The 113,217-nt window shown below is 72.6% G+C and carries 105 protein-coding genes and 1 tRNA gene (1 of these 106 running past the window's edge); 62 read left to right on the top strand and 44 right to left on the bottom strand.

Annotated features, from left to right (window positions below; translation table 11 throughout):
- On the top strand, positions 1 to 1,187 hold the 3' portion of the coding sequence (locus tag BMX74_RS34500) for an N-6 DNA methylase (protein WP_091104766.1). The gene continues 664 nt to the left of window position 1, outside the view; 1,187 of the gene's 1,851 nt are visible here — the last part of the coding sequence; its start codon lies off the left edge, out of view; its stop codon occupies positions 1,185 to 1,187.
- Positions 1,188 to 1,228: 41 nt separating this feature from the next.
- Positions 1,229 to 2,122, top strand: a complete 894-nt coding sequence (locus tag BMX74_RS34495) for a serine/threonine-protein kinase (RefSeq protein WP_055506903.1) — start codon at positions 1,229 to 1,231, stop codon at positions 2,120 to 2,122.
- Positions 2,123 to 2,235: 113 nt separating this feature from the next.
- Here the strand turns inward: BMX74_RS34495 and BMX74_RS34490 are convergent, their stop codons facing one another.
- Genes BMX74_RS34490 through BMX74_RS34455 form a run of 8 tightly spaced genes read right to left on the bottom strand, consistent with a single transcriptional unit; the run spans position 2,236 to position 12,515 of the window.
- Positions 2,236 to 3,963 (bottom strand): serine/threonine protein kinase, encoded by a 1,728-nt coding sequence (locus BMX74_RS34490; protein ID WP_091104728.1) that lies wholly within the window; start codon positions 3,961 to 3,963, stop codon positions 2,236 to 2,238.
- 28 nt (positions 3,964 to 3,991) lie between these two features.
- Positions 3,992 to 4,282 carry a DUF2218 domain-containing protein gene (locus tag BMX74_RS34485; protein ID WP_055506901.1) on the bottom strand — a complete coding sequence of 97 codons (291 nt, stop codon included), beginning with the start codon at positions 4,280 to 4,282 and terminating at the stop codon, positions 3,992 to 3,994.
- Positions 4,276 to 8,349, bottom strand: a complete 4,074-nt coding sequence (locus tag BMX74_RS34480) for a thioester reductase domain-containing protein (protein WP_091104727.1) — start codon at positions 8,347 to 8,349, stop codon at positions 4,276 to 4,278. The genes BMX74_RS34485 and BMX74_RS34480 overlap by 7 nt, the downstream gene beginning before the upstream one ends.
- Positions 8,342 to 8,533, bottom strand: a complete 192-nt coding sequence (locus tag BMX74_RS34475; protein ID WP_177227621.1) for a phosphopantetheine-binding protein — start codon at positions 8,531 to 8,533, stop codon at positions 8,342 to 8,344. The genes BMX74_RS34480 and BMX74_RS34475 overlap by 8 nt, the downstream gene beginning before the upstream one ends.
- A complete protein-coding gene (locus BMX74_RS34470; protein ID WP_176573515.1) occupies positions 8,530 to 9,138 on the bottom strand; it encodes an isochorismatase family protein in 609 nt (202 codons plus the stop codon). Before BMX74_RS34470 ends, BMX74_RS34475 begins: the two co-directional genes overlap by 4 nt.
- Positions 9,139 to 9,140: 2 nt before the next feature.
- On the bottom strand, positions 9,141 to 10,652 hold the full coding sequence (locus BMX74_RS34465; RefSeq protein WP_055506897.1) for a (2,3-dihydroxybenzoyl)adenylate synthase: 1,512 nt from the start codon (positions 10,650 to 10,652) through the stop codon (positions 9,141 to 9,143).
- A complete protein-coding gene (locus BMX74_RS34460) occupies positions 10,639 to 11,766 on the bottom strand; it encodes an isochorismate synthase (RefSeq protein ID WP_091104724.1) in 1,128 nt (375 codons plus the stop codon). The genes BMX74_RS34465 and BMX74_RS34460 overlap by 14 nt, the downstream gene beginning before the upstream one ends.
- The gene (locus BMX74_RS34455; protein ID WP_055506895.1) at positions 11,763 to 12,515 is read right to left on the bottom strand and encodes a 2,3-dihydro-2,3-dihydroxybenzoate dehydrogenase; all 753 of its coding nucleotides are present in this window, start codon (positions 12,513 to 12,515) and stop codon (positions 11,763 to 11,765) included. Before BMX74_RS34455 ends, BMX74_RS34460 begins: the two co-directional genes overlap by 4 nt.
- A 93-nt stretch (positions 12,516 to 12,608) precedes the next feature.
- Here BMX74_RS34455 and BMX74_RS34450 point away from each other — a divergent pair, with 93 nt between their 5' ends.
- Positions 12,609 to 13,580, top strand: coding sequence for a FecCD family ABC transporter permease (locus tag BMX74_RS34450; RefSeq protein ID WP_091104722.1), 972 nt, complete (start codon positions 12,609 to 12,611; stop codon positions 13,578 to 13,580).
- On the top strand, positions 13,577 to 14,614 hold the full coding sequence (locus BMX74_RS34445) for a FecCD family ABC transporter permease (protein ID WP_091104721.1): 1,038 nt from the start codon (positions 13,577 to 13,579) through the stop codon (positions 14,612 to 14,614). The genes BMX74_RS34450 and BMX74_RS34445 overlap by 4 nt, the downstream gene beginning before the upstream one ends.
- A 7-nt stretch (positions 14,615 to 14,621) precedes the next feature.
- On the opposite strand, the gene fepB is transcribed toward BMX74_RS34445, so the two are convergent.
- Entirely contained in the window at positions 14,622 to 15,632 is a 1,011-nt protein-coding gene (gene fepB, locus BMX74_RS34440) for a Fe2+-enterobactin ABC transporter substrate-binding protein (protein WP_091104719.1), read from the bottom strand.
- 216 nt (positions 15,633 to 15,848) lie between these two features.
- Between fepB and BMX74_RS34435 the strand changes: the two genes are divergently transcribed.
- From BMX74_RS34435 to BMX74_RS34410, 6 genes are read left to right on the top strand one after another with little or no spacing between them, the layout of a single operon-like run.
- Entirely contained in the window at positions 15,849 to 17,141 is a 1,293-nt protein-coding gene (locus tag BMX74_RS34435) for an ABC transporter substrate-binding protein (protein WP_091104718.1), read from the top strand.
- A complete protein-coding gene (locus BMX74_RS34430; protein ID WP_082535432.1) occupies positions 17,138 to 18,097 on the top strand; it encodes a carbohydrate ABC transporter permease in 960 nt (319 codons plus the stop codon). The genes BMX74_RS34435 and BMX74_RS34430 overlap by 4 nt, the downstream gene beginning before the upstream one ends.
- Positions 18,094 to 18,897, top strand: a complete 804-nt coding sequence (locus tag BMX74_RS34425; protein ID WP_055506890.1) for a carbohydrate ABC transporter permease — start codon at positions 18,094 to 18,096, stop codon at positions 18,895 to 18,897. The genes BMX74_RS34430 and BMX74_RS34425 overlap by 4 nt, the downstream gene beginning before the upstream one ends.
- Positions 18,894 to 20,261 (top strand): GH1 family beta-glucosidase, encoded by a 1,368-nt coding sequence (locus BMX74_RS34420; RefSeq protein ID WP_091104716.1) that lies wholly within the window; start codon positions 18,894 to 18,896, stop codon positions 20,259 to 20,261. Before BMX74_RS34425 ends, BMX74_RS34420 begins: the two co-directional genes overlap by 4 nt.
- A gap of 49 nt (positions 20,262 to 20,310) precedes the next feature.
- Positions 20,311 to 21,306, top strand: a complete 996-nt coding sequence (locus BMX74_RS34415) for a LacI family DNA-binding transcriptional regulator (RefSeq protein ID WP_055506888.1) — start codon at positions 20,311 to 20,313, stop codon at positions 21,304 to 21,306.
- A gap of 1 nt (position 21,307) precedes the next feature.
- Complete coding sequence (locus BMX74_RS34410; protein WP_091104714.1) at positions 21,308 to 22,168, top strand: phosphotransferase; 861 nt, start codon at positions 21,308 to 21,310, stop codon at positions 22,166 to 22,168.
- Positions 22,169 to 22,178: 10 nt separating this feature from the next.
- On the opposite strand, the gene BMX74_RS34405 is transcribed toward BMX74_RS34410, so the two are convergent.
- The 5 genes from BMX74_RS34405 to BMX74_RS34385 form a co-directional block, all read right to left on the bottom strand.
- Positions 22,179 to 23,759, bottom strand: a complete 1,581-nt coding sequence (locus tag BMX74_RS34405; protein WP_091104712.1) for a glycoside hydrolase family 13 protein — start codon at positions 23,757 to 23,759, stop codon at positions 22,179 to 22,181.
- Between the two features lie 3 nt (positions 23,760 to 23,762).
- Positions 23,763 to 24,698 (bottom strand): carbohydrate ABC transporter permease, encoded by a 936-nt coding sequence (locus tag BMX74_RS34400; protein ID WP_082535431.1) that lies wholly within the window; start codon positions 24,696 to 24,698, stop codon positions 23,763 to 23,765.
- The gene (locus BMX74_RS34395) at positions 24,695 to 25,558 is read right to left on the bottom strand and encodes a carbohydrate ABC transporter permease (RefSeq protein WP_055506885.1); all 864 of its coding nucleotides are present in this window, start codon (positions 25,556 to 25,558) and stop codon (positions 24,695 to 24,697) included. Before BMX74_RS34395 ends, BMX74_RS34400 begins: the two co-directional genes overlap by 4 nt.
- A 3-nt stretch (positions 25,559 to 25,561) precedes the next feature.
- The gene (locus BMX74_RS34390) at positions 25,562 to 26,806 is read right to left on the bottom strand and encodes an extracellular solute-binding protein (RefSeq protein WP_236715023.1); all 1,245 of its coding nucleotides are present in this window, start codon (positions 26,804 to 26,806) and stop codon (positions 25,562 to 25,564) included.
- 198 nt (positions 26,807 to 27,004) lie between these two features.
- On the bottom strand, positions 27,005 to 27,994 hold the full coding sequence (locus tag BMX74_RS34385) for a LacI family DNA-binding transcriptional regulator (RefSeq protein WP_055506884.1): 990 nt from the start codon (positions 27,992 to 27,994) through the stop codon (positions 27,005 to 27,007).
- A 239-nt stretch (positions 27,995 to 28,233) separates the two neighbouring features.
- Between BMX74_RS34385 and BMX74_RS34380 the strand changes: the two genes are divergently transcribed.
- From BMX74_RS34380 to BMX74_RS34365, 4 genes are all read left to right on the top strand, one after another.
- Positions 28,234 to 31,494 (top strand): discoidin domain-containing protein, encoded by a 3,261-nt coding sequence (locus BMX74_RS34380; RefSeq protein ID WP_055506883.1) that lies wholly within the window; start codon positions 28,234 to 28,236, stop codon positions 31,492 to 31,494.
- 216 nt (positions 31,495 to 31,710) lie between these two features.
- The gene (locus tag BMX74_RS34375) at positions 31,711 to 32,445 is read left to right on the top strand and encodes a hypothetical protein (protein WP_143078868.1); all 735 of its coding nucleotides are present in this window, start codon (positions 31,711 to 31,713) and stop codon (positions 32,443 to 32,445) included.
- Between the two features lie 179 nt (positions 32,446 to 32,624).
- Complete coding sequence (locus tag BMX74_RS34370; RefSeq protein ID WP_055506881.1) at positions 32,625 to 33,329, top strand: maleylpyruvate isomerase family mycothiol-dependent enzyme; 705 nt, start codon at positions 32,625 to 32,627, stop codon at positions 33,327 to 33,329.
- 12 nt (positions 33,330 to 33,341) lie between these two features.
- The gene (locus BMX74_RS34365) at positions 33,342 to 33,584 is read left to right on the top strand and encodes a DUF6343 family protein (RefSeq protein WP_055506880.1); all 243 of its coding nucleotides are present in this window, start codon (positions 33,342 to 33,344) and stop codon (positions 33,582 to 33,584) included.
- 17 nt (positions 33,585 to 33,601) lie between these two features.
- Here BMX74_RS34365 and BMX74_RS34360 read toward each other — a convergent pair whose 3' ends face one another.
- Positions 33,602 to 33,838 carry a DUF3040 domain-containing protein gene (locus tag BMX74_RS34360; protein WP_176573514.1) on the bottom strand — a complete coding sequence of 79 codons (237 nt, stop codon included), beginning with the start codon at positions 33,836 to 33,838 and terminating at the stop codon, positions 33,602 to 33,604.
- Positions 33,839 to 34,020: 182 nt separating this feature from the next.
- Positions 34,021 to 34,857 (bottom strand): EamA family transporter, encoded by an 837-nt coding sequence (locus BMX74_RS34355; RefSeq protein WP_091104711.1) that lies wholly within the window; start codon positions 34,855 to 34,857, stop codon positions 34,021 to 34,023.
- Positions 34,858 to 34,972: 115 nt separating this feature from the next.
- On the opposite strand from BMX74_RS34355, the gene BMX74_RS34350 reads away from it, so the two are divergent.
- A complete protein-coding gene (locus BMX74_RS34350) occupies positions 34,973 to 35,548 on the top strand; it encodes a helix-turn-helix domain-containing protein (protein ID WP_055506877.1) in 576 nt (191 codons plus the stop codon).
- Between the two features lie 66 nt (positions 35,549 to 35,614).
- Here the strand turns inward: BMX74_RS34350 and BMX74_RS34345 are convergent, their stop codons facing one another.
- Positions 35,615 to 35,860, bottom strand: a complete 246-nt coding sequence (locus BMX74_RS34345; protein ID WP_055506876.1) for a type B 50S ribosomal protein L31 — start codon at positions 35,858 to 35,860, stop codon at positions 35,615 to 35,617.
- A 357-nt stretch (positions 35,861 to 36,217) separates the two neighbouring features.
- Between BMX74_RS34345 and recQ the strand changes: the two genes are divergently transcribed.
- Positions 36,218 to 38,029: a DNA helicase RecQ gene (gene recQ / locus BMX74_RS34340; protein ID WP_055506875.1), complete on the top strand. Its 1,812-nt coding sequence runs from the start codon at positions 36,218 to 36,220 to the stop codon at positions 38,027 to 38,029.
- A gap of 967 nt (positions 38,030 to 38,996) precedes the next feature.
- On the top strand, positions 38,997 to 39,578 hold the full coding sequence (locus tag BMX74_RS34335; protein ID WP_055506874.1) for a DinB family protein: 582 nt from the start codon (positions 38,997 to 38,999) through the stop codon (positions 39,576 to 39,578).
- A gap of 205 nt (positions 39,579 to 39,783) precedes the next feature.
- Here BMX74_RS34335 and BMX74_RS34330 read toward each other — a convergent pair whose 3' ends face one another.
- Positions 39,784 to 40,398 (bottom strand): TIGR03086 family metal-binding protein, encoded by a 615-nt coding sequence (locus BMX74_RS34330; protein ID WP_091104709.1) that lies wholly within the window; start codon positions 40,396 to 40,398, stop codon positions 39,784 to 39,786.
- Positions 40,399 to 40,540: 142 nt separating this feature from the next.
- Here BMX74_RS34330 and BMX74_RS34325 point away from each other — a divergent pair, with 142 nt between their 5' ends.
- Positions 40,541 to 41,212 (top strand): hypothetical protein, encoded by a 672-nt coding sequence (locus tag BMX74_RS34325; protein ID WP_091104707.1) that lies wholly within the window; start codon positions 40,541 to 40,543, stop codon positions 41,210 to 41,212.
- A 42-nt stretch (positions 41,213 to 41,254) separates the two neighbouring features.
- On the opposite strand, the gene BMX74_RS34320 is transcribed toward BMX74_RS34325, so the two are convergent.
- Positions 41,255 to 42,064, bottom strand: a complete 810-nt coding sequence (locus BMX74_RS34320) for an alpha/beta hydrolase (RefSeq protein WP_055506871.1) — start codon at positions 42,062 to 42,064, stop codon at positions 41,255 to 41,257.
- Between the two features lie 121 nt (positions 42,065 to 42,185).
- Here BMX74_RS34320 and BMX74_RS34315 point away from each other — a divergent pair, with 121 nt between their 5' ends.
- A complete protein-coding gene (locus BMX74_RS34315; protein WP_091104706.1) occupies positions 42,186 to 42,932 on the top strand; it encodes a 2OG-Fe(II) oxygenase in 747 nt (248 codons plus the stop codon).
- A gap of 8 nt (positions 42,933 to 42,940) precedes the next feature.
- Complete coding sequence (locus tag BMX74_RS45970) at positions 42,941 to 43,840, top strand: Ada metal-binding domain-containing protein (RefSeq protein WP_177227620.1); 900 nt, start codon at positions 42,941 to 42,943, stop codon at positions 43,838 to 43,840.
- A gap of 93 nt (positions 43,841 to 43,933) precedes the next feature.
- Here the strand turns inward: BMX74_RS45970 and BMX74_RS34300 are convergent, their stop codons facing one another.
- Positions 43,934 to 44,629, bottom strand: coding sequence for a helix-turn-helix domain-containing protein (locus tag BMX74_RS34300; protein WP_063792265.1), 696 nt, complete (start codon positions 44,627 to 44,629; stop codon positions 43,934 to 43,936).
- A gap of 165 nt (positions 44,630 to 44,794) precedes the next feature.
- On the opposite strand from BMX74_RS34300, the gene BMX74_RS34295 reads away from it, so the two are divergent.
- Positions 44,795 to 45,241: an SRPBCC family protein gene (locus BMX74_RS34295; RefSeq protein ID WP_055506868.1), complete on the top strand. Its 447-nt coding sequence runs from the start codon at positions 44,795 to 44,797 to the stop codon at positions 45,239 to 45,241.
- A gap of 22 nt (positions 45,242 to 45,263) precedes the next feature.
- Here the strand turns inward: BMX74_RS34295 and BMX74_RS34290 are convergent, their stop codons facing one another.
- On the bottom strand, positions 45,264 to 48,410 hold the full coding sequence (locus tag BMX74_RS34290; protein ID WP_091104704.1) for an AfsR/SARP family transcriptional regulator: 3,147 nt from the start codon (positions 48,408 to 48,410) through the stop codon (positions 45,264 to 45,266).
- A 98-nt stretch (positions 48,411 to 48,508) separates the two neighbouring features.
- Here BMX74_RS34290 and BMX74_RS34285 point away from each other — a divergent pair, with 98 nt between their 5' ends.
- Complete coding sequence (locus BMX74_RS34285) at positions 48,509 to 49,984, top strand: MFS transporter (protein ID WP_091104703.1); 1,476 nt, start codon at positions 48,509 to 48,511, stop codon at positions 49,982 to 49,984.
- A 69-nt stretch (positions 49,985 to 50,053) separates the two neighbouring features.
- Here BMX74_RS34285 and BMX74_RS34280 read toward each other — a convergent pair whose 3' ends face one another.
- The 3 genes from BMX74_RS34280 to BMX74_RS34270 form a co-directional block, all read right to left on the bottom strand.
- Entirely contained in the window at positions 50,054 to 50,404 is a 351-nt protein-coding gene (locus BMX74_RS34280; protein ID WP_055506866.1) for a nucleotide pyrophosphohydrolase, read from the bottom strand.
- Between the two features lie 38 nt (positions 50,405 to 50,442).
- Entirely contained in the window at positions 50,443 to 52,257 is a 1,815-nt protein-coding gene (locus tag BMX74_RS34275) for a hypothetical protein (RefSeq protein ID WP_143078865.1), read from the bottom strand.
- A 71-nt stretch (positions 52,258 to 52,328) separates the two neighbouring features.
- A complete protein-coding gene (locus BMX74_RS34270) occupies positions 52,329 to 53,348 on the bottom strand; it encodes a LacI family DNA-binding transcriptional regulator (protein WP_055506864.1) in 1,020 nt (339 codons plus the stop codon).
- A 142-nt stretch (positions 53,349 to 53,490) separates the two neighbouring features.
- Between BMX74_RS34270 and BMX74_RS34265 the strand changes: the two genes are divergently transcribed.
- The 12 genes from BMX74_RS34265 (at position 53,491) to BMX74_RS34210 (ending at position 66,718) form a co-directional block, all read left to right on the top strand.
- A complete protein-coding gene (locus BMX74_RS34265) occupies positions 53,491 to 54,777 on the top strand; it encodes an extracellular solute-binding protein (RefSeq protein WP_055506863.1) in 1,287 nt (428 codons plus the stop codon).
- Entirely contained in the window at positions 54,774 to 55,736 is a 963-nt protein-coding gene (locus tag BMX74_RS34260; RefSeq protein ID WP_091104700.1) for a carbohydrate ABC transporter permease, read from the top strand. The genes BMX74_RS34265 and BMX74_RS34260 overlap by 4 nt, the downstream gene beginning before the upstream one ends.
- Entirely contained in the window at positions 55,733 to 56,572 is an 840-nt protein-coding gene (locus BMX74_RS34255; RefSeq protein WP_055506861.1) for a carbohydrate ABC transporter permease, read from the top strand. Before BMX74_RS34260 ends, BMX74_RS34255 begins: the two co-directional genes overlap by 4 nt.
- 2 nt (positions 56,573 to 56,574) lie before the next feature.
- Entirely contained in the window at positions 56,575 to 57,942 is a 1,368-nt protein-coding gene (locus BMX74_RS34250) for a glycoside hydrolase family 5 protein (RefSeq protein WP_055506860.1), read from the top strand.
- 114 nt (positions 57,943 to 58,056) lie between these two features.
- On the top strand, positions 58,057 to 58,893 hold the full coding sequence (gene efeU, locus BMX74_RS34245) for an iron uptake transporter permease EfeU (protein WP_055506859.1): 837 nt from the start codon (positions 58,057 to 58,059) through the stop codon (positions 58,891 to 58,893).
- 14 nt (positions 58,894 to 58,907) lie between these two features.
- The gene (efeO, locus tag BMX74_RS34240; RefSeq protein ID WP_055506858.1) at positions 58,908 to 60,053 is read left to right on the top strand and encodes an iron uptake system protein EfeO; all 1,146 of its coding nucleotides are present in this window, start codon (positions 58,908 to 58,910) and stop codon (positions 60,051 to 60,053) included.
- Between the two features lie 26 nt (positions 60,054 to 60,079).
- Positions 60,080 to 61,327, top strand: coding sequence for an iron uptake transporter deferrochelatase/peroxidase subunit (gene efeB / locus BMX74_RS34235; RefSeq protein ID WP_177227619.1), 1,248 nt, complete (start codon positions 60,080 to 60,082; stop codon positions 61,325 to 61,327).
- A 120-nt stretch (positions 61,328 to 61,447) separates the two neighbouring features.
- A complete protein-coding gene (locus BMX74_RS34230) occupies positions 61,448 to 62,545 on the top strand; it encodes an STM4015 family protein (RefSeq protein ID WP_256257438.1) in 1,098 nt (365 codons plus the stop codon).
- Complete coding sequence (locus tag BMX74_RS34225; RefSeq protein ID WP_337959872.1) at positions 62,542 to 63,624, top strand: STM4014 family protein; 1,083 nt, start codon at positions 62,542 to 62,544, stop codon at positions 63,622 to 63,624. The genes BMX74_RS34230 and BMX74_RS34225 overlap by 4 nt, the downstream gene beginning before the upstream one ends.
- 112 nt (positions 63,625 to 63,736) lie before the next feature.
- Positions 63,737 to 64,522, top strand: coding sequence for an STM4013/SEN3800 family hydrolase (locus tag BMX74_RS34220; protein ID WP_177227624.1), 786 nt, complete (start codon positions 63,737 to 63,739; stop codon positions 64,520 to 64,522).
- Positions 64,509 to 65,885, top strand: a complete 1,377-nt coding sequence (locus BMX74_RS34215; protein WP_091104695.1) for an STM4012 family radical SAM protein — start codon at positions 64,509 to 64,511, stop codon at positions 65,883 to 65,885. Before BMX74_RS34220 ends, BMX74_RS34215 begins: the two co-directional genes overlap by 14 nt.
- Positions 65,879 to 66,718: an STM4011 family radical SAM protein gene (locus tag BMX74_RS34210; protein WP_082535429.1), complete on the top strand. Its 840-nt coding sequence runs from the start codon at positions 65,879 to 65,881 to the stop codon at positions 66,716 to 66,718. Before BMX74_RS34215 ends, BMX74_RS34210 begins: the two co-directional genes overlap by 7 nt.
- A 512-nt stretch (positions 66,719 to 67,230) precedes the next feature.
- Here BMX74_RS34210 and BMX74_RS34205 read toward each other — a convergent pair.
- The 4 genes from BMX74_RS34205 to BMX74_RS46375 form a co-directional block, all read right to left on the bottom strand.
- Complete coding sequence (locus tag BMX74_RS34205) at positions 67,231 to 67,929, bottom strand: SAM-dependent methyltransferase (protein ID WP_256257437.1); 699 nt, start codon at positions 67,927 to 67,929, stop codon at positions 67,231 to 67,233.
- A gap of 263 nt (positions 67,930 to 68,192) precedes the next feature.
- Positions 68,193 to 69,521, bottom strand: a complete 1,329-nt coding sequence (locus BMX74_RS44480) for a DUF6745 domain-containing protein (RefSeq protein ID WP_177227618.1) — start codon at positions 69,519 to 69,521, stop codon at positions 68,193 to 68,195.
- The gene (locus tag BMX74_RS34195) at positions 69,521 to 69,817 is read right to left on the bottom strand and encodes a hypothetical protein (RefSeq protein WP_091104691.1); all 297 of its coding nucleotides are present in this window, start codon (positions 69,815 to 69,817) and stop codon (positions 69,521 to 69,523) included. Before BMX74_RS34195 ends, BMX74_RS44480 begins: the two co-directional genes overlap by 1 nt.
- A gap of 459 nt (positions 69,818 to 70,276) precedes the next feature.
- A complete protein-coding gene (locus tag BMX74_RS46375) occupies positions 70,277 to 71,050 on the bottom strand; it encodes a CGNR zinc finger domain-containing protein (RefSeq protein WP_218154135.1) in 774 nt (257 codons plus the stop codon).
- Between the two features lie 29 nt (positions 71,051 to 71,079).
- Here BMX74_RS46375 and BMX74_RS34185 point away from each other — a divergent pair, with 29 nt between their 5' ends.
- Positions 71,080 to 71,961 (top strand): arginase family protein, encoded by an 882-nt coding sequence (locus BMX74_RS34185; RefSeq protein WP_091104690.1) that lies wholly within the window; start codon positions 71,080 to 71,082, stop codon positions 71,959 to 71,961.
- A gap of 92 nt (positions 71,962 to 72,053) precedes the next feature.
- On the opposite strand, the gene BMX74_RS34180 is transcribed toward BMX74_RS34185, so the two are convergent.
- Positions 72,054 to 72,545, bottom strand: a complete 492-nt coding sequence (locus BMX74_RS34180; protein WP_055506849.1) for a winged helix-turn-helix transcriptional regulator — start codon at positions 72,543 to 72,545, stop codon at positions 72,054 to 72,056.
- A gap of 95 nt (positions 72,546 to 72,640) precedes the next feature.
- Between BMX74_RS34180 and BMX74_RS34175 the strand changes: the two genes are divergently transcribed.
- Positions 72,641 to 73,138, top strand: a complete 498-nt coding sequence (locus tag BMX74_RS34175; protein WP_143078864.1) for a tautomerase family protein — start codon at positions 72,641 to 72,643, stop codon at positions 73,136 to 73,138.
- A 229-nt stretch (positions 73,139 to 73,367) separates the two neighbouring features.
- Positions 73,368 to 73,700: a GPP34 family phosphoprotein gene (locus tag BMX74_RS34170; protein ID WP_177227617.1), complete on the top strand. Its 333-nt coding sequence runs from the start codon at positions 73,368 to 73,370 to the stop codon at positions 73,698 to 73,700.
- 329 nt (positions 73,701 to 74,029) lie between these two features.
- Here the strand turns inward: BMX74_RS34170 and BMX74_RS44475 are convergent, their stop codons facing one another.
- From BMX74_RS44475 to BMX74_RS34160, 3 genes are all read right to left on the bottom strand, one after another.
- Positions 74,030 to 74,176, bottom strand: coding sequence for a hypothetical protein (locus BMX74_RS44475; protein WP_177227616.1), 147 nt, complete (start codon positions 74,174 to 74,176; stop codon positions 74,030 to 74,032).
- Between the two features lie 113 nt (positions 74,177 to 74,289).
- Positions 74,290 to 74,514: a pentapeptide repeat-containing protein gene (locus BMX74_RS34165; RefSeq protein WP_091104685.1), complete on the bottom strand. Its 225-nt coding sequence runs from the start codon at positions 74,512 to 74,514 to the stop codon at positions 74,290 to 74,292.
- Positions 74,515 to 74,862: 348 nt separating this feature from the next.
- Positions 74,863 to 75,189: a hypothetical protein gene (locus BMX74_RS34160; protein ID WP_091104683.1), complete on the bottom strand. Its 327-nt coding sequence runs from the start codon at positions 75,187 to 75,189 to the stop codon at positions 74,863 to 74,865.
- Between the two features lie 488 nt (positions 75,190 to 75,677).
- Between BMX74_RS34160 and BMX74_RS34155 the strand changes: the two genes are divergently transcribed.
- Both BMX74_RS34155 and BMX74_RS34150 read left to right on the top strand, forming a co-directional pair.
- A complete protein-coding gene (locus tag BMX74_RS34155; protein WP_091104682.1) occupies positions 75,678 to 76,100 on the top strand; it encodes a hypothetical protein in 423 nt (140 codons plus the stop codon).
- Positions 76,097 to 76,309: a hypothetical protein gene (locus BMX74_RS34150; protein WP_091104680.1), complete on the top strand. Its 213-nt coding sequence runs from the start codon at positions 76,097 to 76,099 to the stop codon at positions 76,307 to 76,309. The genes BMX74_RS34155 and BMX74_RS34150 overlap by 4 nt, the downstream gene beginning before the upstream one ends.
- A 347-nt stretch (positions 76,310 to 76,656) precedes the next feature.
- Here BMX74_RS34150 and BMX74_RS34145 read toward each other — a convergent pair whose 3' ends face one another.
- Both BMX74_RS34145 and BMX74_RS34140 read right to left on the bottom strand, forming a co-directional pair.
- Positions 76,657 to 77,256 carry a hypothetical protein gene (locus BMX74_RS34145; protein WP_091104679.1) on the bottom strand — a complete coding sequence of 200 codons (600 nt, stop codon included), beginning with the start codon at positions 77,254 to 77,256 and terminating at the stop codon, positions 76,657 to 76,659.
- Between the two features lie 33 nt (positions 77,257 to 77,289).
- Positions 77,290 to 78,855 carry a DUF4434 domain-containing protein gene (locus BMX74_RS34140; protein ID WP_091104677.1) on the bottom strand — a complete coding sequence of 522 codons (1,566 nt, stop codon included), beginning with the start codon at positions 78,853 to 78,855 and terminating at the stop codon, positions 77,290 to 77,292.
- A 154-nt stretch (positions 78,856 to 79,009) separates the two neighbouring features.
- Here BMX74_RS34140 and BMX74_RS34135 point away from each other — a divergent pair, with 154 nt between their 5' ends.
- A complete protein-coding gene (locus BMX74_RS34135; protein ID WP_256257436.1) occupies positions 79,010 to 80,659 on the top strand; it encodes an alpha/beta fold hydrolase in 1,650 nt (549 codons plus the stop codon).
- A 27-nt stretch (positions 80,660 to 80,686) separates the two neighbouring features.
- On the opposite strand, the gene BMX74_RS34130 is transcribed toward BMX74_RS34135, so the two are convergent.
- Positions 80,687 to 81,091, bottom strand: coding sequence for a VOC family protein (locus tag BMX74_RS34130; protein ID WP_091104675.1), 405 nt, complete (start codon positions 81,089 to 81,091; stop codon positions 80,687 to 80,689).
- Between the two features lie 61 nt (positions 81,092 to 81,152).
- Between BMX74_RS34130 and BMX74_RS34125 the strand changes: the two genes are divergently transcribed.
- Positions 81,153 to 81,581 (top strand): MarR family winged helix-turn-helix transcriptional regulator, encoded by a 429-nt coding sequence (locus tag BMX74_RS34125; protein ID WP_091104674.1) that lies wholly within the window; start codon positions 81,153 to 81,155, stop codon positions 81,579 to 81,581.
- Positions 81,582 to 81,600: 19 nt separating this feature from the next.
- Here BMX74_RS34125 and BMX74_RS34120 read toward each other — a convergent pair whose 3' ends face one another.
- On the bottom strand, positions 81,601 to 82,740 hold the full coding sequence (locus BMX74_RS34120; protein WP_091104672.1) for an FAD-dependent oxidoreductase: 1,140 nt from the start codon (positions 82,738 to 82,740) through the stop codon (positions 81,601 to 81,603).
- 110 nt (positions 82,741 to 82,850) lie between these two features.
- On the opposite strand from BMX74_RS34120, the gene BMX74_RS34115 reads away from it, so the two are divergent.
- Positions 82,851 to 83,408 (top strand): TetR/AcrR family transcriptional regulator, encoded by a 558-nt coding sequence (locus BMX74_RS34115; RefSeq protein ID WP_055506837.1) that lies wholly within the window; start codon positions 82,851 to 82,853, stop codon positions 83,406 to 83,408.
- Positions 83,409 to 83,512: 104 nt separating this feature from the next.
- On the opposite strand, the gene BMX74_RS34110 is transcribed toward BMX74_RS34115, so the two are convergent.
- The 6 genes from BMX74_RS34110 to BMX74_RS34085 all read right to left on the bottom strand — a co-directional run bounded on the left by BMX74_RS34110 (position 83,513) and on the right by BMX74_RS34085 (position 90,284).
- Positions 83,513 to 84,694, bottom strand: coding sequence for a dienelactone hydrolase family protein (locus BMX74_RS34110; RefSeq protein ID WP_091104670.1), 1,182 nt, complete (start codon positions 84,692 to 84,694; stop codon positions 83,513 to 83,515).
- Positions 84,684 to 85,964, bottom strand: coding sequence for a Gfo/Idh/MocA family protein (locus tag BMX74_RS34105; RefSeq protein WP_091104668.1), 1,281 nt, complete (start codon positions 85,962 to 85,964; stop codon positions 84,684 to 84,686). Before BMX74_RS34105 ends, BMX74_RS34110 begins: the two co-directional genes overlap by 11 nt.
- A 10-nt stretch (positions 85,965 to 85,974) precedes the next feature.
- On the bottom strand, positions 85,975 to 87,264 hold the full coding sequence (locus BMX74_RS34100; protein WP_091104667.1) for an extracellular solute-binding protein: 1,290 nt from the start codon (positions 87,262 to 87,264) through the stop codon (positions 85,975 to 85,977).
- 39 nt (positions 87,265 to 87,303) lie between these two features.
- Positions 87,304 to 88,173, bottom strand: a complete 870-nt coding sequence (locus BMX74_RS34095; protein WP_091104665.1) for a carbohydrate ABC transporter permease — start codon at positions 88,171 to 88,173, stop codon at positions 87,304 to 87,306.
- A complete protein-coding gene (locus BMX74_RS34090) occupies positions 88,157 to 89,116 on the bottom strand; it encodes a carbohydrate ABC transporter permease (protein WP_091104663.1) in 960 nt (319 codons plus the stop codon). Before BMX74_RS34090 ends, BMX74_RS34095 begins: the two co-directional genes overlap by 17 nt.
- A 214-nt stretch (positions 89,117 to 89,330) precedes the next feature.
- Complete coding sequence (locus tag BMX74_RS34085) at positions 89,331 to 90,284, bottom strand: LacI family DNA-binding transcriptional regulator (protein WP_091104661.1); 954 nt, start codon at positions 90,282 to 90,284, stop codon at positions 89,331 to 89,333.
- Positions 90,285 to 90,462: 178 nt separating this feature from the next.
- On the opposite strand from BMX74_RS34085, the gene BMX74_RS34080 reads away from it, so the two are divergent.
- From BMX74_RS34080 to BMX74_RS34040, 9 genes are all read left to right on the top strand, one after another.
- On the top strand, positions 90,463 to 91,356 hold the full coding sequence (locus BMX74_RS34080) for an NAD-dependent epimerase/dehydratase family protein (protein ID WP_091104660.1): 894 nt from the start codon (positions 90,463 to 90,465) through the stop codon (positions 91,354 to 91,356).
- The gene (locus tag BMX74_RS34075; RefSeq protein WP_091104658.1) at positions 91,353 to 92,225 is read left to right on the top strand and encodes a 5-dehydro-4-deoxyglucarate dehydratase; all 873 of its coding nucleotides are present in this window, start codon (positions 91,353 to 91,355) and stop codon (positions 92,223 to 92,225) included. The genes BMX74_RS34080 and BMX74_RS34075 overlap by 4 nt, the downstream gene beginning before the upstream one ends.
- The gene (locus tag BMX74_RS34070) at positions 92,222 to 93,289 is read left to right on the top strand and encodes a mandelate racemase/muconate lactonizing enzyme family protein (protein ID WP_091104657.1); all 1,068 of its coding nucleotides are present in this window, start codon (positions 92,222 to 92,224) and stop codon (positions 93,287 to 93,289) included. The genes BMX74_RS34075 and BMX74_RS34070 overlap by 4 nt, the downstream gene beginning before the upstream one ends.
- Entirely contained in the window at positions 93,286 to 95,250 is a 1,965-nt protein-coding gene (locus BMX74_RS46520; protein ID WP_091104655.1) for a DUF6807 family protein, read from the top strand. Before BMX74_RS34070 ends, BMX74_RS46520 begins: the two co-directional genes overlap by 4 nt.
- Before the next feature lie 31 nt (positions 95,251 to 95,281).
- Entirely contained in the window at positions 95,282 to 96,505 is a 1,224-nt protein-coding gene (locus tag BMX74_RS34060; RefSeq protein ID WP_091104654.1) for an acyl-CoA dehydrogenase family protein, read from the top strand.
- 43 nt (positions 96,506 to 96,548) lie between these two features.
- Positions 96,549 to 97,412, top strand: coding sequence for an SDR family oxidoreductase (locus tag BMX74_RS34055; protein ID WP_055506827.1), 864 nt, complete (start codon positions 96,549 to 96,551; stop codon positions 97,410 to 97,412).
- A gap of 78 nt (positions 97,413 to 97,490) precedes the next feature.
- Positions 97,491 to 98,204: an SIR2 family NAD-dependent protein deacylase gene (locus tag BMX74_RS34050; RefSeq protein ID WP_337959873.1), complete on the top strand. Its 714-nt coding sequence runs from the start codon at positions 97,491 to 97,493 to the stop codon at positions 98,202 to 98,204.
- Entirely contained in the window at positions 98,201 to 98,842 is a 642-nt protein-coding gene (locus BMX74_RS34045) for a class I SAM-dependent methyltransferase (RefSeq protein ID WP_055506825.1), read from the top strand. The genes BMX74_RS34050 and BMX74_RS34045 overlap by 4 nt, the downstream gene beginning before the upstream one ends.
- A gap of 123 nt (positions 98,843 to 98,965) precedes the next feature.
- Positions 98,966 to 99,319: a hypothetical protein gene (locus BMX74_RS34040; protein WP_236715020.1), complete on the top strand. Its 354-nt coding sequence runs from the start codon at positions 98,966 to 98,968 to the stop codon at positions 99,317 to 99,319.
- 378 nt (positions 99,320 to 99,697) lie between these two features.
- Here the strand turns inward: BMX74_RS34040 and BMX74_RS34035 are convergent, their stop codons facing one another.
- On the bottom strand, positions 99,698 to 100,402 hold the full coding sequence (locus BMX74_RS34035) for a tetratricopeptide repeat protein (RefSeq protein ID WP_091104652.1): 705 nt from the start codon (positions 100,400 to 100,402) through the stop codon (positions 99,698 to 99,700).
- 90 nt (positions 100,403 to 100,492) lie between these two features.
- Here BMX74_RS34035 and BMX74_RS34030 point away from each other — a divergent pair, with 90 nt between their 5' ends.
- From BMX74_RS34030 to BMX74_RS34020, 3 genes are all read left to right on the top strand, one after another.
- Positions 100,493 to 100,678, top strand: coding sequence for a hypothetical protein (locus BMX74_RS34030; RefSeq protein ID WP_055506823.1), 186 nt, complete (start codon positions 100,493 to 100,495; stop codon positions 100,676 to 100,678).
- Entirely contained in the window at positions 100,675 to 101,013 is a 339-nt protein-coding gene (locus BMX74_RS34025; RefSeq protein WP_055506822.1) for an ArsR/SmtB family transcription factor, read from the top strand. The genes BMX74_RS34030 and BMX74_RS34025 overlap by 4 nt, the downstream gene beginning before the upstream one ends.
- 254 nt (positions 101,014 to 101,267) lie before the next feature.
- Positions 101,268 to 102,884 (top strand): SulP family inorganic anion transporter, encoded by a 1,617-nt coding sequence (locus BMX74_RS34020; protein ID WP_082535478.1) that lies wholly within the window; start codon positions 101,268 to 101,270, stop codon positions 102,882 to 102,884.
- A gap of 741 nt (positions 102,885 to 103,625) precedes the next feature.
- On the opposite strand, the gene BMX74_RS34015 is transcribed toward BMX74_RS34020, so the two are convergent.
- Entirely contained in the window at positions 103,626 to 104,018 is a 393-nt protein-coding gene (locus tag BMX74_RS34015; RefSeq protein ID WP_055506820.1) for a response regulator transcription factor, read from the bottom strand.
- A gap of 113 nt (positions 104,019 to 104,131) precedes the next feature.
- On the opposite strand from BMX74_RS34015, the gene BMX74_RS34010 reads away from it, so the two are divergent.
- From BMX74_RS34010 to cas2, 8 genes are all read left to right on the top strand, one after another.
- Positions 104,132 to 104,203 (top strand) — tRNA-Arg (locus BMX74_RS34010).
- Positions 104,204 to 105,578: 1,375 nt separating this feature from the next.
- A complete protein-coding gene (cas3, locus tag BMX74_RS34005; RefSeq protein WP_256257435.1) occupies positions 105,579 to 107,753 on the top strand; it encodes a CRISPR-associated helicase Cas3' in 2,175 nt (724 codons plus the stop codon).
- Positions 107,750 to 108,439 carry a type I-C CRISPR-associated protein Cas5c gene (gene cas5c, locus BMX74_RS34000; RefSeq protein ID WP_256257434.1) on the top strand — a complete coding sequence of 230 codons (690 nt, stop codon included), beginning with the start codon at positions 107,750 to 107,752 and terminating at the stop codon, positions 108,437 to 108,439. The genes cas3 and cas5c overlap by 4 nt, the downstream gene beginning before the upstream one ends.
- A 4-nt stretch (positions 108,440 to 108,443) precedes the next feature.
- Positions 108,444 to 110,177, top strand: a complete 1,734-nt coding sequence (cas8c, locus tag BMX74_RS33995; RefSeq protein WP_177227614.1) for a type I-C CRISPR-associated protein Cas8c/Csd1 — start codon at positions 108,444 to 108,446, stop codon at positions 110,175 to 110,177.
- A gap of 38 nt (positions 110,178 to 110,215) precedes the next feature.
- Positions 110,216 to 111,076, top strand: coding sequence for a type I-C CRISPR-associated protein Cas7/Csd2 (gene cas7c, locus BMX74_RS33990; RefSeq protein ID WP_091104649.1), 861 nt, complete (start codon positions 110,216 to 110,218; stop codon positions 111,074 to 111,076).
- Entirely contained in the window at positions 111,073 to 111,738 is a 666-nt protein-coding gene (gene cas4, locus BMX74_RS33985) for a CRISPR-associated protein Cas4 (RefSeq protein ID WP_091104647.1), read from the top strand. Before cas7c ends, cas4 begins: the two co-directional genes overlap by 4 nt.
- On the top strand, positions 111,731 to 112,759 hold the full coding sequence (gene cas1c, locus BMX74_RS33980) for a type I-C CRISPR-associated endonuclease Cas1c (RefSeq protein WP_091104645.1): 1,029 nt from the start codon (positions 111,731 to 111,733) through the stop codon (positions 112,757 to 112,759). The genes cas4 and cas1c overlap by 8 nt, the downstream gene beginning before the upstream one ends.
- Positions 112,759 to 113,049, top strand: a complete 291-nt coding sequence (cas2, locus tag BMX74_RS33975; protein ID WP_091104643.1) for a CRISPR-associated endonuclease Cas2 — start codon at positions 112,759 to 112,761, stop codon at positions 113,047 to 113,049. The genes cas1c and cas2 overlap by 1 nt, the downstream gene beginning before the upstream one ends.
- Positions 113,050 to 113,217: the final 168 nt, after the last annotated feature.

The raw sequence follows: 113,217 nt of genomic DNA, 5'->3' as shown, positions 1-113,217 counted from the left end.
CCATCACCCGCGCGCGGCTGCTGCTGCGCGGCGTCGAGGCCGACGTCGCCGCCGGCGACTCCATGCGTCACGACGGGTTCACCGGACGCAGGGCCGACGCCGTGCTGTGCGACCCGCCGTTCAACGAGCGCGCCTGGGGCTACGAGGAGCTCACCGGCGACCCCCGCTGGGAGTACGGCCTGCCGCCGCGCGGCGAGCCCGAACTGGCCTGGGTGCAGCACTGCCTCGCGCACGTCAGGCCGGGCGGCATGGTGGCGATCCTCATGCCGCCCGCCGCCGCGAGCCGCAAGGCGGGGCGGCGCATCAGGGCCAACCTGCTGCGCGCGGGCGCGCTGCGCGCGGTCGTCGCGCTGCAGGGCAGCGACCTGTGGCTGCTGCGCCGCCCCACCGCCGGCGAGCGCCCGCCGTCGGACGTGCTCATCATGAACGCCGGCTCCGACCTCTCCGCCGTCGAGCCCGCCTGGCGCGCCTACCTCGACGACCGCGCCGACCACACGGTCCGCATCATCGACCTGCTGGCCGACGAGGTGGACATGACCCCGGCCCGCCACCAGCGCCGCGACGACCTCGGAAGGGCCTTCGCCGAGGCCCGCGACCGCTTCCTCGCCGCCACCGCCGTGCCGCCCGACCTGAAGGTCCTCGACCAGCCGCTCGACCAGCCCGTCACCACGCTCGGCGACCTCATCAAGGAGGGGCTGGTGACGGCGTCGCAGGCGCCGCCGAAGATGACCGCCGACGGCGGCGACGTGCCGGTGCTCACCTCCGACGACCTCGCCAACGGCACCGGCCCCACCGGGCTGACCACGCAGCAGCAGGGGCTCGTGGTGATCCGTCCAGGCGACGTGGTGGCGTCGTACTCCGCCGTGCGGGTGATGACCGACGGCGGGGCGGCGCTCGGGCCGCACCTGACCCTCTACCGGGTCGACGCGCGCAGGCTCGACCCCGACTTCCTCGCGGGTTACCTGCGGGCCGCGGGCGGCCGGGCCACCACGGGCTCCAGCAGGTTCGACGTGCGCCGCACCCGCCTGCCACGGCTCCCGCTGAAGGAGCAGCGGGCCTACGGCGAGGCCTTCCGCCAGCTCGCCGTGCTGGAGGACGCGCTGCGCGAGACGTCCTCCCTGGGCCAGACCCTGATCAGGCTCGGCCTGGACGGGCTCACCGACGGACACCTGCACCCGCAGCCCTGACGGTGTACTTTTTTCCCGAAAAAGACCGCGGGGAGGGGCGAATGGTCATCGGGGACCGGTACGAGCTCGACGACCTCCCCCTCGGCCAGGGCGGCATGGGCGCCGTCTACGCCGGCCACGACCGGCACCTGGACCGCAGGGTCGCCGTCAAGTTCCTCAGGCTGCCCGGCGGCGGCCCCGACCAGGAGCTGGAGCGCCGCTTCCTGCGCGAGGCCCGCATCCTGGCCAGGCTGGAACACGCCGGCGCGCCCGTCCTGTACGACTTCGGCACCCACGAGCAGCGTCTGTACCAGGTGATGCAGTTCATCGAGGGCGTCACCGTGGCCGACGTCGTCAGCGAGTACGGCCCGCTGCCGGTGCCGTGGGCGGCGGCCATCGCGGCCCAGGCGTGCGCCGTGCTGTCGGCCGCGCACGCGCTGTCCATCTGCCACCGCGACCTCAAGCCCACGAACCTCATGCTCTGCCCCGACGGCAGCGTCAAGGTCCTCGACTTCGGCCTCGCCCTGCTGCGCGACGGCGACCTGACCACGTTCACCCGCATCGGGCAGATCCTCGGCACGCCCGCGTACATGGCGCCCGAGCAGATCCAGCACGGCGTGGCCGAGCCGCGCAGCGACCTGTACTCCCTGGGCTGCGTCCTGCACGAGATGCTGACCGGGGAGCAGCTCTTCACCGGGCCCACCGACTACGTGGTGTTCGAGAAGCAGGTGAAGGAACGCCCGCCGGCGATCCCCGGCCTGCCGCCCGGGCTGGGCGAGCTGCTGGCGCAGGTGCTGGAGAAGAAGCCCGACGACCGGCCCGCCGACGCCGACGAGCTGTACGAGCGGCTCGACCCCTTCGCCGTGAACCTGCCCGTGCTGCCCGGCTTCCTGACCCTCGCCCCGAGCCCGGGCCGCATGTACGCCCGCATGGCAGGCCGCGCCCTCACCCCGTGACCCCCACGGCCTCACCGCCCCCGAGCCCCCGAAGGACCGGCACGCCCCGCCCCCGCCCACCCCTCCGGTGCGACCTCAGCCGTGGACCGGCACGGGCCGCCCCCGGAAGGACCTCAGCCCGTGGAGCCGGCTGTCGGGCCGGCGAAGTGCAGGACGAGGTACTCGTACTCGCCCTCCCCCGCCCGTTTGAACCTGCCGTCGCCGTTCAGGTCGACGAAGGCGGCGAGGTACAGGTCGCCCCGCTGCCGGCTCAGCGGCGTGGACGAGCCGTCCTTGAAGACGGCGGAGAAGAAGACCTTGTCCTGCGTGCCGGACAGGTGCTCGACCCGGCCCCCGATGAGGTAGTTGTGGCCCTCGCGGTTGAGGTAGAGGGTTCCGGAGCCGCGCTCGTAGTCGGCGATGCCGGTGCCGGGGGCGAAGCACGGCTGGTCGTCGGTCTTGCCGCCGTCCTTGATGGAGAAGACCGAGTCGTCGGTCCAGGCGCAGATCTGCAGCGCGCGGTCCTTGGCGAGCTTGGGGAAGCGCAGCTCCAGCGGCGCGGCGGCGAGCGTGGCCGTGGTGACGGGGCCCTCGGTGTCGGTGAGCGCGAGCGGGACGGCCTTGCCGCCCTGCCAGACCTCCAGGCCGAGGCGGGGCGTGTGGACGACCTCGGTGCCCGTCGCCGAGGCCGAGGGCGTCGCGGGTGTGCCGGGCGAGGTGGCGGAGACCGGCGACGGCGACGGTGTGGGGGTGGCGCGGCCCGGGCCGTTCAAGGCGATGATCGTCACGGTGCTCGCGGTGGCCAGGCCGGCGACGACGGCGGCGCCGATGATCAGGCCCGATCGGCCCCGGCGTGTCCTGGTGACGGGCGTCGGCGACGACGGCGCGGGCGGCGGCACCGTGGACCAGCGGCTGCCCGGGTCGGGCGGCGGAAGGTCCCGCAGCGCCGGCGGCACGTACCCGCCGACACCGCTCCCCGCGCGGCCGTCCGCCTGGCCGGCGGGGGCGGCGCCCTGGAGGCCGGGCAGGGGATGGCCGGCGCCTGGGCGGTCGTCCATGAGACCGAGCAGCACCTGCTGGGCGGTGGGGCGGCGGGACGGGTCCTTGGCCAGGCAGGCGGCGACGTAGGCACGCAGCCGCCCGCTCAGCCGCCCGAGGTCGGGCTCGGCGTTGAGTATGCGGTTGATGACGGCGGGCAGCGGCTCGTGGCCGAACGGCGGCGCGCCGTTGGCGGCGAAGGCGATGGTGCACGCCCAGGCGAACATGTCGAGGGGCGGCCCCACCGGGTCGCCGGCGAGCTGCTCGGGCGACATGTACGCGGGCGTGCCCACGGCGCCGCTGGTCGTCGCCGCTGTGGCGTCGAACGGCCGGGCGATGCCGAAGTCGATGACGCGCGGGCCGTCGGCGCCGAGCAGCACGTTCGCGGGCTTGAAGTCGCGGTGGACCACCCCTGCCGAGTGGACGGCGCCCAGCGCCGTGGCCGTGGCGACGGCCAGGCGGTCGAGCGCCGTGCCGGTCAGGACGCCGCGCTCGCGCACCGCCTGCTGCAGCGACGGGCCCTCGACGTACTCGCTGACGACGTACGGCGGGTCGGCGTCGGGGTCGGCGTGGAGGACGCGGGCCGTGCAGAACGGCGCGACCCGCTGGAGCGCCGCCAGCTCCCGGTGGAAGTAGCGCCTGGCCTCGCCGTCGTGGAGGATGTGCCCGTGCAGGAGCTTGACGGCGACCTGCTGCCCCTCCTGTGACACGCCGAGGTAGACGACGCCCTGGCCGCCCTCGCCGAGCCGCCCGCGCAGCGCGTATCCGGCGATCTCCCGAGGGTCGGTCGGGCGGAGTGGCTGTGGCGCGGCGGTACCGGACATGACCTCGATTCTGCCGGATGCCCCGCTCTCACGGAGCCTGGCCCGACCAGGTCACACGCAGCCCGTCGCGGGCGCCGAACCGTTCCAGGTGGTCGGTGACGACGTGCCTGACCCGGTCGAGGCTCTCCTCGTCGGCCGCCTCGACGTGCAGAGTCAGGGCGTCGGGGTGGGCGCGCAGCACGCAGGTGCCCCAGTCGAACCTGGCGGTGCCGTGGTCGTCGGTCCACTCGGCGGGCACCTTGCGGGCGAAGTGCTTGCAGAGCTGGGCGAGGTAGCGGCCGGCGCGGTCGGTCTCCACGCGGGACGTGCTGGTCAGCATGCGGAACCTTTCGTACGGGGCCTGGGGAGCAGGCCGGTCTCCACGCAGTGGTCGAGGTAGCGGAACATGGCCTGACGCCCGACGGGCGGGCAGGGGAAGGCGGCGGCCCGGCCGCAGCGGACCGGCCCCATGGCGGGCGGCGGCTGCCCTGCCAGGTCGAAGAAAGCGGCCGTGGCCGCCGACTCGGCGCCGCCCCGCCTGACCAGCTCGGTCCATTCCGCGACTGACACGGCCGCGGCGCGGTAGCCGTAGTCGCGTACCCATGCCATGGCCTCGCGCAGGTGGACGGGCGGGAGCGGGGCGAGGTTGTGCACGCCGGTCGCGCCCTCGGCGACCAGGGCGGCGACGGCGCGGGCCGCGTAGTCGACCGGGGTCCAGGGCTCGGCGACGTCCAGGTCGGGCAGCGCCCCCACCGGGATGCCGGCCCGCAGGACCCTCCAGAACAGGTCGGACGGGTTGACCTGGCCGGCGTCCGGCGCGCCGACGACCCGGCCGAGGCGGTGGACGGCGGCGGGGAGGCCGCGCTCGGCGGCCTGGCGGACCAGCTCCTCGGCGACCCACTTGCTCTGCCGGTAACCGTCGGACAGCCCCGCGTGCGGGGGGACGTACGCCTCCTCGACGGGTGCGCCCGGCGGGGCCACGGCGAGCGTGGAGACGTGGTGGAAGGGGGCGCCGAGGCGGAGCAGCGCGAGCGTGGCGGCGACGTTGACGGCGCGCACGCTGGCGTAGCCGCGCGTCAGGCTGACGGTGGCGGCGTTGTGGCAGACGGCCGCGTAGTCGCCGGTGAGGGGGGTGGCGGCGAGGTCGGCGGGGACGACGTCGACCCGGCCCTCGGGCAGGTGCGGCAGGTCCTGCGCGGCGAGGGCCTCGGCGAGCCGCCGCCGCGCGGACGCCTCGTCGGGGGCCCGTACCGCGCAGACCACGCGGGCGTCGGTCGCCTCCAGGAGCGCCGTGAGGAGGTGCGGTCCGACGAAGCCGGTGGCGCCGGTGAGCAGGATGCGCGGCGGGCGCGCGGGTGAGGCCCGCCGCGGCCCGGGGACGTCCGGCGGGAGGACCGCGTCGCCCAGGTAGCCGGCCTCCGGGGCCGCGACGCCGGGCTCCCCCGCCACCCCTGTCAGGGCCGTGGTCAGGGTGGCGGCGGTGGGATGGCGGAAGAGGAGCGCGGCGGGCACGTCATGGCCCAGCGCGGCGGAGAGCCTGGTGACGACCTGGACGGCTTGGAGGGAGTGCCCGCCCAGCTCGAAGAAGTCGTCGCCCGGCGACAGGCCGGTCGTCCCGAGGACGTCCTCCCAGACCCGCACCACGAGCCGCATCAGCCCGGCGGAGGGACCGCCGGCCGGCCCGGCCGCCCGCGGCGTTCCCTGACCGGGTGGTGTGTGCAGGGCGTCGCGGTCGATCTTGCCTGTCGGCGTGCGCGGGATGCGCGGCACGACGGCGTACGAGGTGGGGATGACGGCGGGCGGCAGGCAGGCCGTCAGGTGGCGGCGCAGTTCGGCGGCCGTGAGCGGCGGCCCCGGCTCCTGCACGACGTGAGCGGCCAGGTGCTTGACGCCGTCCGCCCCGGACCGGCCCGCGACGGCGGCCTCCCGCACCCGGGGATGGCGCAGCAGCGCGCTCTCGATCTCGGCGGGGTCCACCCGGTGCCCGCTGATCTTGAACTGGTCGTCGGCGCGCCCCAGGTGGACGAGCTGCCCGTCGGGCCGGACGCGGACCAGGTCGCCGGTGCGGTGGACGCGCTCGCCGCCGCACACCGGGAAGGGGGCGTCCAGGTAGCCGCGGGCCAGGCCGCCGCCCATGAGCACCAGCTCGCCGTCCACCACGGCGGCGCGCACCCCGGGCAGCGGACGCCCGATGGGCGCCTCGGAGTCGCCGGGGACGAGTTCGGCGACCGTCGCCACGACCGTGGCCTCGGTGGGCCCGTACGTGTTGAGCAGCCGCACCCCGCCGCGTACCGCGGCGTGCCAGCGCGCGACCCGCTCGGGCAGCGCGGCCTCCCCGCCGATGACGACGGTGCGCACGCAGGGCGGGAGCACGGCCGATCCCGCGGAGAGGGCGTAGGCCACCTCGTGCCAGAACGCCGTCGGCAGGTCCAGCACGGTGACGCCGAGGTCGGCGCACGCCTGGAGCAGCCTGGGGACGGACCCCGCCATCTCGTCGGTGCGCAGCACCAGGGTGGCGCCCGCGCACAGGGTCAGGAAGATCTCCTCGACGGAGGCGTCGAAGTGCAGCGGCGCGAACTGCAGCACCCGGTCGTCGGCCCGCACGCCGTAGACGCCGGTGGCGCCGGCGACGAAGTGGGCGAGCGCCTCGTGGCCGACCGCGACGCCCTTCGGCCGGCCGGTGGAGCCCGAGGTGTGCATGACGTACGCGAGGCCGGGAGCGTGCCCGTCGCCGCGCCCGCCCGCCAGGCGCTCCACGCTGCCGGGAGTGACCAGGGCGTCGGGGCGGGCGTCGGCGAGCACCGCCCGGGTCCGCGCCTCGGGCCAGGCGGGGTCGAGCGGCAGGTACGCCGCCCCCGCGAGGACGGTGCCGACGATCGCGGTGATCGCCTCGAAGCCCCTCGGCAGCATGACGGCGACCAGGCGCGCCCCGCGCAGCCGGTCCGCGAAGGTCCGGGCCGCCTCCATGAGTTCCCGGTAGGTGAGCCTGCGGCCTTCCCGCTCGACGGCGACGGCGTGCGGGGTCGCGGCGGCCCGTCCTGCGATGAGATGCGCGACCGGCACGGCGGGCACCGGCAGGGGCCCGCCGTCGAGCACGACGGACGCCCCCAGGGACCGGCCCCGCGGCCCGCGATCGGGCGCCACGGACGCCTCCGGGAGCCCGGGGGACGACCGGCCGGCCGCCGCCGCGCGCCAGGGGCGGGCCGGCGCCCGGGTGAGGCGTCGCAGCAGTGCGAGCCAGGCTTCGGCGTGGTCGTCCAGTTCGTCCGGCCGGTACGCGGCCGCGTTCACGTCGATGTCGGCGTACGGCCTCGCGCCCTCCCCCGCCCCGGTGGACACGGCGATCGACAGGTCCTCGACGGGTCCGGCCGCCACGTTCCGCACCGTGCCGAGCGCCTCGCCGAACCGGAGGGACCGGCCGAACGGCAGCACGTTCACCACCGGCCCGAAGAGCCGCCGGTCGCCGCCCACCAGCCGCAGGTCGCGCCGCAGCCACTCGTACCGGTAACGGTGGTGCGGCCTGGTGGCCCGCAGCTCCGCCCCCGCGCGCGCGGTCAGCTCCTCCAGGGTGGCCGACGGCGTCACGGGCACGCGCAGCGGCACGATGTTCATGGCCATGCAGGGGACGTTCAGCGCGGCCGAGCCGAGCCGGTTCATCACCGGCAGCCCGAGCACCGCCTCGCCGGCCCCGGTGCGTTCGCGCAGGTAGGCGGCGGTCACCGCGACCAGGGTCTCCGGGGTGACGGGCGCGGGCAGCTCCACCCTCCTGCGCAGCACCCGCCGCCCGGCGGGCGCGGCGGGGGCGAGCAGCGGCGGCGCCAGCATGCCGCCGCAGCGCGCGAGCCAGAACTCCCGGTCCCGCTCCCGCTGCCCGGACGGCCCCGCGTAGGCCGCCGCCTCCTCCAGCAGCGGGGCGAGGGATGCGGGAGGCGGGGCGTCGCCGGCGCCCCGGCGCAGCGCGGTGTAGCGGGCGGCCACCCGCCTGGCGAGGAGCGCGAACGCGTACCCGTCGGCGGCGATGTGGTGGACGCGCTGGTACCACAGGTGCAGGCCGGGTCCGACGGCGAGGAGCGCCTGGCGGAAGAGCGGGCCGCGGGCGAGGTCCACGACGGTCTCCAGGTCCGTCCGCATCCACGCCTCGGCCTCCTCGACGCCGGACGCCTCGGCGCGGACCAGCTCCCAGTCGTCCGTGACGGTGATGACCTGGGCGGACACGTCGGGGAACGTGGCGTGCAGCGCCTGCGCCGCGCCGATCACCGAGCGCAGCGCCCGCTCGAACAGCGCGGTGTCGAGCGGCCCCCGGATCTCGACGTACTCACCCGCGTTGTACGCGGGGCTGCCGGGGTCGAGCGCCTGGCCGGTCCAGATGCCCTCCTGGGCGGGCAGCAGCGGCAGCGGCTCAGCCACGGATCAGCTCTCCCCAGGCCCGCAGGGTGGGCCGCTCGGCCAGGTCCATGAAGTCGACCCCGAACCGCTCGGCGAGCGCCATCATCCTGATGGAGTCCATGCCGTGGTCGATCAGGTCGTCGTCGTCGCCGGGGAGCTCGCCCACCAGCTCGGCGACCCGCGTCCGCAGCTCCTCGGCGCTCACGCGAGCACCTGCGCGGTGGTGACGACGGCGGCGCACCGCTGGGCGGCGTAGTCGAGCGCGCCCCGGTGGTGGTCGAGCGAGAAGTCGGCGACGGCGTCAGCCACCACGAACGGCTGGATGTCGCGCATGAAGGCGTCCAGCGCGGTGGCGAGCACGCCGATGTGCGCGTACACGCCGACGAGGACGAGCTGGTCGCGGCCCCGCAGCCGCTCGTCCAGGTCGGTGCGGACGAAGGCGCTGTAGCGCCACTTGGTCAGCACGGCGGACGGGTCGGCGGGCCGCAGCGGGCCGACGATGGCCGCGGCCGACGGCTCCGCGCCCAGGCCGGGACCCCAGAAGTCGGTGAGCAGGCCGCGCAGGCGCGGCTCCTGCGCGCCGGGCTGCGCGGAGTACAGCACGGGCACGCCGAGCGCGGCGCAGCGTTCGCGCAGCCGCTGGATGTTGGCGATGACCTCGGGGATCGGCCCGGCCTTGAAGGGCGCGAGGAAGTGGTTCTGCATGTCGTGGACGAGCAGGGCGGCGCGGCCTGGATCGAGGTTCCAGGCGACCCGGCCGCGCGGCGGCTCACCGGGCAGGGCGTACGGCTCGATGACGGGCAGGGCCACGGTCACTCTCCTCCTCGTAGACGCGCGCCCAGGGTCGCGCGCAGCTCTCTCTTGCTGGTCTTGCCGACGCCGGTCACGGGGAAGGCGGCGACGCACTCCACCCGGTCCGGGATCTTGTACGCGGCCACCCCGCGTTCCCTCAGGAACCTCCTGAGCTCGGCCCCGGTCAGCGGGCCGTTCCTGGGCACGACGAAGGCGTGGGCCCGCTCCCCCAGGTAGGGATCGGGGGCGGGGACGACGGCGGCGTCGAGCACGCCGGGGTGGGCGAGCAGGTGGCCCTCGACCTCCTCCGGGGACACCTTCTCGCCGCCCCGGTTGATCACGTCCTTGGCGCGCCCCTCGACGACGAGGTGACCGGTCGGGAGGCGGCGGACGAGGTCGCCGGTGCGGTAGAAGCCGTCCGCGGTGAACGCGGCGGGGTCGGCGTCGCCGTGGTAGCGCCTGATCGTGTAGGGGCCGCGGGTGAGCAGGTGTCCCGTCTCGCCGTCGGGCAGGGGGCGGTCGTCGTCGTCCACGACCAGCACCTCGTCGTCGGGGGAGGCGGGCCGCCCCTGGGTGGTCAGCACGATGTCGTCGGGGTCGTCCAGCCTGGTGTAGTTGACCAGCCCTTCCGCCATGCCGAACACCTGCTGCAACCGGCAGCCCAGCACGGACGGGACGCGCCGCGCCACGTCGGGGGCCAGGCGCGCGCCTCCCACCTGGAGCAGCCGCAGGCTGGACAGGTCACGCCGGGTGCGCGCCGCGGCGTCCAGCCAGAGCTGGGCCAGCGGCGGCACGAGCGCGGTCATCGTCACCCGTTCGCGCTCGATCAGCGCGAAGGCGGTCTCCGGCGACGGGTCGGGCGCCATCACGACCCGGCCGCCCGCGTGCAGCACGCCGAGCACGCCGGGCGAACTGAGCGGGAAGTTGTGGGCGACCGGCAGGGCGCACAGGTAGACGGTGGACGGCCCGAGCCCGCAGATGCCGGCGCCGGCCCGCACGCTGTAGAGGTAGTCGTCGTGGGTGCGCGGTATGAGCTTGGGCAGGCCGGTGCTGCCGCCGCTGAGCTGGAGGAACGCCACGTCGCCGGGTTCCGGCCCGTCCAGGTCGCGCGGCGGCGCGTACGGCGGCTCCTCGGCGCGGACCACCAGGCCGTCCCAGGGCGTCTCCAGGGCGCGGCTCGTCAGGTAGGCGGCGGCCCCGCTCGCGCTCCTTAGGTGCGCGATCTCGCTGCTCCGGTGCGCGGGCAGCGCGAACACCGGCAGCGCGCCGAGGCGGAACAGCGCGAACACCGCCTCCAGGAACGCCGCGCCGTTCGGCAGGTGCACCACGACGCGGTCGCCGCGCGCGAGGCCCAGCTCGCCCAGCCCGGCGGCGAGCCGGTCGGCCCGCTCGTCGAGCTCGCGGTAGGTGAGCCCGTCCGCGGCGGGGCGGTCGCCGTTCTCGGCGGCGAGGCGGCGCAGCCACGCGCCGAACGTCTCGCCCGTCCAGTACCCGGCCGCCCGGTAGCGGGCGGCGAACTCATCCGGCCACACGCAGGGCCCCCAGGGCGGTGCGGAACTTGGCGGACGTCTCGGCCAGCTCGGCGGCCGGGTCCGACTCGGCGACGATGCCCGCGCCCGCGTACAGGGTGAGCGCCACGCCGTCGGCGACCGCGCACCTGATGGCGACGACCCACTCGCCGTCGCCGGCGGCGTCCTGCCAGCCGACCAGTCCGGTGTAGAAGCCGCGGTCGAACGGCTCCAGCTCGGCGATCAGCCGCCGGGCCGCGTCGGTGGGCGTTCCGCACACGGCGGGCGTGGGGTGCAGCGCGGCGGCCAGCTCCAGCGACGTGGTCGCCGGGTCGGCCAGTTCGCCGGTGATGCGGGTGGACAGGTGCCACAGGGCGCCCGTCCGCGTCAGCGAGGGCCGCGGCGGCACGCGCAGCACGGTGCAGTACGGCTCCAGCGCCGCCGCGACGGCGTCCACGACGAGGGCGTGCTCGCGCAGGTCCTTGGCGGAGGCGAGCAGGGCGGCCGGGTCGCCGTCGGCGGGGGCGGACCCGGCCAGCGGGTTGGCGACGACGGTCCGGCCCGTCCTGGACACGAGCAGTTCGGGGCTCGCGCCCAGCAGGGTGCGGCCGCCGGGCAGCGCGGCGGCGAAGGTGTGGCCGTCGGGCTCGCGCCGGGCGAGCGCGGCCACGAGCGGCGCGAGGTCGCCCCGGTAGGGGACGGTGAGGGAGCGGGCGAGCACGACCTTGTCCAGGTCGCCGGCGCGCAGCCGCGCCACGGCCCGCCGCACCGCCTCGGCGTAGTCGTCCGGCGGCGGCACCTGCCGCGGTTCGCCCGGCTCGGCCCCCGGTCCGGCCGGGATGCCGCCCGCGACGGGCGGCCGGCCCCTGCGCGCCCACTGCGGGACGAACAGGTGGGCGTGGGCGTCCGGCGCGAACGGGATGGCGCCCACGACGATGGGGGTGGGGTGGCCGGCGGCCACGGCCACGCCGAGCGCGCCGCGGACGCGGGCGGGCAGGTCGGCCAGCCCGTGCTCGCGGGCGGACGGCGGGACGGAGAAGTAGGCGCCGCCCGCGGCGAGGGTGCCGCGCGGCGAGGCGAGCAGGAAGTCGGCGAGGGCGCCGCACGGGGAGGCGGGCGGGAACTCGTCGATGGTCACAGGGAGGCGCCCCCGTCCACGTAGAGGTCGTGCAGGGTGATGTGCCTGGCGCGGTCCGAGGCGAGGAACAGCACGGCCTCGGCGACGTCGGCGGGGTCGGCGACGCGGCCGAGCGGGATGCCCACCCGGTACAGGCGGGGCGAGCCCTGCACGGGGTCGCCGTTCAGGAAGCGCTGCATGGCGGTGTCGGTGGAGCCGGGGGCGACCACGTTGCAGCGGATGCCGTACGGCGCCAGCTCCAGCCCCAGGCACTTGGTGAACATGGTGGCCGCGGCTTTGGAGGCGGCGTAGGCGGCCATGAGGGCGCGGGGCACGCCGGCGGCGTTCGACCCGACGGTGATGATCACGCCGCGGCGCTCCGGGATCATCCGCGTGGCCGCGGCCCGCGAGGCGTGGAAGACGCCCGCGGCGTTGACGGAGAACACGTGCTGCCAGTCGGCGTCGGCGCACTCCAGGACGGGTCCGGTGCGCAGCACGCCGGCCACGTTCACGAGGATCGCGGGCGGGCCGTGCTCGGCCTCCGCGGCGGCGACCGCCCGCTCGACGCAGGCGGGGTCGGTGACGTCGGCCTGCCGGGCGACGGCCTGGCGGCCGTCGGCCCGGAGGCGGGCGGCGACCCGTTCGGCCCGCGCGCCGTCGAGGTCGAGCGCGGTGACGGCGGCTCCCGCACCGGCCAGGGCGGCTGCCACGGCCGCACCGATGCCCTGTCCCGCGCCGGTCACGAGCGCGTGGCGTCCATGGAACTCCATGCACACTCCTTCTTAGGTAAGCCTTACCTAATCTAGAGCGGAAGATCCTGATGGCTCAAGCTAAGGTAAGGCTTACCTAAATAAGGGGGTTTCATGCGGTTGACGGGACTTGCCCTGTCCGTGGGGGTTCTGGCAGTGACCGTCGCGGCGAGCCTGGCGGTCGGATCCCAGGCCATCCCGCTCCCCGAGCTGTGGCGGCAGCTCTGGCACCCGGACGGCGGCGAGAGCGCGGCCGTCCTGCACGAGCTGCGCCTGCCCCGCACCCTGCTCGGCCTGTGCGTCGGCGTGGCGCTCGGCCTGGCCGGCGCGCTGATGCAGGCGCTCACCCGCAACCCGCTCGCCGACCCGGGCCTGCTCGGCGTCAACGCCGGCGCCTCGCTCTCCGTGGTCTGCGCCATCCTGTTCCTCGGCGCCCACGACGTGACCGCCTGGGTGTGGTTCTCCATGGCCGGAGCGCTCGCGGCGGCGGTCACCGTCCACCTGCTCGGCTCGCACCATCCCACCAGGCTCGTGCTCGCCGGGGCCGCCGTCAGCGCCTCGCTGCTCGCCGCCGTCAACGGCGTGCTCGCGCTGGACTCCGGCGCCTTCGACCAGTGGCGGTTCTGGGACGTCGGCGCGCTCGCGGGGCGCCCGCTCGACGTGGTGGCCCAGGTGGCGCCGTTCGTCCTGGTGGGGAGCGTGCTGGCGCTGAGCCTGGCGCGCGGGCTCGACGCGATCGCCCTCGGCGACCAGGCCGGACGCGCCCTGGGGGCGAGCCTCGGCCGCACCAGGCTGCTGGGCGGTCTCGCCGTCGCGCTGCTGTGCGGGGCGGCGACCGCGGCGGCGGGGCCGATCGGCTTCGTCGGGCTCATGGCCCCGCACGCCGTCCGCGCCTTCACCGGGCCCGGCCACCGCAGGCTGCTCGCCCACTCGGCGCTGCTCGCCCCCGCGGTGCTCCTCGGCGCCGACGTGCTGGGCCGCGTGGTGGCCAGGCCCGCCGAGCTGGAGAGCGGCGTCGTCACCGCGTTCGTCGGGGCGCCGGTCTTCATCTACCTGCTGCGCAGGCGGCGGGTGATCGCCCCGTGAGGACGCTGCGGGTCTCCGGGGTCGCGGTGCGCGTCCACGTACGCGCCTGCGTGGTCGTGGCCTGCCTGACCGCCGCCGCGGCCGGGCTGGGCCTGCTCGCGCTGAGCACGGGCACCGCGGTCTCCCCCGCCGGCGCGCTGCGCACCCTCCTCGGCCGGGGCGACGCCGCCTCGGAACTCGTCGTGTACGCCTTCCGCGCCCCCAGGACGCTGCTCGCCCTGCTGGTCGGGGCCGCGCTCGGCACGGGCGGCGCCGTGGTGCAGAGCCTGTCGCGCAACCCCCTCGGCAGCCCGGACGTCATCGGGGTGAACGCCGGGGCGGCGGCGGGCGCCGTCCTGATGCTGCTGGTCGTGGGCGGGGCGAGCACGACCGCCGTCTCCCTTGCGTCGCTGGCGTGCGGTCTCGGGTCCGGCCTGCTCGTGTACGCGCTGTCGTTCAGGCACGGCGTGCAGGGCGCCAGGCTCGTGCTGGTGGGCGTCGGGGTGACGGCGATGCTGAACGCGCTGATCTCGTACCTGCTGACCAGGGCCGAGCTGGACGACGCGCAGGGGGCGAAGGTGTGGCTGATCGGCAGCCTGGCGGGGGCTGGCTGGGACCGGGTGTGGCCGGTGGCCCTCGCGGTGGCGGCGGCGCTGCCGGCCGCGCTGGCGACGAGCAGGGCGGCGGCGCTGATGGAGATGGGCGACGCCGCAGCGGGGGCGCTGGGCGTGCGCGTGGAGCGGCTGCGTCTGACGCTGCTGCTCACGGCGGTGGGGCTGTCCGGGGTGGCGGTGTCGTGCGCGGGGCCGATCAGCTTCGTGGCGCTGGCCGCGCCGCAGCTCGCCCGCAGGCTCACCCGGGCGCCCGGCCCCGGGGCGGCGGCGTCGGCGGCGATGGGGGCGCTGCTCCTGGTCGCGGCCGACCTGCTGGCACAGCGCCTGCCGACGCCCGGCCAGCTCCCCGTGGGGGTGCTGACGGCGGGCGTCGGCGGGCTCTACCTGGCCTGGCTGCTCCACCGCGAGTGGCGGCCGTCCCGCTGGGCCGGGCGCGGGTAGGGGAAGCTCAGGAGAACTCCCGCCTGATCCGGTCGAGGACGTTCGAGGCGCTGAAGTAGTCGATGCGGAAGGCGTCGAGGCCCAGGTCGTGGACGCGCCCGCCGGTGACGGCGGGCAGGTCCTTCCACAGCGGCTTGGCCCGGGTCGCGGCGATCTGCTCGGGGCTGTGGCCGACGAAGAACAGCGAGCTGTCTCCGAACGCCTTGACCACGTTCTCCTGGGCGACGTTCACGATGTCCTCGCGCGCGCCGCCCTCCGTGTTCGACCGCGCGGCCAGCGACGGGTCGATCGGGTGGACGGTGAACCCGAGCGAGGCGAGCAGGGCGCCCTGCGCCGACGCCTGCGTGAAGACGGGGATGTCGGTGGGGTTGTCGCGCAGCACGACCGCGTCCTGACCGGGCTTCCTGATCGCGGCCTTGACCTCGGCCACCCGCGCGTCGTAGCCGGCGATCACCTTGGCGGCGCCGGACTCCAGGCCGAGGGCAGCGCCGAGCCGGGTGGTCAGCTCCTGCCAGGTGAGGTTGTCGTGGCGGAAGAGCACGGTCGGGGCGATGGCCTTGAGCCGGTCGTAGACCTTGAGTGCGCCGTCGGCGCCGGTCGCCGCGCCGACGATCAGATCCGGCTTCGCCGCGACGACCTTCTCCAGGTCGGGTTCGAAGCCCTGGTAGAGCACCTGGACCCCCCGCTGGGCGGCGACGCCGGCCCACTGCTTGAAGAAGCCGTTGCCGTCGGTCAGGGGGCCGGGCGCGGTGGCCTGGGAGGCGACGACGGGGGCGCCCAGAGCGAGGAGGTGGCCGGTCATGGTCACGCTCACGGAGACCACGCGCCGGGGCGCGGCGGGGACGTCGGTCGTGCCCGCGTCGTGCCGGACGGCGCGCACCTCGCCGGCGGGGTTCCCGGGTGAGCCGCCGGAGGCCTCACCGGCCGCGGGCGCTCCGGACGGGCCGCAGGCGGCGAGCCCGATGACGACGGCGAGGACGGCGGGCGCGGCGAGGACGGCGCGGATGGAGGATGCCACATCGACTCCAAGAGTAAGGCAAGCCTAAGTTAACTTAGGTAAGCCTAACTTACTTGCCCCGGCCGGTCCACGGCATGCGGAGCGGCGTGAGAGCGCGCTCTCTCGGGTGCATGATTCGTTATCCAACTTCCGTTGACACAGCGGTGTGAGCACCACGACTCTCGTGAGAGAGCGCTCTCTCACCCATCCCCCAAGCTCCGACCCAGGAGGGTTTCCATGACCCCTCGCGTCCGGCGGTTCGCCGTCCCCTTGCTCACCGCGTCCCTCCTCGCCCTCGCGACAGCGTGCGGAGGCGGCGGCGGCACCGGGTCAGGGACGAGCGCGCAGCCAGGAGAGAAGATCAAGCTGACGATCGGCCTGTTCGGCGACTTCGGCTTCAAGCCGCTCTACGAGGAATACAAGAAGACCCACCCGAACATCGAGATCGTCGAGAACGTCACGCAGTTCAACGACCACCACAACAACCTGGTGAAGCGGCTCGCCACGAACGCCGGCGCGGGGGACGTCGAGGCGGTCGAGGTCGGCTACATCAGCACGTTCACGGCGCAGCCCGGCAAGTTCGTCGACCTCAAGCAGTACGGGCTCGACAAGCGCCAGGGCGAGTACCTCGACTGGAAGTGGCAGCAGGGCCTCAGCAAGGACGGGCAGCAGGTGCTCGGCCTCGGCACCGACGTCGGCGGCCTGGCCATGTGCTACCGCAAGGACCTGTTCGAGAAGGCGGGGCTGCCCAGCGCCAGGGACGAGGTGGCCGCGCTCTGGCCCACCTGGGAGAAGTACATCGAGACCGGTAAGAAGTTCGCGGCGGCCGACGTGCCGGGCGCCAAGTTCGTGGACTCCCCCGGCGAGATCTTCCGCGCCATCGTCAACCAGGCCCCCGTCGGCCTGTACGACGCCCAGGACACCGTCATCGCCGGCACGAACCCCGACGTGAAGAAGGCGTGGGACCTGTCGAACCAGATCACGCTGGAGGGCCTGAGCGCCAAGCTGGCCGCCTTCTCGCCGCCGTGGAACACCGGCTTCGCCAAGGGCTCGTTCGCCACGGTCATCTGCCCGGCCTGGATGACCGGCTACATCCAGGAACAGGCCAAGGACGCCTCCGGCAAGTGGGACATCGCGACCGTCCCCGGCGGGTCGGGCAACAGCGGGGGCTCCCACCTGCTGGTGCCCAAGCAGAGCAAGCACCCCAAGGAGGCCGCCGAGCTGGTGAACTTCCTGACCTCCAAGGAGAACCAGGCCAAGGTCTTCAAGGAGGAGGGGACGTTCCCGTCGATCCCGTCGCTCTACGACGACCCGTCGATCCAGAACTTCACCAAGCCGTTCTTCGGCGACGCCCCCATCGGCAAGATCTACTCCGAGGCCGCCAGGTCGCTCAAGCCGCAGCACCTCGGCCCGCGCGAGGGCGACGTCCGCGTGGTGATCGGCGACGGCCTCGGCCGGGTCGAGCAGGGCAAGCAGACCCCCGACCAGGCCTGGGCCCAGGTGCTCGAGGACCTCAAGAAGATCAAATGAGCGCCCTGCCGCTGTCGGTGCCGGGGCGGCGCGGGCGGCGCGGCCTGCGGCACACCCTCGACACGAAGGTGTCTCCGTACGCCTACGTCGCCCCCTTCTTCCTGCTGTTCTGCGCCTTCGGGCTGTTCCCCCTCGCGTACACGGCGTGGGTGAGCCTGCACGAGTGGACGCTGCTGTCCGACGAGCACACGTTCGTCGGCGCGGAGAACTTCCGCACCCTGCTGACCGACCCGTACTTCTGGAACGCCACGTTCAACACGCTGTCCATCGGCGTGCTGTCCACCGTGCCGCAGCTCGTGCTGGCCATCTGGCTGGCGCACCTGCTGAACCGGCGCCTGCGCTTCCAGACGCTGTTCCGCGTCTCGCTGCTGCTGCCGAACGTCACGAGCGTGGTGGCCGTGGTGGTGATCTTCAGCCAGCTCTTCGGCCGCGACTACGGCCTGATCAACTGGGTGCTGTCGTGGTTCGGCGCGGGCGCCGTCGACTGGGCGGCCGGCACCGCGAGCTCCCACGTCGCGCTCTCCGTGATGATCATGTGGCGCTGGACCGGCTACAACGCCCTGATCTTCCTCGCCGCCATGCAGGCGGTGCCGCGCGAGCTGTACGAGGCCGCCACCCTCGACGGCGCGAGCACCCTCACCCAGCTCCGCCGCATCACGATCCCGATGATCCGCCCGACGATCATCTTCGTCGTCATCGTCTCCACGATCGGCGCCATGCAGATCATCGCCGAGCCGCTGCTGTTCGGCGCGAGCAGCGGCGCGGGCGGCGGAGCGGCCAGCGGCGGCCCCGACCGCCAGTACCAGACCCTCGCCCTCTTCGTGTACGAGCAGGGCTTCACCAAGTTCGACTTCGGGTACGCCTCGGCCGCCTCCTGGCTGATGTTCCTGGCCGTGGTCGTCGTGGCGGGGATCAACTTCCTGATCACCCGCAGGGTGAAGGGGGGCGTGCTGTGAGACTGCGCTACCTGACGCTGACCGCCGTCGCCTTCTTCTCGGCGTTCCCGCTGTACTACAGCGTGGTGGTCGCCTCCAGGCACAACTCCGCGCTGGCGGAGGTGCCGCCGCCGCTGCTGCCCGGAGGCAACTTCCTCGCCAACGTCTCACGCGTGTTCGACACCGTGCCGTTCGGCCTGGCGCTGCTGAACTCGCTCGTCGTCGCCGGGTCGATCGCGGTGGCGGTGATGTTCTTCTCGACGCTGGCCGGGTTCGCCTTCGCCAAGCTGCGTTTCAAGGGCAGGAACGCGCTGCTGGTGCTCACGGTCGCCACCATGATGGTGCCGGCCCAGCTCGGCATCATCCCGCTCTACCTGCTCATGGTGAAGCTGGAGTGGACCGGCACGACGTACGCGCTGATCGTGCCCGCCCTGGTGAACGCGTTCGGCGTGTTCTTCATGACGCAGTACCTCTCGCGGGCGCTCCCGACGGAGCTGCTGGAGGCCGGGCGGGTGGACGGGTGCACGACGTGGGGCCTGTTCTGGCACGTCGTGGCGCCCGCCGCGCGGCCGGCCGCGGCCGTGCTCGGGATGCTCACCTTCATGTCGGCCTGGAACGACTACTTCTGGCCGCTGGTCGTGCTCAACCCGGACAACCCCACCGTGCAGGTGGCGCTGTCCTCGCTGGCCAGCGGATACGTCAACGACTACGTGCTCGGGCTGGCCGGGACGGCGGTGGGGACGCTGCCGCTGGTGGCCGTCTTCGCCCTGTTCGGCAAGCACATCATCGGTGGAATCATGCAAGGAGCGGTCAAGGGATGATCTTCCCGGAGAACTTCGTCTGGGGTGCCGCCACGGCTTCGTACCAGATCGAGGGGGCGGTCAAGGAGGACGGGCGCGGCCAGTCGATCTGGGACACCTTCTCCCACACGGCGGGCAAGGTCGCGGGCGGCGACACGGGGGACGTGGCCTGCGACCACTACCACCGGTACCACGACGACGTGCGGCTGATGCGCGAGCTGGAGCTCGGGGCCTACCGGTTCTCGATCTCCTGGCCCCGGGTCCAGCCCGACGGCTCGGGCCCGGTCAACCCGCGCGGCCTCGCCTTCTACGACAGGCTCGTGGACGAGCTGCTGGCGGCCGGCATCACGCCGTACGTCACGCTCTACCACTGGGACCTGCCCCAGGCGCTGGAGGACGCGGGCGGCTGGGCCGAGCGGGACACCGCGTACCGGTTCGCCGAGTACGCCGAGGCCGTCCACGCGGCGCTCGGTGACCGCGTCCGCGACTGGGCGACGCTCAACGAGCCGTGGGTGGCCGCGTACCTGGGGTACGGCAGCGGCGTGCACGCGCCGGGCCGCCGCGACCCGGCCGCCGCCCTGCGCGCCGCGCACCACCTGCTGCTCGGCCACGGCCTGGCGGCCAGGCGGCTGCGCGACGCGGGCGCCGAGAGCCTCATGCTCGTGGTCAACTCGGCGCCCGTGCTCACCCCGGCCCAGGTCAACGACCCGTCGGCGGTGCCCGGCGCGGCCGACGCCGCCGCCGCGCACCGCGTCGACGCGCTGCTCACGAGGCAGTTCCTCGACCCGGCCGTGCACGGGACGTACCCGGAGGAGGTGCTGGAGGCGGCGGAGCGCAACGGCGGCGCCGCCCACATCCTGGACGGCGACCTCGAACTGATCAACGCGCCGATCGACCTGATCGGGGTCAACTACTACAACCCGTGCGTCGTCGAGGCGGGACCGGGCGAGCCCGCCGACGCCGCCTGGCCGGGCTCCGAGGACGTCAGGTTCCGCGCCGCCGACGCGCCCACCACCGCGATGGGCTGGCCGATCGTCCCCGACGGCCTGTCGCGGCTGCTGCTCCGGCTGTCGGAGGACTACCGGCTGCCCCTCATGGTGACGGAGAACGGCGCCGCGTTCGACGACGTCGTCGAGGACGGCCACGTCCACGACGACGACCGCGTCTCCTACCTGGAGGGCCACCTGCGGGAGGCGTGCCGCGCGGTCGAGGCGGGGGCCGACCTGCGCGGGTACCTCGTCTGGTCGCTGCTGGACAACTTCGAGTGGGCGGAGGGCTACCGGCGCAGGTTCGGCATCGTCCACGTGGACTACGCCACGCAGGCCAGGGTGCCGAAGGACAGCGCGCTCTGGTACCGGGACGTGATCCGCAGGAACGGCCTGTAGATTCTCACCGTGCTGTCCCCCATGGTGCTGTCATGAGACCGGTGCTGTCATGAGACGTCCCACGCTGGAGGCCGTGGCCGCCCGGGCGGGCGTGTCGCGCGCCACCGCGTCCCGGGTGGTGAACGGGCAGACGACGGTGGCGCCGCACATCCGCGACGCGGTGCTGCGCGCCGTCGACGAGCTGGGCTACCTGCCCAACCCGGCGGCGCGCTCGCTGGTGACGCAGCGCACCGACTCGATCGCGCTGGTGGTCAGCGAGCCCGGCACCCGGGTCTTCTCCGAGGACCCGATGTTCTCCACCGCCATCCGGTCGGCCTCGATGGAGCTGGACGCGGTGAACAAGCAGGTCGTGCTCATGCTGGCGTCGTCGCCGACGAGCCACGCCCGCGTGGAGCGCTACATCGCGGGCGGGCACGTCGACGGCGTCATGCTCATCTCCATGCACGGCGCCGACCCGCTGCCGTCCGCGCTGTCGCGGCTGCGGGTCCCCGTCGTCTCGTACGGCCGCCCGGCGGTGCCGGTGGACATCCCGTACGTCGACAACGACAACGTGGGCGGGGCCGAGGCGGGCGTGCGGCACCTGGTCGCGTCGGGGCGGCGCAGGATCGCCACCATCGCCGGCCCGCAGGACATGATCGCCGGCCAGGACCGCCTGACGGGCTACCGCACGGTGCTGCGCGACTCCGACCGGCGCTCGATCGTCGCCGTCGGCGACTTCACCCGCGAGTCGGGCGCGGTCGCGATGCGCCAGCTCCTGCGCGACGACCCGGGGCTCGACGCGGTGTTCGTGGCCAACGACCTGATGGCGGTGGGCGCGCTGCAGTCGCTGCGCCAGGCCGGGCGGCGCGTCCCCGACGACGTGGCGGTGGTCGGCTTCGACGACATCGAGGCGGCCAAGTACACCGAGCCGCCGCTCACCACGCTGCGCCACCCGGTGGCCGAGCAGGCGGCGGCCATGGTCCGGCTCCTCCTCGGCCTGTCCGAGGGCGGCCCCTCGGCCCCGGTCATCCTGCCCACCGAACTCGTCGTCCGGGAGTCCGCCTGACATGCGGGACACGAGCACGGCGGCGGCCGTCGGCGCGGCGGTCGCCCTCGCGGAGGAGCACGGCCTGCGGGCGCGCGAGCCCGTGGTGCTGAAGGACTCCTACAACGTGCGCGTCCACCTACGGCCCGCGCCGGTCGTGGCGCGGATTCCGACCGTCACCGCGCTCGGCCGCCCCGACCCGGAGGAGGCGCTGCGGCGCGAGCTCGAGGTCGTGTCGTACCTGCACCGGCAGGGGACGCCGGTCGTGCCGCCGAGCGCGCTGCTGCCTCCCGGCCCGCACCTGCGCGACGGGTTCGCCGTGTCCTTCTGGGAGTACGCGGAGCCCGGCCCGCCGCAGGAGGTGACGCCGGAGGCGGCCGGGCGGGCCCTGGCGGCGCTGCACGAGGCGCTGCGCGGCTTCCCCGGGGAGCTGCCGCACCTCGGCGCCGCGCTGGACGAGCCCGCGCACCTGCTGAGACTGCTCACCGACGACCTCACCCCCGGCGTGCTCGACCGGCTCAGGGAGGGCCTGGCGGAGTCGGGCGCGCGGCTGCGGGCACGGCCTGCGGTGCCGGTCCACGGCGACGCCCACGCCGGCAACCTCATCGCCGCCGAGGGCGGGCTGCTCTGGAACGACTTCGAGGAGAGCATGTCCGCCCCGCCCGGCTGGGACCTCGCGTGCCTGCTGCGCAGCGGCCGCATCGACGGCGCGGCGGCCGTGCGCGCGTACGGCGCCGACCCCGCGAGCCCCGAGCTGCGCGACTGCCTGGCGGCGCGGGCCGTGCAGGGTGTGATCTGGATGCTGGCCAGGGCGCGGCGCTTCCCCGACGGCCGTCCGGCCGCCGAGGACGCGCTGCGCGGCTGGCTGCGCGCCCGCGGCTGACCCGCCCCGCTCAGGCCCCGCTTCCGGGCGGCAGCACCCAGGCGGTGGTGTCGGGGGGCAGCTCCCCCTCGTCGAGCGGGCCGCTCGACAGCACCACCTGGCCGGGCGGCAGCGGCACCGGCGTCCTGCCCAGATTGGCGACGCAGGCCAGGCCCGAGTCACGGGTGAACGCGAGGACGTCCGCCGCCGACGGCAGCCAGGTGAGGGTGCCATCGCCGAGCAGGTCGCGGCGCAGGGCCAGGCCGGAACGGTAGAGGTTCAGCATCGAGCCGAGGTCGCCGGCCTGCGCCTCGGCGGTCAGCTTGCGCCAGCTCTCCGGCTGCGGCAGCCACGGCGCGGCCGGGCTTGCCCCTGCCTCCGCGCCCGTCCCAGGGCCCGTCCCGGGGACGGGGCCGGGGCCGAAGCCGAACGGCGGCCCGTCCCCCGACCAGGGCAGCGGCACCCGGCAGCCGTCCCTGCCCGGGTTCGTCCCGCCCGACCTGGCGTACATCGGGTCCTGGCGCACCTCGTCGGGCAGGTCCTCCACCTCGGGCAGGCCCAGCTCCTCGCCCTGGTAGACGTACACGGAGCCGGGCAGCGCCATGGCGAGCAGGGCGGCCGCGCGCGCCCGGCGGTAGCCGAGCTCCAGGTCCGACGGCGTGCCGTGCAGCCTGCCGCCGTGCTCGAACGCCGTGTCGGCGCGCCCGTACCGGGTGACGGGCCTGGTGACGTCGTGGTTCGACAGCACCCAGGTCGGCGGCGCGCCGATCGGGGTGTGCGTGGCCAGCGTCAGGTCGATGACGCGGCGCAGCGCGGCGGGCTCCCACGGGCACGACAGGAAGTCGAAGTTGAACGCCGTGTGCAGCTCGTCCGGGCGCAGGTAGCGGGCGAAGCGCTCCTGGTCGGGCAGCCAGACCTCGCCGATGAGGACGCGGCCGCCGTACTCGTCGGCCACCTCCCGCCAGCGCCGGTAGACGTCGTGGACGCCGTCGAGGTCCTCGTAGCCGTCGGCCGACTTGAACAGCAGCGCGGCCGAGTCGATGCGGAAGCCGTCCACGCCCCGGTCGAACCAGAACCTCAGGACGTCCTCGAACTCCCGGTGGACCTCCGGGTTGTCCCAGTTGAAGTCGGGCTGCTCCGGGGCGAACAGGTGCAGGTACCACTGGCCGTCGGCCACCTGCGTCCAGGCGGGCCCGCCGAAGATGGACCGCCAGTCGTTGTCCGGCTCGTCGCGGAACCAGAAGCGGTCCCTGGCCCGCCGGTCGGCCAGCGCCTCCTTGAACCACGCGCTCTCGGTGGAGCTGTGGTTCGGCACCACGTCGATGATGACCTTGATGTCCAGTGCGTGGGCCTCGGCGATGAACGCCTCCGCCTCCTCCAGGGTGCCGAAGACCGGCTCGATGTCGCGGTAGTCGGCCACGTCGTAGCCGCCGTCGGCCATGGGCGACGGATACCACGGATTGAGCCAGATCGCGTCGACCCCGAGGTCCTTCAGGTAGGTCAGGCGGGAGCGCAGCCCGGCGAGATCGCCGATGCCGTCGCCGTTGCCGTCGGCGAAACTACGCAGGTAGACCTGGTAGATCGCGGCCCCCCGCCACCACGTTTGCGACATGCGCTATCCCTTGATGCTCCCGGCGGTGAGCCCCGCCATGATGTGTCGTTGGAAGACGAAGAAGACGATGATCATGGGGATGCCGGTGATGACCAGCCCGGCCATGATCTGGTTCTGGGTGACGGCCCCTGCCGTCTGCGACAGGCCGACGCTGATCGTCATACGGTCGCTGTCGGTCATGACGAGCAGCGGCAGCACGAAGTCTTTGAACGCGGTCACGATCGTGAAGATCGACACCACGCCGAGGATCGGCCGTGAGACCGGCAGCACGACGGACCACAGGACGCGCAGCGGCCCCGCCCCGTCGATCTGCGCCGCCTCGATGAGCTCCCTCGGGATCGAGTCGAAGAAGCGTTTGAGCAGGAAGATGTTGAAGCCGTTGGCCGCCGCGGGGAACCACAGCCCCCACGGGTTGTTGAGGAGGTTCAGGTCCACGATGGTCACGTACAGCGGGATCAGGATGACCATCGGCGGGATCATCAGCGTCGCCAGCATCGCGCCGAGGACGACGTTGCCGAACACCGGCCTGAGCTTCGACAGCGCGTACGCGGCGGCGACGTCCACGGCCATGGAGAACAGCCAGCCGCCGAGCGCGTAGAAGAGGGTGTTCTTCAGCAGGGTGCCGATGTCGAACAGGTCCCACGCCTCGCCGAACGCGTCGAGCGACGGGTCGGCGGGGAACAGGGTCGGCGGCATCTGGGCGATCTCCTCGCCCGACTTCATCGCCCCGGTGACCATCCAGTACAGCGGGAAGACGAACGCCAGCGTGAACGTGACGACCACGGCGACGAGGACCGCCCAGTAGACGCGCCTGCCCCACTTGCTGTTGAGCTGGTGCGGCGAGACGATCGTCCTGAACTGCACCTCGATGGGCCTGGACGCGCGCCGGCCCGCCCGCCGCCGCCGTCCCGCCGCGGCCCGCGCCCCGAGCGAGATCACGCGTCCTCCCTGGTGGTGCGGAGCTGGAAGGCGGCGAAGACGAGCAGCACGATCATGAGCATCATGCCGAGCGCGCCCGCCTGGCCGTAGTTCATCTGCGAGAAGGCGAACTGGTACATCAGGTACGCCACGCTGACGGTCGCGTTCTCCGGCCCGCCGCCGGTCAGCATGTACGGCTCGATGAACACCTGCATGGTGGCCACGATCTGCAGCATCAGCATGAGCAGCAGGATCAGCCGGGTCTGCGGGATGGTGACGTGCCTGATCCGCCGCATGATGCCGGCGCCGTCGAGCTCGGCCGCCTCGTACAGCTCGGGCGGGATGTTCTGCAGCGCCGCCAGGTAGATGAGGGTGGCGCTGCCCATGTTCATCCAGGTCGAGACGATGACGAGGGAGATGAGCGCGGTGCTGGAGGAGTCGAGCCAGGCCAGCGGCGGCAGGTTCAGGAAGCCGAGCACCTGGTTGAACAGCCCGGGCCCCGGGTCGAAGAACCACCGGAACAGCAGCACCGCGACGATCGGCGGCAGCATGACCGGCAGGTACACGACGAACCTGAGGTAGGCCCGGGCGTGGCGCAGCTCGTTGAGCACGAGCGCGACGACGAACGGGACGGCGTACCCGCACAGCAGCGCGAGCAGCGTGAACTCCACGGTGTTCAGCCAGGCCTCGCCGAACGCCGGGTCCCGCACGGCGGCCTTGAAGTTGTCCAGCCCCACCCAGTCGGGCGGGTTGATCAGGTCGGTCTTCTGGAAGCTCAGGATGAACTCCCTGACCATCGGATACCAGGCGAACACCGTGAAGCAGAACAGCGCCGCGCAGAGGAACCCGTAGGCCGTCAGGTTGCGCCTCACGATTCCCATGCGTCAGCCCTTGGCCGCCAGCATGGCGTCGGCCTTGGTCTGCGCGTCGCCCAGCAGCTCGTCGATGTTCGCGTCCTGCCTGCTGAGCACGCCGGACATGGCCACGTCGAGGATGGCGTACAGCTCCTGGGCGTGCTTCGGCTCGGCCTTCGGCGCGATCGTCGCGGCGGCCCGCACGTACGGCCCGTAGTTGGCGACGGGCAGGGTGGCGTTCTTCTCCCGGTCCGCCTGGATCGCCTTGCCGGTGGGCGAGTCGCCGTAGACGTCGTTGTCGGGCACGCCGACGGGGTTGCCGAGGGTCTTGCCGCGGGCGAAGTCGAAGCGGCCCTTGCCGACGGTGTTGTAGCGGAAGTCGAGCCACTCCATCCCGGCCTTGGCCTGCTCGGGCGTGGCCTTCGGGTTGATCATGAACGCCTCGCCGCCGCTGAGCGACGCCTTGGCCTCGGGGAAGCCGGTGATGCCGTAGTCGGAGACGTTGCCCTTGAACTTGTTGACGACGTCGGTGACGACGTCGGGCGCGCCCAGCATCATGCCGACCTTGCCACTGCCCATGGCCATCATGAGCGACTCCCAGCCGACGAGGAGCTTGTTGCCCATGCTGTTGTCCACCCAGCGCATGTCGTGCAGGTTCTGCAGCACGGCCTTGCCCTCGGGCGAGTTGAACGCGGCCTTCTTGCCGTCGTCGGTGAGGACGGCGCCGCCCCGGCCGTAGATCGCCTGGGTGAAGTGCCAGCCGCCGGTGTTGCCGCCGGAGTACTCGCCGTAGCCGACGTGGCCGGGGCCGAGCCCGGCGATCTTCTTGGCGGCTTCGCGCACCTCCGCCCAGGTGGTGGGCGGGGCGTCGGGGTCGAGCCCGGCCTGGGTGAACAGCTTGCGGTTGTAGACCAGGCCCACGCTGTAGTGGACGTTGGGGACGCCGTAGACCTTGCCGTCCCTCGTGACCAGCTCGCGAACGTCGGGCCGCAGGTCGTTCCAGTTCTTGATCAGGCTGGTGTACTGGCTCACGTCGAGTGCCTGGCCCTGGGAGATGACGTCGTCGTAGTTCGTCACGGGCACCACGAAGACGGTCTCCATCTGGCCGCCGGCGAGTTTGGGCCCGAAGGTCTTGGGGTCGAAGCAGGGCTGCTGGTCGGTGCTCTTGACCGTCACGCCGGGGTGGGCCTTCATGAACGCGGCGACGTCGTCGTCCCAGGCCTGCCGCTCCTTCGGCGCGGACTTGGCGGGCTGGCAGGCCACCGTGATGGTCACGGAGGGGGCTCCTCCGGCCGTCGAGGAGGGGGACTCGCTCGAACCGCAGGCCGCGGCGGAGAGGCAGAGCGCGGTTGCGAGCAGGAGTCCGGTGGATCTCTGCATGGTGTGACCCTTCTGATGCGAGGTGCCCACACCATAGGATCGCGGACCGAACCGCGCAAGATTTCGACGAAAAGTTGCAAGATAACGACTACGTTACGCCCTCGCCCTCGCCGTGGACGCCCTCACCACCAGCTCCGGCTCGAACAGCAGCTCGTCCGCCGGCACCACCGCCTTGTCGATCTGGGCCACCAGGAGGTCCACGGCGGCCCTGCCCATCGCGTCGATCGGCTGGCGGACCGTCGTCAGCGGCGGCTCGGTGCAGTTCATCAGCGCCGAGTCGTCGAAGCCGATGACCGACACGTCGCCCGGCACGGACAGCCCGGCGCGGCGGGCCGCGCGCACCGCGCCGAGCGCGAGCAGGTCGCTGGCGCAGACGACGCCGGTGACGCCCCGCCTGACCAGCCGCGCGGCGGCCGCGTGCCCGCCCTCCAGCGAGAACATGGTGTGCTCGACCAGCTCGGGGTCGCCCCCGTCGGCCTGGAAGCGCTCCAGCTTGCGGCGCGAGGGCACGTGGTCCTTCGGCCCCAGCACCATGCCGACGCGCTCGTGCCCGAGGGCGCGCAGGTGGGCCAGCGCGATCTCGGCGGCCACCGCGTCGTCGCACGACACCTGGGGGAAGTCGAGGTGGTCCACGGCGGCGTTGACCAGGACCGTGGGCAGCTTGCGCTCGTGCAGCAGCTCGTAGTGGCCGTGCTGGGCGGCGGCCTGGGCGTACAGGCCGCCGGCGAAGACCACGCCGCTGACCTGCTGCTGGAGCAGGAGGTCCACGTAGTCGGCCTCCGAGACGCCGCCCACCGTGCGCGTGCACAGCACCGAGGTGAAGCCCTGCTGCGCCAGCGCGCCGCCGACGACCTCGGCGAAGGCGGGGAAGATGGGGTTCTGCAGCTCGGGGAGCACGAGCCCGACCAGCCTGGCGCGGTCGCCGCGCAGCTGCGTGGGGCGCTCGTAGCCGAGGACGTCGAGCGCGGTGAGCACGGCCTCCCGCGTGGCCTCCGACACCCCCGGCTTGCCGTTGAGCACGCGGCTCACGGTCGCCTCGCTCACTCCGACTTTCTTGGCCACCTCTGCGAGTCGTCGCGTCATGCGCAAACTATACGGCCATCAGCGCAAGCGCTTGCACCCGCTTACGCGGATCAGACGTCAAGGCTTGCACGCGCTCCGGGGACGTCTTGAGGCCCCCGCGGCGAGCTGACCAGCGGAGAGCGTGCTCACTCCACGACATCGGCCTGTCCATTCTTTGCGAAATCTCGTCGCCTTATTGCTGACATCTGCTCGACATCCTATGGTTCGGGCAACCGACCCCCTCCGAAGGGCCATCCCCCATGAGAGCTGTCTTAGCCGCCCTCACCCTGATCGTCGGGGTGCTCTGCGCGCCCGCCCACGCGGCGGCCGAGAGCGACCTCGCCGCGGGCAAGCCCGCCACCGCGAGCAGCCACACGGACGTCTACACCGCCGCCCGCGTCACCGACGGCGACCAGGCCACGTACTGGGAGTCCGTCAACAACGCCCTCCCCCAGTGGGTGCAGGTGGACCTCGGCGCCACCGCCGCCGTCACCAGGCTCGTCCTCAGGCTGCCGTCCGGCTGGCCGAGCCGCACCCAGACGCTGACCGTGCTCGGCAGCACCGACGGGACCACGTTCGGCACGCTCGTCCCGTCCGCGACGTACACGTTCGCCCCGTCCGCGACCGTCACCCTCACCGGCGCGACCGCCCGGTACGTACGCCTGCAGATCACCGCGAACAGCGGCTGGCCCGCCGGTCAGCTGTCGGAGTTCGAGGCGTGGGGCACCCGGCAGGGCGGCGACGGCGGCGCGAACCTGGCCGCGGGCAAGCCCATCAGCGCCTCCTCCCACGTCCAGTCGTACGCCGCCGCCAACGCCAACGACGGCAGCCTGCAGACGTACTGGGAGGGCGGAGCGTACCCGAACACGCTCACCGTGAAGCTGGGCGCGAACGCCGACCTCACCTCCGTCGCCGTCCGGCTCGACCCCGACCCCGCGTGGGGCCGCCGCACCCAGACCGTCGAGGTGCTCGGCAGGGCGCAGGACGCATCGGGCTTCACCCGGCTGGCCGCGCCCGCCTCCTACACGTTCGACCCGGCGACCGGCAACGCCGTCACCATCCCCGTGACCGGCACCGCCGCCGACGTGCAGCTCAGGATCACCTCCAACTCGGGCGCGCCCGGCGGGCAGGCGGCCGAGTTCCAGGTGTTCGGCACCCCGTCGGCCAACCCCGACCTGACCGTCACCGCCCTGGCCCACTCCCCTGCCACCCCCACCGAGTCCGACGCCGTCACCCTCACCGCCACCGTCAGGAACGCCGGCACGCTGCCCTCGCCCGCCACGTCCGTCACCTTCTACGCCGGCACCGACAAGGCCGGCACGGCGAGCGTGGGCGCGCTGGCCGCGGGCGCGTCCGCCACCGTCTCCGCTGACATCGGCACCAGGGACGCCGGCACGTACCAGCTCACCGCCAAGGTGGACGAGCAGGGCGACGTCCCCGAACGGGACGAGACGAACAACGCCGCCACCGCCTCCCTGACCGTCAAGCCCGTGGACAGCGCCGACCTCGTCGCCTCCGCCGTCTCCTGGACCCCCGGCAACCCCGCCAAGGGCGACGCCGTCACGTTCTCCGTCGCGGTGAGGAACCAGGGCACGATCGCCACCTCCTCCGGCGCGCACGGTGTCACGCTCACCGTCACCGACTCCTCCGGCGCGGTCGTCAAGACGCTCACCGGCTCCGTGTCAGGGACGATCGCTCCCGGCGCCACCGCCGCCCCCGTCACGCTCGGCCCCTGGACGGCCGCCGACGGCCGCCACACCGTCAAGACCGTGCTCGCCGACGACCCGCAGGAGGTGGCCGCCAAGCGGGCCAACAACACCAGCACCCGGCCGCTGTTCGTCGGGCGCGGCGCCCACATGCCGTACGACACGTACGAGGCCGAGGACGCCGTGACGGGCGGCGGCGCGCAGCGCGTCGGCCCGAGCAGGGACGTCGGCACGCTCGCCGGCGAGGCGTCGGGCCGGCGCGCCGTGACGCTCGGCCAGACCGGCGCCTACGTCGAGTTCACCGCGAAGGCGCCGACGAACACCCTGGTCGCGCGCTTCTCCATGCCCGACGCGCCGGGCGGCGGCGGCCTCGACTCGACGCTGAACGTCTACGTCAACGGCTCCCTGCTGAAGGCCATGCCGCTGACCTCGCGCCACGCCTGGCTGTACGGCCCCGAGGACAGGCCCGACAACTCCCCGTCGTCGGGGCCGCCCCGCCACATCTACGACGAGGCGAACCTGATGCTCGGCACCACCGTCCCCAAGGGCGCCACGATCAGGCTGCAGAAGGACGCCGCGAACACCTCCACGTACACGATCGACTTCGTGGACCTCGAAGAGGTCGCGCAGCTCCCGAACCCCGACCCCGCCCGCTACGCCGTGCCCGCCGGGTTCGGCCAGCAGGACGTGCAGAACGCGCTCGACCGGGCCCGCCAGGACGCCAACCTCGTGGGCGTCTACCTGCCCGCGGGCGACTACCAGATGTCCGGCAAGCTCAACGTCTACGGCAAGGCCGTCAAGGTCGCCGGGGCGGGCCCGTGGTTCACCCGCTTCCACGCGCCGTCGGGGCAGCAGAACACCGACATCGGCTTCCGCGCCGACTCCTCCGCCAACGGCTCGTCGTTCACGGGCTTCGCGGTCTTCGGCAACTACACCTCCCGCATCGACGGCCCCGGCAAGGTGTTCGACCTGTCCAACGTGGCGAACATGGTCATCGAGAACCTGTGGGTGGAGCACCAGGTCTGCCTGTACTGGGGCGCGAACACCGACAACATGACGATCAGGAACGCGCGCATCAGGAACACGTTCGCCGACGGGCTCAACATGACCAACGGCAGCACCGGCAACCTCGTCTCCAACGTCGAGGCCCGCTCGACGGGCGACGACAGCTTCGCGCTGTTCTCGGCCACGGACAGCAACGCCGGCGAGCAGCGCGACAACGTCTTCGAGAACCTCACCTCGCTGCTCACCTGGCGGGCCGCGGGCGTGGCCGTCTACGGCGGCTACGCCAACACGTTCAGGAACATCCACGTCGCCGACACGCTCGTCTACCCCGGTGTCACGATCAGCTCGCTCGACTTCGGCATCCCCATGAACGGCTTCGGCGCCAGCCCGCCCACCACCTTCGAGAACGTGTCGCTGGTCAGGGCGGGCGGCCACTTCTGGGGCGCGCAGACGTTCCCCGCGATGTGGCTGTTCTCCGCCTCGAAGAAGTTCCAGGGCATCAGGGTGAGCGACCTCGACATCGTCGACCCGACGTACCACGGGATCATGTTCCAGACCGGCTACTCGATGGGGAAGCCGCTCAACCCGATCGAGGACACCGTCTTCACCGACGTGTCGATCAGCGGCGCGCGGAGGAGCGGCGACGCCTACGACGCCAGGTCCGGCTTCGGGATCTGGGCCAACGAGCTGCCCGAGCCCGGCCAGGGGCCGGCCGTCGGCGGGGTGACGTTCAACGGGCTCAGGCTCTCCGACAACGCCCAGGACGTGAGGAACACCACCTCGACGTTCACGATCACCGTCGAACCATGAGGCCCTGAGCGGCGTCGAACAGTCCGATGGTCAACGCAGAGTAGTTGGTCATGCGACCCAAAAAGGATTTTGGTCCATTACCCCTGGATAAGCACGTGATCAAATATTTCTCATAGTTTTAGCCAACCTTTTCCTGATCCCGTGCCTCAAAGTAGTAAAGGGAGTCGGCGTCCCGAGCCGGCTCCAGGCCATACGGGGAGAGGAATCAGCACCCTCATGAGAAAGATCGCTGTAGGAATCGTCTCCGCCCTGATCGGCGGAGCCATGCTGGTGTCGGGCGCGGGCGCCGCCTCGGCCACCAAGGTCGACACCCAGCTCAAGATCCGCGACATCTCGCCGAATCCGGTCGTGGTGAAGGCCGGCAGCGAGACGACCGCCTACTTCGACGTCGGCGCCAGCTCCGACGTCAAGAAGGTCGAGTTCAGCGTCTCGCCGGCCGACGGCGTCCGCACCTTCGCCGCCAAGGACGTCAAGGACCTCGAGGGCTGGCGCTTCGCCGTCGCCTTCAACGAGGGCGACGCCCACGGCAAGTGGCGGGCCACCGCCGTCGCCTTCGACGACGCCAACAAGGAGATCGCGAAGGACGTCGCCTTCTTCAACGTCGAGATCCAGAAGGGCAAGGCGGACACGCGCATCTCGCGCTTCGACGCCGGGCCCTCCAAGGTCCGTCAGGGCCGGTCGGTCTGGTTCTCCGGCCGCCTCCAGGTGGACGACGAGGGCTGGGAAGGCGTCCGCGGCGAGAAGGTGAACGTCTACTACCGGGCCAACGGCACCAGCGGCTGGAAGTGGGTCACCTCCGCCACGACCAAGTGGGGCGGCAAGTTCACCGCCAAGACGCGCGCCTGGCGCAGCGGCACCTTCAAGGCCGTCTACGACGGCAACGACGAGCTGAACGGCTCGACCAGCCGCTACGACTACGTGCGGGTCTACAGCCACCGCTGGCACCGCTAGCAGTGACCTCAGGCCCGGCCCCCGCGGCCGGTGATCCCTGAGAACCCGCGAGGCCCGGCCCCTTCCGAGGGGCCGGGCGCCCGTGAGGCCCGGTCCCTTCGCAGGGGCCGGGCCTTCGCCTTGAGCGGGGACGGCGGGCCTCCCCGTGAGAAGCGGGGGCTCGCGGGTAGCGTCCCGGTATGGCCGAGGAGCTGCTCAAGGACTACAACCCGTTCGACATCTTCGACGCCGAGGCGGAGCGGCTCGACCGCTTCTTCGGCGGCCTCGACGAGGCGGGCTGGCGGCGGCCCTCCCGCTGCGACGGCTGGTCCGTGCGCGACGTGCTCGCCCACCTGGCCGGCGAGGAGCTCTACAACCAGGCCGCGCTCGACGGCACCGTCCAGGACCTGCTGGCCAGGCTGGCCGTCGAGGGCGTGTCCGGCTACAACGACTTCAACGAGTGGTGCGTCGAAAGCCGCCGCGACCTGCCCGTCGAGGACGTGCTCGCCGAGTGGCGGTCGAAGAACGCCGAGACCAGGCGCCGCATGCGCGCCCTCGGCCCCGAGGGGCGGCTCGACACCATGGTCGGCCCGTACCCGGCCGGCAGGCAGGCGTTCCACTACAGCTCCGAGTACGCCACCCACGCCGACGACGTGGGCGCGCCCGTCTCGGACGAGGAGGCCGACGACAGGACCTTCTGGCGCGTCGCCGTCGGGCGCTTCGCCCTGGCCGAGCAGGACGCCGACGTCCAGGTGGAGCAGACGGCCGACGACATCTGGGCGTACGCGGACGGGGCGAGCAGCACCCTGTCGTACCCCGAGTTCGTGGAGGCGACCGTGGGGCGGCTCAAGCCCCGCGACGGCCTGGACCCGCGCCTGGTGTCGGCGCTGAGGTGCCTGGCCTGAGAGGAGCCGGTCATGTGGCTGCGCAACCGCCAGGGGACGGAGCCGGTCACCGCGCGCAGCCCGCTGGGCGCCAGGCGCGCGCTGTCGCTGGTGGCGCTCGTGGTCGCCGTGATCGCGGCGGTGTTCTTCGTCGTACGCGCCATGAGCACCGGCCAGGCGGTCTGGGGCTGGGAGGCGGCGATAGCGGGAGCCGTCGCCGTCGTCGCGGCGGCGGACCTCGCCGTCCTGCGGCGACGCCGCGAACGGGGCCGCTGACCGCTCCCCGGCCGCTCTCAGGAGGTGAGCACCGCCAGGAACAGCAGGAGGATCGTCAGCGCGGCGAGCGTGAGTATCGTCCAGACATGGGTCAGCACCCACACCCTCAGCCGCGCGCCGTACGCCTGGGGGAACTCCCCGCCCGACTCGACCCAGTTGATCGCCGCCACGCGCCGGGCCATCTCGGGATCCTCCTGTTCGAGGGCCTGCTCGATCTCAGCGAGGATGCGACGTTCCTTCCCGGAAAGACTCATAGCGATCACCATTGCTTCCACGCCGGTGACTGCCTTTTACCCCAGCCCGCCGCAAGTATGAGTGCCCGCGCAGGACGACCCGCGCAGCCGCCCGGCAGGGCCCCGGCAGGCGGGCACGGCAGGTGGGCACGGCGGGCGGGCACGGCGGGCGGGCACGGCGACGAGCGGCGGCCGGGGCCTGCTCAGGCCAGGGCGAGGAGGCTGACGGCGACGGCGGCGGCGCCCAGGCCGGCGAGCTGGCCGCGGTGGATGCGCTCGGCGAGCACGCCGCGCGCGAGCAGGACCGTGCCGGCCGGGTAGAGAGCGGTGACCACGGCGACGACGGCGAGGTCGCCGCTGCGGACCGCGAGCAGGAACAGCAGGTTCGCCACGGAGTCCAGCACACCCGCCGCCGCCGACAGCGCGTACGCGGGCCGCTCCGGGCCCAGCCTGCGGCGCATCAGCCCCGCCGCGGCCAGGGTGACGGCCGAGGAGACCGCCCGGCCCACGATCAGCGGACCCACCCCGCTGCCGGACGGCGCCTGGTGCAGGAAGACCAGCTGAAGCGCGATGGCGGCGCCGGCGCCGAACGCCAGCAGCAGCGCCGTACGGGAGGGACGCGCCGAGCCCGCGCCGTGCCCGGCGCTGACCAGCACCACCGCGACCAGCGCGAGCGGCAGGCCCGCCAGTGCGGCGGCGGACAGGTGCTCGCCCTGCAGCAGGCCCACGCCGACGGGCAGCGCGGCGGAGACCAGCGCGGTCACGGGCGACAGCACGTTCATCGGCCCGATCGCCAGGGTGCGGTAGAGCAGCGCGAACGCGGCGGCCGACGCCACGCCCGACGCGGCGCCCCAGCCCAGGACGGCGGGGCCGAACGAGGCGCCGAGCACCGGCCACAGCAGCAGCTCGACCGTGAGGCTCGCCGGGGCCGCGATCATCACGGTACGGAGCACATGAGCCTTGCGGGCCCCCAGGCCACCGAGGAAGTCGGCGCACCCGTAGGCCAGCGAGCTGCCCAGGGCCAGCAGCAGAGCGATCACGGCGCCCTTCCCTTACCATTCAATGGAACGACCACATCGTACAGCAGATTGACCGGTCTCAGTCTAATCAAACGACCGGAAGGTACATTCCATTGGACGAAGAAGGGGTGATCAGATGGTCGAGACGGCCGCGGCCCTGCGGGCGGTCGCGAACAACGTCCGGGCGGCCCGCGTTCGCGCGGGCCTGTCCCTGGAGGAACTCGGCAGGCGCGCCCAGGTCAGCAAGGGCGCCCTGGTAGGGCTGGAGAAAGCCCAGGGCAACCCCAACCTGGCCACCCTGGTCCGGCTCGCCGACACCCTCGGCGTCCCGGTGTCCGCACTGATGGAGGGGCCGCCGGAAGGCCGCGTCCGCGTCGTCGCCGCCGACGCCGTCGCACCGCTGTGGACGGGAGAGCGGGGCGGCGAGGCGCGCCTCATGCTGACGACACCGGGTCCCGCCCCCGTCGAGGTCTGGCGCTGGCGGCTGGAACCGGACGAGGAGTACCACAGCCATCCGCACCAGGCAGGGGTCGTGGAGACCGTCAGCGTCACCGCCGGCCGGATGACCCTGGTCGTCGACGGCGCCGAGCACGCCGTGGAGGCCGGGCAGACCGCCACGTTCAACGGCGACGTCCCGCACGCCTACCGCGGCTCGGGCACCGGCGCCTGCCACCTGGTCATGACCGTCCAGCTGCCGCCCGGCCCCGCCTGACGCGGCCACCAGGGGCGGGAAGGGCGGCGGGCGGCGGCCTGTGCGGCCGTCGCCCCCGCCGCAGGGTCAGGCCCTGCCGTAGCGCTGGTTGAAGCGCTCGACCCGGCCCGCGGAGTCGAGGATGCGGCCCCGGCCGGTGTAGAAGGGGTGACTGGCGGACGACACGTCCACGTCCACGACCGGGTACGTCCTGCCGTCCTCCCACTCGACCGTCCGAGTGCTCGTCAGGGTCGAACGGGTGAGGAAGGCGAAGCCGGCGCTCGGGTCGCGGAACACGACCGGACGGTACGCGGGGTGCAGGTTCTTCTTCATGCCCCCTTGAACCAAGTGGAAACGGTTTTCATTCCCTCGTTCGCGCCGCATCTCCGGATCCAGTCCGAGCACCGGCCCGCCGCCGTCCACGGGCAGCGTCATCGCCGCCGACGAACGCCGCCTCCCGCGACAGTCCGCCCAGCGGGTGCGGCCCGGCCACCTCCGGCCTGGCGGACAGCGACAGGGCGCCGTAACGCTCCGTCGCCGCCGAGCCCAGCGCCACGGGGTTCACCCCGATGCCGCGCCCGCCTCCGGTCACCACGTACATAAGGGGCATACCAGCAGGAGTCCGGGCGGGCGCTGATCGCCGAGGGCGAACGGGCGGTGGGCGCTCCACCGGACACGTAAGGTAGCCGCATGGATACCCCCACCGAGGTTCTGCACCGCGTCTTCGGCTACGACGCGTTCCGGGCGGGCCAGCAGGAGATCATCGACCACGTCGTGGCCGGCGGCGACGCGCTCGTGCTGATGCCCACCGGCGGCGGCAAGTCGCTGTGCTACCAGATCCCGGCCCTCGTCAGGCCGGGCACCGGCGTGGTCGTCTCCCCGCTGATCGCGCTCATGCAGGACCAGGTCGACGCGCTGCGCGCCCTCGGCGTGCGCGCCGGGTTCCTCAACTCCACCCAGGGCGCCGACGAGCGCCGCGCCGTCGAGACCGCCTTCCTCGCCGGCGAGCTCGACCTGCTCTACCTCGCGCCCGAACGGCTCCGCCTCGACGCCACCACGCGGCTGCTCTCGGCCGGCGAGATCTCGCTGTTCGCCATCGACGAGGCCCACTGCGTCTCCCAGTGGGGCCACGACTTCCGCCCCGACTACCTCACGCTGTCCGAGCTGAGCGAACGCTGGCCCGACGTCCCGCGCGTCGCGCTCACCGCCACCGCCACCCCGGCCACCCACGCCGAGATCTCCTCCAGGCTCGGCCTCGACCAGGCCCGGCACTTCGTGGCCGGCTTCGACCGGCCCAACATCCACTACCGCATCACCCCCAAGAGCGAGCCCAAGCGGCAGCTCCTCGACTTCCTGCGCACCGAGCACCCCGGCGACGCGGGCATCGTCTACTGCCTGTCACGGTCGTCCGTCGAGAAGACCGCCGAGTTCCTCGCCGCCAACGGCGTCCCGGCCGTGCCGTACCACGCCGGGCTCGACGCCCCCACCCGCGCCGCGCACCAGGCCCGCTTCCTGCGCGAGGACGGCCTCGTCGTGGTCGCCACCATCGCGTTCGGCATGGGCATCGACAAGCCCGACGTCCGGTTCGTGGCCCATCTCGACCTGCCGAAGTCCGTCGAGGGCTACTACCAGGAGACCGGGCGTGCCGGCCGCGACGGCCTGCCCGCCACGGCCTGGCTGGCGTACGGGCTGCAGGACGTCGTCCAGCACCGGCGGCTGGCGATGGAGGGCGACGAGGCGCACCGCCGACGGCAGGTGCTCCACCTCGACGCCATGCTGGCGCTGTGCGAGACCACCGGGTGCCGCAGGGTCATGCTCCTCGACTACTTCGGCCAGAAGGGCGCCGAGCCCTGCGGCAACTGCGACACCTGCCAGACTCCTCCCGAGTCGTGGGACGGCACCGTCGCCGCCCAGAAGGCGCTCTCCACCGTGCTGCGGCTCGCCCGCGAGCGGAGGCAGAAGTTCGGCGTGGGGCAGATCGTCGACATCCTGCTCGGAAAGACCACGGCCAAGGTGCTGCAGCACGGGCACGAGACCCTGACCGTGTTCGGCGTCGGCAGCGAGCTGAGCGCCGGCGAATGGCACGCCGTCGTGCGGCAGCTCCTCGCGCAGGGGCTGCTCGGGGTCGAGTCCGACTACGGCGCCCTCGTGCTCACCGACGCCAGCGCCGCCGTCCTGCGGGGCCAGCGGGAGGTCCGGCTGCGCCGCGACGCCGCCCGGCCTGCCCGCGCCCGCCCGGCCTCCGCCGGTGCCCGCGCCGCCGCCGCCGACCTGCCCGAGGAGGCCGCCCCGCTGTTCGAGCGCCTGCGCTCCTGGCGGGCCGCCACCGCCAAGGAGCAGGGCGTCCCGGCGTACGTGATCTTCCATGACGCCACGCTGCGCGAGATCGCCACCCGCGTCCCGTCGTCGATGGAGGAGCTCGGCCAGGTCAGCGGAGTCGGCGAGAACAAGCTCGCCAAGTACGGCGAGCAGGTCCTGGAGACCCTCGCCGCCACCCCCTGACAGCGGCGGCGCCACACCGCCAGAGCTTCATCACCCGGCGGACGCCGCCTCCAGAGCTTCATCAACCGGCGAACCAGGCGAAAAGGCGGTTGATGCGCGCACCGCCGCCGCACCGCCGCACCGCGCCACCGCGCCACCGGGCCATCGCGCCGCCGCGCCACCGCCCCACTGCGCCATCGGGCCATCGCGCCATCGCGCCGCCACGCCATCGGGCCGCCGCGCCGCCACGCCGCCGCGCCGCCGGGCCGCCGGGCCGCCCGGCCATGCGTGGCGGCCTCCGTACGGTGGGAGGTGGCGCTCACTGGGACGTGATCTGGATGCGGGTTTCGGCGCGTCTCTTGGTGTACGTGGACCTCGGCCGGCTCGCCCCCGACCCGGCCGGCGCTCCGAGAAGCGGTGCCCTCGACGTGAACGAGCGGCGTCTTCCTCCGTTCGCGCACTCCAGGCACATTACCTACACATTCCACCGCTCCTGTGGAGATCAGCGATCCCGTCGCGAGCAGTGCGCCCTCCGCATCAGCGTCGTCGGCCGATGCGCTGACGAACCACCACGGGAGCCTGATGCTTTGAGAATGTGGTGGGTGGTGGGGGCGACGGCCGCACGAAGAACGGTCGTCGCCACCACGTCACTCGGCCGGGCCACGGCGAACTCCGTCACCGCCGGCCGGCCGGGCCGGACGGGGCTTCCCGTCGCGCAGGGCGGTCACACCGTCCACAGGTGATCGTACGGTGTGCGCCCAGCCGGTGTCGCCTCGGCTCCTGCCCCGCGGCGACCGCCCCAGGCGAAGCCGGTGGTCACGACCACCTGATGCACAGAGGTGACATTTCCCTCCCCAGCCCCGTGACCATTCCCGTGAGCCCCTTCTGGAGATGACGTCGCAGTGTCCGTGAGAAAGAGGACAGAGCTTGGCCGCATCGGCTGCGAGAGTCCCCTCGTACCTGACGACGACCGGAAGGACCTGAAACGATGACCGCTGCCGTCACCGAGACGTCCCGGACTCTCGACCCCGAGCGGGCCGACCTGCTCGACCAGCTCGCGACCTCGCGGTCCGCCCTGCTCACCGCCGTGCGCGGGCTCAGCGACGAGCAGGCCGGCAAGCGCCCGGCGGCCAGCGCGCTGTGCCTCGGCGGCCTGGTCAAGCACGTCGCGTCCATGGAGGACGCCTGGCTGAGGTTCGTGGTGGAGGGCCCGTCGGCCATGCGCTTCGACCTGCCCGAAGGGGTGAGCTGGGCGGACTTGGAGGCGGGCACGGCCCGCGAGTACCCGCAGTGGGCGATCGACCACCAGAACGAGTTCCAGATGCAGCCCGGCGAGACGCTGGCCGGCATCGTCGAGCGCTACGAGGCGGTCGCGGCCCGCACCGTGGAGATCGTCGCCGCCGTCCCCGACCTGTCGGCCACCCACCCGCTGTCGGAGGCGCCGTGGCACCAGCCTGGGACGGTCTACAGCGTGCGACGCGTGCTGGCGCACGTCATCGCCGAGACCGCGCAGCACGCCGGCCACGCCGACATCCTGCGCGAGACGCTCGACGGGCAGAAGTCCACCTGAGCGGCGAACACGAGCCGACCCCGGGCTCCCGGTTCGACCGGCCGGTCAGACGAGCCGACCCCGGGCTCCCGGTTCGACCGCCCGGCCAGACGAGCCGACCCCGGGCTCCCGGTTCGACCGGCCGGTCAGACGAGCCGACCCCGGGCTCCCGGTTCGACCGCCCGGCCAGACGAGCCGACCCCGGGCTCCCGGTTCGACCGGCCGGTCAGTGGTGGGGGTCGCGGCCCAGGTAGGCGAGGAGCCGATCGTGGGCGGAGGCGTACGGCATGACCTGCACCGCGGGGGCGAACCTGCCCGGTCTGTCGGCCGGGGCCACGAAGAGCGGCGCCAGGTCGAGCAGTTCCTCGGCGAGCGGGTCCGGCATGGGCCGCGGCTCACCGCAGGCCGCGGCGACGTCCCAGCCGTGGACGGCCACCTCCATCGCCCCCACGGCGGCCACGACGGGCCGGCTCAGCCACCGGTCGCCCACCCCCACGCCGCCGCACGACTGAGCCACGGCACCCGGTTCCCCGGCCTCGACGGTGCCGTCTCGTTCTCCCTGTGTGTGGAAGGGGTGCCTCCAGGCGGTGAGGACGTCGGCGACGGTGTCCCTCACCAGCAGCGGGGTGCGGGCGGCGCGCGCCGACGGACGACCGGCGAGGGCGACGTCTCCGTCGGCGGCCTCGCGTAGGGCCCGTAACGAGTCGTCCAGGTGGGCGAGCAGGGTGCCCAGGGTCCAGCCGGCGCACGGGGTGGGACGGCACAGCGCCGTCCTGGTCACGACCCGCAGGCTTCCCTGGGTGTAGTCCACGGCGCGTTCCAGCAGCGACAGTCCAAGCATGTTCGCCTCCTCAGAGGATGGAGACCTCCGCGACGCCCCGAAGTCATCGCCGGCCCGCGGCCGCTTCGCATCGGCACGGCGGCTTTCCCGCCCGTGGCGAACCTTTCTGCCGGTCGCGGCGTACGGAAGGTGAGGAGGTGCGATGAGACGGTGGATCGCGGTGCTCCTGGCGGTCGCTGCCTGCGTGACGGCCTGCGGGCCCACGGGGCACGGCCGGCGCGGGACGAGCCGGCAGGGGACGCACGGAAACGGCGGGTTCGGAAACGGCGGGCAGGGGACGGCGTCGGGCGGCCACAGCAGCCGGCCGGAGCCGTACGCGCGGGAGAGCAGCCCGAGCGCGTCGCCCACCCCCACGAGGACGGGGGCGCGACCGGCGAGGAGAGACGACCGTGCCAGGCCGAGGGCCCTCCCCCACAGGAAGGTCACGGCCACCCCCCGCCCCACCAGGACGCAGAAGGGGTGCGGCGGCACTCCCATATACCTGAACGGGGAGAAGCTGCCTGAGGTCCGCGGCACGGCCCGGGACGCCGAGCTGTGGGGGTTGCTGTTCGCGCGGCGCCTGCCGATCAGGCACGGCGACGAGGTGAAGATCGTCTGGCGGATGACCGGGGAGGGCCCGCTGACGGTCGTCGCACGGCGCCGTGACGGCACCCCGGCCAGGGTGGTGTTCGGGCCGGAGGAGCACAGCGGCTCCTCCTGGCAGCGGCCGGGCCAGGAGTGGGGCACCGGCTTCACGTTCCCGAAGGCGGGCTGCTGGAAGATCGAGCTGACGCGGACGCGGGGCTCGGGGTATGTCTGGCTGTCCGTGCGGTGAGGCGGCCGGGCGGGCCCTGCCGACAGGGGAGCGAGGAAGGCGTCAGAGGTCGAGGGCCCGGTCGATGAAGCCGGTGACGTCGGTGAGGATCTCGTCCTTGGTGGTCTCGTTGAAGACCTCGTGGCGGGCGCCCGGGTAGACGCGCTCGACCAGCCTGGTGCCGCCGATCGCCGCGACGCCTGGACGGCTGCCCGACAGCGGCACCAGCCGGTCGTCCTCGCCGTGCACCCACAGCGTCGGGAGGTCGCCGAGGCCGCCGCCCTTGGCGATGGCGTCGAGCGTGGCGGCGAACGCCTCCAGGGTGGGCCGTTTGAAGGGCCCGTGCCAGACCAGCGGGTCGGCGGCGTACGCGGCGCCCACGGCGGGGTCGCGGGAGAGCGTGGCGGGGTCGATGGGGATGTCGGGCAGTTCGTCCAGGGCGAGCAGGGCGGGCACGACCTCCCACTCCCCGATGACCGGCCCGGACATGACGAGCGCGGCGAGCCCGGCGCCGTGGCGCTGGGCGTGGCGGGCCGCGATCATGCCGCCCATGGAGTGGCCGATCACCACGACGGGGACGCCCGGGTGCTGCGCCCTGGCGCGCTCCTCGACGGTGTGGACGTCGGTCACGACGTCCTCGAAGTCCTCGATGAGCACCCTGTCGCCCTCGGATCTGCCGTGTCCCATGTGGTCGGCGCCGTACACGGCGGCGCCGTGGCGTACCAGGTGGTCGGCGACGTGTTCGTAGCGGCCGATGTGCTCGCCGTAGCCGTGGACCAGGATCGCCAGGTACCGGGGGTCGTCACGGGGCCATTCGCGGACGACGTTCAGCCCGCGGGTGCCGGTGAAGGTGTGCTCTCGGGACTCCGCCATGCCTGCTCCCCCTGCTCTGCGTCCCTGCCGGACGCCGGTGACGTTACGCCGCGGGCCGTCCCCCTGTCACGAGGTCCGGAAACCGCCGAGATCGGGGGGCCGTCCCGGTGTTGTACCCGGCATGGAAGCCGTCACAGAAACCGACGCAGGAACCGTCACAGGAACCATCACGGAAGCCGTCGCGGAAGCCGATTGGACGACGCTCGCCAGGGACATGGACGCCCTCGGCTGCGCGCTCACGCCGCAGGTGCTCACACCCGAGGAGTGCGCGGGCGTCTCCGGCCTGTACGACGAGGCAGGGCTGTTCCGCTCCACGATCGACATGGAGCGCTACCGGTTCGGACGTGGGCAGTACCGCTACTTCGGCCGCCCGTTCCCCCCTCTGGTGGAGGAGTTGCGGGCGGCGTTCTACCCGCGCCTGCTGCCGATCGCCCGCGAGTGGGCGGCCCGGCTGGGACGCCCGGCCCCCTGGCCCGACGACCTGGACGAGTGGCTGGACAGGTGCCACCGGGCGGGACAGACCAGGCCGACGCCGATCCTGCTGCGCTACCGCGAGGGCGACTGGAACGCGCTGCACCAGGACCTGTACGGCGACCTGGTGTTCCCGCTCCAGGTCGTCATCGGCCTCGACCGGCCCGGCGAGGACTACACGGGCGGCGAGTTCCTGCTGGTGGAGCAGCGGGCGCGGGCGCAGTCGCGGGGCACGGCGACGCCGCTGCCGCAGGGGCGCGGGCTGGTGTTCACGACGCGCGAGCGGCCGGTGCGGTCGGCGCGCGGCTGGTCGGCCTCGCCGGTGCGGCACGGGGTGAGCGTGGTCAGGTCGGGGCTGCGGCACACGCTCGGCCTGGTCTTCCACGACGCCCGGTGAGCGGCCCCATGGGGACGTACACACTGGTGGGGCCGGACGGCCGCCCCTACCCGAGCCAGGAACCCGGGACGCTGGGCGGGCACCGGGGCGCCCGCCTGTACGGGCGGCTCGACTGCCCGTCCGCGCTGCGCGCGCTGGCCAGGGGCGGCTACGCGGGTCAGCGTGTCTTCTTCGCGGACGCGGCGACGGCCCGCGCGGCCGGCTACCGCCCGTGCGCGGTCTGCCTGCCGGAGGAGTACGCGGCCTGGCGATCAGGGGAGGACGGCGGCGCCTGGGAGGCCGAGGCGGACGCGGCTCGGCGGGACGGGCGGGCGGTCCCCGCTCGGCCGGGCCGGCGGACGGACCCGGCGGCGGACCCGGCGGCGGACCCGGCGGCGGAACTGGCGGCGGACCCGGCGGCGGAACTGGCGGCGGAACTGGTGGCGGTGCTGGCGCTCGTCCGCGCCTCGGGCGCGAGAGCGGTCGCCATCGGCCACGGCCGGGACGGCGGGCCGGCGGCCGAGGCGTTCGCCACCGCCTGGGAAGGCGGGCCGGCGGCCGAGGCGTTCGCCACCATCTGGGGCGGCGCGCTCGACGACGCCGGGCGAGGGGGCACGGTGCTCGCCGTGGTCGAGTGGCCGGAGAGGGCGGCGTCGTGGCTGCGTCAGGCCAGGAGGTTCACCGCGGGCGAACCCGACGCCTGGGTGGTGGCCGGGGCGGCGCCCGGCTGGGCCGGGATGGCGGAGCGGCTGCGCCGGAGCACGGCGTGGGACCCGCGGCGGACGTTCGGGTTCGCCGGCGTGGCGGGCGCGGTGGCGCTGGCGCCGCCGGGGACGGTGGAGGGCATGCGGGGCGCGACCGTGGACGGCGCCGTCTGGCGCGCCGGCCGCGCCCTCATCCACCTCGACCCGTCACCGGCAGGACACTGAGCCATCAGCGGCCTACCGAGACCGCCCTCCGCCCGCCCACGCCTGCCCCGGCCAGGGGCCCGGAGGGCGTGCGGCGGGGGCCGGGGACCGGGGTCAGGCGGTGATCGAGGCGTCGGTGACGTAGTCGAAGTCGTCGAGGGTCAGCTTGCGCTGGAGGATGCGCAGGACCTTGCCCGGGTCGTCGTGCGGGCCCTGCACGTAGAACGGCCGCCCGTCGCGGCCGAACGTGATGGCCGACGGCCCCTGCCACTCGCCCAGCAGGTGCGCGACCGGCTCGAAGTCCTCGTGCGGCTCGAACCCGAGCGTGCGGGCGTAGTCGACCGACCCGAACACCAGGTGCTGCGCCAGCTCGATCGGCACCTCCTGCCAGCCCGTGTAGTCGCCGAAGAAGTACTCGCGGAAGCGCCGGAGGTCGCGCTCGTCGAGGACGTCGGGGCCGATGGTGTTCTTGACGCCGAGGCAGTAGACGTCGGCGAGGTAGCCGCAGACGGTCATCTTGTCCCAGGTGTGCCGCCGGGCGACGAGCACGCACACCATGCCGCCCGCGCCCGCGTCGGGCGCCTCGTCGACCCAGCCCCGGGCCGGGTCGACGGCGAGCCCGGCGCTCCAGCCGACGTTCATCCAGCACCCGACGACCTCGGGCTCGACCGGCCCCGCCTCGGCGGCGAGCTCCCGCACCAGCGGCGCCACGACCGAGGGCGCCACCTTGAGCGCGCGGGCGATCTCCTTGGGCGACCGGCCCTGGCCTCGCAGCTCGCGTACGCGGTCCTTCAACTCTGCGCTGTCCACCCGCGCAGCCTAGCGTGCCCGCCCGCCATGCCCGATCCGAGAGCATCTGTACGTCCGGCACCCCGGGCTTAAGGTGAGGGGAAGGCGATCGTAAGCGCGGCGCGGCATCGTTGGGACATCGACAGGGAAGCCGAACCGGGCAGCCGAGCGAGAAGGACCACGACCATGACGCAGACCGCCGAGTACGAGATCACCCGCGTGTACGACGCCCCGCGCGAGGCCGTGTACGCGGCCTGGACGGAGCCGGAGCGCTTCTCCCGCTGGTTCGGCCCGCGGATGCTGAGCACCCCGGTGGGCAGGATCGTCCTGGACGCCCGGCCGGGCGGCGCCTGGCAGGCGACGCTGGTGGGCGAGGACGGGTTCGAGGCGACGCTGGGCGGCGTGTACCGGGAGGTGAGGGCGCCGGAGCGGCTGGTGCTGACCACCGGCGACCCGGACGACCCGGGCGACGGCCCCGCCTCCGTGGTGACGGTCGAGCTGACCGAGGCGGACGGCAAGACCGAGATGCGCTTCCACCAGTTCGGCGTCAACACCGACGAGGCGCACGCCGAGCAGGCGAAGGCGGGCTGGGTGGAGTTCTTCGACCGCCTCGGCGAGCACCTCGCCGCCTGACGTCCCCCTGCCTGGAGGGGGTTCAGGGGTGGGCGGTGAAGTGGGCAGGGGCGTCGTCCAGTTCGAGTGCGGCGCCCTGCCCGTAGGCCGCGTCGAAGGCCTCCTCCCCCAGCGCCTCGCGCACGCCCTCCGTGACGCGGCCGACGTTGTGCCGCTCCGACGCGCCGCCCGGTGTCCCGTTGCGTTCGCGGGCGGCGGCGGCCAGCCCCAGCAGCAGGGCCGCCCGCTTCTGCGCGCCCGCCGCGTGGGCGGCGGACGCGGCGCCCTCCACCGCGACCGTCATCGAGCGGGGGTCGCCGATCTTCCTGGCCGCCGCGAACGACTCGGCGTGCAGCTCGGCGGCCGTCTCCGGGTCGCCGCGCTCCTCGGTCAGGAGGCCCAGTTCGACGAGGACGTCGGGCAGCATCAGGGCAGGCTCGTCGTCGGGGTCGCGCGAGACGCCGTCGAGCAGGCGGTGGAGGTGCTCCTCCGCCAGGTCGAGCCGTCCTGAGCGGCGGGCGGCGAAGGCGAGGCCCATCCGCGCCATGAGCTCGCCCTCCTTGTACGCCTGGCCGACGGCCAGCCGCATGCCGCGTTCGCACAGCTCGATCGCCCGGTCGTACGCGCCGGTGTGCAGGGCGACCCAGCCGAGCCAGGCGATGCGCTTGGCCACGTCGGGCCAGAGCCCGAGCTCCTCGGCCATCCGCAGGCCCTCGGCGAACAGGCCGCCCGCCCGGTCGTGGTCGCCGGCGAACTCGGCGAGGCCGGCCATCCACTCGGTGGCCTGGAGCTGCCCCCACCGGTCGCCCAGCTCCTGGAAGAGGCGGGCGCTCTCGCCGCCGTCGCGTTCGAGCGCCTCGGCGTCGCGCATGGTGTACGCGTCCCTGGCGTGCCTGGCGAGGGCGGCGGCGACGCCCCACCGGTCGCCGAGCGCGCGGAAGGCGGCGAGAGCGCCCCTGGTGAGCTCCTGCTGGGTGGGCATGTCGTGGATGCTCATGCTGACGAAGAGCTCGGCCCTGGCCTTCGCGCGCGGGTCGCGCACCTGGTCGAGCACGGGCCGCCAGTCCGTCTGCTCGCCCACCATGAGGGAGAACCCGGCGTGCCAGGCGGCGGTGCGGTCGCGGCCGGGCGCGTCGCCGGGGACGTCCAGCGCGGTGGCCAGCGCCCGCCGGCCCTCGGCCAGCCTGCCGCGCAGGAACCAGTACCAGGCCAGCGCGTTCACCAGGTCGGTCGCGGCGGCGGCGAGGCCCTGCGCGGCGGCCGTGTCGAGCGCGACGCGCAGGTTGGCGGACTCGGCGTCGAGGCGGGGCAGCCAGTCGCGCTGCCCGTGGCCGTACAGTTCGGGCTCGGCGCGGGCGGCCAGGCCCGCGTAGTGGTCGAGGTGGGCGCGGCGGACCGCGTCGAGCTCCCCCTCGTCGGACAGGCGGCCCAGGCAGTACTCGGCCACGGATTCGAGCAGCCGGTACCTGACGCCGCCCGCGCTCTCGGTCACGACCACGAGCGAGCGGTCGACCAGCCTGGCCAGCAGGTCGAGCACGTCGAGGCCGGGCTCCGCGCAGACCGCCTCGGCCGCCTCCAGCGTGCAGCCGCCGGCGTGGACGGCCAGGCGGCGCAGCACGACGCGTTCCTCGTCGGTGAGCAGGTCCCAGCTCCAGTCGATGACGGCCGTGAGGGTCTGCTGCCTGGCGGGCGCGCCGCGCCGCTGGCCGGATGCGAGCAGCCGGAACCGGTCGTCGAGCCGGGCGACGACGCCGTCGAGGCCGAGCGCCCGCACCCGGGTGGCGGCCAGTTCCAGCGCCAGCGGGATGCCGTCGAGCCGGGCGCAGATCTGCGCGACAGCCTGGGCGTTGGCCGCGTCAAGCGCGAACCCGCGGGAGGCGGCCGCGGCGCGGGCGACGAACAGCCGTACGGCGTCGGAGCGGGCCATGACGGCGAGGTCGGTGCCGCCGGGCAGCCCGAGCGGCGGGACGCTCCACAGCACCTCGCCCTCGACGGCCAGCGGCTCCCTGCTGGTGGCCAGCACGCGCAGCCGGGGCGCGCCGCGCAGCAGCACCTCGGCCAGCTCGGCGACCTGCTCGACGACGTGTTCGCAGTTGTCGAGGACGAGCAGCAGCCGCCGGTCGCGGAGGGCGGCGGCGAGCCGGTCGGCGGGGGCGACGGGGGTGGCGTCCTCCCTGATGTCGAGGGCCGCCATGACGGCCTCGGCGGGCGAGCGGGAGCTCTGGTCGAGCCGGACGAGCCAGGTGCCGTCGGGGAAGTCGCCGACGAGCCGGTGCGCGGCCTCCAGCGCGAGCCTGGTCTTGCCCACGCCGCCGGTGCCGGTGAGGGTGACCAGCCGCTCCTCGCCGAGGAGCGCGCACACCTCGGCCAGGGCCTCGTCGCGGCCCACGAGTTTGCTGACCGGGGCGGGCAGGTTCGTGAGGGGCCGGTCGGCGGGCAGGTCGAGCGAGGGGTCCTGGGCCAGGATGGCCCGGTGCAGGGCCGCCAGCTCGGGCCCGGGGTCGAGGCCCAGTTCCTCGGCCAGCTTCTCGCGCAGTTCGCCGTAGCTCGCGAGCGCCTCGCTCTGGCGTCCGGCCCGGTAGAGGGCTTTCATGTGGACGGCGCGCAGCCGTTCCCTGAGCGGGTGCCTGGCCACCAGGTCGCCCAGCTCGCCGGCGAGCAGGCCGTGCTCGCCCAGCTCCAGCCGGGCCTCGGCCCGCTGTTCCAGCGCGGCGAGCCGCTGTTCCTCCAGCCGGACGACGGCCGACCTCGCGTACTCCTCGTCGGCGAAGTCGGCGAACGCCGGGCCGCGCCACAGCGCCAGCGCCTCGCCCAGCAGCCCGGCCCTGGCCCTCGGGCTGCCCGCCGCCTCGGCCCTGGCGAGCAGGTCGGCGAGGCGCCCGGCGTCGAGGGCCCCGGGGTCGGGCCGCAGCAGGTAGCCGGGGGCGCGGGAGACGACGAGGTTCTTGCCGCCCGGTTCGGCGTCCTCCAGCGCCTTGCGCAGTTGCGAGACGCGCACCTGGAGCGCCGCCGGGGGGTTGGCGGGCGGGTCCTCGCCCCACAGGTCGTCCACGAGCCGGTCCACGGAGACGGGGTGGCCGTCGTGCACGAGCAGGTCGGCGAGGAGAGCGCGGACCTTCAGCCCCGGGATGGTCACCGGTTCGCCCGCGTCGGTCCAGACCGCCAGCGGACCAAGCACTCCAAAACGCATGACGGCCACCTTATGCGGCCCGTAAGAACGCGAGAAGGGCATCGGAAGGCGGTTCCCCCATCGTGGAGGCGAACGAGAGGCCATGGAAGGGGAACGAGATGAGCACCTCCACGCTCGCCGGGCGAAGGGAATGGACCGGGCTGGCGGTCCTCGCGTCGGTGGCCCTGCTGCTGTCCGTGGACGTCAGCGTGCTGTACCTGGCGCTGCCGCACCTCAGCGCCGCCCTCGGGGCGACGGCGCCGCAGCAGTTGTGGATCATGGACATCTACAGCTTCATGCTGGCGGGCTTCCTGGTCACCATGGGCACGCTGGGCGACAGGGTCGGCAGGCGCAGGCTGCTCATGGTGGGCGCGGCGGCGTTCGGGGCGGCGTCGGTGGTGGCGGCCTACTCGGTCAGCGCGGAGATGCTGATCGGCGCGCGGGCGCTGCTCGGCGTGGCGGGGGCGACGCTGCTGCCGTCGTCGCTGGCGCTGATCAGGAACATGTTCCACGACGGCAGGCAGATGGGCACCGCGATGGGCCTGTGGTACGGCTGCTTCATGCTGGGCATGGCGCTCGGCCCGATCGTGGGCGGCCTGCTGCTGGAGCACTTCTGGTGGGGTTCGGCGTTCCTGCTCGGCGTCCCGTTCATGGTGGTGCTGCTCGTCGCCGCGCCGCGGCTGCTGCCGGAGTACCGCGAGGAGCGGGCGGGCCGGCTCGACCCGGCGAGCGTCGCGCTGTCGCTGGCGACGATCCTGCCCGTCGTGTACGGCCTCAAGGAGATCGCGCGGAGCGGTTGGGCGGTGGCGCCCGTGGCGGCGGTCGCGGCCGGGGCGGTGTGCGGCGTGGTGTTCGCGGCGCGGCAGCGGCGGCTCGCCAGCCCGCTGCTGGACCTGAAGCTGTTCGCCGACCGCGCCTTCGCCGCCACGCTCACGATCATGCTGCTGGCCGGGATCGTCATGGCCGGCACCACCCTGATGACCACGCAGTACCTGCAGACGGTCGAGTCGCGCTCGCCGCTGGGGGCCGGCCTGTGGCTGGTGCCGCAGAACCTCGCGATGATCGTCGCGCTGTCGGCGGCCCCGGCGGTCGCCCGCAGGTTCGGCCCCGCGTACGTGATGGCGGCCGGGCTGCTGCTCGGCGCGGCGGGCCTGTTCCTGCACACCCAGGTGCCGAGCACCGGCGGAACGGCGCTGGTGGTGGCCGGTCTGGTGCTGGCCTCGGCCGGCATCGCGCTGCCGATGGGCGTGGGCAACGCCGTGATCATGACGGCGGCGCCGCCGGAGCGGGCGGGGTCGGCGGCGTCGCTGACGGAGACGAGCGGCGAGTTCGGTGTCGCGGTGGGCGTGGCCGCGCTGGGCAGCGTCGGCACCGCCGTCTACCGGGGCGCGCTGCCCGAGCACCTGCCGGTGGAGGCGGCCCGCGAGAGCATCACGGCCGCCGCGACCGCCGCGAAGGACCTGCCGGACCTGCTCGACCTGGCCCGCGCCGCCTTCACCAGCGGCCTGCACACGGTGGCGGCGATCAGCACGGTCGTCTTCCTCGGGCTGGCCGTGCTCACGGTCGCGGTGCTCAGGCGGCGCGCCGCCGCCTGACGCCTCCCGCCCCCGCGCGCCGGACCGGCCACCCGGTCCGGCGCGCCCGCCTGCCCGCCCTCGCGGGGATCAGGCGGGCGGGGCCTTCCTGGCGGAGCCCCGGTAGCGGCCGGGGTCGTAGCGGCGGTCGTTCTCGTCGAGCTTGTCCTCGGCGGCCTCCACGAGGTCCACCCCGAGGACGTCGGCGAGCCGCACCAGGTAGAGGGTCACGTCGGCCAGTTCGGCGCGAATGCGCGCCGACGCCTCGGGACCTGGCGCGGCGGACTCCTCCGGCGTGAGCCACTGGAACTCGGCCACCAGCTCACCGACCTCGCCTGCCAACGCCATGGCCAGGTTCTTCGGCGTGTGGAACTGCTCCCAGTCCCTGACACGGGCGAAGGCGCGCAGCCGCCCCGCCAGCCGCTCCAGCTCGGTCGTCACGCCGACCGACCCTACCGGCCCGGCCCGCGCGGCGGGCCCTACTGCTTCCCGCAGGTCACCGGGTAGGCGGCCGAGGCCGAGGGCTTGTCGTGGTCGAGCACCTCCAGCCGGACGGTCCCGGCGGTCCTGGCCTCCCGGGACCAGTACGCCGCCTGGATCCGCAGCACGCCGCTCCCTTCCACGGTGGCCTTCCTGGCGGGCCACGGCTCTCCGTCGATGACCCAGCGGTAGGTGATCTGGGTGCCCTTCGGGGCCGCGAACCGGCCGAAGGCCGTCACGTACGGCGCGCGCACGCAGTCACCGTGGTAGCCGGACGTCGTGATCTCGTCGAGGCGCACGGCGCCGGAGCCCTGGGGCTCGCAGGTCCAGGCGTACGGCGCCTCCATGACGGGCTTGCCGTGGTTGAGCACTTCCAGGCGGACGGTGCCCGTGCCGTTGGCCTTGAGTGAGCCGTACCAGAAGTCGTCGATCGACTGGACGCGGTCGGGCTTCAGCACCTCGGACCTGGTCGTCAGCGGCTTGCCGTCGACGACGAAGCGGTACTGGATCTCGGTCTCGCGGTCGGCCGTGACGAGCGCCTTGGTGTTGAGCGTGCTCGTCCCGTCGCAGACGCCCTTGTACTGCGGCGTCAGCAGGTACTCGATCGTCAGCTTCGGCTGGTCGGGGTCGGGGAGCGCGCAGCGGAACGTGAACGACTGCGCGGCCTCGGCGGCGGCGCCCTCGGCCCTGAGGACGAGCTTGTGGGTGCCCATGTCCTTGGCGGCGAGGTTCCAGGCGGCGGAGACGTCGGCGGAGCGCGGCTGCGTGGCGGCCGGGAAGTCGATCGCCCCTGGCTGCCAGGTGGCGCCGTCGAGCGCCCACCAGTACGCGACCCGCTGGGCGGCGCCCGCGGGGAGCGTGACCCGGCCGGTGGCCTGGTAGGCGACGGGCTCGGCGCAGTTGCCCTCGTAGTCGCCGGGGGTGAGCGCGACGATCCGGGCCTCGGGCTTCTGCGCCGGCGGCTCCGAGGGCGGAGGCGACGACGGCGGCGGCGAGGAAGGCGGGGGCGAGGAAGGCGGCGGGGTGTCCTTGCACGTCACCTGGTAGGCGGCCCGCCCCGAGTCGTGCCCGCCCGGCGTGAGGAGCCGCACGGCCTTCCACCCGCTCGTGGACCCGCCCACGGTCAGCGGCAGCGTGACCTGCTTCATGCGTGTCCCGCCCGCGGCGAACTCGATCCACTCGGGACGGCCCTCGCCGGTGGCGCTGTCGATCCACTGGTAGGCGACCCTCGCGGGCGTGCGCGACACCTGGATGGTCGCCCTGAACGTCACGGTCGTCGGGCACGCGCCGGCGTACGTCGCGGGGAGCGCGTCCACGTCGGCGGCGGCCACGAGCGGCTTGTCCGCGCCCGGCGGCAGCGGGTGGGAGGCGTCCCAGACCTGGGCCGGGCCCGAGCAGGAGACGGCGAAGCGGGCCTTGCCCGACAGCCCGCGCCTGCCGAGCACCTCGACGGCCTGCCACCCGGTGACGCTGCGGTCGAAGGTCTGGCGGTCCTTCACCACGAGCGTGCGGGGGCCGTTGACGCGGACGCTCCTGATGGCGCCCTTGCCGCCGTCGCTGCGCACCCACCGGTACCGGACGGTGCCCTTGCCCTTGAGCGCGAGCACGGCGGAGAAGCCGACGGTGGTGGGGCAGTCGCCCGTCTGCCTGCCGGGGCTCGCCTTGACGCGGGCGACGGCCGCGCTCGCGCCGGGCCCGGCGAGCGCGGACGTGGCGCGCGCGGGCGAGGCGAGCGCCGGTGCGGCGAGCGCGGGCGGGGCGGCCAGCAGGCTGCCGAGCGTCACGGCGCCCAGCAGCAACGCTGTCCTTCGCATGAGGAATCCCTTTCTTACCGAAGAAAGGGATCATGGTGCCGAACCCGTCTTGTAGACGACTTGAAGGACCTTCAAGTGGCGGTGTGCGGCGGTGCGGTGCTCTCGCGGACGATCAGTTCGGTGGCCAGCTCCACCCGCCGTGTCTCGGGCAGGTCGCCGCGCCCCATCGCCAGCACCGTACGGGTGGCGAGCGCCGCCATCTCCTGCAGCGGCTGGCGGACGGTGGTGAGCGGCGGCCAGGCGGACTTGGCGAGCGGCAGGTCGTCGAACCCGACGACGCTGAGGTCCTCGGGCACCCGCAGCCCGCGCTGCCTGGCGGCCTCGAACACGCCGAACGCCATGAGGTCGCTGCCCGCGAAGATCGCGGTGGGCGGCTCGTCGAGCGAGAGCAGGGCGTGGCCCTCGTCGTGCCCGGACTCGACGAGGAACGTGCCCCGCCGGATCAGCTCGGGCTCCACCGGCACGCCCGCGGTCTCCAGCGCGGCGCGGTAGCCGTCGATGCGGGCCTGGCTGCACAGCATGTCGGCCGGGCCGCTGATCACGCCGATGCGGCGGTGGCCCAGCTCCAGCAGGTGGCGGGTGGCGGCCAGGCCGCCGTTCCAGTTGGTGGCGCCGACGGAGGCGACGCCGGGCGGCGGCTCGCCCTCGGGGTCGACCACGACGAACGGCAGTGACCGGGCGCTGAGCTGCGCCTGCACGACGGACGACAGCCGCGAGGCGACGATGACGACGCCGTCGGTGCGCCGGGCGGCCAGCCGTTCGAGCCAGTCGCGGCCGGGCCCGGCGTGGGTGTGGAGCACCGAGATGACGAGGCTCGCGCCGCCCTCGTGGGCCGCGCTCTCCGCCCCCCGGACGATCTCCATGGCCCATGGCGACTCGATCTCGGCGAACACGAGGTCGACCAGGCCGGCCGGCCCGCCGTCCTGGCTGACGCGCCGCTGGTAGCCGTGCTCCTGGAGCAGCCGCTCGACCCTGTGGCGGGTCGCGGGGGCGACCTCGGGACGGCCGTTGATGACCTTCGAGACCGTGGGGATGGACACCCCGGCCTCCTCCGCGATCCGTGCGATCGTCACCCGTTTCTTCGCTGGCACGTCCGGAGTCTATCCGAAAGTTTCGGTTTGGGATCGCTCCCAGTCTCGCTGTTGACGTGTTACATCGCGTATACCTAAGCTCCAGGCATCGAAATTATCGGGGGGGTCACGAAAGTTTCGTCACGCTGAGGAGAGGACCCCAATGAAACGCAGTGTCGTCCTGATCGCGGCCGCCGTGCTCCTCGCCGGCTGCGGCAACAGCGGAGAGGCCGCGGGTCCTCAGCAGAGCCAGGCGGGCTCCCCGGCCAAGGTGACGTTCGAGTGGTGGCACCTGTCCACGACCGAGCCGCTGAAGTCGATCTACGCCAAGCGGGCCAAGGAGTACATGGCCGAGCACCCCAACGTGACCATCAAGATGACCGTGCTGGAGAACGACGCCTACAAGTCGAAGCTGACGACGGTCACGCAGTCCGGCAAGGCCCCCGACGTCTTCGCCACCTGGGGCGGCGGCGTGCTCAAGCAGCAGATCGACGCCGGGCTCGTCAAGGACGTCACCGGCGACGTCGGCGACGTCATCGGCGGCTTCACCCCCGCGGCGCTCTCCGCGTACCAGTTCGACGGCAAGACCTACGCGCTGCCGACCGACATCGGCATGGTCGGCTTCTGGTACAACAAGAAGCTCTTCGCCAAGGCGGGCATCAGCGAGCCGCCCGCCACCTGGTCGGCGTTCCTCGACGACGTCAGGAAGCTGAAGTCCGCGGGCGTCACGCCGATCGCGCTCGCCGGCAAGGAGAAGTGGCCCGGCCACTACTACTGGGCGTACCTCGCGATGCGCATCGGCGGGCTCCCCGCCCTGCAGCAGGCCGCCGCCGACCACGACTTCACCAAGCCCGACTTCCTCGCCGCCGCGCAGCAGGTCAAGGCCCTGGCCGACCTGCAGCCGTTCCAGAACGGCTTCAAGGGCGCCGCCTACAGCACCCCCGACGGCCAGGCCGCGACGATGGGCGACGGCAAGGCCGCGATGGAGCTGATGGGCCAGTGGGCGCCGAGCGTCCAGAAGGACGCCGGCAAGGGCCTCGGCGACGACCTGGGCTTCTTCCCGTTCCCCGCGGTCGAGGGCGGCAAGGGCGCCGTCACCGACGCGTTCGGCGGGGGCGGCGGCATGGCTCTGGGAGCCCAGGCCCCGGGCGAGGCGCTGGACTTCGTCAAGTTCCTCACCGAGAAGACCAACCACAGCGAGGCCGTCACGGCGGGCGCCGTGCTGCCGGTGCTCAAGGGCGAGGAGAGCGCGGTCAAGGACCCGAACCTCAAGGTGGTGGCCGACGCGCTGGCCTCGGCGACCGGTTTCCAGCTCTTCCTCGACCAGGCCTACCCGCCCGCCGTCGGCCAGGAGGTCAACGACGCCGTGGCCCAGGTCATCAACGGCGCCAAGACGCCGGAGCAGGCCGTGCAGTCCATCACCGAAGTGGCCAAGAGCGAGAGCGAATGACGACGTTGACCCGGGGGCCGGAGGCGCGCCCGCTTCCGGCCCCGGCCGCCCGCGCCCGGGTGAGACGCCGCCGGTCGGTGACCATCGCCCTGTTCGTGCTCCCCGCGCTGGTGCTGTTCCTCCTGCTGGTCGTCGCGCCGATCCTCATCGCCATGTACTCCAGCGTGTTCCGCTGGAACGGCTTCGGCGGCCTGCCCGCGAACTTCATCGGCCTGGACAACTTCACCCGCCTGTTCGGCACCGAGGTCTTCCGCGACGACCTGTGGCACCTGGTCGTGCTCATCGCCTTCTCGGTCTGCGTGCAGCTGCCGTTCTCGCTCGGCATCGCGATGCTGCTGCACCAGCGCATCAGGGGGCGCGCCCTCTACCGGCTCGTGTTCTTCGCGCCGTACGTGCTGTCCGAGGTGATCACCGGTGTGCTGTTCTCGCTGATCCTGTCGCCGGAGTCCGGGATGGCGAACCAGCTCCTGCGCGCCGTGGGGCTGGAGTCGCAATGGCTGTCCGACCCCGGCTCGGTGATGTACTCGCTCTTCCTCGTCATGACGTGGAAGTACTTCGGCTTCCACATGATGATCTACCTGGCGGGGCGGCAGAACATCCCCGAGGAGCTCATCGAGGCCGCCAAGATCGACGGCGCGGGGCCGTGGAAGGTGTTCAGGCACGTCACCCTGCCGCTGCTCGGCCCCACGGTCAGGATCAGCGTGTTCCTGTCGGTCATCTACACCATCCAGCTCTTCGACCTGGTGTGGATCCTCACGCAGGGCGGTCCTTCGCACTCCTCCGAGACGATGGCCGTGACCATGATGGAGTGGGGCTTCAAGCGCTCCCAGGTCGGCTACGCCAGCGCCGTCAGCGTCGTGATGTTCGCGCTGAGCCTGGTCTTCGCCCTCGTCTACCAGCGGCTCGTGATGCGCCGCGACCTCGAGGGCGCCACCACTTCCATCGGAGGCCGGCGATGAGACACGCCAAGAACGCGGTGCGGAGGAACACCCTCCCCCTGCACGCCGTCGCGTGGATCGTGGGCGCGTTCATCCTCGTCCCGATCGTGTACGCCGTGCTGGGCGGCTTCAAGCACAACAACCAGCTCTCCAGCAACCCCTTCGGGCTGCCCGACCCCTGGGTGGCCGGCAACTACACCGCCGTGCTGGCGTCCGGGTCGTTCTGGCGCCAGCTCTGGAACAGCACGTTCATCGCGGTCGCCTCGACCGCGCTGGTCGTCGCGCTGTCGGCGCTCGCGGCGTTCGTCTTCGCCAGGTTCGCCTTCCGCGGCAGGGAGCTGCTGTTCACGCTGTTCACGGCCGGGCTGATGTTCCCGTTCGCGGTGGCCATCCTGCCGATCTTCGTGCTGCTGCGCACGTTCGGACTGCTGGACAACCCGCTCGGCGTCATCCTCACGCAGGCCGCCTTCGGCCTGCCACTGACGATCATCATCCTGCGGCAGTTCTTCCGCGGCATCCCGGGCGAGGTCGAGGAGGCGGCGACGCTCGACGGCTGCTCCACGTTCGGGTTCTTCTGGCGCATCCTGCTGCCGATGGCGCGGCCCGCGCTGGCCACCGTCTCCGTGCTGGCCCTCGTCGGGAGCTGGAACAACTTCATGCTGCCGCTGGTGGTCTTCAGCGACGAGTCCGCCTGGACGCTGCCGCTCGGCGTCCAGCAGTTCCAGGGCCAGTACGCCTCGGACACCGCCCGCATCCTCGCCTACCTCGTCCTGGCCATGGTGCCCGCTCTCGGCTTCTACGCCATCGCTGAACGCCACCTGGTCGGTGGACTGACCGCAGGTGCTACGAAAGGTTGACCATGCTGCACGTGTCCGGAACCCAGCTCGTGACGGACGACCACACGCCGGTTCGGCTGCGCGGGGTGGGACTCGGGGGCTGGATGAACATGGAGAACTTCATCACCGGCTACCCGGCGAACGAGACGGCGATGCGGCTCGCCGTGCGCGACGTGCTGGGCGACGAGCGGGCGGAGCTGTTCTTCGACCGGCTGCTCACCTCGTTCTTCACCGAGCGGGACGCCGACCTGCTGGCGGGCCTCGGCATGAACTGCGTGCGCATCCCGGTGAACTACCGCCACTGGGAGTCCGACGACCGCCCCCTGGAGATCGACGAGCGCGGCTTCCGCCACCTCGACCGGGTGATCGGCCTGCTCGGCGAGCGCGGCGTGTACAGCGTGATCGACCTGCACGCGCTGCCGGGGGCGCAGAACCAGCACTGGCACTCCGACAACCCGACGCACGTCGCCGCGTTCTGGCAGCACCGCCACTTCCAGGACCGCGCCGTGCACCTGTGGGAGGCGATCGCCGACCACTACCGCGACTACCCGTGGGTGGCGGGCTACAACCCGGTCAACGAGCCCGGCGACCCGACCGGGAAGGTGGTGGGGCCGTTCTACGACCGGCTGGTCAAGGCGGTGCGCGCGGCCGACCCCCGGCACGTCCTGTTCCTGGACGGCAACACCTACGCCACCGACTTCTCGGTGTTCCGCGAGGTGTACGAGAACGCCGTGTTCGTCATGCACGACTACGCGCTGGCCGGGTTCGCCCACGGCGGGCCGTACCCCGGGCACACGCGCGGCGAGTGGTGCGACCGCGACCAGCTGGAGCAGACCTTCGAGCGGCGCTCCCGCTTCCAGCGCGAGACCGGCACGCCGCTGTGGGTGGGCGAGTTCGGCCCGGTCTACACCGGCGACCCCGCCGTCGACGAGCAGCGCTACCGGATCCTGCGCGACCAGCTCGACATCTACGACGCCCACGGCGCCGGGTGGTCGCTGTGGACGTACAAGGACGTCGGGCTGCAGGGGCTGGTGCACGCGACGGGCCTGTACCTGGAGCGGTTCGGCGCCTTCATCGCCAAGAAGCGGCGGCTCGGGGCCGACCGGTGGGGTTCGACGATGGAGGAGTCGGCGGCGGAGCTGGCGCCGCTGCACGCGCTCCTGGAGCGGGAGTTCCCGGCGTGGAAGCCGTACCCGTGGGGGGCGCGCTACCAGACCGACGACCTGATCAGGCACATCCTCATCGCCCAGGCGCTGCTGCCGGAGTACGCCGAGCTGTTCCGCGGGCTGGGCGACGACGAGCTGATCGCCCTGGCCGACTCGTTCGCGCTGGAGCGGTGCGTGCGCCGCCGGCCGCTGCTCGACCTGCTGGGGGAGAACCTCAGCCGATGATCATCGCATAGTGGGCTGAATCACGCCACACAAACTGTCGCTTTCGGTGCTTGCGCTGGGTATGCTTCGGCTGCCCTAATTTAGGTAAGCCTTTCCTCAGCGCTGGGAGTGACGGTGTTCGCCAGCTACCTCATCGGACTGCGCGAGGGACTGGAGGCGACACTCGTCGTCTCGGTCCTCGTGGCATTCCTGGTCAAGAGTGACCGCAAGGACAAACTGCCACTCGTCTGGACCGGTGTGGCCGCCGCGGTCGCGCTGTCCGTGGGGTTCGGCGCGCTGCTGACCTTCACCGCGGCCACCCTCGGTCACACCGGCCAGGAGCTGTTCGACGCGATCACCTCGCTGCTCGCCGTCGTCTTCGTCACCTGGATGATCTTCTGGATGCGGCGCACCGCCCGCGCGCTGTCCGGCGAGCTCAGGGGCAAGCTCGCCGACGCGCTCCAGATGGGCTCGCTCGCCGTCGTCGTCATGGCCTTCCTCGCCGTCGCCCGCGAGGGCCTGGAGACCGCGCTGCTGTTCTTCGCCTCCGTGCAGGGCGCCACCACCGACCTGACGCCGCTCACCGGCATCCTCCTCGGCCTGCTCACCTCCGTCGCGATCGGCTGGGGCCTCTACCGCAGCGCCGTCAGGATCAACCTCACCAAGTTCTTCACCTGGACCGGCCTGCTGCTCATCCTGGTCGCCGCCGGCATCTTCAAGTACGGCGTGCACGACCTCCAGGAGGCCAACCTCCTCCCCGGCCTGACCACGTACGCGTTCGACATCAGCGCCGTCCTGCCCGCCGACTCCTGGTACGGCGCCCTGCTGTCCGGCATGCTCAACATCACGCCGCAGCCCAGCGTCGCCGAGGTCGTGGCGTGGCTGGTCTACCTCGCGCCCACCCTCTACTTCTTCCTGCGCCCCCAGCGCGTCACCCCCACCGCCGCCCCGGCCCCGTCCGCCTCGGCCTGAAACAGGAGCACACCGTGCGTACCAGCATCCGCCTGTCCTTCGGCGCGCTCGCGCTGGCCGGGCTGACCACCGGCCTCACCGCCTGCGGCGGCTCCCAGGCCCCGGCCGCCGGGGGCGGCGCGGCCGAGCCCGGGAAGATCACGGTGGCGGCGTCCGACACCGAATGCAAGGTCGCCGCGACCGAGGTCGCCGCGGGCACCAGCACGTTCACCATCACCAACGGCGGCAGCAAGGTCACCGAGTTCTACGTGTACGCGCCCGGCGACCGGGTCATGGCCGAGGTCGAGAACATCGTCCCCGGGCTGACCCGCGAGCTCGTCGCCGAGCTGCCCGCCGGCACGTACGAGGCGGTGTGCAAGCCCGGCATGGTGGGCAAGGGCATCCGCAACCCGCTCAAGGTGACCGGAGAGCACAAGCCGCTCAGCGCCGACGCCAAGCTGTCCGAGGCCGTCGCCGGGTACAAGCGGTACGTGAAGACGCAGAGCGACACCCTGCTGGTCAAGACCCAGGAGTTCGTCGACGCGGTCAAGGCCGGCGACATCGCCAAGGCCAAGGAGCTGTACCCGGTGTCACGGACGTACTGGGAGCGCATCGAGCCCGTCGCGGAGATCTTCGGCGACCTCGACCCCGCCATCGACGCGCGCGAGGCCGACCTCGCCGCGGGCGAGGAGTGGACCGGCTTCCACCGCATCGAGAAGGACCTGTGGGTCGGCAAGGACATCAGCAAGGACGGCCCCGTCGCCGACAAGCTGATCGCCGACGTCAAGACCATCGTCCAGAAGGCGAACGCCACCGAGCTGACCCCGCTCCAGCTCGCCAACGGCGCCAAGGGACTGCTCGACGAGGTGGCGTCCGGGAAGATCACCGGCGAGGAGGACATCTGGTCGCACACCGACCTGTGGGACTTCGACGCCAACCTGGAAGGCTCCAAGGCGGCCGTCCAGTCGCTGCGGCCCGTGCTCGAAGAGCGCTCCCCCGAGCTGGTCAAGACCCTCGACGAGAAGTTCGCCGCGGCCGAGGCCGCCCTTGAGACGCACCGCAAGGGCGACGGCTGGCGGCTGCACAACGAGCTGTCCAAGGCCGAGCTGAAGGCGCTGTCCGACGCGATCAACGCGCTGGCCGAGCCGATCAGCAAGATCGCACCGATCGTCGCGAAGTAACGGGAGGCAACGCGATGGGCCAGCGCATGAGCCGCAGAAGCCTGTTCGGCCTGGGCGCGGCAGGGGCGGCGGTGCTGGGGGCGGGCGCGGTCGCGTCCCGCGGCATGCTGGAGGAGGAGCCGGCCCTCGTGGCCGCGTCCTCGACCTCCTCGGCGTTCCCCTTCTACGGCGAGCACCAGGCCGGCATCGTCACACCCGCGCAGGACCGGCTCCACTTCGTCGCCTTCGACGTGATCACCGACAAGCGCGCCGAACTGGTCGACCTGCTCCAGGAGTGGACGGCCGCCGCCGCCCGCCTCACCCAAGGCAAGGACGCGGGCACCTTCGGCGCGGTCGGCGGCGCGCCCGAGGCCGCCCCGGACGACACCGGCGAGGCGCTCGGCCTGCCGCCGTCCGGGCTGACGCTGACCATCGGCTTCGGCCCCTCCCTGTTCGACGACAGGTTCGGGATCGCCTCCAAGCGCCCGGCCGCGCTCGCCGACCTGCCCAAGTTCCCCGGCGAGCAGCTCGTCCCCGAGATCTCCGGCGGCGACATCTGCGTGCAGGCGTGCGCCCACGACCCGCAGGTCGCCGTGCACGCCATCCGCAACCTCGCCAGGATCGGCTTCGGCAAGGTCTCCGTCCGCTGGTCCCAGCTCGGCTTCGGGCGCACGTCGTCCACGTCGCGCGCCCAGGCGACGCCGCGCAACCTGTTCGGCTTCAAGGACGGCACCAACAACATGAAGCTGGAGGACGCCGACCTGCTGCGCGACCAGCTCTGGGCCTCCGGGGAGGACGGCAGCGCCTGGATGGCGGGCGGCAGCTACATGGTCACCAGGAAGATCCGCATGACGATCGAGACCTGGGACCGCTCGTCGCTGCAGGAGCAGGAGCAGATCTTCGGCCGCGACAAGGGCGAGGGCGCGCCGCTCGGGCAGAAGAAGGAGTTCGACCCGGTGGACTTCGCCACCAAGGGCCCCGACGGCCAGACCGCCATCAGGGACGACTCCCACGTCAAGCTCGCCCACCCGAGCAGCAACGGCGGCATGCACCTGCTGCGCAGGGGCTACAACTTCGTGGACGGCTCCGACGGGCTCGGCCGGCTCGACGCCGGACTGTTCTTCATCGCCTACCAGCGCGACCCTCGCAAGCAGTTCGTGCCCGTACAGATGCGGCTGGCCAGGCACGACGCGCTGAACGAGTACATCAAGCACGTCTCCAGCGGGCTGTTCGCCTGCCCGCCCGGAGTCAGGGACGCCGGCGACTACTGGGGCCGCGCCCTCTTCGAGAACTGACCCGTTCCCAGCGATCCGAGGGGCGGCCGGGGCGGGGGGCTGGGGGCGGGGGCTTCGGGGTTTGTCGGCGCGGTCTGGTAGGACAGGACCGCCCGACCGCCGACCGAGGACCCCACCACCGTGACCCCCAACAACGCCCCCTCGCACCCCTCCGACCGCGACAGCGGGGACCCGTCCAGCTCCCCCGACCCCCACGGCGGGGACGCCTCCCATCCCTCCGGATCCTTCGCCTCCGGATCCTTCGCCGCCGGCCCGGTGGCCGGCCGTCCCGACTCCGGCGATACGTTCGTGCCCGGGAGCGCGCTCGACGACTGGGACCAGCCCTGGCGCACCGCCTTCGCCGGGCTCCCCGTCCTGTACGCCGAACAGGCGCCGCAGGGTCCCGGCCCCGTCGCCTGGCTCCTGAACGACGAGACCGACCTCCGCGACTCGGCGTCCTCGGCCCTGTCCGCCGAGCTCGACGACCTCCTGGCCAAGGTGGGCCCGTCCGGCGTGCGGGCCATCGCCGTCCAGGGATACGGCGCGCGCAACGCCCCCGAGGTGCTGGCCGCCCGCGCCGCCGACCTGCCCGAACTGCGGGCCGTGTTCCTCGGCGCGGTGCCCGCCGAGTTCTGGGAGATCTCCTGGATCCGGCACGGCGACATCACGCCGCTGCTGGAGGCGTACCCGAAGCTGGAGCGCCTCGACGTGCGCGGCAGCGAGGGCCTGCGGCTGCGGCCCGTCACGCACGAGCACCTGAGGGTCCTGCGGTTCGAGACCGGCGGCCTGCCGGGCGAGGTGGTCAGAGGGGTCGCCGCGGCGTCCTTCCCCGGCCTGCGGCACCTGGAGCTGTGGCTCGGCGTCGACGAGTACGGCGGCGACTACACCGTCGCCGACCTGGGCCCGATCCTGTCGGGCGAGCGGCTGCCCGCGCTGCGCCGCCTCGGCCTGTGTGACAGCCCGCTGCAGGACGACCTCGCCGCCGCCGTGGCCGGCGCGCCCGTCGTGCCGCGGCTGGAGGAGCTGAGCCTCAGCATGGGCGTGCTCACCGACACGGGCGCCGAGGCGCTGCTCAGCGGCCAGCCTCTCACCCACCTGCGCCGCCTCGACCTGCACCACCACTTCCTGACCCCCGGCATGGCCGACAGGGTGCGGCTCGCGCTGCCCGGCGTGGACGTCGACCTGTCCGAGGCGCAGCACGAGGACGCCGACTGGGCGTACGTGGCGGTGAGCGAGTGAGCGTGCGGTTCGGGGTGGTGGGCGCCCCGGGCGACCGGCGGGTGACGCTGTTCCGCGACGCCGTGGTGGCGCGCGGGCTGGCCGAGCCGTACGTCATCGCCTGGCCGGACGTCCTGTCCGGCCGGCCCCTGGCCGCGCCCCCCGGATCGCTGCTGCGCGTCGACTCGCCCGGCGAGGACGCCGAGGCCGACGCCCTGCTGCGCGGCCCCGGCGACCCGGCCAGGGTCGGCGGCGGCGCGGCCTGGTACGCCGGGTTCACCGCCGGGCTGGACCGGGTCGCCGCCATCCCCGGCGTGCGCCTGCTGCGCGATGCCGGCGAGACGGCGGTCCTGTTCGACAAGCGGCGCTGCCACGCCGTGCTGGAGGCGGCCGGGGTGCCGGTCCCCCCGGCGTTCCCGGCCGGCTCGTACGCCGAGCTGCGCGCCGGGATGGCGGAGCGCGGCTGGTCCCGGGTGTTCGTGAAGCCCGCGCACGGCTCGTCGGCGTCCGGCGTGATCGCCCTCCAGGCGGCCGGGCACCAGGTCAAGGCCGTCACCTCGGCGGCCTGGACCGGCGGCGCCCCGCGCAACTCCCTGCGGCTGAGCTCCTACGCCGCCGAGGAGGAGGTACGCCGCCTCGTCGACTTCCTCGGCCCCGACGGCCTGCACGTCGAACGCTGGTTCCCGAAGGCGTCGCTGGGCGACGGCCGCGTGTTCGACCTGCGGGTCGTGGCCGTCGCCGGCCGTCCGACGCACGCCGTCGTACGGGCGAGCCGCGCCCCCATGACGAACCTGCACCTCGGCGGGGGGCGCGGCGACCTCGACGTGGTGCGGTCGCGGCCGGAGCTGTGGGAGCGGGTGCTCGACGTGTGCGCGCGCACCGCCGCCTGCTTCCCCGGCAGCCCGAGCGTCGGCGTGGACGTCATGGTGGGCGCGGACTTGCGGTCGGTGGCCGTGGCGGAGGTCAACGCGTTCGGTGACCTGCTGCCCGGCCTGCCCGACCTCGCGGGGAACGGCCGCGACACGTACGCCGAGCAGGTGGAGGCGGCGCTGGCGGCCGAGGCCCGGCGGGAGGAGGTGACGGCGCGTGGACAGGCGTGAGACGGCCGGCGGTAAGGCGGACCTGCGCGAGGCGGACACGCGAGGGACGGACCTGCGCGAGGCCGACACGCGTGGGACGGACACGCGCGAGGCGGACATGCCTGAGATGGACATGCGTCAGATCGTGGGCAGCCACGACATCCTGCTCGTCACGCTCGACACGCTGCGCTACGACGTCGCCGCCGAACTGGCCGGCGCCGGGCTGCTGCCCAACCTGCTGCCCCCCGGCGTCTCATGGGAGCGGCGGCACAGCCCCGGCAGCTTCACGTACGCCGCCCACGCCGCCGTCTTCGCCGGGTTCCTCCCCACCCCCGTCACGCCGGGGCCGCATCCGCGGCTGTTCGCGGCCACGTTCCCCGGCAGCGAGACCACCGCGGAGCACACCTGGGTGTTCGACGCCCCCGACCTGCCCACCGGCCTCGCCCGCGCCGGGTACCACACCGTCTGCGTCGGCGGTGTCGGCTTCTTCAACAAGCTGACCCCGCTCGGCTCGGTGCTGCCCGCGCTGTTCGCCGAGAGCCACTGGGCGCCCGAGTTCGGCGTGACCAGCCCGTCGTCGCTGGAGCACCAGATCGACTGCGCCGCGGCGGCCGTACGCGGCAGGCGCGAGCCGGTCTTCCTGTTCGTCAACGTCTCGGCCCTGCACCAGCCGAACCACTTCTACCTGCCCGGCGCCACCGGCGACTCCCTGGAGACGCACGCCGCCGCCCTGCGGTACGTCGACCGGCACATCGGCCGCCTGTACGCGCTGATGCGCCGCCCCTGCCTGGTCATCGTGTGCTCCGACCACGGCACCGCGTACGGCGAGGACGGCCACGTCGGGCACCGCATCGGCCACGAGGTCGTCTGGACCGTCCCCTACGCGCAGTTCATCTTGGAGCGACATGCGACCCTATGAGGGTTACGTCTACGCCTATCCGCACAAGACGGCGTACCGGCCGCTCGACCCCCGTCCGGCGCTGGCCGACGTCTGGGCCGGGGAGCGCCCAGGGGCGCTGTACGTGCACATCCCGTTCTGCGAGATGCGCTGCGGCTTCTGCAACCTGTTCACCCGCACGGGCGCGCCGGAGAGCCTGGTCTCCGCCTACCTCGACGCCCTGGAACGCCAGGCCACGGCCGTCCGCGCCGCCCTGAACGCCGCGGCCCCGGCCTCCACGGCGCCGGGGCCTTCCGGCGGTCTCGGCGGCGCTTCCGGCGGATTCGGCGGCGCTTCCGGCGGATTCGGGGGCGCTTCCGGCGGATTCGCCACGGCGGCGATCGGCGGCGGCACGCCCACGTACCTGTCGGCCCAGGAACTGGAGCGCCTGTTCGACCTGACCGAGCGCACCATGGGCGTCGACCTCACCGCCGTCCCGCTCTCCGTCGAGACCTCACCCGCCACCGCCACCCCCGACCGGCTCTCGGTGCTGGCCGAGCGCGGCACCACCCGGCTGTCCATCGGCGTGCAGAGCTTCGTCGACGCCGAGGCCCGCGCCGCCGTCCGCCCGCAGCGGCGCTCCGAGGTCGAGGCCGCGCTCGACGCCATCCGCGCCTGCGGCGTGCCCGTGCTCAACATCGACCTCATCTACGGCATCGACGGGCAGACCACCGCGTCCTGGCTGCACTCCCTGGAGACGGCGCTCACCTGGCGGCCCGAGGAGCTGTTCCTCTACCCCCTGTACGTCCGCCCCCTCACCGGCCTCGGCAAACAGGGCAGGGCCTGGGACGACCAGCGCATGGAGCTCTACCGCACCGGCCGCGACCGGCTGCTCGACGCCGGGTACGAACAGGTGTCCATGCGCATGTTCCGCCTGCCCGGCACCGCCGCGTCCACCGCCTACTGCTGCCAGACCGACGGCATGGTGGGGCTCGGCTGCGGCGCCCGGTCGTACACGAGCGGCCTGCACTACTCCTTCGACTACGCCGTCGGCGCCAGGCACGTCCGCGCGATCATCGACGAGTACGTGGCCCGCGACGACTTCGCCCACGCCGACGTCGGCTTCCACCTCGACCAGGCCGAGCGCAGGCGGCGCCACCTCATCCAGTCGCTGCTGCAGGCCGAGGGCCTGTCCAGACCGCTGTACGCCGCCAGCTTCGGCACCGACGTCCTCGACGACTTCCCCCTCGACGGCGACGTGCTCGCGCCGTTCGCGCACTGGCTGGAGGTGGACCCCGGCGTCGTCAGGCTCACCCCCGAAGGGCTCGCCCACTCCGACGCCATCGGCCCCGCCCTCTTCTCCCCCGGCGTCAGCGCCCGCATGGAGGGGTACGCCGCGTGCTGACCATCCTCTACCGCGGGCCGCTCGCGAGCTGCGACTACGACTGCGCGTACTGCCCCTTCGCCAAGCGCCGCGACACCCCCGAGCAACTGCGCGCCGACCGGGCCGCGCTCGAACGCTTCACCGCCTGGGTCGCCGCCCAGGACTTCACCGTGTCCGTGCTGTTCACGCCCTGGGGCGAGAGCCTGGTGCGTTCCTGGTACCGGCGGGCGCTCGTCGACCTGTCCTGGCTGCCCAACGTCGCCAAGGTCGCCGTCCAGACCAACCTGAGCTGCCGCACCGACTGGCTGTCCGCCGCGTCCGAGCGGGCCGCGCTGTGGGTGACGTACCACCCCACCCAGGTGCCGTACGAGCGGTTCCTCCGCAAGGTGCGGGCGCTGCCGGTGCGGCACAGCGTGGGCGTCGTCGGCGACCCGGCGCACCTCGACGCCGCCCGGCGGCTGCGCGCCGACCTCCCGGCCGAAACGTACCTGTGGGTGAACGCCGAGGAAGGCCGCCTCTACACCGACGCCGAGGCGGCCGAGTGGACGGCGATCGACCCGCTGTTCCCGTACAGCCGGTTCCCGCACACCACCGCGGGACGGCCCTGCCGCACCGGCGACAGCGTGATCTCCGTGAACGGCGAAGGGACCGTGCGCCGCTGCCACTTCGTACCCGAGGTGCTCGGCAACCTCTACGACGGGACGTACCGCCCGAACCTGCGCCCCCGGCCCTGCCCGGCGGCGACCTGCGACTGCCACATCGGCTACGTCCACCTGGAGCCGCTCGGACTCTACGACGTCTTCGAGGGCGGCATCCCGGAACGCATCCCCGCCACCTGGCCCCTCACCCCCTGACGACCTGAAGCCGACTTCGGCCCCACCGCCTGCGCCTCTCGGGCCGCGACACCCGCCACCCGAGGCGCTCGCCCTGCCAAGGCGCTGCGGTATGAGGTACGCAGCGCTCACCCTCCCGGCCCGCCATGCTGAGAGAGACGTCGGCATCCTACGAGGGACGCCCGCCTCAAAGAGACGGACGCCTGGAGCCCCAGGAGATGGACGCCCGGGGTCAAGTGAGAACGCCGGCGTCCTGCGAAGACGCCCGTGCCCTGAGAGGGTGCCGGCGTCCTGTGCGGACCCGCGACTGAGGGACGTCCGCGTCCTGTTGAACGCCGCCTCTTGACGGGGCGCCGCCTCCTGGCGGGGGCGGCCACGTCCTGTGCGGACACCCACGTCCTCAGAGGCGGCAGCACACCCCACGGCACAGTCCGCGTCCGCGTGCTCCTCGTCCGCCTGCGAGGTGACCGGAGCGCGAGATGACCGGGGCGCGGACTGCAGGGCGTTCCCGCGCCGGCCTTGCTCCCTAAGGGTCAGCGGCGGCGGAAGAGTGCCGCCAGCAGGAAGGGCAAGCCGAACAGCGGGGAGCCCTCCGGCTGCTCCTCCATGGCGCGGATCTCGACCTCCTCCAGGTCGGAGAAGATCCAGCGCAGGGCGTCCGGGCTGTAGGCCAGCCCTCCGTGCAGCCGGCCGTCCCGGTAGAACGCCTCGTCGGGCAGCTCGGAGCCCATCTCCCCGGCGGCGAAACAGGTGAGGCCGAGGTGCCCGCCCGGGGCGAGCACGCGGTCGAGCAGCGCCCGGTACGTCACCCGCCGGTGCGGCGGCAGATGGTGCAGGCAACCGGAGTCGTACACCAGGTCGTACGGGCCGGGCAGGTCGGCGGTGAAGGCGTCGCCGCAGACGAAACGGACCTCGACGCCCGCCTCCGCCGCCCGCTGCTCACCCCAGGCGACTGCCGCGGGCGCGAGATCGACGGCGTCCACCTCGAAGCCGCGCGAGGCGAGGTAGACCGCGTTGCGACCCGGCCCGCAGCCGAGATCCAGCACCCGGCCGGGGCGGATCAGGCCACGCTCGACGTACGACAGCAGGTTCTCGTCCGGCTTGTCGGCGAAGAAGGGGACGGGCTTGGAGCGGTCGGCGTAGAAGCCGTCCCACCAGGCGGAGGCGTTCTCCGTCCACCGGTCGGCGTCGGCCGCGAACAGCCGGTCGAGCAGCGCCATGACATCGTCCATGCTACGAACGGTCCGCTCCACAAACCCCCCAAACAGCCACTTTCCCAACCTGTCGATCTTACCCGTCAACCCCCGTCACCGCAGCTCACCACCGGTTCTCGAACGCCTCCGCACTCTCCGGCCCCAGAACCTTCCGCCCCACGCCTACCGGGGGACGACGACGCCTCCGTCCCCCGATTCCAGGTGAGCATCGGGCGCGTCAATGGCGGCGCGCACGATGCGATCGACGCGCCGCGGGACACCGCGCTCCCGCAAGGGTGGGGTCAGGTTTCGCGTTGGGGGATGTAGTCCTGTTCCGCGAGGCCGAAGGTCCAGGCGACGCCCTGGCGGGCCCGCTGCACCCATGGCGGCACGCGCAGGAAGTACGTGCGGCGGGTGCCGTCGGGCTCCGGCGTGGAGTTGACGACCTCCACCATCACCACCGGCTCGTCGCCCGGCAGTTCGATGCGCCACAGCGTGCCCGTCTCGTCGGACTGCGTCGGCTCGGCCCCGGACTCCGCCAGGTAGCGGTCGACGCCGAAGTGCTCCAGCATGACGCGGCGCAGCTCGGCGTTCTCCTCCTGCCTGATGCGTGCGGGCGTCAGGCGGCCCATGACGGCCCCGAAGCCGGCCGGGACCGGCATGCCGTGCCAGGCGTGCAGGGCGAACCCGTCGGCGTAGCGCAGAGCCGGACCTTCCGCCCGGTGCAACCGGTCCAGCTCGTCGAGGTGCAGCTCGACGGGGCGCGCGGTGACGACCGCGACCCGCTCGTACGGCCACCACCACCCGGCGGCCTGCGCGACGTCCGCGAGCCCTCGCAGCCCAGCCTCACCGGGGGGTGGGGCGTCCTGCGTTTGGACCGTGCCGCCGGGCTCCTGAGTGCCGGGAGAGCTCGGCGGGCCGAGGGGGACGAAGGCGGCGAGCCATGGGGCGTCGTGCTGGCCCAGGACCGCGTCGAGGGTCACGCGGCGCAACGCCTCTCCCCCGACGTCGGCCATCGCCCCGCGGATGTCGGCCACCAGGCGCTGGACCTGCTGCCAGATCGGCCCCGCCGTCGAGGCCCACACGGCTGCCCAGCCGGTCGGGCCCAGCTCGGCGTGGGCGGCCGCCCTGGCACGCTCCCATGGCAGCGTACGGACCTGGTGACGCACCGACCGCCCGGCGTGACCGGGGCGGAGCCCCGCCGCCCGCAGCCGCCGCACGACCGCCCGCGCCTCCTCCACGACCCCCTCGCCCAGCGACCCGTCACCAGCCGAGCCATCCTGCGAAAGACCGCCATCAGACCCGCGGACGACAGCACCACCCTCCACCCGACCGCCGCCCGCGCTGATCTCGGGGCGGCTGGCGGCTGCGGGTTCGTCGGCTTCGGCGGGTTTGTCCGCCGAAGCCAGGTCGGGCGTCTTCAGCAGGCCCGACGCCTCCAGGGCCGGGCGGGCGTCGTGGTCTCCGGTGAGCCAGGCGGCGACCAGGGCTCCGGCGGCGGGCGACGGCAGCGTGACGACGTGCTCGGGCTCCGGAAGGCCCGCCTCGCGGTACGCCCGGCGAACCGCCTGCGCAGGATCGGCGCCCGCACCGGTGGCGAGGGCCACGTCGCGCCAGGTGATGACGCCCATCAGTCGGCCACCATCCGGGTCGAGCCGGGAACGTACTCACGCTGCCGGACCACGCGGTACCAGCCCTTGGGAAGGGAGATCGCGTCGTGCTCCTCGTGGACGAGCCTGCCGCCCTCGGGCAGGTGCAGGAAACCGCCCGCCAGGGTGCCGGGGCCGGGGATGGCGTGGCAGTGGCCGGTGGCCTCACCGTACGCCAGCACCAGCCTGCCGCGGGCGTCGCGCGCCTGGGGCTTCATCCCGCGCGGGACGGACTCCTCGGGCACGGGCACGATCAGGACGTCGCCCTGTCGGTACATCGACCAACCTCCATCGGTCAGGGGATGGTCGAAAGCTAGCGACCCTCTACGACACTTTCCGTCCCCCGAAGTCGTCAGCCCACGAGCCGACCACCCGCCCCGAAGGCCGGAGGACTCCGGGCGGGCCGAGCCCCGAGACCAGGCGCCGCTCCACCCCGGACCTCCACCACCAGACCAACCATCCGTTGCAAGGCCGGGATGGTCGTGAGCCCGGTGGTCGTGAGGCTGGTCGAGCCCTATGACCGCGAGCCCGGTGGTTGTGAGCCCGTGGTCTGCGGCCGGCGGTGAGGGGCCTGCGATGAGGAGCGTGCGATGAGCGGCCGGTGGCGGTGGTGAGGGGCCAGTGGGTGGCCCCGTGTGGCCAAGGTGGTGAAGGGCGCCCGGTGCGCCCGGTGTGGTGAAGGGCCCTGTGTTGAGGGGCCGGTGGGGAGGGGGCGGTGGGGAGGGGGCGTTTCGGGGTCAGCGGTGGCGGGCGCGGGAGGCGGCCGCGTGGGCGCGGTTGGCGCAGCGGGTGGAGCAGAACTGGCGGCGTCCAGGACGGCTGCGGTCGATGAAGGCGTCGCGGCAGGGCCGGGCGGCGCACAGGCGGAGGCGGTCCCAGTCCCCCGCGGCGGCCACGTCGAGGAGTTCGGTGACGGCGCGTACGGCCAGCCGCAGGGCCAGGTCCGCGCCGTCGGGCGGGGCCGGGCGCAGGCGCGGGACGCCGCCCTCCGTCTCGACCAGGGCGCGTACCGGCAGATCGGACGCCCAGCGCGCGAGGGCGGCGGCCCGCCCGCCCGGGTCGGCGACGGCCAGCACGTCGCGCAACCGCCCCCGCACCTCCCGCACCGCCACCAGGTCGCCCTCCGTGAGAGCCATGTCCCCGGCCTCCACGGCCGCCGCCTCCCGCGCACCCTCCAGGAGAGCCCGGTCCCGGACGTCCACGGGTGCCGCCTCCCACGCATCCTCCAGGGGAGCCGGGTCCCGGACGTCCACAGGTGCCGCCTCCCGCGCGTCCTCCAGGGGAGCCCGGTCCCCGGCCTCCACGGCCGTCGCCTTCCGCGCACCCTCCGTGAGAGTGCCGGTCTCGGGGCTTCTCTCCGGCTCCCGGAGGGCGGCGGGTCGGCAGGCGAGTTCCTGGCAGAAGCGGTGGAGGGACGCGACGTCCGGGAGGCGTTCCGGGTCGTCGAGGTACTCGTCCCAGGTGTTGACCAGGTCGATGGCCACGAGGCCCGTCTCGGCGTACTGGCGCATCCGCGAACCCCTCTGCTAGCGTCACGAGTATGAACACTATAACACCTGACAGACGCCTGGCCGTCCTGGACGCGCCCTCCAACCTCGGCCTGCGCCCGCCCGCGCCCGACGTCGTCCCCGGCTGCTACAAGCTGCCGTGGGCGTTGCGCGACGCGGGCCTGCTGGAACGGCTCGGCGCCGACGACGCGGGCGCGGTCGTCCCACCCCGGTACGTCGCCACCTGGAGTCCCGGCGACGGCGTGCGCAACGGCGCCGCCATCGCCTCCTACACCCGCGCGCTGGCGGACCGCGTGGCGGCGGTCAGGGACTCGGGACGCTTCCCCGTGCTGCTCGGCGGCGACTGCTCGATCGCGCTCGGCCCGGCGCTGGCCCTGCGGAGGACCGGCCGGTACGGCATGGCCTACCTCGACGCGCACACCGACTTCCGCCACCTCGGCAACTCGCCGCACGTCGGTTCGGCCGCCGGGGAGGACGTGGCGCTCATGACCGGCCGGGGCGACGACCACCTGGTGGACATCGACGGCCTGCGCCCCTACGTCAGGGACGAGGACGTGGTCCTGCTCGGCGTCCGCGACGAGGACGACGTCAAGGACGCCGTCGGCAGCGGCCTGGCCTGCCAGCCCGGCACGGACCTCTCGGTGGAGGCGGCCGCGAAGGTGCTGGTGCGCGACGACCTGGACGGCTTCTGGATCCACGTGGACGCCGACGTCCTCGACCCTTCGGTGCTGCCCGCCGTGGACTCCCCCACGCCGGGCGGCCTCGACGCGGGCGGGCTCACCGAGGTGCTGCGCGGCCTGCTGGCGCTGCCCGGCGCGGCCGGGCTGGAGGTGACCATCCTCGACCCCGACCTGGACGAGGACGGCAGCCAGGCGGCCCTGCTCGCCGGCATCCTGGTGGACGCCCTCACCTGACGAGGACGGCCGGAGGACGACCCCTGCCGGATGCCCGCGAAGGCTCATCCCGCCCAGCCGTACGCGGACGGTGCCGAGCGTCGTGCGGCGGCTCAGGACGCGTCGATGAAGCGCGCCCCCGGCCCCGGCGTGCGGCAGACGTCCTCGGGGGCGAGGTGGCCATGCCCCGCGCCGCACTCGAGGACGACCCTGACCGGCTCGTCGCACGGGCTCCCGTCGTCGCGGGGCCGGTGCCGGACGATGACCGACGGGCCCTGCGGGTCGGCGAGGTACGTGTCGCCCCATTCCAGGAGCGCCACGAGCGTGGGCCGCAACGCCTGGCCCTGCGGGGTGAGCTCGTAGGCGAACCGCTGCCGATCGCCGGGCTCCTGGTAGGGCACGCGGCGCATCACCCCCGCGGCCACCAAGGTGTCGAGCCGGGCCGCCAGGAGGTTTCTGGCGATCCCGAGGCGGGCCTGAAACTCTCCGAACCGGCTCGCGCCGTCCAGCGCCTCGCGGACGATCAGCAGCGACCAGCGTTCCCCCACCACCGAGAGAGCGCGCGCCACCGAGCAGTTCACCGGGTCGATCCGCCGCGTCTCCATGGGGTGAGTATACGCATCTGGGTTTACAAACTGAACTTAGCCCACCTAGACTCCCCACCTGAGTTGAAAAAGTAAACTCAGAAAGGGAACCAACCGTGCCCATGCTCGACGTGTACATTCCCGAAGGCGCGCTCCAGCCCGACGCGGAGAGGGCGCTGCTGAACCGCATCACCGAGATCCTCATCCGCAACGAGGGATTCGACCCCGCCGACCCGGTGACCCGTTCCGTCTCGTGGCTCTGGCTGCACCGACCGGCCGGCGTCTACGTCGGCGGAGAGCCGGCGGAAGCGCCTCACTACAAGGTCGTCCCGTCCGTCCCGGAGGGCCAGCTCGACGAGCAGAAGCGCGCGAACGTCGTCGCCGAGGTCACCGAGGCGATCCTCGACGCCGAGAACGGCGCCTGGCCGCGCGACGCCGGCCGGATCTGGGTGTTCCCCACCGAGATCCCCGAGGGCCACTGGGGCGGCCAGGGCCGGATCAGGCCGCTCGCGGCGATCCTCGCCCGGCTCGGCGGTGGCGACACCGACCGGGCCCGTACGTTCGCGCGGGAGCGGATCGCCGCCAGCCGGGCCGAGCACTCCCGCCTGCCCTGATCGAGCGAGGGCGGCGAAGCCGCACGACGCAGGACCAGGAGCTGAAAGACGAGCCCGAGAACGAGGTGGCGAGCCGATCGGCTCCCGGTCCGCGCCTCGCCGCACCCCGCACAGGTACGGACGGCACGACGAGCGTCCGCCTGACTGAACATCATCACCGGCCGAAAGGACTTTGCCAAGCAGCTGTGTGGAAGTACCGGCACTACCTGCGGCGGCTGGCGGAGCGGGGGTGTTCGGCGCCGCCAGGTCGCGGACGCTGGGGCTGATCCCCGTCGAGCGGTACGAGTACGCCGACGTCGCGCCGCTGCGCGAGGTCAGGGCGCTGCTGGGCAGGGTGCTGCGCGGCCACAAGCCCGACGCCCGCACCGTCACCCTGCTCGCCCTGGCGCACCGCAGCGGCGTGCTGGGGCACCTGTTCGACCTCGACGGCGGCAAGCGCGTCGAGGAGCTCGTCCGCGACGACTGGGCGGGACAGGCGGTGAAGACCTACGTCGACAAGACGACGACGAAGCCGGACGGCTCGGGCGACGGCATGACGCTCCTCGCGTCCGGCGGGTCATAGGATCGGTGCAGCACGGCCGAGGCCGCATCGGCCGCCGAGGAGAATCAGCTGGATTCGGCGCTGATCCCGGTCAATCCGGCACGCCTCGGCGGTGTTCCGTGCAGTCCGGTGCCCAGGTCCGCGCGGTATGGTGGCTGACCGCAGTGGAGGTGCGGTCGGGCGGATGGCACTCGCTGATCTGTGACCGCACCTCGTGTCGACGTGCGGGGCACCCACCCGCGCCAGCTGGTTGGATGCCGATGTCACCCGCCGTGGTCGGGAACGCGGGACAGCCATGAACGCTACCCGCGTAAGGGCTCGCGGCAGGGACAAGCACCCAGCAAGAGCGGTCAATCGCGGCCCTCTACGGTCGGCACGCCGCTGTAGTCGACGCCGTCGATCCGTGTGAGAACGGTGAAGCTGACCCAGCGCTCCTCGACGCGGGGAAGGTCACCGGTCACGTCCGCGCCGAGCGGGAGCGCGATCTTGGCCCCCACCACTCGATGGGACCCGGGCGGGGCGCGTTCCGCCCGGCGGGTCAGGTTCAACGGGGGCGCCGGGTTGAGGTGTCGTGCGCGGGGCATGAAGGCGCCAGTGACTGGAGGCGCCGTCAGAACCGCGTTTTGGCATCGGCAGCGGCTACGGCCCGGATCTCCTTCTCGGTCATTCCCCGCACTTTCAGTAGGTTGACGCCAGCCAGGTTCGCGCCACGCAGGTCCGCGCTGATCAGGTTTGCGAGCCTCAGGTCCGCGTTGCTCAGGTCCGCCTTATGCAGGTCCGCATCATGCAGGTCCGCGATGGTCAGGGCTGCGGCGGTTGGATTCGCGCCAGACAAGTCCGCGCCCCCAGTTGTGCCCCGCGCAGGTCTGCGTAAGGGAAACGGCTGTGGGAGAAATCTGCAGGGTCAGCGCCGTGTGCGGCGGTCAGGGCGGGAGCGATGGTCAGGGCCGCGAGTACCTGGAAGAACACCTTGGCAAGCCAAGCGGACCACCCGATGCCGCCCGGCACCACCCGGTGACCGACGGCCCCGAGTACCCACCGCCACACGGCGGTGGGTGGATCACGGGTTCAACGAAGCCCTCTCAGACCTCATCGTCCTCTGCGCCCGTTGCCGCGCCTTTGGGCGGGTGCCCTCGCTTCATCTCCTCATCGGACACAGTCCCCCCGTTCTCCCCGGTCACGGCTACTCCTCCAGGCGCTCGCAGGTCTTGCCCAGCACGTTGACCAGCCCTGGCGAGCCGGGGCGGCTCTCTGCGTCCTGGCAGAGCCAGGAAGACTCGTCCTGGATGTGGATCTCGACGTTCGCGAACTTGCCGATGGCGGGCGGCGTGCAGTCGAGGGCGTTGACCCATGGTGGATAGATATGAGGCGTAGGGCCGGACCCGGCGCAGGTGAAGGTGATGGTGGAGGCCTGGTGCGGTGTGACGGCCTGGGCGGTGGGGGCGGCGATCACGCCGAGGCCCAGGGCCGTGGCGCTCGCGGCCAGAGCAAGTGGGGTGAACAGGCGCATCGAAGGTTCCTCTCCAGAGGTCTGCTGCAACAAGCAGCACTAGATTACAGAGAGTGATTGTATCGTTACAGGGTGAACTCCTTCGGCTCCAACCGGGTCCAGGCGTGCCGCCTCGATCAAGGGATCGGAAGCAGCCTCTGAGAGAACCGGTCCTCCCCCATAGGGCGGTGCCGGCGACCACGTACAGGCGACTGGGGAGATCAGGGCAAGGGCAACCCGTCGCAGCACAGACGTGAACCCGGCCGGACTTGGAGGACAGCGATCACTGCAAGGCAAGCCTGCTCGCCCCTGTGGGGCTGCGGTCGGCCGCTGTCCCACAGGGGGTTCTCGTAGTTTCGGCCGTGAAGCCAACGAAGTTGGCCTGACCTGCACGTACAAGAAGATGATTCAGCCTGGGCCGTCTAGCCTGCTGTGAAGGAACCGCAGGTCGGAGCCAACTTCGTTGGATTCTCCGCCATTGCTACCGGGACCCCGGCCCAGGCGACCTGGTGCCGGTCACGCAGGATTGGTGGGGGCCGGAGGAGGCCGGTTGGCCGCACGTCGGCGAGTGCCGGAGCTGCGGCGAACGGGGCCACGCCTGGGAGCCGCCGCCGGTCGCGCCGGAGGTGCGCGACAACGCCTCGGCGTTCGCCCGGTGGATGCGCGAGGCGATCAGCCACCAGGCCGGGCGGGACGGGTCGGCGTTCGTCAGCCATCGCACGGAGGCGGACATGGCGCTCATGCAGTGGCACGGCCCGAAGGAGGTCATCGTCCACAGGCCGATCCTGGGGCCCGCTCACGAGCATCAGCGTGAGCGGATGCTCGTCTGCCGCGAGTGCTCCTCCTCCGTCGCGTACCCGTGCAGGACGCTGCGGATGGCCGCTGCGCCCTACCGGTTCGACTACCCCGGCCACCGAGCGGAGTGGCTGTGAGGGGCATCATCTCCTTCCTCGGCCGGGGGCGGCTGTCGGTCGCGCCGGTCACGGTGTTTTGGTGCGGCCACGAGGTCGAGATGGTGCCCGACTGGCTGCTGTCGTTCCGGCAAGTCCAGGTGGTGCGGGCCCGCCGCGGCGCCGAGGCCGCAGGCATCATCTGCGTCTACTGGGCAACCTGTGGCTCGCCGTCCGGCGCGGCCAGATAGCCGGCGGGGCCGGCGGGGCCGGCGGGTCAGCGGCTCAACCTGGGGTGCCACCGGAAGACGGCTGGCAAGGGCCGCCGAGCGGCAGGGACTTCCCGGACGCAGGTTTTCAGACGGCGTTCGCGCAGGTGGGCTCGCCGTCCGAGAACGTGTACGTTTCTGGACACCGGCTTGTTGGAGCCGCAACGCCTCAGCTCAGGAGCTTGGCGGCCCGAATCTGCCGTATTCCGGTGGCACCCGCAGGAGGTCCTGCCGGAGCTGGTCGACCTCGGGGCGCCGTGGGAGTCGATCGAGGTTGAGGTTTCAGTGCCCGCGCGGCGGATTCAGCCCGCCGTCGCACTGCGGTGACGCTAGCGGGACTTGTCGTTCGGATGCTCGTCATGCTCGGTGGCGCCGAGCAGGGCGTGCAGGCTGCGCTCGCCTTGGCTGACCGCGGCGTTCAGGGCTTCCGACTGGGCTGCGGGGAGGCCGCCGGCGCCGAACCCCGAAGCGGCGAGCACACCCGCAAGTTCCTGTCCCTGCTGCAGCGTCATACGGGAGCGCATCCCCTGGTGGCTGAGGACGTCCCGGGCAGCGCAGGCGTCGGAGCAGGCCACGGCGAGGACAGAGGCCCGCAGGTCGGAGTCGTGCGTGGTAGGCCGGTCGGCGGTCAAGTCGAGCGCGGCCAGGCCGAGCCGAACCCGGAACGCCGCGGTCGTCGGCTCGGGATCGGCGATCAGCGCGAGGACATCGCGTACCACATGGTCGAGTTCCTTCTGCGACGGCGTCGAGATCGTAGACCTGCAGTAGACGCGCAAGATGGCGGCGACGGCGTGCTCCCAGGGCTCTGCGAAGACGCTGGAGTCGATCATGCCGGCGGCCTGCCGGGGAAGGTCCTGTTCCATCAGCGACATGATCGTGAGCTGGCGGCCGTCGAGGAGCCGCTGACCGACGCCGCGGTGCGCGGCCATGGATTCGGCCGCCTCGGTCCAGGTGTCAGGCGTTCAGGACGGCATCGTGTACGCCGAGGTGGCGGCCTCGCCCCAGCCGTTGACGGCGATGATCGAGGTCCCGGGCCCCGCCGCCGGGTACGGCGCCCACGCGGACTCCAGCCTGCCCCGGCCGTACCACTCCTGCTCGGCCACCACGTCCGGGCGTCCGGGGGCGAGGAAGCGGAGCGTGCCGCCGCGCAGGTTGTAGCCCTCGACGAGGACGCCCGCGTGCCCGTCCATGTCCTTCCTGACGGCGTTGACGATGATGGGCTGCCGCCACCCGCTCGCGATGTCGTCGCTGAGCGAGGGGGCGTCGGGCCTGGCCTGGCAGGTGAAGAACGGTTCCCACCCGTACGAGATGATCTTCGCGGCGTACCCGCCCGCGGCCATGATCTGCTGGTCGAGGCGGTGCTTGGTGGTGCGCCCGCGCAGCGGCGGAGGGTCGACCCGGCCGCACTCGCCGTCGACCTGGGTGGGCTCGAACGCCTCCACGTTCACCCACAGCTCCACCCCGGCCGGCACGCGCCGCGCCGCCGCCCGCATGTAGTCGGCCGTGGGGCCGTAGTACGCCTGGTCGTTGGCCACGTCCCCCACCACGGGCGCCAGCCGGGGCGCCACCCGTTCCGACGCCTCGCCGGCGGCGTGCACCGGCACCTTGCCGGTGCCCCGACCGTCCTGCACGGCGATCGCCATCGGCGCGCCGGCCCGCGTGGCGGCGATGTCGGCGACGCCCTGCTCGGTCAGCGCGGGCGGGTACCCGCGTCCCCTGCGCGCGTCGATGTACGGGCTGACCACGATCTTCCTGCCGGGCAGCGCCGACGCGACCACGGCGTGCTGGGCGGCGTACAGGGCGATGATCGGGTCGCCGGGCGCGCGGTCGCGCGCCGCCAGCTCGAACGACTGGTAGACCCCTCCGAACGCCGCCGACCCGCCGAACCTGCGCGCGTAGTCGCCGAGCACCAGCCGGGTGAAGGCGGCGAGCGCCGCCGTGTGCTCCGGGTCGGGCTCCCAGGGCTTGCCGCGCAGCTGCGGCGCGGCGGGCAGCCCGGGGTAGACGGTCATCCCGTACGCCTGCGCCTCGGTCACGAGGTTGCCCAGCCCGTCGCCGTCGGTGGAGACCAGCACGATGTCCTGGACCTGGTCGCCGCACGCCCCGAGGCCCACCCGGTAGTAGACGCGCCCGCCGCTGTCGATCCTGCGGTCGGTGCCGGGGCAGCGCAGCAGCCCTTCGCCGAACTCCTCGCTGGTCTCGTACGCGTAGACCCGCCTGACCACCTTGCCGGGAACCTGCGCGCACGGCCTGCCGTCGGCCTCGCACGCGTCGAACGCCGGCCCCGGACGGGTCTCGAACCTCGGCCCGAACGTGATCAGGGTGTCGCCGCCGACGGCGTGGATCGACTCCACCATGCGACGGGTGACGCAGGGGTCGGCGCGGGCCGGGACCCAGTAGCCGGTGATGGGGTACCGGGCCAGGACCCGGGTGTCCCTCGCCGGGCACCCCTCGACCGAGGAGGCGACGGGCACGACGACGAACGCCGCCGCGACGACCACGGCCACCACCCACAGGATCCGGTGCACGCATCCCCCTTCCGTCTCAGCCTACGCATCTGATCGCTACCCCGCGGGGCGCGGGAGAGGCGGGGATGCCGGGGGCGGGTGTCACGCGAAGGTGCGGCGCGGGGTCCCGCCGATGGGGGATGTGGCCGGGCGGGCGCGGGACGAGCCTGGACGCATGATCCTGAGAACGTGCGTCCCGCTCACCGCGGGCCTGCTCACGCTCGCGACGGCGGCGGTGACCGCCTGCGGCCCGCCCGCCCCGAAGTCTCCCGCGGCCACCTCCAAGACCACCACCTCCAAGACCCCGACCTCCAACACCACCATCACCGAGGCGGCCACCTTCAAGGCCGCCTCGGCCGGGATCAGCTTCAAGGGCGACGCCCCGGGGCCCGCCCGCGTCGCGTGGGCGGCCTGCCCGTCGTACACGGACGAGGTGCTGCGGGCGCGAGGCGTGCCCGCCGAGCGCCTCGCCGACTTCCGCGCGCAGCTGGAACGCCTGGAGTGCGGCACGGTGACGGCCCCCCGCGACTACACGCGCCCCGAGGGCGGGCAGATCACCGTCGCGGTGACCCGGCTGCGGGCCACCGACCGGGCGCGCCGGCTGGGCGCCGTCGCGGTCAACCCGGGCGGGCCCGGCGGCAGCGGATACCTCATGCCCGTCGAGCTCGTCATGGGCGGGACGAGGCTCAACGACAGGTACGACCTCATCGGCTTCGACCCGCGCGGCGTCGGATACAGCACCAGGGCGAACTGTCCGGGCGGGCAGGACCCGCGCCCGCCCTCGGGGACGCTCTCGGAGGAGCAGGCGCGCAGGATCGGCGACGCCGTGGCCGAGCGGAACCGCGCCTGCTCCGCCTCCGACCCGGCCTTCCTCGGGCAGTTGACGACGGCCAACGTCGCCCGCGACCTCGACCGGGTGCGCGAGGCGCTGGGCGAGCGGAGGATCGGCTTCTTCGGGGTGTCGTGGGGCACCTGGCTGGGGACGGTGTACCGCAGCCTGTTCCCCGGCAGCGTCCACCGGATGTGGCTGGACAGCGTCGCGCTGCCCGCGCCCAGGATGGACGTCTTCGAGGAGGTGAGGGCCAGGGCGACCGCGCGGGACTTCGACCGGATGGCGGCGTGGATCGCGCGGAGGGACGCGACGTACGGGTTCGGCGGCACCAAGGAGCAGGTGAAGGCGGCGCTGGCCGCGCTCAGGCGGTCGTACGACGAGCATCCGGTGACGTTCACGGACCTGCCCATGCCGGTGGACGGCGCGTTCGTCGCGCAGGGGGCGGCGCAGGCGTCCCCTGCCTGGCCCGATGCCGCGCAGGTCTTCAAGGAGCTGCGGGACGCCTCAGGAGGGGGCGCCGCCCCGCCCACCGTGAAGAAGGTGGCGGGCGGCGAGCCGCGGCAGGAGCCTCCGGGCACGCCTGAGCGGTCCAACCCGGTCGCGCAGCGGGCGCTGTTCTGCAACGAGGACGCGGGCGACCGCTCGTTCGCCTCGGCGTGGGACGCCTACCGCCGCCGCCTGGCCCGCTGGCCGGTGACCGGGCGGTCGAGCCTGTTCTTCCCGCCGTGCGCGGGCTGGACGCTGCCGGTGCGGACGACGGAGCTGCGGCGCGGCGGCGGCTCGCTGATGCTGTCGGGCCACCTGCACGAGGGTCCCTCGCCGTACGAGTGGACGCTCGACACGCGGGCGGCGGTGGGCGGCACCGTGGTCACCGTGGACGACGACGTGCACGGGTCGGCCCTGCACGTTCCGGGGTGCGCGGAGAAGTTGGCGGCGTACTTCGAGACCGGCAGGCGGACGCGCGCCTGCCCGGGGGTGCCGCTGCCCGAGTAGGAGGCGGGACGGCGGCGGGGGGCCGCGTCAGTACGACTGGAGCTCGATCAGGTTGCCTTCGGGATCGCGCAGGTGGGCGGCGCGCAGGGTGGGCCCCCACTCGGGGCGGTCCGTCGGGGGGACGACCACGCGGGCGCCGTGACGGGCCAGGCGGGCCGTCGCGGCGTCCACGTCGTCCACCTTGAACACCAGCATGGAGGAGTCCTGGGCGGCGGCCGACTCGGGCAGGTGCGCGGTGCCGACGGTCTCGGCGACCGCGCTCCTGCCGTACAGGACGAGGCCGGCCTCGCCGTTGACGTCCCAGTTGGCGTACTGGGCGGCGGGCAGGACCTTGACGGGTTCCACGCCGAGCAGGTCGCGCAGCGCGGCCCGGTAGAACGCCACGCCGGCCGGGAAGTCGCGGAACAGCAGGCGGGGGTAGAGGGCGTCCATCGGGGCCTCCGGAAAACAGTGGGTGAGTACCAATGATTGGCATCACCCTACTATTGATGGCATGACGCTGCCGCCGACCCTGCTCGGGTCCACCACCTTCGTCCTCCACAAGGTGGGGGTGGCCAACCGGCGCGCCTTCGCCGAGCGGCTGTCGGCGCGGACCGGACTGGGGCTGTGGGCGTTCGCCGTGCTGGCCACGCTCGCCGACTTCGGCCCCGCGGCCCAGCGGGAGGTGGGCGACCGGCTCGGGCTCGACCCGAGCGACATGGTCCGCCTCATGGACGGGCTGATGGACGAAGGGCTCGCCCGCCGCGAACGCGACCCGGCCGACCGGCGGCGCTACCGCCTCACCCTCTCCGAGGCGGGACGGGAGGCGCTGGGGCGGGCCCGCGAGACGCTGGCGGAGACGGAGCGCGAGACCCTGGCCGCGCTGACCCCGGACGAGCGCGCCCACCTCCACACCCTCGTCACGCGCCTGCTCACCCGCTGACACCAGACCAGCCCCCACGTCAGCGGCGGTCCAGGCCGGAGAGCTGCCAGGCCAGGCGGCGGCGGACCGCGGGCACGCGCCCCGCCAGCCCCAGCACGAGGTTGCGCAGCGGGCGGCGGCGCACGCCCATCGTGGCGAGCCGCGTCAGCCGCCCCGCCAGCCCGACCACCTTCCCTGCGACCGGCCGCCGGGCCGCGGCGTAGTCGTCCAGCAGCGCGGACGGCTCCCCGTCCAGCACGCGGGCCAGCGCCTCGCCGAGCATGACCGCGTCCTCGATGCCGAGGTTCATCCCCTGGCCTCCGGCGGGCGAGTGGACGTGGGCGGCGTCGCCCGCGAGCAGGACGCGTCCCGCCCGGTACGTGTCGGCGATGCGGTGGTGGACCCGGAACCGCGAGCCCCACACCACCTCCTGCACCACGGCGGGCTCCGCCTCCGGGCCGCGCGCGTCGAGCAGCGCCTGCAGGAACGCGGCGTCGGGCTCCCGCGGGGCCTCGTCCACGGTCGCGACGATCCTGTGCAGGCCGCCGGGCAGCGGCGCGACGACCACGAGGCCGTCGGGCGAGAAGTACAGGACGACCTCGCCCTTCGGCACTCCCCCGCCGAGCCGCACGTCGGCCAGGATGAACGACTCGGCGTACGTGCCGCCGGCGAAGCCGATCCCGACCTGCTCGCGCACGGTGCTGTGCAGGCCGTCGGCCCCGACCACGTACGCGGCGCGCAGCGTGGCGCCGTCGGCGAACTCGGCCGTGACGCCGTCGGCGTCCTGCCGCAGCCCGGTCAGGGTGGCCGGGCGCAGCACCTCGCCGCCCAGCTCGGTCAGCCTCGCCAGCAGGAACGCCTCGGTGTCGGCCTGGGAGAGCATCAGCGTGTACGGGTAGCGGGTGGGCAGCCCGCCGAACGGCACCGGCACGAGGACCCTGTCGCGGTCGCGCACGGTGAAGACGGGGGTGTGCACGCCGTGCCGGTCGAGGGCCTCGGCCACGCCGTACGGTTCGAGCAGCTCGAGGGTGCGCGGGTGGACGACGGCCGCCCTGGAGGTGTTGGCCCCTTCGGCCTGCGCGTCCACGATCGTCACGCGGTGCCCGCGCTGGGTCAGGACGATCGCGGCGGTGAGCCCGACGGGTCCGGCGCCGATGATGAGCACGTCCGTGCTGTTCATGTCTCCTCCTCGGATCGGTAGGTCAACAAGTGTTGGCCAACAACCGTTGACTCTGACGCTACGCCCCGCCCGGCTGGAATGTCAACGCCTGTTGGCCTACAGTTGTTGGCATGAGGAGGTCTTCCGAGGAGACGAAGTCGGAGATCCTGGCCAGGGCCAGGGAGCGGTTCGCCGCGGACGGGTACGAGCGGGCCACCATCAGGGCCGTCGCCGCGGACGCGGGCATCGACCCGGCCCTGGTGATGCGCTACTTCGGCAGCAAGGAGCGGCTGTTCGCGGCGGCGTGCGCGTTCGACCTCCAGCTTCCCGACGTGCGCGCCGTCCCCCGCGACGGCGTCGGGGCGGCGCTGGCCCGCCACTTCCTGGAACGCTGGGAGGCCGACGAGACGCTGACGATCCTGCTGCGCACGGGCGTGACGAACCCGGCCGCCGCCGAGCGGATGCGGGAGGTCTACGCGTCGCAGCTCATGCCCGCGGCGGCGGCGGTGGCCGGGGACACGGCGCAGGCACAGGTGCGGGTGCGGGCCGGGCTGGCGGCCACGCAGGTGCTCGGCATGGCCCTGTGCCGGTACGTACTGAAATTTCCGCCTATATCGGCGATGAGCCGCGACGAGGCGATCCGCTGGATCGCCCCCACCCTCCAGCGCTACCTGGCGGGCGCCGCCTGACCCCGAGCCCGGGCGCCCAGCGGGCGAGGGACGGGCAGACCGGGCCAGGGGGCCGGGGCGGCACGGCCAGGGGGACGGGGCGGCCGGGTCAGGGGGCAGCCGGGTCAGGAGGCCGGGCGGCCGGGTCGGGAGGCCGGGCGCAGGTGGCGTTCCAACCAGGCGAAAGCGCGTTCCTGCATCGGGACGTCGAAGCTGTGCGGCGCGTCGGCGAAGACCGCCTCGTACCGGCCGGGCGCGTCGCGGTAGCGCCCGGCCACGATCTCGTGGGCGCGGCGCATCCCCTCGCGGGGGAACAGCTCGTCGCGCGTGGCGTACATGACCATGAGCGGGGCTGGGGCGCGGGAGGCGACCAGGTCGGGCCAGTCGCCCAGCCTGGGCAGGCCGGGCGGGAAGAGCATCCAGGTGTGTTTGCCGACGTACCCGCCGAGCAGGTCGCGGTAGGTGGAGACCATGGCGGCGACGACCACCGCGCGCACCTGCGGGTCGAACGCGCCGAGCAGGGCGGCGCGCAGGCCGCCGCCCGACAGCCCGACGCAGCCGACGGACGTCACGTCGGGGCGTGAGCGCAGGTAGGCCGCCGCCGCGAGGTCCTCCCCGGCGACGACGCCCGCGAAGGACGTGCCGAGCAGGGCGCAGTGCTTGGCCACCTCGTGCTCGTGCTCCCACGCGGCCAGGTCGTACCGGTCGGGCTCGCTCAACTCGGGGCGGGTGCCTTCGCTCGACCTGGGCGTCCCGTGCCGGTCGGCGGTGAGGGGGAAGCGGCGGCTGCCCCAGCTCAGGACGTCGTGCGCGAGCACGACGAAGCCCCTCCTGGCCAGCTCCGCGGCGTAGGCGCGTCCGCCGTAGATCTGGGAGCGCAGCCGCCGCACCTCGGGCGACGGCCCCTCGGGACCGTCGGCGATCTTCTCCTTGCCCACCCACTTCATGCCGGCGTGGCAGTGCAGGGCCACCACGCCGGGCAGCGGCCCGGCCGCCGCGCGCGGCCTGAGCAGGTACGCGCGGGTGCGCGGGCCGAAGCCCACCGACCAGGACAGCTCCTCACCTGCGAGGTCGCCGTCGGTCCACGCGCGCTCGACCCGTACGCCCCCGGCGGCCAGGTCGAGCACGCCGAGGACGTCCCTGGCCGCCGCCCGCAGCTCGGGCCCCGGTAGCCGGGGGAACAGGTCGCGCTGCGCGGCGGCGACCTCGGCCAGCTCGCCGAACAGGGAGCGAGCGAACACCGCCGGGTCGGCGGACGCGCCGCTCCCGGCGGGGGCGGGCCCCGGGCCCGCGGGGTCAGCGGACACGGGTGCCGCGGTCCGTCAGGCGCACCGGGACGCCGGTGGCGGCCGAGGTGTTGGCGGCGACCCCGGTGAGCACGCTGCGGATGCCGTCGAGGTAGCCGGCCTGGCGGCCCAGCGGGTCGTCGCCGGGGCCGCGGAAGACGTCGTCCAGCAGCAGCCGGTCGCCGCCGCCGTGGCCGCCCGCGCCCGTCTCGGTGGGGACCTCCTCCGGCTCGCGCCAGTGGCGCCGCAGGGTGAGCCGCTCCCAGGCGCCGGTGGCGTGCTCCTTGGACGCGGCGCTCGGGTCGATCGCGGCGTGCGGCGGGGTCCACTCCCGCTCGACCACTTCCAGCTCCAGCCGCCCGGCCGTGCCGTTGAACGCCACCCGGTACCCCTCGAACGGCGCGTACGCGTTCAGCGAGTACGTCAGCATGGCGCCCGTGTCGTACCTGACCAGCACCGCCATGGTGTCGTCGATGGTGATGCCCTCGCCGAAGACGTCCTGGTCCCTGATGTAGCCGTCCTCGTGCTCGGCGTCCAGGTAGAGGCGCTTGAGGCGCGGGTCGGCGGAGATGTCCAGGATGAACGGGTCGGTGCCGCGCCCGGGGGCGCCCTGGCCTCGGACGGGCCGCTCGCCGAGCCCGCGGGCGCGGGCGTTGGCGGCGCCGTAGAAGCGCAGCGCGGCCTGGGCCTGGACGGTCTCGGGCGCGGCGCCCAGCCACCAGTTGACCAGGTCGAAGTGGTGGGTGGACTTGTGCACGAGCAGGCCGCCGGAGCTGGCCCTGTCGCGGTGCCAGCGGCGGAAGTAGTCGGCGCCGTGGATGGTGTCGAGCGTCCACTCGAAGTGGACGGAGGTCACCTCGCCGATCTCCCCCGCCATGATGAGGCGGCGGACGGCGGAGTTGCGCGGCGCGTACCGGTAGTTGAACGTGACGATCAGCCTGCCGGTGCCGCGCTCGGCCGCCGCCGCGATGGCGGCGCAGCTCTCCGCGTCGACGGTGAGCGGCTTCTCCACGATGACGTCGAGGCCGGCGTCGAGGGCCTCGCACACGTACCCGGCGTGCGCGGCGTCGACGGTGGCGACGACGACGGCGTCGGCGAGCTCGAGCATCTTGCCGAACTCCGCGGGCGGGAAGCGCGGCACGTCCCGGCCGACGCGCTCGGCGTAGAAGTCCATCCGGGTCCGGTTGGCGTCGCACAGCGCGACGATGGACCCGGCGTCGCTCCACTCGCCGAGCAGCGCGTCGACGTACATCTGCGCGCGATGCCCGAGCCCGACGAACGCGTACCTCATGATTCTCCTGTCAGCCGGCGATGGCGGCGTTCGCCTCGGTGAGGAACTTCTGGGCGGCGTCGTCCGGCGTCATGCGACCGAACAGCACCTCCTCGGAGTAGCGCTTGAGGATGTCCTCGACGCCGCTCGCGCCCTTGGGCGGGACGACGGCGTCGACCAGCTCGGGCCGGATCTTGTCCATGAACTCGAGCGTCTTGACGTCCGCGGGCGGCAGCTTGCTCTTGACGGCCTCCAGCACCTTGGAGTTGACGGGCAGGCCGCGGTCGCTCAGCAGGATGGCGCCGGCGTCGGGGTCGTTCACCAGGAAGTCGATGAACTTGGCCGCCTCGGCCGCGTGCTCGGTCTTCGCCGAGGTCGTGTAGTACATGGCGGGCTGGAGGAACATGCCGGACGTGGTCGCGCCCTTGGCCTTGGGCAGCCGGTAGAGGGTCAGCTCCTGGCCCGACGCCTTGCTCAGCGTGCCGAGCTGGTTGCTCCACCACATGCCGAACGCGGCGGTGCCGGTGCCGAGCAGCGACTGGTCAGGGCTGTTGGCGTCGACCTCGGCGCTCTTGGCGGCGTCGGGCGAGCCCTTCGTCTGGATCAGCTTCTGGAAGTTGCCCCACCACGCCTTGAGGGTCTCGGGCGTCACGCCGATCTTGTTGCCGTCGAAGAACTTCTCGCCGCGCTGGGCGGCGAAGATGGTGAGGTAGGCGGAGTTGAAGGTGTACTGCGTGCCGTACACCTTGCCGCCGCTGCCCTCGGTGATCTTCGCGGCGAGGCCCAGGTAGTCGTCCCAGGTCCAGGTCGCGTCGTCGGGGGCCTTCTGCCCGGCCTTCTCGACGGCGGCGGTGTTGGCGACGAGGGCGAACGCGTTGGCGCCGCTGGGGACGGCGTACTGCTTGCCGTCGAGGGCGCCGGTGCCGAGCACCTTCGCGTCGAGGTCGCTGGTGGCGACCTTGCCGGCCAGGTCGGCGAGGATGCCGCGGCCGGCGTACTCGCGCAGGCCCTTGATCTCGATGGTCATCACGTCTGGGGCGTCGCCGCCGGCGACCTTGGTGGACAGCGACTCGTAGTAGCTGGACCAGTCGGAGAACTCGCCCTCGACGTCGATGGTCGGGTTCTTCTCCTCGAACTTCTTGATCACCTGCTCGGTGAGCTTCTGCCTGGAGTCGCTGCCCCAGTACGAGAAGCGGAGCTTGACCTTGCCGTCGGCGGAGTCGCCGCTCCCTCCGCCGCAGGCGGCGGTGGTGGCCAGCAACGCGGCGGACAGCAGGGCTCCGCCGACTCGCGCGGACCACATCTTCTTGCCAGAGCTCACGGCTCTACCTCCTGTACGTGTGTTGGGGGATGAGGAGGACTACTTGAGACCCGTGGTGGCCACACCACGGATGAGGTACTTCTGACCGGCCAGGAAGAAGCCGAAGATCGGGCCGAGGGCGACGATCGACATGGCGAACATCGGGCCCCAGGACGACTCGCCGCTGGAGTCGAGGAACGTCCGCAGCGCCACCGGGACGGTGAAGTTGTCGGGGTTGTTCAGGTACAGGAGCTGGCTGAGGAAGTCGTTCCACGTCCAGATGAACGTGAAGATCGCCGTGGTGGCCAGCGCGGGCAGGCACAGCGGCATGACGACCCGGTAGAAGGTGCGCCAGTAGCCGGCGCCGTCGATCTCGGCGGCCTCGTCGAGCTCGCGCGGCAGCGTGCGGATGAACTGGACCATGAGGAAGACGAAGAACGCGTCCGTGGCCAGGATCTTGGGCATGACCAGCGGCCAGATCGTGTTGATCAGGCCCAGCTTGGAGAACATGATGTACTGCGGCACGATCACGACGTGGTGCGGCAGCATGATCGTGCCCAGCATGACCGCGAACCAGAGCTTCTTCAGCGGGAAGCCGAGCCGGGCGAACGCGTACGCCGCGAGCGAGCAGGCGACCAGGTTGGCCACCACCGACAGGGCGGTGACCACCGCCGAGTTCCACAGGTAGTAGCCGAAGGGGTGCTTCAGCGCGGTCCAGCCGTCGACGTAGTTGTCCAGCGTCACCTCGCTGGGCCACAGGCCGGGCTGCCGGAAGATGAGCTCCTCCGGCTTCAGCGAGCTGGAGACCATCCACAGCAGCGGGTAGAGCATGACCAGGCCGAAGCCGATCAGCAGCAGGTGCTTGAGCAGGCGGCCGCCCTTGGGGAGCGGGCGGAACAGGACCGGGACCGGCCTACTTGGAGTCGCCATAGAAGACCCAATACTTGGAGGCGAGGAAGTTCACGCCGGTGAGGCCGGCGATGATCAGCAGCAGGACCCACGCCATGGCCGCGGCGTAGCCCATGTCGTAGTTCTTGAACCCCTTGAGGTAGAGGTAGAGCGTGTAGAACAGGGTGGAGTCGGCGGGGCCGCCGCTGCCGTTGCTCACGATGAAGGACTGCGTGAACGACTGGAACGACTTGATCACTTCGAGCACGAGGTTGAAGAAGATGATCGGCGTCAGCAGCGGCAGCGTGATCGAGCGGAACTGGCGCAGGCGTCCGGCGCCGTCCACGGAGGCGGCCTCGTAGTAGCTGCTGGGGATCTGCCTGAGCCCGGCCAGGAAGATGATCATGGGTGCGCCGAACGTCCAGACGTGCAGCAGGATCAGCGTGCCGAGCGCGTAGTCGGGGTCGCTCACCCAGCCGGGGCCCTGGATGCCGAAGACGCCGAGCACGGCGTTGACCAGGCCCTCCGCGCCGAAGACCTTGCGCCAGAGGATGGCGATCGCGACGCTGCCGCCCAGCAGCGAGGGCAGGTAGAAGATGGAGCGGTAGATCGGCAGGCCGCGCAGCCCCCTGTCGAGCACCAGCGCCAGCGCGAGCGCGAAGGCGAGCTGCAGCGGCACCGACACGACGACGTAGATCGTCGTGACCTTCAGCGAGGACACGAAGCGGGGGTCCTCGGTGAACATCTTGACGTAGTTGTCGAAGCCGACCCACTTGGCCTCCTCCAGGAGGCTGTAGTCGGTGAACGACAGGTAGAGCGAGGCGAGGATCGGGCCGATCGTGATGACGAACAGGCCGACGAACCAGGGCGCCAGGAAGAGGTAGGCGGCCCGCGCCTCACGGCGTTTGCGTTCGGTGGTGCGGCTTCCGCCGGTCACGGGCCCGGACGCCTTGGCCCTGCGTTCCACCGCCACCGTGTCAGCCATGACGGAACTCATTCGTCATCACGGACCTTCCGGCGAGATGTGAATGGATAGCGCTTTCCTATAGCCGCCGGGAAAGTTACGTCAACCCTTTGCAGGCGTTACATCACCGTAACCGATATATCGGTACGTCATTTTCCCAGCTACAGCACATGGAGGCAAGAGAGGTCCGACGATTATTGCTGCCGATTAGTACAAACGTTTGCAGCCAGAACGGTCACCGCGGCGGGGCCGTGGACTCCCTGACGACCAGGTGCGTCTCCAGCGACGTCGTGGCCGTGACCTCCTGGATGAGCAGGTCCACCGCGAGCCGCCCGGCCGCCGCCGCCGGCATGGCGACCGTCGTCAGCTTGGGCCGGTTCAGCCTGCCGGGGACGATGTCGTCGATGCCGACCACGCTGACGTCGCCGGGCACGGCGAGGCCGAGGTTGCCCAGGCCCTCGATGAGCCCGATCGCGACCAGGTCGTTGTACGCGAGCACGCCCGTCGCCCCGCAGTCGCGCACCGAGCGGGCCGCGGCGAGCCCGCCCCGCTCGGTGGGCACGTTCGGCCCGATGACGACCAGCTCCACCCCGGACACCCGCTCCGCCGCCTGCCTGATCTCGGCGCTCGTCCACGAGCCCGCGGGGCCCGCGACCAGCGCCACCTTCCTGTGGCCCAGCTCGGACAGGTGCTCGACCGCCGCCCGCGCGCCGTGCCCGACGTCCATGAGGACGGTGGCCGCGCCGCGCAGCCTCCGGTTGACGACGACGACCGGCACCCGCTCGGCCAGCCGCTCCAGCGCCCGGTTGGAGGCGCGGGGGCTGCACAGGACCAGGCCGTCGACCTGTTTGGAGAACGCCTGCACCAGCTCCTCCTCCACGGCCGGCTCCTCGTCGGTGTCGGCCACGAACAGGTGGTAGTCCCGCTGCCTGGCCGCCGAGTGGGCCGCCTTGATCAGTGGAGGGAAGAACGGGTTGGCGATGTCCGCCACGATCAGGCCCAGGTTGTGGGTGCGTCCCGTGGTGAGCGCCCGAGCCGCCCGGTTGGGACGGTACCCCAGCTCCTCGGCCACCGTCAGCACCCTGGTCCTGGTCGCCGCGTTGACCATGTGGGGCGCGGAGAACGTCCGCGACACGGTCGACACATGGACTCCCGACGCGCGTGCCACATCACGAATCGTCACTGTCACACTGCAGCACCTTAACGCAACCGCTTGCAGACGCGAGAGCCCCATCCAGCCCCACCCCTCACGCCGACCAGCGGAAACCAGCAGGTAGACGTGCTGTCTCCAAATCACCCCTTGACGTTCCGCCCGGTTGCCACAATGGTTTGATGCAACTGTTTGCAGTCCTAAGGAGTCCACCACGGTGAGCAGAGTGCTCGTCACCGGAAGCGCGGGACGCCTCGGCCGCAGCGTCGTCACCACGCTGGCCGCGTCCGGGTACGAGGTGATCGGCGTCGACAGCGCCCCAGGCACGCCGGAGGAGGCCGCCGCCACGCTGCCCGCCGACCTCACCGACCCCGGCCAGGCGTTCGAGGTGATCGCCAGGTTCCGGCCCCGGTCGGTGATCCACCTGGCCGCCATCGCCACCCCGTTCAGCCGCCCCGACTCGGTGATCTTCCAGGTCAACACCCGGCTCGCGTTCAACGTCTGCGAGGCGTCCGTGGCGCTCGGCGTGGCGGGCGTGGTCGTCGCGAGCAGCCCCACCGTGATCGGCTACGGCGCGCCCGGCGGCTGGACGCCGTCGTACCTGCCGATCGACGAGGAACACCCGGCGCTGCCGTGGAACGCCTACAGCCTGTCCAAACTGGTCGCCGAGGAGACCATGCGGACCTTCTCCCGCGCGGGCGCGACCAGGATGGCCGCCGTGCGGCCCTGCTTCGTCGTCTCCCCCGAGGAGTGGACCGGCGCCCCCACCCAGTCGGGGCACACGATCGTGGAACGCCTCGACCGTCCCGACATCGGCGGCGTCTCGCTGTTCAACTACATCGACGCCCGCGACGCCGCCGACCTGCTGGCCCTGCTCCTGGAGCGGCTGCCGGACCTGCCCGACGGCGAGGTGTTCTTCGCCGGGGCGGCGGACGCGCTGGCCAGGGAGCCGCTGGCCGACCTGTTGCCCCGCGTGGTGCCCGGCACCGAGGCGCTCGCCGCCCGCCTGACCGGCACCGCCCCCGCCTTCTCCGCCGCCAAGGCGGAGCGCCTGCTCGGCTGGCAGGCCAAGCGAAGCTGGCGTACCGAACTCAGCAAGGAATGCGCATGAATCTCAGCGGAGTGCTCTTCTTCCCCGTGACCCCCTTCGACGCCGCCGGCGGCCTGGCCGAGGACGCGCTGGCCGAGCACGTCGCGCGGGGCATGGCGCACGGGCCCGGCGGCGTGTTCGTCGCGTGCGGCACCGGCGAGTTCTCGGCGCTGTCCGAGGCCGAGCACGCGCGGGCCGTGCGCGTCGCGGTCGAGACGGTGGCCGGGCGGGTGCCGGTGTTCGCCGGCGCGGGCGGGCCGCTCGGCGCCGCGCTGAACCAGGCCAGGGCGGCGCGCGCCGCCGGCGCCGACGGCCTGCTGCTCATGCCGCCGTACCTGACGCAGGGGCCGAAGGACGGGTTCCGCGCCTACGTGGCCGCCGTCGCCGCCGAGCTGCCGGTCATCGTCTACCAGCGCGGCCCGGTGGTGCTGGAGCCCGACGACGTGCTGGCCCTGGCCGACCTGCCCGGCGTCGTCGGGCTGAAGGACGGCGTGGGCGACATCGACAGGATGCAGCGCACCGTCCTCGCCGTGCGCGAGAAGCACGAGGACTTCCTGTTCTTCAACGGCCTGCCGACGGCCGAGCTCACCATGCCCGCCTACCGCGGCATCGGCGTGGACCTGTACTCCAGCGCCGTGTTCGCGTTCGCCCCCGAGATCGCCACGGCGTACCTGAACGGCGACGAGCGGCTGATCAGCGAGTTCTACGCGCCGCTGGTGCGGCTGCGCGGCAAGGTGCCCGGCTACCCGGTGGCCCTGGTCAAGGCCGGGGTGCGGCTGCGCGGCCTGGACGTGGGCGCGGTCAGGCCGCCGCTCGTGGACCTCACCGGGGAGCACCTGGCCGAGCTTGGGGCGCTCATCGCGTCCGGGCTCGCCCTGGCGGCCGCATGAGCGCCGTACCCGCCGTCAAGGAGCTGCGCACCGAGCTGCGCAGCGTGCCGCTGCCCCGCCCCTGGGGCGCGGACGTGCCGTCCAACCACGTCGTCGTCTGCGACGTGACGCTCGACGACGGCCGCACCGGCACGGGGTTCGCGTGGACGCCGCAGATCGGCGCGCGCGCCGTCAAGGCGCTGCTCGACACCGACCTGCGTGAGGCGCTGATCGGGCTGCCCGCCCACCCCGAGGCGGTCTGGGACCGCCTGTGGCGGCACCTGCGCGAGGCGGGCCCCGGCGGGATCACCACGATCGCGCTGGCCGGGATCGACCTGGCGCTGTGGGACCTGCGCTGCGGCGGGCTCGCCCTGCCCGACGCGCTGGGCCGCCGCCGCGACGAGGTGCCGGTGTACGGCAGCGGCGTCAACCTGCACTACTCGCTGGAGGAGCTGGTCGAGCAGGCCCGGCGCTGGGTCGCGGCCGGCTGCTCCGGGGTCAAGATCAAGGTGGGGCGTCCCGACCTCGCCGAGGACGTCGCCCGGGTCGCCGCGGTGCGCGAGGCCATCGGCCCCGACCGGCTGCTCATGATCGACGCCAACCAGCGCTGGGACCTGCACAGGGCCAGGCGCGCGATCGGCGCGCTGCGCGAGTTCGGCCTGCACTGGGTCGAGGAGCCGCTGCCCGCCGACGACGTCGCCGCCCACGCGGAGCTGCGCCGCTCGATCGACGTGCCGGTCGCCGTCGGCGAGAACGTCTACACCGTCTACGGCTTCCGCGACCTGCTCACCGCGGGCGCGTGCGACGTCGTGCAGCCGAACGTGGTGCGGGTGGGCGGCGTCACGCCGTTCCTCCGCGTCGTGGAGCTGGCCAGGACGTTCGACGTGCCGGTGTACCCGCACCTGCTGGCCGAGGTGTCGGGCCAGCTCGCCCTGGCGCTGCCCCTGCCCGCCATGGTGGAGGACGTCGAGGACGCCTCGTTCGCTGCGCTCGGGCTGCTCGACGCGCCGTACCCGGTGGAGGTGTCGGGAGGCGTGCTGCGCGCGGGCGGGCACGCCGGGCTGGGGCTGAGGTGGTCGCGGTGAGACCGGTCAGAGTGGTGCTGGCGGGCGCGCACGGGCACGGCCGCCACCACCTGGGCGTCCTGCGCGGGCTGGCCGAGCGGGGGCTGGTGGAGCTGGCCGGGGTGTGCGACCCTCGGCCCGTCGCCCCCGAGGACCTGCCGGGCTCCCCCGCGCAGTCGGCCGACCTCGGCGCGCTGGTCGAGAAGACCGGCGCGGAGATCACCATCGTCTGCACGCCCATCCACACCCACGCCGACCTCGCGGTCGCGGCGCTGCGCGCCGGCTCGCACCTGCTGCTGGAGAAGCCGCCCGCGGCGAGCGCGGCGGCGCACGAGCGCATCGCCGCCGCCCTGGCGGAGACCGGGCTCGCCTGCCAGGTGGGCTTCCAGAGCCTCGGCTCTCCCGCGGTGCCCGCGCTGCGCGACCTGATCGCCTCCGGCGCGCTCGGGCGGGTGCGCGGCATCGGCGGCGCGGGCGCGTGGGAGCGGCCCTCCGGCTACTTCACCCGCTCGTCCTGGTCGGGACGGCGCCGCCTCGCGGACCCCGACGGCGAGGTGGACGTCGTGGACGGCGCGCTCACCAACCCGTTCGCGCACGCCGTCGCGACCGCGCTGGCGGTGGCCGGGGCCGAGCGGGCCGAGGCGATCGCCGGGGTCGAGACCGAGCTGTACCACGCCCACCCGATCGAGGCCGACGACACCTCGTGCGTACGGGTGCGGCTGGCCGACGGGCGCGTCATCACGGTCGCGGTGTCGCTGTGCGCGACGGAGCGCCACGAACCGTACCTGGTCGTGCACGGCGACGAGGGAAGGGCGACGTTCACGTACACGACGGACGAGCTGCGCGTCGAGCGGCCGGACGGCCGCGTCGAGACGACCGCGCACCCCCGCGCCGACCTGCTGGAGAACCTGGTCGCGCACGTCAGGCACGGCGAGCCGCTGCTGGTGCCGCTCGACCGCACCACCGGCTTCACCCGGGTGCTGGAGGCGGTGCGGCTGGCCCCGGAGCCGGTGCCGATCCCCGAACGGCACCAGGTCGTCCGGCGGGGCGACGACGGCGAGGTGGCCTGGCGGTTCCTGCCGGGCATCGACGGCCTGACGGCGCTCAGCGCGCAGGAGCTGGCGCTCTACTCCGAGCTCGGCGTGCCGTGGGCGGGCGTGGACCTGCTGGTCGGTGACACCTCCGTGGCCTCGTACGAGTGGCGGCCCGGCCTGCCGCCCGCCGACTCGCCCCGGCCGTACCTGCACCCGGTGCGCACGCTCGGCGGGGTCGAGGTGACGCAGTGCCGGCCGGACGACCACGTCCACCACCTCGGCGCGGGCGTCGCGATCGCCGACCTCGGCGGCGTCAACTTCTGGGGCGGCCGCACGTACGTCGAGGGCCGGGGCCCCACCTGGCTCGACGACCACGGGACGCAGCGGCACCTGGCGTTCCGCGATCTGACCGACGGCGGCTTCACCGAGCTGCTGGAGTGGACGGGCCCCGACGGCACGGCCCTCGCGCGGGAGGAGCGCGTGGTCGCCGCGCGGCAGGTCGGCGACGGCTGGGCGCTCGACCTCACGTTCACCCTGACGAACGTCACCGGCGCGCCGCTGGTGGTGCGGAGCTCCGCCACCAAGGGCCGCCCCGGCGCGGGCTACGGCGGCTTCTTCTGGCGCGCCCCCGGCACCTCGACGGCCAGGACGGCGTTCACCGCCGACGCCGACGGCGAGGAGGCGGCGCACGGCAGCCGCGGCCCGTGGGTCGCGCTGACCGGCACCACGCCGGAGGGCCGGGACTGGACGCTGGTGTTCGTCCAGGACGCGGGCGACGCCTGGTTCGTCCGGGTCGCGGAGTACCCGGGGGTCGGGCAGGCGCTGGCCTGGGACCGTCCGCTGGCCGTGACCGGCACGCTGGCCAGGCGGGTGGTCACGTACGTGGCGGACGGGCGGCTCGACGCCGCGGCCGTGCGGGAGCTGCTGCCCCGCCTCTACGATCGATGAGATCGATCACGGAGCCGGCCCGAGGAGCGTCATGGCGATCGACTTCAGCCTCGCCCCCGAACACGAGCTGATCCGCGCGCGGGTGCGCGCCTTCATCCAGGGCACGGTCGTCCCCGCCGTGTCCGGCGTGGAGGAGGGCGACAGGGACGCGTACCTGCGCGTGCTCCTCACGCTGAGGGAGCAGGCGAAGGCCGAGGGCCTGTGGCTGCCGCACATGCCGAAGGAGTGGGGCGGCATGGGGCTCGGCCACGTCGAGCTGGCCATGGTGCAGTCCGAGGCGGCGAGGACGCGGGTCGGCCCGTGGGTGCTCAACTGCATGGCGCCCGACGAGGGCAACATGCACACGCTGCTGCGCTGGGCCACCGACGAGCAGAAGGAGAAGTACCTGCGGCCCCTCGTGGAGGGCACGCGGATGTCCTGCTTCGCCATGACCGAGCCGGAGGTCGCCGGATCCGACCCCACGCTGATCCGCACCGTCGCCGTCAAGGACGGCGACGAGTGGGTCATCAACGGCCACAAATGGTTCATCTCCAACGCCCGCCGGGCGAACTTCGCCATCCTCATCGCCCGCACCGAGACCGACGTCCCCGAGGGCGCCCGCGGCGCCACCACCGCCTTCCTGGTGGACCTGCCCTCGCCCGGCTGGAACGACGTGCGCGAGGTCGAGACCATGCACGGCTCCACCGGGCACAGCGAGATCGTCATCGAGGACCTGCGGGTGCCCGACAGCCAGGTGCTGGGCGGGCGCGGCGACGGCCACCGGCTCGGGCAGCACCGCCTGGGCCCGGCCAGGCTGGCCCACTGCATGCGCTGGATCTCCCAGGCCGAGACCGCGCTCGACATGATGGTGGACCGCGCGCTGAACCGCTACAGCCACGGCTCGCTGCTGGCCGAGAAGCAGGGCGTCCAGTGGCTGATCGCCGACTCCGCCATGGAGCTGTACCAGTGCAAGCTGATGGTGCTGCACGCGGCGTACAAGATCGACCGGGGCGAGGACTTCCGCACCGAGGTGTCGATGGCCAAGCACTTCGTGGCCAACAGCCTGGGCCGCGTCATCGACCGGGCGATCCAGGTGCACGGCGCGCTCGGCTACTCCACCGACACGCCGCTGGCGCACATGTTCCAGCACGCCCGCTGGGCCCGTTTCGCCGACGGCGCCGACGAGATCCACCGGATGCGCATCGCGGAACGCGCCATCGCCGCCTACCGCGCCACCGGGTCCACCTCCGCCGCCACCGGCGGCCTGCCCGTCTGAGCGGAGGTGTTAAGCCGTCGCCGGCCTGGGCAGCCCGCTGGGCATGCCTGAAGAACGCAACGCCACACCGCCGCCCCAGCGGCAGCCGTACCCCGGCCGCACCGGTGAGATGGCCCCGGAGCCGCGCGACGAGATGCGCGGCTACCAGGGCAGGGGCCTGCTCGACGGCAAGCGGGCGCTGATCACCGGAGGCGACTCCGGCATCGGCAGGGCCGTCGCCGTGGCCTTCGCCAAGGAGGGCGCCGACGTCGCGATCGCCTACCTGACCGAGCACGAGGACGCCGCGCACACCGGCAAGCTCGTCGAGTCGGCCGGCCGCCGCTGCGTGCTCCTCCCCGGCGACCTGGCCGACCGCGACCACTGCGCCTCCGTGGTCGAGCAGGCCGTCTCCGAGCTGGGCGGGCTCGACGTCGTCGTCAACAACGTCGCCTACCAGGCGCCCGTGAACTCGCTGGAGGAGCTCACCGACGAGCAGTGGGAGCACACGTTCGCGGTCAACATCCACAGCTACTACCGGGTGACCAAGGCCGCGCTCCCCCACCTGCGGGAAGGCGGCGCCGTCATCAACACCTCCTCCATCAACGGGCTGCGCGGCAACAAGTCGCTCATCGACTACGCCGCCACCAAGGGCGCGATCAACGCCTTCACCTACTCGATGGCGCAGGCGCTGGTGGAGCGCGGCATCCGGGTGAACGCCGTCGCCCCCGGCCCCGTGTGGACGCCGCTCATCCCGGCCACCATGCCCGAGGAGAAGGTGGACGCGTTCGGTCAGCAGGTGCCGATGAAGCGGGCCGCCGACCCCGACGAGATCGCCCCGTCGTACGTGTTCTTCGCGGCGGAGCGCATGTCGTCGTACTACACGGGCGAGGTGCTCGCGCCGATCGGCGGGGAAACGCTGCCCGGCTGAGGGTGGCGTGATGCAGGATTCCCGTAGGAGCGCTTTCCCCGAAAGCGCGGGGACAGCCAGGAGCGCGGATTGATCAGCGTGTTGACCGGAGCGGGCATATCCACCGAGTCCGGCATCCCGGACTACCGTGGGCCACAGGGCCTGTGGCGCCGCGACCCCGACCACGAGAAGCTCGTCACGATCGACTACTACCTGACCGACCCGGACATCCGCCGCCGCTCCTGGGAGTACCGCAGGTCCAGCCCCGCCTGGACGGCGCGGCCCAACCCCGCCCACCGGGCGCTCGTCGAGCTGGAGCAGGCCGGGCTGCTCGACCGGCTCATCACCCAGAACGTCGACGGCCTGCACCAGAAGGCCGGCTCCGCCGCCGAGCGGGTGCTGGAGCTGCACGGCAACATGTTCGGCGTGGTGTGCGTCGGCTGCGGCGCCCGCTCCACCCTGCGGGAGGCGCTCGACCGCATCGACGCGGGCGAGCCCGACCCGGCGTGCGCCGCGTGCGGCGGCGTGCTGAAGACCACCACGGTGATGTTCGGCGAGATGCTCGACCAGGACACGATCGCGGCCGCGGTGCGGGCCGCCGAGCAGGCCGCGACGTTCGTCACCATCGGGACCTCCCTGCAGGTGCAGCCCGCCGCCTCGCTCGCCGCCGTCGCCGCCAGGTCCGGCGCCAGGCTCGTCGTCGTCAACGCCGAGCCCACCCCGTACGACGAGGTCGCCGACGAGGTCGTCCGCGAACCCATCGGCGCGGCCGTGCCCGCGCTCGTCGCCCGGCTGCTGAAGGACCGGGGGTGACGGCACCGGTGGAGGCGTACCAGCATCCGCGTTTCGCCAGGGCGTACCTGCGGGGCGTCGAGCTCGCCGACCGGCGCGGCGCCGCCGACCACCGCAGGCGGCTCCTGGAGGGGCTGTCCGGACGGGTGATCGAGGTCGGCGCGGGCAGCGGCGCGAACTTCCCGCACTACCCCGCGGCCGTCACCGAGGTCGTGGCCGTCGAACCCGACGACACCCTGCGCGCCCACGCCGAGCGGGAGGCCCGCCGGGCCCCGGTGCCCGTGTCGGTCGTGGCCGGGCACGCGGAGGAGCTGCCCGGCGGCGACGCCGCGTTCGACGCGGCCGTGGCCTCGCTGGTGCTGTGCAGCGTGCCGTCCCCGCCCGCCGCGCTCGCCGAGCTGGCCCGCGTGCTGCGGCCCGGCGGCGAGCTGCGCTTCTACGAGCACGTACGATCGGCGCGGGCGCTGCTCGGGCTGCTGGAGGACGCCGTCGTCCCGCTGTGGGCGCGGGCGGCGGGCGGCTGCCACCCGAACCGCGACACGCTGGCGGGCATCCAGGGGGCCGGGTTCGAGGTCGACGCGGTGGAGCGTTTCGCCTTCGCCCCCCAGCCGCTGATCCCGCCCCTCACCCACGTCCTCGGCCGCGCCCACCGCCCCTGAGCGCTCGCCTCCGACGGACTTGTGGGAACGCTCCCATGGAGCTTCGGCACAGCCCCGCAGGTTTGTCGATCACCTCCAGCGGTACCCTCCCCTATCAGGGGGACTATGAAGAAGATCGCGGTAATGACCGGACTCATCATGCTCGCCGGACTCGGAACGCTGGCCGGGCTCGGGGCGTCCGCCGCCTCGGGCGACGGCGTCGAACGGCGCGACGTCAGCAAGGAGCAGTACGCGACGCTGCTGGGGCAGTGCCGCTACGCCGACACGCAGAGCGCCAGGGAGCAGTGCCGTACGAACGTCCGCGAGACGTACCGCATCGGCCGCACCGACCGCGAGCTCGACTGCCGCACCTACTCGGGGGTCACCGTGTGCGGCACGCTCACCCTCGGCGCGTCCGAGCGCGCCTGCGTCCAGGACTCCGTCAGCAAGGGCCTCACCTACCGCCGAGCCGAAGTGGAGTGCTACGTGTACGAGTGACGGGCACCACCCGGGAACGTCCCGACCACCCGCCGAGAACCCCGAGAACCGGAACCCCCCGGCCCGCCCGTCACCCGCCATGCCCGCACCCCACGGCCGCGGAGGCCGTCTCCGCCGCGGCGCACGCCGTGCCGCCCGGGAACCTGGACGAGCCGGGCGGGCGGTGCGGCGGTTCTTCGGCGGGGGTGCCGTCGATCAGCGCAGGCGTCCGATCTTTATGCTTCTTCCCGTGGGAGTTGGAGGGCCGGCGCGGCAGGCGCGGCGAACACCCGCGACCGCCGCCCCCGGCCCTCCATCACGCCCGCCCGGCGCGCGCGAACAGCCGGCCCTGCCGCACCTCCCGGCGGCGCCACCCACGCCCTGACCGGCCGGTCGTCGTCATGAGGGGTTCGGGCGAACGGCGGGCGGGAGCTCCAGCGCCGCCCTGGCCTCCTCGACGTCCCGCATGACCCCGTGCGCGCCGCTGCCCGCCGCCAGCTCGCCCGCCTCGGCGGCCAGCGCGACCGCGTCGTCACGGCGGCCCTCCTGCACGGCCAGGTACGTCAGCCCCACGAGGTTCGCGGCGACACCCGGCAGGAAGCCCAGCTCGCGGCGCAGCCGCGTGGACTCCTCCAGGCACGCCCGCGCCTGCGCGAGCCGTCCCGCGCGGTGGTGGGCGATGCCGAGGTGGCGCAGCGCGTACGAGGCCGTCAGCGGGTCGGCGGTCCGCGCCGCGAGCTCGCGCGACCGTTCGAGGAGCGGCACGGCGGTGTCGTCGTCGCCGCGTACCACCTGGTGGTAGCACCCCGTCCAGAACAGCGACTCGGCCTCGCCCCGCGTGTCGCCGAGCCGCTGGTAGAGCCGGAGGGCCTGCTGGAAGAGCGCCGGTTCGGCCGGGTCCTCCTCGCCGCCCTGGAGGAAGCGGGCGTGCGCGACCCGGCCGCGGGCCAGCGCGAGGTCGGCTTCGACGGCGTCGAGCACGCGACTGGCCGGCTCCAGCGCCTCGGCCTCGCCGCCGAAGACGGCCCGTTCGTAGAGCCGGGCGGCCTGCCGGATGCGGTCGTCCGGGACGGCATGGCGCCGGGTGGCGTCGTCTTCGGTCATCGGACGAGTCTAACGATCACTTCCGCACTCCACGAATTGCGAACTTCCGCAATCACGTAAGATGGGGACCACCTAAAGGGAAGGGACGACGTGAGCGGATCATTTGCCGACGCCGTACGAGAGCGGGCCCGTTCGGCGTACGCCGCGCTGGAGAACGCCCGGCGCGAGGGCGACACGCAGGCGGCCCTCGTGGCCGAGGACGAGTGGGAGGACGCCCTCCGCCTGGCCAGGGCCCACGGCGTGCACCTCGACGAACCAGGAGGGGCCGCCCCGTGAACTCCGTCCCCCTGTACGAGGCGAAGGCCGAACTGTTCAGGCTCCTCGGCCACCCCGTCCGCATCCGGGTGCTCGAACTCCTCCAGGACGGCCCCATGCCCGTACGCGACCTGCTGGCCGCCATCGAGGTCGAGCCGACCGGGCTCTCCCAGCACCTCGCCGTCCTGCGCCGCTCCGGCATGGTCACCGCGCAGCGCGACGGCTCCACCGTCGTGTACGCCCTGGCCGGCGGCGACGTCGCCGAACTGCTGCGCGCGGCGCGCAAACTGCTGACCCAGATGCTCACAGGCCAGCACGAACTCCTGGCCGAACTCCTCAAGGCCGACTCCCGGTAACACCCGCACCGGGCGCCGTCGCCCCCGCAGGCGACGACCCGAGGCGGCAGGACCCGCACTGGACACCGTCGCCCCCGCAGGCGACGACCCGAGGCGGCAGCACCGCTCCACCAGGCCGACCGCGCACACGAATCCCCCGGGAAACGTACGGCAGCGGCTTCATCGCTCACCACGGACACACTGTGACAACCTTGGTCAACGCGGGCTGGGCCCGCCTCCGCTCCGTCCTCCCCGAACGGCGTGAACTCGCCGCCATGGCCCGCAACCCCCGCCGCGACCTGCTCGCCGGGCTCACCGTGGCGATCGTCGCGCTGCCGCTCGCGCTCGGATTCGGCATCTCCTCCGGGCTCGGCGCCGAGGCCGGCCTGGCCACCGCCGTCGTCGCCGGCGCGCTCGCCGCGGTGTTCGGCGGCTCCGGGCTCCAGGTCTCCGGGCCCACCGGCGCCATGACCGTGGTGCTCGTCCCCATCGTGCACGAGCACGGCGCGAGCGGCGTCCTGACCGTCGGCGTGCTGGCCGGACTGCTGCTCCTCGCCCTGTCGCTGGCCCGCGCCGGCAGATACATGGCCCTCGTCCCCGCGCCCGTGGTCGAAGGCTTCACCGTCGGCATCGCCTGCGTGATCGGGCTCCAGCAGATCCCGTCGGCGCTCGGCGTCACCGCCCACGGCGAGAAGGTCACCGCCGCCGCCTGGCAGGCCCTCCTCGACTTCCTCGCCCACCCGCACTGGGCCCCGCCCGCCGTCGCCGCCGGCGTGGCCGCCGTGATGCTCGTCGGCGCCCGCCGGATGCCCACCGTGCCGTTCTCGCTGCTCGCCGTCGCCGCCGCCACCGTCCTGGCCGAACTCACAGGACTCGACCTGGCCAGGATCGGCGAACTGCCGTCCGGGCTGCCCGCGCCGTCCCTGGCCTTCCTCGACCCCGCCGCGCTGCCGTCGCTCGTCACCCCCGCCGTCGCCGTGGCCGCGCTGGCCGCACTCGAATCGCTGCTGTCCGCCGCCGTCGCCGACGGCATGAGCGTCAACCACCGCCACGACCCCGACAGGGAACTGTTCGGCCAAGGCCTCGCCAACCTCGTCGCCCCGCTGTTCGGCGGCGTCCCCGCCACCGGCGCCATCGCCCGCACCGCCGTCAACGTCCGCTCCGGCGCCCGCTCCCGGCTCGCCGCCCTGGCCCACGCCGCGATCCTCGCCGTCATCGTCTTCACCGCGTCCGGTCTGGTCGCCCGCATCCCCCTCGCCGCACTCGCCGGAGTGCTGCTGGCCACCGCCGTACGCATGGTCGAGGTCGGCTCCGTCAAGGCGATGATCCGCTCCACCCGCGGCGACGCCGTCGTCCTCGTGCTCACCGCCGTCGCCACACTCGCGCTCGACCTCGTCCAGGCCGTCATCCTCGGCCTCGTCGTCGCCGGGGCGCTCGCACTGCGGTCCATCGCCCGCAACGTACGGCTCGACGAGATGCCGCTCCGACCCGACCTGCCCGTCGACCACACCGAGCAGGAGCACGCCCTGCTCGCCGAACACATCGTCGCCTACCGCATCGACGGGCCGCTGTTCTTCGCCGCGGCGCACCGCTTCCTGCTCGAACTGTCGGAGGTGGCGAACGTCTCCGTGGTGATCCTTCGCATGTCACGCGTGACCACCATCGACGCGAGCGGCGCCCTCGTCCTCGGCGACGCCGTCGAACGCCTCGAACGCCGCGGCATCACCGTCCTCGTCTCCGGCATCCGCGACGGACACCACAGGCCGCTGGAGGCACTCGGCGTCATCGCCCGCCTCGACCGCGAAGGCCAGGTGTTCTCCAACACCCCCGAAGCCATCGCCGCCGCCCGCGCCCACCTCCGCAACACCGGCATCCTGCCGGCAACAACCTGACCCGGAGCCAGCCACCGGACCAACCCAGCCCACGACAACCAACCCAGCCCTGCCACAGGAACGTACCTGTAGCTCCCGCCACAGCCACGCTCATGTAGCCCCTGCCAGGGGGACGTTCGTGTCGCTCCTGCCACAGGAACGCTCGTGTCCCCTCTGCAGAGGGGGAAGTTCGTATCGCCTACCCCAGCCCATCCAGTCAGCGCGCACCGACCTGCCCTGTGCCGCCCCTTCACCCAGGCTCAGCTCCCCAGGAGCGGGCCCGACACCACAGCCCCAGACAGACATCCGACCACCACCGGCCCACCCGACCACCAGAGGCCCGACCACCACCGGCCCACCGCCACGGCCAGCCCGGCCGACGCCCAACCACGACCAGCCCAGCATGCGCCACCCGCGATCAGCCCAGCGGACGCCCGACCGGAACCAGCTCGCCAGACGCACGACCGCAACCAGACCAGCAGGCATCCGGCCGCCGGAGGCCCAGCCAGCAGCCGGCCACCGCGGGCCCGAGGCTACGTTCGACTACCCCGAGCCCAGCCAACGTCCGGCTACCACTGCCCCAGCGGACGTTCGGCTGCCGCCAACCCCAGCCGAGGGCCCCCTACAGCAGCCCTCAGCCGACGTTTCCCACCGCCGCTGGTGCCCCAGCAGACGGCCAGGCCAAGAGCCCCAACGGACGGTCAGCTGCCGCAGGCCCCAGCCGGGCCAGCAGCGCGAACCCAGCCGACCCTCAGCAGGGGCTCAGTTACCAAGACCGCCGGCGGCGGCCAGATCCCTCACGACCTGAATGAGCTCAGCAGGATCGAACGGCTTCGTCAGGTAAGCGTCGACGCCGATACCCCGGCCACGCCGCCTGTCGTCGTCCTGCGCCCTGGCCGTGACCAGCACCACCTTGATATGGCTCGTCGCCGCCTCCGTACGCAACCGCTGCGCGGTCGTCCAACCGTCGAGGTGCGGCATCATCACGTCCAGCGTGATGACGTCGGGCATGACGTCGAGCACGCGATCGAGGCAGTCCTGCCCGTCGGTCGCGGTCTCCACCTCGAACCCCTCAAGGTTCAGGTTGACCGCGATGAGCTGGCGGATCACCTCGTCGTCGTCCACGACCAGAACTTTGCCAAGAACGTCGCCCACGGCCGTCAAGGTAACGCGTGGAAGGCACCCGCCGCCGGACTTTCCCCGGATGTGTTCCCGGACCTTTATGTGTGCGGAGTGGTGCCCGGATGCTGATAGCCTTATCACTCGTCGCCCCCTTAGCTCAGGGGATAGAGCACCGGCCTCCGGAGCCGGGCGCGCAGGTTCGAATCCTGCAGGGGGCACAAGATCCTGACCAGCGTTTCAGTCCGCTGACCAGGGCGAACAACATACGAACGGGCGGGCCTCCACTCTCACGGAGTCCCGCCCTTTCTCATTGACACTCACCGCCCGTGGACCAGCTGTGGACCACGCCAGAGCCCGAATCCCAGTGCAACCCTCGGTCCCTCCGAAGGGCAACCGCCACCCGTACGTAGTCGACGGGAAGTCTCTGGTCACGCCCATATTGCGATCCTCGGCCGTCCCGGAGGGCGTCCGCCATCCGGAAGGTCCGCCGCCGCGTACGCTGTTTCGGGTTGCGATCCTCGGTCGCCTCTGAGGGCGACCGCCACCTCGTCTCAGATGGGCCAGAGGCGGCTGACGCCGAGCTGTTGCGATCCTCGGTCGCCCCGAAGGGCGACCGCCACCAGCGCTCGAACGCGGTCCGCGCTCTCCCGGCCGGTTGCGATCCTCGGTCACCCTGGAGGGTGACCGCCACCAGGGGCCGGCCACCATGGTCCGCGCGGCCAGCGCGTTGCGATCCTCGGTCGCCCCGGAGGGTGACCGCCACCCCTGCCAGACCACCACCGGCCGATGCACGTCACGGTTGCGATCCTCGGTCGCCACGGAGGGTGACCGCCACCTCCGGCCACGAGCCAGTAGCCCGCCCGGCCGGGGTCGTTGCGATCCTCGGTCGCCCCGGAGGGCGACCGCCACACGGGGACGACTCGTTTGCCCGACCGGTCAACGCTGGTAATCCAGTGTTGCGCCCCTCGGCCGCCCTGGAGGGCGGTTGACGCTAAGGCGTGAGGTGGGAGAGGGTGAACGCTGCGCTCACCAAGACGAGTGCCATCACTGCCATCATCAGGCAGAAGCGGACGGTCCGGGGCCAGCTTCCCAGGGCACCCCGGACCGTCCTTGCCGTTTCTCTGATGAGTAAGTTCGGCCATCGGTCCATGGATTCTCCTTCTGTTTAGAGGTGAGTCCAATACGTAGTTACTCCAGGGCGCCCTCGCCCTGGGTCTTGCTAGATCCCCGATGAGCGGTCCCGAGAGTAGCGGGACGCCTTCTCGGTGTCCAGTGGCGTGTTTCGGAGTACAACCACGATCATTGAAGGACTCCTGCCCGTTGCCCATCGACGCTCATTGAACCTACAGTCGAGCGTCGGCGCCTCAGCGCCGTGGCTGCCTCCGACATAGTCGCGAGGTAGTGGATCGCAATAATGATCATGGTTGGTCTGCGAGAAGCAGTAACACAGGGTCGGCCATGCGAGTGGCCGACCCTGTCCGACTTTGAAGCGATCGATGCTGTTGAGCGCCGATTTGACGGAACCCCGCGAAACTGTCGGCGGCATCTCCTAAAGTTCAGCTCTCGCAGGGATCCTCCGAACAAGGGGTGTGCGTGAGCGACCGCTTGTGGGCGCACAGTGCCCGGGATGGCGACGGGCTTCGCCATGGTCTCGCTGACCATTTGCGGGGAACCGCATGGCACGCGGGCACCTTCGGGGAGGTCTTCGGCGCGGGCCCGCTCGCTGCTCATTGCGGCCTGTTGCACGATGTGGGGAAAGGCTCCTGCCAGTGGCAGCGGGGCCTGATCGATGCGGAGCGCCTGGGCGGCCGGGTCGGCATCCCGCACAAGCATGCGGGTACTTGGCTGCTGGACCAGCACGGCCTGGGCATCATGTCGGCGGTGGTGTTCGGTCATCATGGAGGGCTGCCGGACGCCACGCGACTCAAGAAGGAGCTGCGCTTCGCGGACACCGATCCCCTGGTCGCCGAGGCAATTCGCCGGGTCGGGGAAATCGTTCCGGAGATTCACCCCTCGGCACCGATCGCGCTACCCACCTGGCTGCCCGAGGCAGCGACTACTGACCCTTATGCCTTGGATCTCCTGGTTCGTATGGTCTACAGCACTGTGGTAGATGCGGACTTTTTGGACACCGAGCAGCATTTCACTGGCTCCGCTCGCCCTTTTCATCCGATTTCTGCCGCTGATCTGGCTGAGCGTTTCGAGCAGGGCCGCCTGAATCTGCTTGAAAACAAACCGAGATCGCCGATCGACGGGTTACGTCAGGAGGTCTACCGGCAATGCCTGGAGGCTTCGCAGGGACCGCGCGGCATTTATCGCATTCCGGCGCCCACTGGCTCGGGCAAGACGCTCGCGGCGGGCGGCTTCGCGCTGCACCACGCCCGGCTGCACGGCATGAGACGCGTCATCGTCGCCGTGCCGTTCATGTCCATCACTGAGCAGAACGCCTCGGTCTATCGCCGACTCCTGGACGTCGAGGGCGAGGATCCGGTGGTGCTGGAGCACCACAGCGGCATCGACCTGGACGACGGCGGCGCAGGCAGGAGGTGGCAGCGGCTGGCCGCGGAGAACTGGGACGCCCCCTTCGTGGTAACGACCACCATCCGGCTGTTCGAGTCGCTGTTCTCCCACAAGCCAGCGGCGATGCGCCGCGTGCACCGGCTGGCCGGTTCGGTGATCGTCCTGGACGAGGTGCAGGCGCTGCCGGACCGCTTGTTGATCCCCATCGTGTCCGCGCTGCGCAGCCTCACCCAGTGGTTCGGCGCGACGGTGGTACTGGCCTCAGCCACTCAACCACCCTTCGAACTGCTCAGCCCCCTGCAGGGCACGCACATCAGGGATGTCATCGCCGAGCCGAAGCCGCTGTACAAGGCTCTGAGCCGAGTGCGGTACCAGTGGCTCCTGGATCCGAAGCCGACCATGGCGCAGATCGCCGAGCAGGCCGCGGCGGAGCCTCAGGTCCTCGTGGTGGTCAACACCACCAGGGACGCCGCCCGGATGCACGAGCTCGTGGAGGAGCACCGGCCGGCGCTGCACCTGTCCACGCGGATGGCAGCCGCGCACCGGCGCGCCGCATTGGACGAGATCACGCGGCGTCTCGCCGACGAGGAACCGGTCGCGGTGGTGAGCACCCAACTGGTCGAGGCAGGAGTAGACCTGGATTTCCCGGCCGGCTTCCGGGCGATCGCCTCCGCTGACTCCCTCCAGCAGGCAGCCGGCCGGGTCAACCGAAGCGGGCGGCTGCCGTACGGACAAGTCACCATCTTCGACCCGGAGGACGGCAACAAGGCGGCCGACAGGTTGTACGGCGCCGCGCTGGAGGCCACCCGCGCCAGGTTCGGCCCTCACTGCCCTCCGGACGATCTGGACGCGTTGGAGGCCTACTACCGGGCCAGGTTCGACTTCCACAACGTCGAGGCGGCTGGGCACGAGATCCAGCAGGGCCGCCGGGCCCACGACTTCCCCCGTGTGGCCGAGCTGTTCCGCATGATCGACGAGTGGACCGTTCCCGTGGCCGTGCGCTACGGCGACACCGAGAAGCTGGACGCGATCCTCGCCCACCTGCGTGCCGGGCACCCCGGAGCAGGCGCGCAGCTGCGTGCTCTGCGCCCCTATCTGGCCACCCTGCCCCGGGGCAGCGCGCGCCAGGCACTGGAAGAAGGCCTTGCCACTCCCGTCGTCGGTGACCTCCTCGAATGGCTCGGCGACTACCACCCGCAGCGAGGCATCGAATTGACCTCCCCCGACCCCCAGGAGCTGGTGTTTTGACCACCCGTCGCGCTCACCATCCGCCTCCGCCGCTCGTCGTGGAGGTCGAGGCGCCGTACGCCTGTTTCACCCGCCCCGAGTTCAAGACCGAGCGGATGAGTTACCCGGTCATGACCCCCTCAGCTGCGAAGGGCGTGCTGGAGGCGATCTTCTGGAAGCCGGAGTTCGGCTACCAGGTCACGCGCATCGAGGTGCTCAAGCCCATCCGGTGGGCGTCGATCCGCCGCAACGAGGTCTCTTCCATGTTGACCATGGCTTGGGTGCGTGAGGCCATGGCTGACACCTCCGTGCGCTTCGATGCCGAGGCCGACCGAGACCAGCGCAACATGGTCTGCCTGCGCGACGTCGCCTACCGCATCCACGCCCAGGTGCGGCTGCGCCCGCACGCCACCGACCCCGAGGCCAAGTACCGCGACCAGTTCCGCCGGAGAGTCGAGCGCGGCGCCTGCTACTCCCAGCCGTTCATGGGTGTGCGCGAGTTCTCCGCCTCCTTCCGTCCCGACACCGGCAGCGAGCCGATCCGCATCGACGAGAAGCTTGGAGTGATGCTGCACAGCATCATCTACGGACCCGACGGCGAGAGCTACCGCTGGTTCCACGCCGAGCTCCGGCAGGGCGTACTGGAGATTCCGCGTGACGGCATCGAGCTGCCCGGCGCCGCCGCGCGTACCGGCGGCAGGCGGTGACCCCGTGCTGATCAGACAGCTCGCGGCGCACGCCGGCGACAGGAGCGACCTGCCGCCGCCCTACTACCGCAACCGGAACGTACGGTGGGCGATCGACCTGGACGGCGACGGACGCCCCCGAGGAGGTCGCCTGGTGGACCTCAGCACCGCCGAGTCCAAGGCAGGAGTGCCGCTGGACACCCCGTACGTGCAGCGATCCGGTACCGGATCGCTGCCGTTCCTTCTCACCGACACCCTGCAGTACGTCCTGGCGATGCCCAAGGACGACAGCGACAAGCAGGCAGCCGATGCCCGCCGGCGCGCCCAGGACTTCGCGGACCTGGTCTACCGGTGGGCCGAGGACGAACCGCTGGCCGAGCCCGTCGTCCGTTTCCTGCGAAGCGGCGCCTTCTCCGAGGTGGAGATCCCGGCGCAGGCCAAGCCGTCCGACGTGGTGGCGATCCGCACGGATCAGGGGTGGGTGCACGCCCTGCCGTCCGCCGTTCAGGTGTGGGGGCAGGTCGTGCGGGAGCGCAAGAGCGCGGCCGGCGGGCAGGGAATCTGCCTGTCCTGCGGGGAGGGAGGTCCGTTGCTGGTCACCATTCCCGAACCGGTCAAGCCGGGCGGCATCCCGGTGGCAGGGGGCCGCGGCCGGGACGCGCAGCTCGTGTCCATCAACAAGACCGCGCAGGGGCGTGGCGGCATCACGCAACTGGCCAACACGCCGCTCTGCGACACCTGCGGCGGGCAGGCGATGTCCGCGCTGAACGCGCTCCTGGCAGACCGGCAGCACCACTACCGCGGCGCCGACAGCGTCCTGGTGTGGTGGCTGCGCCGTCCGGCTCCGTTCTCGCTGCTCGGAGCCGTCCGAGACGCTCAACCGCAGGACGTCAAGGGCGTCATCGAGCAGGTACACCTGCCGCCCGCCCGGCGCGCCGACTGGCTGAACGACAACGACTTCTACGCGGTGACCCTGTCGGCCAATCAGAGCCGCGTGGTGATCCGTGACTGGATCGACGTCCCGCTGATCGAGCTGTGTCGGCACCTGGACACGTGGTTCGCCGACCACGAGATGACAGACCTGTGGGAGGACGGGCCGCAACGGGTGCCGCTGTGGCGGATGGCAGCCGCCCTGGGCAGGCACGGCAAGCAGGGCTACGTCAGGGACACCGCACCCCGGTCGGCCGAGCGAGACCTCATGGCCGCCGCCCTGCACGGCACGCCGCTGCCCACCAACCTGCTGGCCCGCGCGATCCAGCGCGTCCGTGCCGACAACCGCGTGGACCTGCCGCGCGCCGCGCTCCTGCGCCTGCTGCTCGTCCGAGCCGACCCGGCCATGAAGGAGATCCTGTTGGAGCATCTCAACCTCGACACCCGCGACCCCGCCTACCTGTGCGGGCGCGTGTTCGCGGTCCTGGAGGACATCCAGCGCACCGCCCTGGACAACATCAACACCACCATCGGGGACAAGTTCTTCGGCGCGGCCATGGCGAGGCCGCTGCCGGTGCTCACCATGCTCCGCAAGAACGCCACCGGCCATCTGCGGCGGCTGCGCGGCAGCAGGAAGGCCGCCGGCATCGCCCTGGACAAGCGCCTGGACGAGATCTTCGAGAAGTTCGCCGCCGAACTGCCGGCCACCCTGGACCTCGCCGGTCAGGGACGCTTCGTTCTCGGCTACCACCAGCAGAGATCGGCCGACCGGGAGGCGGCCCGCGCCGCCGCTGCCGCGCGCAAGGCCGCCGCGCCCGAGTCCGCCTGACCCGTCGTCCCCGTCCTCCCCGAAAGGAAATCCTCGGCATGTCCGTCCACCTGGACCCCGCCCGTAAGCACGACTTCGTCTTCCTGTTCGACGTGCGCGACGGCAACCCCAACGGTGACCCCGACGCCGGCGGCATGCCCCGGACCGATCCGGAAACCGGCCACGGCCTGGTCACCGACGTGGCGATCAAGCGCAAGATCCGGAACACGGTGGCTCTGATCAACGAGGGCGTCGCCGGTTACGACATCTACGTCGAGGCGGGAGTCGCGCTCAACGCCCAGCACGAGCGCGCCTACGCCGCGCTGAACCTGGACCCCAAGCAGCGGCGCAAGTCGGAGTTCGAGGCGCAGCAGTGGATGTGCCAGACCTTCTACGACGTGCGGATGTTCGGCGCCGTCATGACCACCGGCACCAAGCCGTGCGGACGCGTCCAGGGCCCGATGCAGCTCACCTTCTCCCGGTCCATCGACGTGGTCCTCCCCCAGGAACACGGCATCACCCGCATCACCCAGACCCGCCAGGACGACATCGACAAGGGCGAGTCAACCGAGATGGGCAACAAGCACATGATCCCCTATGCCCTCTACCTGGGATACGGGCACTTCAGCGCCCCTCTGGCCCGCCGTACCGGCGTGACGGGCCAGGACCTGGAGACGTTCTGGCGGGCCATGACTTTGATGTTCGAGCACGACCGCGCCTCCACCCGCGGCGAGATGGCGCTGCGTGGCCTGTACGTGTTCAGCCACGACGACGCCTTCGGCCGGGCTCCGGCCCATCAACTGTTCGACCGCGTCGAGGTCGCCGCCAACCAGCCGATCCCGCGCTCCTTCGCCGACTACACCGTCTCCGTCAGGAACGACCTCCCCGAGGGGGTCGCCCTCACCTCCGTCATCGGGTGACCGACGCCGCCCCGCAGGCCGACGGCGTCCCCCTTCAGCAGGTGACGCTGTCGGCCCTGGAACATCACGCCTACTGCCCGCGCCAGGCCGGCCTCATCCTCCTGGAGGACGGATACGCCGACGACGCGGCGACCATCCGCGGCACCCTCCTGCACCAGCGCGTCCACGAGCCGGGGCACGAGACCCGCGGCGCCGTGCGTACCCTGCGGGCCCTTCCGGTGTGGCACGACGGGCTCGCGCTGGTCGGAGTCTGCGACGTGGTCGAGATCCACCGCGACGGGCGCGTCATCCCGGTGGAGCACAAGTCCGGCTCGTACACGCCGGGCGGACCCGCTGACGTACAGGTGACAGGCCAAGCGATGTGCCTGGAGGCCATGTTCGGCCGCCCGATCCCCCACGGCGTGATCTACTCTGCCGCGGATCGCCGCAGACACACCGTCGCTGTTGACGCCGTCGCGCGAGACAGGGTCCTCACCCTTGCCGACGAGGTGCGGCACACGCTTGCCACGGCCACGCTCCCCGGCGCCGCCGCCGATCGGCGATGCCGGCGCTGCTCAATGCACGACATGTGCATGCCTCGCGTCCTGGCCCGCAAGGACGCCATCACGCGAGCCGCGTCCAAGCTGTTCACCCCACAACCTGAAGCGGCATGGGATGATTGAACTCCTCAACACCCTCTACGTCCAGACGCAAGGGGCGAGCCTCCATCTCGACCACGACAGCCTGAAGCTCGTCATTCCGGAGACTCCCAAGAAGACGCTGCCCCTGCGCCGCCTGGACGGCATCGTCGTCTACGGTCACGTGTCCCTGTCCGCCGAGCTGCTCGCCCGGTGCGCCGAAGACGGCCGGTCCGTGGTCTGGATGAGCCTGTCCGGACGATTCCTCGGCCGAGTCGACGGGCCGACCCGCGGGAACGTGATGCTCCGCCACGCTCAGCATCTCTCGCATGCCGATCCCGTTCTGCGCCTGCAGATCGCCAGAAGTTGCGTCGCGGGCAAGCTGCAGAACTCCCGGCAGATCCTCCTCCGCGGAGCCCGCGATGCCACCGATCAGGCGCAGATCACACTGCGGTCGCTCGCGCAGGACATCGACGACCTTCTGGCCCGCACCGAAGATGCCGGAACCCTCGACGAACTCATGGGGCTGGAAGGCCAGGCGGCCCGCCTCTACTTCGAGGGGCTGACCCACATGCTCCGGCCGCCGTCCGACATCACCCCCTTCACCAACCGAACGCGACGTCCTCCCACCGATCCCGTCAACGCCCTGCTGTCATACCTGTACGGCCTGACCCGCGCCCTCGTCCACGGAGCCGCCGAGCAGGTAGGCCTCGACCCGTACCTCGGCTTCCTCCACGGCATGCGCCCAGGCAAGCCGGCTCTCGCCCTCGACCTCATGGAGGAGTTCCGTCCCATTCACGCCGACCGGCTCGCGCTCAACCTGCTCAACCGCAAGCAACTGCGCAAGGAGCACTTCGAGACGCTGCCGGGCGGGGCGGTCCAGATGACGGAGGACGGCCGACGCCTCGTCCTCACGGAGTGGCAGGCGTGGAAGAACAAGGACTGGCCGCACAAGCTGCTCGGGCGCAAGGTCTCCGCCTCGCTGCTGCCCGTCGTCCAAGCCCGCCTCCTCGCCCGGCACATCCGCGGCGAGCTGCCTGCGTACGTCCCCTGGACGGTGAGCTGATGCAACTGCTCCTCACGTACGATGTGGTGACCACCACGCCAGCGGGCCGCCGCCGACTACGGCAGATGGCCAAGCTGTGCGAGGGATACGGGCATCGTGTGCAGAAGTCCGTGTTCGAGATCACCTGCACGGACGCCGAGCTGCTCACGCTGCTTGATTCCGCAACACGGATCATCGATGCGTCCGACGACTCAGTGCGGGTCTATCGGCTGCCGAGCAACGGCTTCGATACGGTGCATCGCCTGGGTGTAGCAGAGCCCGCGCCCCACCATGATCCGCTCATCCTGTAGTTCGGAACCTCAAGTGCTCACGCGACACGCGGTAGGTTCCTAAGGAGTTTTCGCCCAATACGTTCCTTGATAAGTGAATCCACACATCTTTCTATCGGCACCGAGAAGGCATAACTCCTGCTCAAATGCCGTGGCGGTCGCCCTCCGGGGCGACCGAGGGTCGCAACG

Source organism: Nonomuraea pusilla (genome assembly GCF_900109355.1).
In the GTDB taxonomy this organism is placed as follows: Bacteria; Actinomycetota; Actinomycetes; order Streptosporangiales; family Streptosporangiaceae; genus Nonomuraea; species Nonomuraea pusilla.
Note: the sequence above shows the minus strand (reverse complement) of the source record. Positions and strands in the feature narration are given on the sequence as shown.

Coding starts and splice junctions, on each gene's coding strand:
- BMX74_RS34325 (WP_091104707.1), top strand. CDS start 40,541: ATGAGACGGTGGATCGCGGTGCTCCTGGCGGTCGCTGCCTGCGTGACG.
- BMX74_RS34360 (WP_176573514.1), bottom strand. CDS start 33,838: ATGAGTCTTTCCGGGAAGGAACGTCGCATCCTCGCTGAGATCGAGCAG.
- BMX74_RS34205 (WP_256257437.1), bottom strand. CDS start 67,929: ATGGACGATGTCATGGCGCTGCTCGACCGGCTGTTCGCGGCCGACGCC.
- BMX74_RS34495 (WP_055506903.1), top strand. CDS start 1,229: ATGGTCATCGGGGACCGGTACGAGCTCGACGACCTCCCCCTCGGCCAG.
- BMX74_RS34330 (WP_091104709.1), bottom strand. CDS start 40,398: ATGCTTGGACTGTCGCTGCTGGAACGCGCCGTGGACTACACCCAGGGA.
- BMX74_RS34260 (WP_091104700.1), top strand. CDS start 54,774: ATGACGACGTTGACCCGGGGGCCGGAGGCGCGCCCGCTTCCGGCCCCG.
- BMX74_RS34185 (WP_091104690.1), top strand. CDS start 71,080: ATGAACACTATAACACCTGACAGACGCCTGGCCGTCCTGGACGCGCCC.
- BMX74_RS34125 (WP_091104674.1), top strand. CDS start 81,153: ATGACGCTGCCGCCGACCCTGCTCGGGTCCACCACCTTCGTCCTCCAC.
- BMX74_RS34060 (WP_091104654.1), top strand. CDS start 95,282: ATGGCGATCGACTTCAGCCTCGCCCCCGAACACGAGCTGATCCGCGCG.
- BMX74_RS34410 (WP_091104714.1), top strand. CDS start 21,308: ATGCGGGACACGAGCACGGCGGCGGCCGTCGGCGCGGCGGTCGCCCTC.
- BMX74_RS34405 (WP_091104712.1), bottom strand. CDS start 23,759: ATGTCGCAAACGTGGTGGCGGGGGGCCGCGATCTACCAGGTCTACCTG.
- BMX74_RS34120 (WP_091104672.1), bottom strand. CDS start 82,740: ATGAACAGCACGGACGTGCTCATCATCGGCGCCGGACCCGTCGGGCTC.
- BMX74_RS34295 (WP_055506868.1), top strand. CDS start 44,795: ATGACGCAGACCGCCGAGTACGAGATCACCCGCGTGTACGACGCCCCG.
- BMX74_RS34195 (WP_091104691.1), bottom strand. CDS start 69,817: ATGTACCGACAGGGCGACGTCCTGATCGTGCCCGTGCCCGAGGAGTCC.
- BMX74_RS34455 (WP_055506895.1), bottom strand. CDS start 12,515: ATGGAGTTCCATGGACGCCACGCGCTCGTGACCGGCGCGGGACAGGGC.
- BMX74_RS34430 (WP_082535432.1), top strand. CDS start 17,138: ATGAGCGCCCTGCCGCTGTCGGTGCCGGGGCGGCGCGGGCGGCGCGGC.
- cas2 (WP_091104643.1), top strand. CDS start 112,759: ATGCAACTGCTCCTCACGTACGATGTGGTGACCACCACGCCAGCGGGC.
- BMX74_RS34415 (WP_055506888.1), top strand. CDS start 20,311: ATGAGACGTCCCACGCTGGAGGCCGTGGCCGCCCGGGCGGGCGTGTCG.
- BMX74_RS34215 (WP_091104695.1), top strand. CDS start 64,509: ATGCGACCCTATGAGGGTTACGTCTACGCCTATCCGCACAAGACGGCG.
- BMX74_RS34320 (WP_055506871.1), bottom strand. CDS start 42,064: ATGGCGGAGTCCCGAGAGCACACCTTCACCGGCACCCGCGGGCTGAAC.
- BMX74_RS34095 (WP_091104665.1), bottom strand. CDS start 88,173: ATGGCGACTCCAAGTAGGCCGGTCCCGGTCCTGTTCCGCCCGCTCCCC.
- BMX74_RS34035 (WP_091104652.1), bottom strand. CDS start 100,402: ATGACCGAAGACGACGCCACCCGGCGCCATGCCGTCCCGGACGACCGC.
- BMX74_RS34055 (WP_055506827.1), top strand. CDS start 96,549: ATGCCTGAAGAACGCAACGCCACACCGCCGCCCCAGCGGCAGCCGTAC.
- BMX74_RS34275 (WP_143078865.1), bottom strand. CDS start 52,257: ATGCGAAGGACAGCGTTGCTGCTGGGCGCCGTGACGCTCGGCAGCCTG.
- BMX74_RS34385 (WP_055506884.1), bottom strand. CDS start 27,994: ATGACGCGACGACTCGCAGAGGTGGCCAAGAAAGTCGGAGTGAGCGAG.
- BMX74_RS34380 (WP_055506883.1), top strand. CDS start 28,234: ATGAGAGCTGTCTTAGCCGCCCTCACCCTGATCGTCGGGGTGCTCTGC.
- BMX74_RS34020 (WP_082535478.1), top strand. CDS start 101,268: ATGGCCCGCAACCCCCGCCGCGACCTGCTCGCCGGGCTCACCGTGGCG.
- BMX74_RS34490 (WP_091104728.1), bottom strand. CDS start 3,963: ATGTCCGGTACCGCCGCGCCACAGCCACTCCGCCCGACCGACCCTCGG.
- BMX74_RS34075 (WP_091104658.1), top strand. CDS start 91,353: ATGAATCTCAGCGGAGTGCTCTTCTTCCCCGTGACCCCCTTCGACGCC.
- BMX74_RS44480 (WP_177227618.1), bottom strand. CDS start 69,521: ATGGGCGTCATCACCTGGCGCGACGTGGCCCTCGCCACCGGTGCGGGC.
- cas7c (WP_091104649.1), top strand. CDS start 110,216: ATGTCCGTCCACCTGGACCCCGCCCGTAAGCACGACTTCGTCTTCCTG.
- BMX74_RS34135 (WP_256257436.1), top strand. CDS start 79,010: ATGATCCTGAGAACGTGCGTCCCGCTCACCGCGGGCCTGCTCACGCTC.
- efeB (WP_177227619.1), top strand. CDS start 60,080: ATGAGCCGCAGAAGCCTGTTCGGCCTGGGCGCGGCAGGGGCGGCGGTG.
- BMX74_RS34250 (WP_055506860.1), top strand. CDS start 56,575: ATGCTGCACGTGTCCGGAACCCAGCTCGTGACGGACGACCACACGCCG.
- BMX74_RS34130 (WP_091104675.1), bottom strand. CDS start 81,091: ATGGACGCCCTCTACCCCCGCCTGCTGTTCCGCGACTTCCCGGCCGGC.
- BMX74_RS34070 (WP_091104657.1), top strand. CDS start 92,222: ATGAGCGCCGTACCCGCCGTCAAGGAGCTGCGCACCGAGCTGCGCAGC.
- BMX74_RS34420 (WP_091104716.1), top strand. CDS start 18,894: ATGATCTTCCCGGAGAACTTCGTCTGGGGTGCCGCCACGGCTTCGTAC.
- BMX74_RS34435 (WP_091104718.1), top strand. CDS start 15,849: ATGACCCCTCGCGTCCGGCGGTTCGCCGTCCCCTTGCTCACCGCGTCC.
- BMX74_RS34090 (WP_091104663.1), bottom strand. CDS start 89,116: ATGGCTGACACGGTGGCGGTGGAACGCAGGGCCAAGGCGTCCGGGCCC.
- BMX74_RS34290 (WP_091104704.1), bottom strand. CDS start 48,410: ATGCGTTTTGGAGTGCTTGGTCCGCTGGCGGTCTGGACCGACGCGGGC.
- BMX74_RS46375 (WP_218154135.1), bottom strand. CDS start 71,050: ATGCGCCAGTACGCCGAGACGGGCCTCGTGGCCATCGACCTGGTCAAC.
- BMX74_RS34485 (WP_055506901.1), bottom strand. CDS start 4,282: ATGCTGACCAGCACGTCCCGCGTGGAGACCGACCGCGCCGGCCGCTAC.
- BMX74_RS34220 (WP_177227624.1), top strand. CDS start 63,737: ATGCGTCAGATCGTGGGCAGCCACGACATCCTGCTCGTCACGCTCGAC.
- BMX74_RS34180 (WP_055506849.1), bottom strand. CDS start 72,545: ATGGAGACGCGGCGGATCGACCCGGTGAACTGCTCGGTGGCGCGCGCT.
- BMX74_RS34365 (WP_055506880.1), top strand. CDS start 33,342: ATGTGGCTGCGCAACCGCCAGGGGACGGAGCCGGTCACCGCGCGCAGC.
- BMX74_RS34265 (WP_055506863.1), top strand. CDS start 53,491: ATGAAACGCAGTGTCGTCCTGATCGCGGCCGCCGTGCTCCTCGCCGGC.
- BMX74_RS34370 (WP_055506881.1), top strand. CDS start 32,625: ATGGCCGAGGAGCTGCTCAAGGACTACAACCCGTTCGACATCTTCGAC.
- BMX74_RS34345 (WP_055506876.1), bottom strand. CDS start 35,860: ATGAAGAAGAACCTGCACCCCGCGTACCGTCCGGTCGTGTTCCGCGAC.
- BMX74_RS34160 (WP_091104683.1), bottom strand. CDS start 75,189: ATGCGCCTGTTCACCCCACTTGCTCTGGCCGCGAGCGCCACGGCCCTG.
- cas1c (WP_091104645.1), top strand. CDS start 111,731: ATGATTGAACTCCTCAACACCCTCTACGTCCAGACGCAAGGGGCGAGC.
- BMX74_RS34450 (WP_091104722.1), top strand. CDS start 12,609: ATGCGGTTGACGGGACTTGCCCTGTCCGTGGGGGTTCTGGCAGTGACC.
- BMX74_RS34145 (WP_091104679.1), bottom strand. CDS start 77,256: ATGGCCGCGCACCGCGGCGTCGGTCAGCGGCTCCTCGACGGCCGCCAG.
- BMX74_RS34335 (WP_055506874.1), top strand. CDS start 38,997: ATGACCGCTGCCGTCACCGAGACGTCCCGGACTCTCGACCCCGAGCGG.
- BMX74_RS34350 (WP_055506877.1), top strand. CDS start 34,973: ATGGTCGAGACGGCCGCGGCCCTGCGGGCGGTCGCGAACAACGTCCGG.
- BMX74_RS34375 (WP_143078868.1), top strand. CDS start 31,711: ATGAGAAAGATCGCTGTAGGAATCGTCTCCGCCCTGATCGGCGGAGCC.
- BMX74_RS45970 (WP_177227620.1), top strand. CDS start 42,941: ATGGGGACGTACACACTGGTGGGGCCGGACGGCCGCCCCTACCCGAGC.
- BMX74_RS34115 (WP_055506837.1), top strand. CDS start 82,851: ATGAGGAGGTCTTCCGAGGAGACGAAGTCGGAGATCCTGGCCAGGGCC.
- BMX74_RS34040 (WP_236715020.1), top strand. CDS start 98,966: ATGACCGGACTCATCATGCTCGCCGGACTCGGAACGCTGGCCGGGCTC.
- BMX74_RS34285 (WP_091104703.1), top strand. CDS start 48,509: ATGAGCACCTCCACGCTCGCCGGGCGAAGGGAATGGACCGGGCTGGCG.
- recQ (WP_055506875.1), top strand. CDS start 36,218: ATGGATACCCCCACCGAGGTTCTGCACCGCGTCTTCGGCTACGACGCG.
- BMX74_RS34395 (WP_055506885.1), bottom strand. CDS start 25,558: ATGGGAATCGTGAGGCGCAACCTGACGGCCTACGGGTTCCTCTGCGCG.
- BMX74_RS34105 (WP_091104668.1), bottom strand. CDS start 85,964: ATGAGGTACGCGTTCGTCGGGCTCGGGCATCGCGCGCAGATGTACGTC.
- BMX74_RS34255 (WP_055506861.1), top strand. CDS start 55,733: ATGAGACACGCCAAGAACGCGGTGCGGAGGAACACCCTCCCCCTGCAC.
- BMX74_RS34315 (WP_091104706.1), top strand. CDS start 42,186: ATGGAAGCCGTCACAGAAACCGACGCAGGAACCGTCACAGGAACCATC.